This is a genomic window from Micromonospora psammae (assembly GCF_036902725.1).
GTDB lineage: Bacteria > Actinomycetota > Actinomycetes > Mycobacteriales > Micromonosporaceae > Micromonospora.
On record NZ_JBAKHM010000015.1, the window covers coordinates 57,228 to 159,789 of the forward strand.

Consider the following 102,562-nt stretch of genomic DNA (forward strand, 5'->3'; position numbering starts at 1 on the left):
GGCGAGAACCTGACCACCTGGGCGGTGGACGTGACCGGCGCGGTGATCGGCGAGCAGTGGGCGGTCGGTTCCGCGGTGCTCCAGGTGACCAAGCCCCGCACCCCGTGCACCACCTTCGCCGGTTTCTGGGGGGTGCCCGACCTGATCAAGCGGTTCACCGCCCGGGCGGCCCCCGGGGCGTACCTGCGGGTGCTGCGGGAGGGCGAGGTCGGCGCGGGTGACCCGGTCGAGGTGCTGGACCGCCCGGCGCACGGGGTGACCATCGGTGAGGTGTTCCGGGCGACGAGCCTCGAACCGGAGCTGCTGCCCCGGCTGCTGGACGTGCCGGAGCTGCCCGAGCCCCTCCTCGACAAGGTCCGCCGCCGGCTCGCCGGCTCCCGCTGAGCCGGCTCACCGGCGCCCGCCGGCCGTCGGCTTCCGGCGGTCAGCCCTCGGCGAAGACCTCCGCGAGCACCTGCGCCTCGGCGGGCCGGCCGTCGGAGACCTTGGCCCAGGTGCCCTCGTCGGCGGTCCACTCCAGGTTGCCGAAGCGGACCCGCTTCACCCCGTGGTCGGGGGCGTGCGACACCAGCCAGTGCGCGTACCGCCAGCCGTCGCGGCGATCGGGGGCGGGCACGGTCAGACCGGTCAGCTCGGCCACCGAGCCGGTGCTCTGAAGGCCCCAGTCCAGGGTCAGTCCGCGGGTCAGAGCGGCGGCGGCCGCCGCGCCCCGCATCACCGGCGTGCGGCCGACCGTGCAGGCCACCGCCCCGGTCGCCTCGCCGAGCAGGGCGCGGGTCAGCACCTCCGACTCGTCGGCCCACTTCTGGTACGCGGTGGGGAAGGCGGAGCGCTGCACCGCCTGCGCGGCGTCGGTGACCCGCATCTGCTCCCAGCCGCGCACCTTCTTGAGCGCGGCGTAGAACCGGTTGGCCGCGTACCGCTGGTCGCGGATCTCCGCCGGCGTGCCCCAACCCTGGCTGGGGCGCTGCTGGAAGAGCCCGACCGAGTCCCGGTCACCACCGGCGAGGTTGCGCAGCCCGGACTCCTGGTACGCGGTGGCCAGCGCCACCACCACCGCCCGCTCGGGCATCCGCCGCTGGATGCCGATCGCCGCGATGGTCGCCGCGTTGGCCATCTGGTCGGCGTCGAGCAGGACCCGGCCGTCGGCCTGGACGGTGCAGCTGCGGCCGGCGGTGGGGAGGCGGAGCTGACCGCCGAGTTGACGGGCGACGACCCAGATCCCGAGAACGGCGATGACCGCGACCACAACACCCGCTGCCACAATTGCCCGAGTTCGCACCGGCACCTCCTGTTTCAGGGTTCCCAGCGTACGTCTCCGAAAAGGTGAGTCGGGTCGGCCGACCGGTTCGCGTTCTCGGGATGATACGAACAAATCAGCGCCAACCGCCGCCGTTGCGGTGAGACTCCTACCGCGCCTGGTCTGCCGGACCACCGTCGGGAGCGGGCACCCAGCGAGCCAATCGCTTCTCCCGGAAGGCCAGCACCCCCTCGCGACCCTCCTCGGAGAGGAAGAAGCCGGTGGAGAGCGCCGACAGCTCGGCGATCTCCGCGCGCAGGTCGTCGGCGGGCGGTCGGCGCAGTAGCTCCTTCGCGCCGGCGAGCGCCCGCGGCGCCCCCCGTACCAGCGAGGCGCAGTAGCGCTCCACCGCGGCGTCCAGCCCGTCCGCCGGCACCGCCGCGGTCACCAGGCCGACCTCGGCGGCCCGCCGGCCGTCGAAGGTGTCGCCGGTCAGGTAGAGCTCGGCGGCGGCCCGGGGGTGCAGCCGGGGCAGCACGGTGGCCGAGATGACCGCCGGGATGACGCCGATGCGGACCTCGGTGAAGGCGAAGGTGGCCTCCTCGGCGCAGACCGCCAGGTCCGCCGCCGCGATCAGGCCCAGCCCACCGGCCCGCGCCGGCCCGCCGACCTTCGCCAGCACCGGCTTCGGGCACTCCCGGACCGCCACCAGCACGTCGCCGAGCATCCCCGCCGGCACCGTGCCGCTGGCGTACGCCGCCGCGGTCTCCTTCAGGTCCGCGCCGGAGCAGAAGACCGGGCCGGTGTGGTCCAGCACGATCGCCCGGACGGCGTCGTCGGCGACCGCCGCGGCGATCCCGGCCAGCAGCTCGGTCATCAGGGCGGTGGAGAGCGCGTTGCGGTTGTGCGGACTGTCCAGGGTGAGCGTGGTCACCCCACGGGCCGCGGAGACCCGCACGAGGCGGTCGGGAGAGGTCATGCCGGGCACACTAGTGGCCATGCCCGGCCTCCTTCCAGAAGGCGAATCCGTCCCCGTCGACGGGTCGCTGCCCGCCACCGCCCTGAGCGCGGTCGGCGCGCGCGGTTTCGGGGTGTACGTCCACGTGCCGTTCTGCGCCAGCCGCTGCGGCTACTGCGACTTCAACACCTACACCGCCGCCGAGCTGGGCGGGGGCGCCGACCGGGAGTCGTACGCCGACACCGTGCTGGCCGAGCTGGCGCTCGCCGCCCGGGTGCTCGGCGACACCCCGCCGCCCCGGGTCGACACCGTCTTCGTCGGCGGCGGCACGCCGACCCTGCTCCCCGCCGACGACCTGGCCCGGATCCTGGACGGCATCGACCGCACCTGGGGGCTGGCCGCCGACGCCGAGGTGAGCACCGAGGCCAACCCCGAGTCGGTCACCCCGGCGTCGCTGAAGACGCTGCGGGCGGCCGGCTACACCCGGATCTCGCTGGGCATGCAGTCCGCCGCGCCGGGGGTGCTGGCGGTCCTCGACCGCCGGCACAGCGCCGGCCGGGCCACCGCCGCCGCGCTGGAGGCGCGCGACGCCGGCTTCGACCACGTGAACCTCGACCTGATCTACGGCACGCCGGGAGAGAGCGCCGAGGACTTCGCCGCCTCCCTCGACCAGGTGATCGCCGCCGGGGTGGACCACGTCAGCGCGTACGCCCTGATCGTGGAGGACGGCACCCGGCTCGCCGCCCGGATGCGCCGCGGCGAGCTGCCGTACCCCTCGGACGACGTGGCGGCGGACCGCTACCTGGCCGCGGAGGCCGCCCTCGGCGCGGCCGGCTTCTCCTGGTACGAGGTGTCGAACTGGGCCCGCTCCGAGGCGGCCCGGTGCCGGCACAACCTGCTCTACTGGACCGGCGCGGACTGGTGGGGCCTCGGCCCGGGGGCGCACAGCCACGTCGGCGGGGTGCGCTGGTGGAACGTCAAGCACCCCTCGGCGTACGCGAGGAAGCTGGCCGCCGGACAGTCGCCGGGCCTGGCCCGGGAGCTGCTGACCGCGGACGAGGCGCACATGGAGGACGTCATGCTGCGGCTGCGGCTGGACTCCGGGCTGCCGCTGGCGGCGCTGGACGACGCGGGCCGGGCGGGCGCCGGGCGGGCGCTCGCCGACGGGCTGCTCGCCCCGGCCGAGTACGCGGCGGGGCGGGCCGTGCTCACCCTGCGCGGGCGGCTGCTGGCCGACGCGGTGGTCCGCGACCTGCTGCCCTGAGCGGGCGGCGGCGAGGCGGATCGACCGCCGGAGCGGCCGGCCGGCCCGAAGGCCGGCCGGTGCTCACTTGATCATGCTGATGCTCATCGGGTAGCGGTAGAGCTGCCCCTCGTTGGCCTTGACGCCGGCGAGGATGCCGAAGATCACGCCCAGGACGACGGCGGCGCCGACCGCGAGGAACCCGACCAGGATGCAGCTCAGGATCCACCCGACCAGGCCGATGATCGACCAGAGCAGCTGGAAGTTGAGCGCCGCCACGGCGTGCTGACGCACCGTCGGCGACTGGCTGCCCCGGGCCAGCATGGCGACCAGCGGGGGGAGCCAACCCAGCACCCCGCCGCTGACGAACATCGCCACGGCGCCGCCGAAGTGCGCGATCAGCGCCCAGGTCTTGTCCTCGTTGCTGGCCCAGCCGCCGCTCGGGGCGCCGTACGCGCCGCCGGTCGGGTAGCCGGCGCCGGGTGCGGAGTAGCCGCCCGGTGGGGGGTAACCGCCCGACGGCGGCTGGGCGCCGGGGGGTGGCGGATAGCCGCCGGGCGGGGGATAGCCGCCCGCCCCCGGTGCCCCGGACAGTGGTGCGGTGGGCGGCTCGTACGACGAGCCGTAGGGTGCGGTGGGGTCCGGCCGGTCGCCGGGGTCCCCCGCGCCGGGAGGGCGAGGTGGTTCAGTCATGAACGTCACGGTAGGGGCTGCCGGCAAGGGGGCACCAGAGCGCCACTGGCCGGGAATGTCCGGCTGTCCGGCCCTGCCGGGCACGGGCGCGCGCGGGACCGCGGGGATGGTCCGTCGCTGATCATCGCGTCGGCGGGGGCGCCGACGTAGACTGGCACTCGCTACAGTCGAGTGCCAGAGCGCTCGCCCGGGCGTCCCAGGCACCCCGGGCCACGTGCGTCAGGAGGTGGGGAGATGGGTCTCGACGACCGCAAGTTGGCCGTGCTGCGCGCGATCGTCGAGGACTACGTCGCCACGCAGGAGCCCGTGGGCAGCAAGGCGCTGGTCGAGCGGCACCAGCTCGGGGTCTCCCCGGCGACGGTCCGCAACGACATGGCCGTGCTGGAGGAGGAGGGCTACATCCGGCAGCCGCACACCAGTGCCGGCCGGGTGCCCACCGACCGCGGCTACCGGCTCTTCGTGGACCGGCTCTCCCGGGTCAAGCCGCTCAGCCCGGCCGAGCGCCGGGCGATCGAGCGCTTCCTGGTCGGCGCGGTCGACCTGGACGACGTGGTGCACCGCACGGTCCGGCTGCTGGCGCAGCTCACCCGGCAGGTCGCCGTCGTGCAGTACCCGTCGCTGGCCCGCTCCTCGGTGCGCCACCTGGAGCTGGTGCCGATCTCCACCACCCGGCTGATGCTGGTGATGATCGCCGACACCGGCCGGGTCGAGCAGCGGCTGGTGGAGCTGCCCGCGCCGGTCCCGGCCGAGGACGTCACCGACCTGCGCCGGCTGGTCAACGAGAAGCTGGTCGGCAGTCGGCTGTCGGACACCCCGCCGCTGGTCCAGGCCCTCGTCGACGAGTCGGCGCCGCACCTGCGCGGGGCCATGACCACCCTCTCCACCGTGCTGCTGGAGACGCTGGTCGAGCGGCACGAGGAGCGCATCGCACTGGCCGGCACCGCCAACCTCACCCGGGGCGGCCTGCTCGACTTCCAGGGCTCGCTGCGGCCCATCCTCGAGGCGCTCGAGGAGGAGGTCGTGCTGCTCAAGCTCATCGGCGAGACCGAGCCGAGCACGACCCGGGTGCTGATCGGCGACGAGAACGAGGTCGACAACCTCCGCGCCGCCTCCGTGGTCAGCACCGGGTACGGCCCGGGCGCGACCATCGTCGGCGGCCTCGGTGTGCTGGGGCCCACCCGGATGGACTACCCCGGCACCATCGCCACGGTGAGGGCCGTGGCACGCTACGTGGGCGAGCTGCTGGCCCAGAACTGACCCAAGGCAGGGGCCGGCGGTCGGCTCCGGCCGACGACCGGCGCAACGCGAGACGAACATGAGGACACCGAACGCAGTGGCCAGGGACTACTACGGCATTCTCGGCGTGAGCCGGGAGGCCTCCGACGACGAGATCAAGCGCGCCTACCGCAAGCTGGCGCGGCAGTTCCACCCGGACGTCAATCCGGACCCGGAGGCACAGGAGAAGTTCAAGGACATCAACGCCGCGTACGAGGTCCTCTCGGACGACCGGAAACGGCAGATCGTCGACCTGGGCGGTGATCCGCTCGCCCCGGGCGGCGGCGGTGCCGGCGGCCCGGGCGGTCCGGGCGGAACCGGTCCGTTCGTCGGCTTCCAGGACATCATGGACGCGTTCTTCGGCGGCGCCGGCGGTGGCGCCCGGGGCCCGCGCCCGCGTACCCGGCCGGGCGCGGACGCGATCCTGCGGCTGGAGCTGGACCTGCACGAGACCGCGTTCGGCGTCGAGGCGCCGATCACCGTCGACACCGCCGTGCTCTGCACCACCTGCTCGGGTGCGGGCACCGCGGCCGGCACCCACCTGGCCACCTGCGAGGCGTGCGGCGGCCGGGGCGAGGTGCAGTCGGTGCAGCGCACCTTCCTCGGTCAGGTGGTCTCCGCCCGCCCGTGCACGGTCTGCCAGGGCTACGGCACCACCATCCCGCACCCCTGCCCGACCTGCGCCGGTGACGGCCGGGTGCGCACCCGCCGCTCGCTGACCGTCAAGATCCCGGCCGGGGTCGAGGACGGCATGCGGATCCGGCTGGCCCAGCAGGGCGAGGTCGGTCCGGGCGGGGGCACCGCCGGCGACCTCTACGTGGAGATCCACGAGCGGCCGCACGACGTCTACTCGCGCAAGGGCGACGACCTGCACTGCCGGGTCACCGTGCCGATGACCGCCGCCGCGCTCGGCACCCGACTGACCATCAAGACGCTGGACAGCGAGGAGACGGTCGACGTCAAGGCCGGCACCCAGCCGGGCAGCACGCTGCGGCTGCGCGCCCGGGGCGTGCCGCACCTGCGCGGCACCGGCCGGGGCGACCTCTACGTCCACCTGGACGTGCGGACTCCGACCAAGCTCGACGCCGACCAGGAGAAGATGCTCCGCGACTTCGCCAAGACCCGGGGCGAGGAGGTCGCCGAGCTGACCAAGCAGGGTGGCTTCTTCTCCCGGATGCGCGACGCCTTCAACGGGCACGCCTGAGGTGTCCGCGCCGCTGTTCCTGGTCGAGGCGCTGCCCACCGGTGACTCGCTGGTCCTGGACGGCCCGGAGGGCCACCACGCGGCCACCGTGCAGCGGCTGCGCGTCGGTGAGGAGCTGCTGCTCGCCGACGGTCGGGGTGGCACGGCGACCGCCGTGGTCACCGTCGTCGGCCGGGGCACCCTCGAGCTGGCGATCGGCTCCCGGGGGTACGTCGACGCGGACGTCCCCCGGCTGGTCGTGGTGCAGGGCATCGCCAAGGGGGACCGGGGCGAGCTGGCCGTGCAGGCGATGACCGAGGTCGGGGTGGACGAGATCGTGCCGTGGGCGGCGTCCCGCTCGGTGACGCAGTGGCGCGGCGACCGGGGCGTACGGGCCCGGGAGAAGTGGGTGGCGACCGCCCGGGAGGCGGCCAAACAGGCCCGCCGGGCGTGGCTGCCGGTGGTGGCCGGCGCCCCGGACGAGTCCACGGTCACCGTGGCGCGGCGGATCGCCGGGGCCCGCGCCGCGTTCGTGCTGCACGAGGAGGCGCAGGAGCGGCTGACCAGCGTCGAGCTGCCGGAGTCCGGGGAGATCGTCCTCGTGGTCGGCCCCGAGGGCGGCATCGCCCCGGCCGAGCTGACCGCCTTCACCGAGGCCGGCGCCACCCCGGTCCGCCTCGGCCCCACCGTGCTGCGCACCTCCACCGCCGGCGTCGCCGCCCTGACCGTCCTGGCCACCCGCCTCTCCCGCTGGTGACCCCACCGCCAACGGGCGGGGTCAGGGGCGGGGGAAGACGGGGACGGGGTCCTCTTCGGGGGTCAGGTCGAGGCCGGCCGGGCCGACGATCAGGGGATCCGGTGTGCCGACCACCCGGGGGTCCTTGTCGGTGTAGTCGAAGCGGTTGAGCACGTGCCGCATCGCCTCCAGCCGGGCCCGCTTCTTGTCGTTGCTCTTCACCACCGTCCACGGCGCGTCGGCGGTGTCGGTCCAGAAGAACATCGCCTCCTTGGCCTCGGTGTACTGGTCCCAGCGGTCCAGCGCGGCGAGGTCCATCGGCGAGAGCTTCCACTGCCGGACCGGGTCGACCTGTCGGACGGCGAAGCGGGTGCGCTGCTCGTTGCGCGACACCGAGAACCAGAACTTGACCAGCCGGATGCCGGACCGGACCAGCATCCGTTCCAGCTCGGGGGCCTGCCGCAGGAACTCCAGGTACTCCTTGCGGCTGCAGAAGCCCATCACCCGCTCCACCCCGGCCCGGTTGTACCAGGACCGGTCGAGCAGCACGATCTCGCCGGCCGCCGGCAGGTGCGCCAGCCAGCGCTGGAAGTACCACTGGGTCGATTCCCGTTCGTTCGGTTTGGTCAGGGCGACCACCTTGGCGCCGCGCGGGTTCAGGTGCTCCATGAAGCGCTTGATGGTGCCGCCCTTGCCGGCCGCGTCCCGCCCCTCGAAGACGACCACCAGTCGCTCGCCGGACTCCTTGATCCACTCCTGGAGCTTCAGCAGCTCGATCTGGAGCAGCCGCTTGTGGTGGTCGTACTCCTCGCGCGGCATCCGCTCGTCGTACGGGTAGTCCTCGCGCCAGGTGTCGACCGGGCTGCCGTCCGGCCGGAGCAGCACCGGGTCGTCGTCGTGATCGTCCTCGACCCGGTAGTCGGCGGTGAGGTCCAGCAGCGTGGTCTCGGTCATGCCGGAGACCTTTACCCCGTGGGCCCGCTCTACCACCTCCGGTGGTCCGGGTTCTCCTCGTCAGGTCCGCAGGTAGGAGGCGCCGTTGAGGTCGACCACCGTGCCGGAGGCCCACTGCGCGGCGGGGGAGGCGAGCCAGTGCACCGCGGCGGCGATCTCCTCGGGACGGGCCACCCGGCCGAACGGGCTCTGCGCCCGGATCGCCGCGCCCCGCTCGCCGTCGAGGTGCGCGGCGGTCATCTCGGTCTCGACGAACCCGGGGGCCACGGTGGCCACCGCGATGCCGTACGGCGCGAGGGCGACGGCCAGGGACTGGCCCAGCGCGTTCAACCCCGCCTTGCTCGCCCCGTACGCCGGCTGCTCCGGCTCGCCCCGGAAGGCGCCCCGGGAGGAGACGTTGACGATCCGGCCACCCCGGTCCCGCATGTGCTGCGCGGCGCACCAGGTGACGTTCGCGGCGCCGGTCAGGTTGGTCTCCAGCACCTGCCGCCACTGCCGCTGCCACTGCTCGTAGGAGGCCCCGAAGACCGGGTGCGGGGCGTCCCGCTCGCCGTAGACGCCGGCGTTGTTGACCAGCACGTCCAGGCCGCCGAGCCGGTCGGCCGCCCGGTCCACCATGGCGCGTACCGCGGCCGGGTCGGTCAGGTCGGCGCGGACCACCACGTGCCCGTCGCCGGGCAGCTCGGCGCGGACCGCCTCGGCCGCCTCCGCCGAGTCCCGGTGGTGGATCGCCACCCGGTCCCCGCCCGCCGCGAACACCCGCGCCACCGCGCGGCCGATGCCGCGCGAGGCCCCCGTCACCAGTACCGCCCGAGCCGCCATGCCGGCCATCCTGCCGGAGCCGGCGCGCCTGTTCGACAGTGGCCTTTCCCCACCGGGCGCCCCCACCGGGGTGCCTTCCTTAGACTGCCCCGATGGAGTGCCTCTTCTGCCGCATCGTCGCCGGGGAGATCCCGGCGACCATCGTCCGGGAAACCGACAACACCCTCGCCTTCCGCGACATCGGCCCGAAGGCGCCGGTGCACGTCCTGGTGATCCCCAAGGAGCACTACGCCGACGTGGCCACGCTCGCCCAGGGCGACCCGGCGCTCGCCGGTGAGGTGCTGGCCACGGCCGCCGCGGTGGCCGAGGACGAGGGGCTGCTCGGCGACGGCTTCCGGCTGATGTTCAACACCGGGGCGTACGGCGGCCAGGAGGTCTACCACGTCCACGCGCACCTGCTCGGCGGCGCGCCCCTCGGCCCGATGCTGGCCCGGGACCTCGGGTGACCGCTGCGCACGACCGGCTGGCCCGGATGGTGCGGCGGGTCCAGGCGCAGGCCCGGGTGCCGGCCCTCGCCGTCGCCCTGCACCGGGCCGACCGGCCGCTGTGGAGCTGCGTGGTCGGCGGCACCGGCAACGACACCGCGCTGGGGGAGCGGACCCGGTTCCGGATCGGCTCGGTCACCAAGACCTTCACCGCCACGCTGGTGATGCAGTGCCGCGACGACGGCCTGCTCGACCTGGACGACCCGATCGGCCGCCACCTGGAGCTGCCCGCCCACGGCGAGCTGACCGTGCGCCGGCTGCTGTCGCACACCGCCGGACTGCAACGGGAACCGTACGGTGACGTCTGGGACACCCTGCGCGCCCCGGACGTCGACGAGCTGGTGGCCGACCTGGCGCGGGCGGAGCGGGTGCTGCCCACCGGTCGTCGCTACCACTACTCCAACCTCGGCATGGCGCTGCTCGGCCGGCTCGTCGCCGAGCTGCGCGGCGGTAGCTGGGCGGAGGTGCTCACCGAGCGGGTGCTCGACCCGTTGGGGCTGGCGGACACCGCCGTCGCACCCGGGCCGGACGCCGCGACCGGATTCCTGGTCGACGCGTACTCCGACGAGGCGCACCCGGAGCCGCCGACCGACTTCGGCGCGGTCGGCCCGGCGGCCCAGCTCTGGAGCACCGCCACCGACATGGCCCGGTGGGCGGCGTTCCTGGCCGACCCGGTCGCGCTCGACCCGGCCGGCGCGGTGCTCGCCCCGACCACCCTGGACGAGATGCGCTGGCCGCTGACCAGCACCGACGAGACCGTCTGGGCGGCCGGCTTCGGGCTCGGCCTGATCCTGGTGCCGCACCCGGACCGGGTGGTGCACGTCGGGCACGACGGCGCCATGCCCGGCTTCCTCGCCTCCGTCTACGGCCGGCGGGGCGGCGACGGCACGGCCGGGGCGATGGGCTGCGCCGTGCTGGGCTCGTCCGGCACCGCGGCGGAGATCTTCGACCTGCCGCACCGGCTGCTCGCCGCCGCCGCCGAGCACGACCCGGCCGACATCACGCCCTGGCGGCCCGGCGAGCCGGCGCCCGGGCCGCTGCGCAGGATGCTCGGCCGCTGGTGGGGCGAGGGTTTCGAGTACGTCTTCTCCTGGCACGACGGGGCGCTGCGGGCCCGGGGCGCCGACGACCCGGCGGGGAAGCCCCCGGCGGTCTTCGCGCCGGTGCCCGACTCCCCGGACGTGTTCCGCACCGTCTCCGGCCGGGAGATCGGCGAGCTGCTCCGGCTGACCCGGGACGCCGACGGCGCCGTGGTGCGGATGCACTGGGCCACCTACCGGTTCACCCGGCGCCAGGAGACCTTCGACCGGTACGACTTCCGCGCCGGCTGAGCGTTCGCGCGGTCCGTGCCGCGGCGTCCCGTCCGTGCCCGCCTGCTCCCCGCTGGGCGGTCACGGACGGCGGGGGCCGCCGAAATGGACGCGGTGCCGGCGGTGTTGAACGGATACGATGGGTGTAACGTCCGCACGCCGCGCCAGCAGGGCCGGCGCCGAGATCGGAAGCAGGTGGCTGAGGGCCCGACGGGCCCGACCTATGACCGGCACCCCACCTCCCGGCCCGCCCCGCGTGCAGACCAGGATCACGGTTCCCGACGCCAAGATCATGGTGAATCTGCTCGGCGCGGGCGACGAGATCCTGCGACTCGTCGAACGCTCGGTCAACAGCGACGTGCACGTGCGCGGCAACGAGATCACCATCACCGGCGCGCCCGCCGACAACGCTCTCGCCGAGCGCGTCTTCAGCGAACTCCTCGAACTGATCGAGAAAGGCGAGACCCTGACCACTGACGCTGTCCGGCGTACCGTCGGCATGCTCGAGCAGGGCGGCGCGGAGCGGCCCGCCGAGGTCCTCACCCTCAACATCCTCTCCCGGCGCGGGCGCACCATCCGCCCCAAGACGCTCGGGCAGAAGCGCTACGTCGACGCGATCGACACGCACACCATCGTCTTCGGCATCGGCCCCGCCGGTACCGGCAAGACCTACCTGGCCATGGCGAAGGCCGTCCAGGCGCTCCAGGCCAAGCAGGTCAACCGGATCATCCTCACCCGGCCGGCGGTCGAGGCGGGGGAGCGGCTGGGCTTCCTGCCCGGCACCCTCAACGAGAAGATCGACCCGTACCTGCGTCCGCTCTACGACGCGCTGCACGACATGCTCGACCCGGAGTCCATCCCGAAGCTGATGGCGGCCGGCACGATCGAGGTGGCGCCGCTGGCGTACATGAGGGGACGGACGCTCAACGACGCGTTCATCATCCTGGACGAGGCGCAGAACACCACGCCCGAACAGATGAAGATGTTCCTCACCCGCCTCGGCTTCAGCTCGAAGATCGTGGTGACCGGTGACGTCACCCAGGTGGACCTGCCGGGCGGCACGACCAGCGGCCTGCGGGTGGTCCGGGACATCCTGGAAAACGTCGAGGACGTGCACTTCGCCCAGCTCTCCAGCTCGGACGTGGTCCGGCACAAGCTGGTCGGGGAGATCGTCGACGCGTACGCCCGCTGGGACGCCGAGCGGGAGAACCAGCAGGCGCAGAGCGTGCACGCCGTACCGGGGCGGACCGCCCAGGGCGGCCGGGCCGGCCGGCGCCGCTAGACCAGAGGAAGACAGTTGTCCATCGAAATCGCCAACGAGTCCGGTGTCGAGGTAGACACCGACGCCGTGCTCGCCGTGGCCCGGCACGCCCTCGACGAGATGGGGGTCAACCCCCTCGCCGAGCTCTCCGTGCTGCTGGTCGACATCGACTACATGACGGAGCTGAACCACCGCTGGATGGGTGGGGACGGGCCGACCGACGTGCTCGCCTTCCCCATGGACGAGGGCAGCGTCGATCACGGACCGGGGGAGAGCGCCCCGGCCGGCGGCGAGCCCGCGCTGCTCGGTGACATCGTGCTCTGCCCGGAGGTGGCGGCCAAGCAGGCCGCCGCCGCCGGCCACTCCGCCGCCGACGAGCTGCACCTGCTCACCGTGCACGGCGTGCTGCACCTGCTCGGGTACGACCACGCCGAGCCGGAGGAGGAGCGCGAGATGTTCGGGCTCCAGGCCCGACTGCTGGCCAGCTGGCGGTCGACCCGGTCCCGGTGATGACCACCCAGGCGGCGGCCGCCGCCGGCCTTCCCGACGTCCAGCTGATCTTCTTCGCGGCGGGGCTGGTGGTGCTCGCCGGCCTCATCGCGATGACCGAGGCGGCGCTCGCCGCCATCTCCCCGGCCCGGGCCGCCGAACTGGCCCGGGACGGGGTGCGCGGCGCCCGTACCCTCCAGGTCGTCGCCGGTGACGTGGTACGCCACCTCAACCTGCTGCTCCTGCTCCGGCTGCTGGCCGAGTTGACCGCCACCACCCTGGTGGCCCTGGTCGCGGTGGACACCTTCGGCGCCGGCTGGCGCGCCGCGCTGATCACCGCCGGGGCGATGACGGTGGTCAGCTTCGTCGTCGTCGGCGTGGGGCCGCGCACCATCGGCCGGCAGCACGCGTACGCGGTGGGCCGGGCGGTGGCCCCGCTGGTCCGGTGGCTCGGTCGGGCGCTCAACCCGCTCGCTTCGCTGCTGATCCTGATCGGCAACGCGGTCACCCCGGGACGTGGTTTCCGGGAGGGGCCGTTCGCCACCCAGGTCGAGCTGCGGGAGCTGGTCGACCTGGCCGAGCAGCGCGGCGTGGTGGAGCACGGCGAGCGCCAGATGATCCACTCGGTCTTCGCCCTCGGCGACACCATCGCCCGCGAGGTGATGGTGCCGCGTACCGAGATGGTGTGGATAGAGGAGGGCAAGACGCTCGCCCAGGCGCTGACGCTCTTCCTGCGCTCGGGTTTCTCCCGCATCCCGGTGATCGGCGAGAGCGTCGACGACGTGCTGGGCGTGCTCTACCTGAAGGACCTGATCCGGCGTACCCGCGGTGGCGATCCGCGCGACCACCAGCTCCCGGTCGCCGAGCTGATGCGCCCGGCGACCTTCGTGCCCGAGTCCAAGCCGGTCGACGACCTGCTCTCGGAGATGCAGGCCGCCCGCAACCACCTGGTCATCGTCGTCGACGAGTACGGCGGCACCGGCGGTCTGGTCACCATCGAGGACATCCTGGAGGAGATCGTCGGTGAGATCACCGACGAGTACGATGTCGAACGCCCGCCGGTCGAGCACCTGACGGACGGCTCCGTGCGGGTCACCGCCCGGCTCCCGGTGGAGAACCTGGGCGAGCTGTTCGACACCGACCTCCCCACCGACGAGGTGGAGACGGTCGGTGGCCTGCTGGCCCAGTCCCTGGGCCGGGTGCCGATCCCCGGCGCCCACGCCGAGGTGGCCGGGCTGCGACTGCTCGCCGAGGGCACCACCGGCCGGCGCAACCGGATAGACACCGTGCTGGTCAGCCGGGTGGAGTCGACCGACGCGCCGGACGGGCCCGCCGAACCCCGTGACAACCAGACCCGAACAGAGGAGAGGCAACCCGCCGATGCCTGAGACATCCGCCGTGCCGGCCGCCCGGCCCACCCCGTCCGACCCGGCCGAGCTGAGCGCCGAGGACGGCAAGTTGGTCGTCCTGGCCCGGGGCGCCCGCGCCCGGGTGGCGGCCGTGGAGGGCGCGGCGGTCCGCGACCAGGACGGCCGGACGTACGCCGCGGCGAGTGTCTCGCTGCCCTCGCTGACCGTCACCGCGCTCCAGCTCGCGGTCGCCTCCGCCGTGGCGGCGGGCGCGAGCCGGCTGGAGGCGGCCGTGGTGGTCACCGAGGCGTCGACGCTGGACGGCGCGGGGCACGCGGCGGTCCGCGACCTCGCCGCCGACGCGCCGATCCACGTGGCCGCGCCGGACGGCACCGTCCTCGGCACGGTGGTGGAGTGAGCGTGTCGGAGGTGGCGCAGCGTCCCTACCGGGCGGGATTCGCCTGTTTCGTCGGGCGGCCCAACGCGGGCAAGTCGACGCTGACCAACGCGATCATCGGGCAGAAGATCGCGATCACCTCGAACAAGCCGCAGACCACCCGGCACGTCATCCGGGCGGTGCTCCACCGCCCCGACTCGCAGCTGGTCCTGGTCGACACCCCCGGCCTGCACCGTCCCCGCACCCTGCTCGGCGAGCGCCTCAACGACCTGGTCCGCTCCACCTGGAGCGAGGTGGACGTGATCGGCCTCTGCATCCCGGCCGACGAGCCGGTCGGGCGCGGTGACCGGTTCATCAGCGGCGAGCTGGCCGAGCTGAAGGCGACCGTGCTCGCCGTGGTGACCAAGACGGACCTGGTCGACAAGAAGCGGCTGGCCGAGCAGTTGCTCGCCGTCAGCGAACTGGGCGAGTTCGCCGCCGTGGTGCCGGTCAGCGCGGTCTCCGGGCACCAGGTGGACACCCTGGTCGACGTGATGACCGGCTACCTGCCGCCGTCGCCGCAGCTCTACCCGGACGACATGCTCACCGACGACCCGGAGCAGGTGATGGTCGCCGAGCTGATCCGCGAGGCGGCCCTGGAGGGGGTCCGGGACGAGCTGCCGCACTCCATCGCCGTGGTGGTGGAGGAGATGCTCCCCGAGGGCCAGATCATCAAGATCTACGCCGACCTGTACGTCGAGCGGCCCAGCCAGAAGGCGATCGTGCTCGGTCACCGGGCCAGCCGGCTCAAGGACGTCGGCACCCGGGCGCGCCAGCAGATCGAGGAGCTCCTCGGCAGCCGGGTCTACCTGGACCTGCACGTACGGGTGGCGAAGGACTGGCAGCGGGACCCGAAGCAGCTGCGCAAGCTCGGCTTCTGAGACCGGGGGGACCGGCGCCCATAGCCGGGCGCCGGTCCCGCCCGGCTATGGGAAGTTTCACGTCGGTGCGGGGCCGTCGGCGGTTTCACCGCGTCGGGTCGGAGGGTAGGGAGCGTCTGCCTCCCCGCCCCTGACACAGATGCTGCCTGATGCGTAACCGATACCTCGACCTGCTCCGCTTCCTGGCCATCGTCCGGGTGGTGGTCTACCACGTCACCGGATCCGCCGCGCTGACCCTGGTCTTCCCGGCCATGTCGATCATGTTCGCCCTCGCCGGGTCGCTGATGGCCGCCTCCCTCGACCGGGCCGGGACGTCGGCCGTGCCCCGTCGCCTGCGCCGCCTGCTGCCCTCCGTGTGGGTGGTGGCGGCGATCTTCGTACCGGCGATGCTGCTGACCGGGCTGGCGCCGACGGCCAAGGTGCTGCTCTGGCTCTTCCCGGTCGCCGACCCGCCGGCCAACCACTGGGGGGCGCTGGCGCTGAGCCCGATCTGGTACCTGCGGGACTACCTGTGGTTCGTGCTGGTCTCGCCGGTGGCGCTCTGGTTGTTCCGGCGCGCCCCGCTGCCCACCCTGGTGGCCCCGTACGCGCTGCTCGCCGCGATCGAGGTCGGCCTGTTGCCGGCCGCCGGCACCGTGCCGCGCCATTTCGGCCTCTACCTCGGCGCCTGGCTGCTGGGCTTCGCCCACCACGACGGCCTGCTGCGCCGGCTCGCCAACCGGACGCTCGTCCCGGCGGCGCTGCTGCTCGGCGGGGCCGGGCTGGGCTGGATCCTCACCCACCCCGGGCCGCGCGGGTACGACCTGAACGACATCCCCCTCGGCAACGCGCTCTGGTCGGCGGCGGTCATCCTCGTGGTGATCGGGCGGGCCCCGGCGACCGCCGCCTGGGTGGACCGCAACGCGCTCTTCGGCCGCCTGGTGACCGTGGTCAACCGGCGGGCGCTCACCGTCTACCTCTGGCACATGCCCTTCGTGGTGGCGCTCACCCCGCTCGTCGGACTGGTCGGCTGGTCCCCCCGGGACCCGGTCGGGCTGGCGGTCCGGGTGGTGCTGGTCTTCGCCCTGGCCGGCGTGGTGACCCTGCTGGTCGGTTGGGTGGAGGACGTGGCCGCCCGCCGCCGGCCCGAACTGGTCCCCGGCGGACGCCGCCCGGCCACCCCCCGGCCGGACGGCGTCCCGGTCAGCCCCGCCCCCGCCGGGCTGACCGTCCGGGCCGCCGCCGTCGTCCCCGCGCGGCGCTCGCCGGAGACCACCACCGTGGAGATCAGCGCTGGGCCACGGTGACGTTCCCGCTGCCGGTGCTCACGTCCAGCAGCAGCGGGGCGCCCGGGTCGTCCATGACGCCGATCTGCGTCTCGCCCGAGCCGGCGCTGGAGCGCACCCGGTAGCGGCCGGCGGGCACCGACAGCTCGACGTCGCCGCTGGCGGCGCGCACCCGCGCCGAGGCCGGCTTGTCCAGCTCGACCGTGACGTTGCCGGAGCTGGTCTCGGCGGAGACCTGGCCCCCGAGCCGGAGCGCGGTGATGTCGCCGGACGAGGCGCGCAGGTCCACCGGGCCGGGGACGTCCGCCACCTCCATGTTTCCGGAGCCGGTCTCGGCGCGTACCGGCCCGGTGGCGTCGGCGATCCGGAGGTTGCCCGCGCCGAGGGTGAGGTCGACCGTGCCGACCCGGCTCAGGTCCACGTCACCGGAGCCGGTCTCGCCCCGCACCCGGACCCCCGCTGGGGCGGTCACCTCGTACGACACCGAGCACCGGTCGCCGCACTCGGTGTCCAGGACCAGCTCGTCGCCCTTGATCTGGTACGTGGTGTCGGGCTGGCCGCCCTGGTAGCGCAGCACCCGCTTGATCCGTACCTCCGCGGCCGGGCCGGCGGCCCGGACCACCACGTCCCCCGCGCCGGGCCGTACCGTGATCGTGCCGATCTTCACGGCCTCGGTGGTGTCGAAGTCGAGCCGTCGGAAGGACAGGGTGTCGCACCCGGCGGCGAGGATGAGGGCGGCGGCCGCGCCGAACGCGACCGCGGTGCGGGGGAGAGCCATGGTCAGCACGCTACGACCGGACGGCCCGGCCGCACATCCGGGACGCGACGCCGGTCCACCCCGAACCGACCCTGATTTCCCACCCCGAGGGAGAATGGCCCGATGGCCGGGTACCGCCGACAGCTCTACCGCGACGACGCGGTGGTCCTGCGTGTGCAGAAGCTGGGGGAGTCCGACCGGATCATCACCCTGCTGACCCGCCGGCACGGCCGGTTGCGCGCGGTGGCCCGGGGCATCCGGCGCACCACCAGCAAGTTCGGCGCCCGGCTGGAGCCGTTCGGCCACGTCGACCTCCAGCTCGCCGGCGACCCGAAGGGCAACCAGGGCAGCTCGCTGCACACCGTCAGCCAGGTCGAGGGGATCGACCTGTACGGCAAGCGGTTCCTCGGGGACTACCCGCGCTACACGGCGGCCAGCGCGATCGCCGAGACCGCCGAACGGCTCACCCCCGTCGAGCGGGAGCCCTCGCTGCGACTGTTCCAGCTCACCCTCGGGGCGCTCAAGGCCCTCTCGCGGGGCGAGCACGCCACCACGCTGGTGCTCGACGCGTACCTGCTGCGGGGGATGGCCCTGGCCGGGTGGGCGCCGGCGCTGACCGCCTGCGCGGTCTGCGGCACCCCGGGGCGGCACCGGGCGTTCTCCGTACCGGCCGGGGGCGCGGTCTGCCCGGACTGCCGGCCGCCCGGCGCGGCCCATCCCGCGCCGGCCACCATCGACCTGATGTCCGCGCTGACCACCGGCGACTGGCAGGTCGCCGACGGCAGCGAGACCGGCGTACGCCGGGAGTGCAGCGGCCTGGTCGCGGCGCACCTGCAGTGGCACCTGGAGCGCGCGCTACGCTCGCTGCCGCTGGTCGACCGGGGTGCCCCGGTCGCCGGCGCGGGCCCGGCACCGGGCGGTGGCGCGGCCGACCCGGCCCCGCCGCCGCGCGCCGCGGGGGCCGGTGTGGACGGCGTGAGCAGGGAGATGACCGAGTGATCCGATCGATGAGGGCCGGCCGCCGCGAGCCGGTGCCCCCGACACCGCACCCGTCCGGGGCCCGACCGCCGGCGCTGCCCGCCGAGGCGCTGCCGAAGCACATCGCGGTGGTGATGGACGGCAACGGCCGGTGGGCCAAGGAGCGCGGCCTGCCCCGCACCAAGGGTCACGAGCAGGGGGAGCACAGCCTCTTCGACACCATCGAGGGCGCGATCGAGCTGGGCGTCCCCTACCTGTCGGCGTACGCGTTCTCCACCGAGAACTGGCGGCGCTCGCCCGACGAGGTCCGGTTCCTGATGGGTTTCAACCGCGACGTCATCCGCCGCCGCCGCGACCAGCTGGTCGACCTGGGGGTGCGGGTGGTCTGGTCGGGGCGGGCCGGCCGGCTCTGGAAGAGCGTCATCTCCGAGTTGCAGACCGCCGAGGAGATGTCCCGGGGCAACTCGACGCTGACCCTCCAGTTCTGCGTCAACTACGGCGGGCAGGCGGAGATCGCGGACGCCGCCGCCGCGATCGCCCGGGACGTCGCGGCCGGCCGGCTCGACCCGGCCAAGGTCAACGAGAAGACCGTGGCGAAGTACCTCTACCACCCGGAGATCCCGGAGGTGGACCTCTTCCTCCGCCCGTCCGGCGAGGAGCGGATCTCCAACTTCCTGCTGTGGCAGACCGCGTACGCCGAGCTGGTCTTCCTCGACACCCTCTGGCCGGACTTCGACCGGCGGCACCTCTGGTACGCCTGTGAGCTGTACGCGCAGCGGGACCGCCGCTTCGGCGGCGCCCTGCCGAACCCGGTCGCGCCGCCGGTGCCCGGTCACGCTTAGCCGCCCCGTGCCGTGGGTACCACCACCGGTAGCAGCTCAGACGCGGAGGTGAACCCACATGATTCAGAAGCGCATCGCTCAGTGGGCGGTCATGGCGGTCGCCGTGCCGCTCGCGGCGGCCGGCGCGCGACGGCTCAGCCACACGCTGGAGGCCCGTCGTGGCCCGACCGGCGTGAGCCGACTGCTCGCCAAGGGCGCCGACATGTTGCGCCCGCAGCAGGCCAAGCGTCGCCGCTTCTGGTGACGCCCCCGACGACGCCGCCGCCGTTGCGCGGCGGCGTCGTCGTCTCCACCCACCCGGTGGTCAGCCGAGCGCGTGGCGTACCGACTTGGCCAGGGTGAGGGCCGCTCACCACAACTGCGTGAACCCGGAAGGCGGTGGGGCGTTTGGGCCTAGGATCGGGTCGGGGCGCGCCGTGGGGGATGCGCCCGGCGCGGGGGTGGGGATGCGGGATCTTCGGTACAAGATGATCATGGCGTTGAACGCGGCGGACCTGGGCAGCCCGATCTGCGAGCAGGTGGCGCACATCTGCGCGGAGATCGCCGAGCAGCACTGCGCCGAGTTCGGGCACACCCCGACGGTCCGCTCCGGCGAGATCGCCGAGCTGTCCACCGGGGAGCCGGCGCAGACCTGGGCGCCCAACGACACCGGGCAGCGTGCCTGGTGACCGCCGTCGAGCCGATGCCGGCGGTGGACGTACGCCGGGCCGGCGACCGGTTCAAGACCCGGCTGTCCTGGCTGGACTCCAAGCACTCCTTCTCGTTCTCCCGGCACTACGACCCGGCCAACGTCCACCACGGGCTGCTGCTGGTCAACAACGACGACGTGGTCCACCCCGGCACCGGCTTCGAGACCCACCCGCACCAGGACATGGAGATCGTGACCTGGGTGCTGCGCGGCTCCCTGGTGCACCAGGACTCCACCGGCCACTCCGGCGTGATCTACCCCGGGCTGGCGCAGCGGATGAGCGCCGGCACCGGCATCCTGCACTCGGAGAAGAACGACTCGTGGCGGCTGGACGGCCGCGACCCGCACACCGATCCCGTCCACTTCGTGCAGATGTGGGTGCTGCCCGACACCGAGGGCGTCGACCCCGGGTACGAGCAGCTGGAGATCGGCGACGAGCTGCTGCGCGGCGGTCTGGTCCCGGTCGCCTCCGGCATGGACCGGTACGACGGCGCGTCGGCGATCCGGATCCGCAACCGGTACGCCACCCTGCACGCCGCCCGCCTCGCCCCCGGCGAGGAGGTGACCCTGCCCGACGCGCCCTTCGTGCACCTCTACGTGCCCACCGGCGCGGTCACCCTGGAGGAGGCCGGCCGGCTCGACGAGGGTGACGCCGCCCGGCTCACCCTGACCGGCGGCCGGCGGGTCACCGCCGCCGAGCCGGCGGAGATCCTGGTCTGGGAGATGCACGCCACCATCGCCTGACCACGCGCGGATCCCGTCAGGCCGGGGACTCGGAGCGGTCGCCGGCCCAGACGGTGTGGAACGAGCCCTCCCGGTCGACCCGGTGGTAGGTGTGCGCGCCGAAGTTGTCCCGCAGCCCCTGGATCAGCGCCGCCGGCAGCCGCTCCGCGCGCAGCGCGTCGAAGTACGCCAGCGAGGAGGAGAACGCCGGCGTCGGCACCCCCGCCCGGGCCGCGTCGGCCACCACCCGCCGCCAGCTCGGCACCCCGGCGCTGACCGCCTCGGCGAAGTACGGCGCCACCAGCAGCGTCGACAGTTCCGGCTCGGCGTCGTACGCCTCCCGGATCCGGTCGAGGAAGCGGGCCCGGATGATGCAGCCGCCCCGCCAGATGGTGGCGGTGCCGCCCAGGTCGATGTTCCAGTCGTACTCCCGGCTGCCGGCGCGGATGTGGTCGAAGCCCTGCGCGTACGCGACGATCTTGCTGGCGAGCAGCGCGCGCCGGACGTCCTCGACGAAGGTCTCCCGGTCGTCCACCTGCCACTTCTCCCCGGCGTCGCCGAACGCGCGGCGGGCGGCCGCCCGCTGGTCGGCGTGGCCGGACAGCGACCGGGCGAAGGTCGCCTCGGCGATGCCGGTGATCGGGATGCCGAGGTCCAGCGCGCTCTGCACCGTCCACCGGCCGGTGCCCTTCTGCTCGGCCTGGTCGAGCACCACGTCGACGAAGGGCCGACCGGTCGCGCCGTCGGTGTGCGCCAGCACGTCGGCGGTGATCTCGATGAGGAAGGATTCCAGCTCGCCGGCGTTCCACTCCCGGAAGATCTCCGCGATCTCCGCCGGGCCGGCCGAGAGCCCGGCCCGCAACAGGTTGTACGCCTCGGCGATGAGCTGCATGTCGGCGTACTCGATGCCGTTGTGGACCATCTTGACGAAGTGGCCGGCGCCGTCCGGCCCGATGTGCCGGCAGCACGGGACCCCGTCCACCTGCGCGGCGATCTTCTCGAACATCGGGCCGAGCTTCGCGTACGACTCGGCGGAGCCGCCGGGCATGATGCTCGGGCCGAGCAGCGCGCCCTCCTCGCCGCCGGAGACGCCGGTGCCGACGAAGTGCAGCCCGTGCGCGCGCAGCGCCTCCTCCCGGCGGCGGGTGTCCGCGAAGTGCGCGTTGCCGCAGTCGACGACGATGTCCCCCTCCTCCAGCAGCGGGATCAGCTCGTCGATGACCGCGTCGGTGCCGGCGCCCGCCTTGACCATCACGATCACCGCCCGGGGCCGCTCCAGCGAGGCGACGAAGTCCGCGAGGGATTCCGACGGTACGAAGGTGCCCTCGTCACCGTGCTCGGCCAGCAGGCTGCGGGTGCGCTCCGGCGAGCGGTTGTGCACCGCCACGGTGAAGCCGTTGCGGGCCAGGTTCCGGGCCAGGTTGCGGCCCATCACCGCCAGCCCGGTCACGCCGATCTGCGCCGTCGCCTGCTCCGCCATCCGTACCCGCCACCTCTCGTCGGCCTGCCGTCCTGCGACCGTATCGCGGTCGGCGGCATCACGGGCCCGGACATTGACGCTGGGTGAGCGGCGCGGCGCACGCTGTAGCGGCGGGGGCGAGGCTCTCGGCCCGGCCCGCCTCGACCCGCGCCCGATCGGGACGGTAATTCGGCTGCGAGCGGGTCCGCCCTGGGGTTAGGGTGCGGTCATGCGTAAGTGACGCCCCACCTTCAGAGCCGGACCGCCGCCGTGGCAGGGGGTCCGTGCACTCCGGGCGTCCGCATTCCCACCTCTTCCGGTGGTCTCCGTGGTCGGGTCGCCCGGGTCGTTCCCGTCCGTCGACCGCCCGCCCGGCGGCGCGGTCCCCGCCGAAGGAGGCAGCGTATGCCCGCCAAGCGCAATCCGAAGAAGTCCCGCCGTCCGGCACCGTCCGTGGCGGAGGTGACCCCGCCGGACCTCGACGCCCTCACCGTGGCGCCGTCGGCGCCGGTGCCACCGCCGACCGGTACGTCACCGACCGTTCCCGCCCGGGAGACCCCGCCACCGCCGCCCCGCACCGGGCCGGTGGTGCGGGGTGGTGGCGGCTCCACCGCCGCCCGCGGCCAGAGCCGGCGGTACGCCTTCCGCCGCAGCTGACCGGCCCCGCGCGCGGCCGGCGCCCACGCCCAGCCCCGGTCCGGGCGCCGGCCGGCACGAGGCTGGACCGCCCGCACGATTCGCGGCGTGTCGCGGTTTCCGCGCTGTGCGACACCGCGACACGCCGCGAAGCGGGGTCGACCGGCCGGCGGTGACCAGCGCGGACACCCGAGCCGGGTCAGCCGATCAGCGGGCGGAAGGTGCCGAGGGCGATGCTGACCGCCAGCGCCGCGCCGGCCAGCACCCCGGCGCCGACGATCAGCAGGGTGTCGGCGAGCCCGAAGCGCTGCTCCCGGGCGACCGTGCGCGGGATGCCGGCGTCGAAGCCGCGCGCGTCCATCGCGACCGCCAGCCGGGTGCCCCGCCGGATCGCGCCGACCAGCAGCGCGAACGCGGTCGACACGAACAGCCGCAGCTTCGCCACCGGGTTGCGGCCGGCGTCGACGCCGCGCGCCCGGCGGGCCATCCCGATCATCTGCCACTCCTGGCCGAGCAGCGGCACCAGCCGGAACGCGGCGAGCGCCCCGATGGCGAACCGGGCCGGTGCGCGGGCGTTCTGGATCAACGCGTCGGCCAGGTCGGTCGGGTCGGTGGTGGCGAAGACGATCACCCCGGGCAGGGCCACCGCGAACGTCCGCAGCACCAGGCCGAGCGCGGTGACCAGGACGCCCGAGGTGATCAGCAGCGGCCCGGCGTCGAGCAGTACCCGGCCGGAGCGGTCCGCGGCGAAGAGGACCAGCGTGACCACGATCCCGGCGCCGCCGGCGAGCAGCGGCAGGGCCCGCCGGGCGAGCACCCGGTAGCGGATCCCGAACAGCGGCAGCACCGCCAGCTCGACCCCGATGGCGATCGCCGGCGCGACGGGGTCCAGGGTGGCGATCAGCACGAACGAGAAGACCAGGGCCGCGCCGAGCTTCGCCACCGGATTGCGCCGGGCCAGCGGGGCGCCGGGCGCGGCGACCGGCTCCAGGCTGATCACGGGTGACGCTCCGGGCCCGCGTTCCGGTCCGCCGGGCCGGCCGGCGGTGTCCCCGGCTCGGACCGGCGGGCCAGGGTGACGGTGCGGTCGGCCAGCGCGGCGACGAAGTCCGTGTCGTGGGTGACCGTGACGATGCCGTGTCCCGCGTCGCGCAGCTCGGCGAGGAGGTCGACCAGCTCCCGCCAGGTCCGCCGGTCCTGACCGAACGTCGGTTCGTCGCAGATCAGCAGCCGGGGGGCGGTGGCCAGGGCGGTCGCCACGCTCAGCCGCCGCGCCTCCCCGCCGGAGAGGGTGTACGGGTTGGCGCCGGCCAGCCGGCTCAGTCGCAGCCGGTCCAGCAGGCCGTCCACGGTGGCCCGGACCGCCGCCTCGGTGCGTCCGGTGCGCCGCGGACCGAGCGCCAGCTCGTCGAAGACGGTGCCGGTGACGAACTGGTGCTCCGGGTCCTGGAAGACCGAACCGATCCGGCGGGTCAGCGCGGGCGCCCGCCAGCGGTGCGGGGGAGTGCGGGCGTCGGCGCCGGCCAGTTCGGGCGTCGCGGTGACCCGGCCGACACCGGGGCGGAGCAGCCCGCCGAGCAGCAGGGCGAGGGTGGACTTGCCGGCGCCGTTGGGCCCGAGGACGGCGAGCGCCTCGCCGGCGCGTACCTCGAGGTCGGTGGGGGCCAGCCGGGGCGGCAGGCCGAGCCGGTCGGCGGCGAGCAACCGGTCGCCGGCGGGCGCGGTGGCGTGCCGGGGCGGGATGGTCCTGCCGGGCACCCAGACGCCCTCGGCGGCGAGCGCCTCGCCGTGCGCGGCGAAGACGGTCTCCGGCGGGCCGTCGGCGCGGACCCCGCCGCCGGCCTCCAGCACCACCACCCGGTCCACCAGCGGCAACGCCTCGGCGACCCGGTGCTCGACCAGGATCAGGGTGGTGTCGGCGTCCATTGCTCCGGCCACCGCCCCCCGGACCAGTTCGGCGCCGGCCGGGTCGAGGTTGGCGGTCGGCTCGTCGAGCAGCAGCAGCGCCGGGCGCGCGGCGAGCGCCCCGGCCAGGGCGAGGCGCTGCTGTTCGCCGCCGGAGAGCGCCGCGGTGGGCCGGTCCCGGTGGTACGGGAAGCCGACCCGGCGCAGCGCCTCGTCCACCCGGGGCCAGATCTCGGCGGCCGGCACGCCGCGGTTCTCCAGCCCGAACGCGACGTCGTCGCCGCAACGGGCCATCACCAGCTGGGTCTCCGGGTCCTGGAAGACGATGCCGACCCGTTCCCGGTCCTTGCGCGGGTCGAGCCCGTCGATCTCGACGATGCCCTCCTGCTCGCCGGAGTCCTCCGGCAGCAGCCCGGCCAGCGCGGCCAGCAGGGTGCTCTTGCCGGCCCCGGAGGGCCCCAGCAGCAGCACCCGCTCGCCGCGCTCGATCCGCAGGTCGACGCCGTGCACCGCCCAGCGTTTACGCCCCGCGTGCCGCCACCCGAACCCCCGCAGCGTCACCGCCCCCACGCGCACCCCCCGGCCTTCCACCCTGCTCCGTCGAGCCCGGGGTCGACGGCGGTTCCGGAGATCCACGTCACCGCCAACCTCATGGTCGACATGTCTGGAGACGGGGTCAGACGGCGGCGCGTTCGCGGCCGGCGGGGAACCGGTCGAGGACGCCGGTGCCGGCCAGGGCGCGGGTCAGCGCGACGCTGCCCAGGCCGGCGACGAGCAGCGAGCTGACGGTGGTGATCAGGATGTAGGGGACGCGGAAGCTGCCCCAGGCGGTCTCCGGGTACCAGATGAAGACGTCGTAGAGCGCCGCCGCGAGGCCGGCCAGGGTGGCGGCCAGCAGGGCGACGGGCAACCGGAAGACCCGGTACCCGAACGTCGCGAAGGCCAGCTCCGCCGCGGCGGCCTCCAGCGGGCCCTGGATGACCAGGGTCCAACCCCAGCTGCTGCCCAGCGCCACCGAGATCAGCGCCGCGACGGTGAGCGTGAAGAAGGCGGCGCCCGGCTTGCGGATGATCAGCCCGCCGAGGACGGCGGGGACCAGCCAGACGCCGTAGATGGCGGCCCGGCCGGGCAGTGGGATGGCGTCCGCGGGGCCGTTCCAGAGCAGGCCCCAGGCCCAGAAGATGATGCCGAAGGCCACCCCGAGCACCGCCGCGATGACGATGTCGATGGTGCGCCACCGGTTGGCGATGGTGTCGTTCTGCATGATCGCTCCCAGTTCAGAGGAAAGAACCAGGAGAAGACGCACGCCGCGCCCGGTGCTGCCGGACGGCGGCGCGGCTGGAGGTCGACCGAACTCCCTGCGCTGGCATTACCCAGATCAGGTTCGAGGGTCTGCGGGCGGTGCCCGCACTCTCAGCGCTGTGCGCTCCCCTGTCGGATATGAAGTTGTCTCTCGACGCTAACACCTACGAAGATCATCGAGCAAAGTGATCTTTCCGCAGCTCACGAAGCCTTGCCCGGCGATGCCATCCGGGCGACAGGCGGGTGTCCCTGATCCGGCGGTCGCGGGACGGGTGCTCCGGCGCCGACCTCGGTAGGCTGCCGATCATGCGGGTCGAGGCGCGAGGACTGACATTCGAGGTACGCACCGGCGGCCCGGAGGGCGGCGACGCCGTCCTCCTGCTGCACGGGTTCCCGCAGCACAGCGGGGAGTGGGACGAGGTGGTGCCGGCGCTGCACGCCGCCGGCCTGCGCACCTACGCGCTGGACCAGCGGGGCTACTCGCCGGGCGCCCGACCCGCCGAGGTGGCCGCGTACCGGGCCCCGGAGCTGGTCGCGGACGCGGTGGCGGTGCTCGACGCCCTCGGTGTCGACACGGCCCACGTGGTGGGGCACGACTGGGGGGCGATGGTCGGCTGGGGGCTCGCCGCGCAGCACCCGCAGCGGGTGCGCACGCTGACCGCCGTCTCCGTCCCGCACCCGGCGGCCTTCGGGTACGCCCTGGCCAAGGACCCGCAGCAGAAGGCCCGCTCGTCGTACATGATGCTCTTCCGCCAGGAGGGCAAGGCGGAGAAGGTGCTGCTGGCGTTGAAGGCCGCCGCCCTGCGCAAGCTGCTCTCCGGGGTGGGTGACGCCGAGCGGGTCGCCCGGTACGCCGAGCCGATGCGGGAGCCGGGCGCGCTGACCGGCGCGCTGAACTGGTACCGGGCGATGTCCAACGAGGACCTGGGCCGGATCGGAAAGGTCACGGTGCCCACCACGTACGTCTGGAGCGACCGGGACGTCGCCATCGGACGGACCGCCGCCGAGGCGTGCGCCTCCCACGTCACGGGTGACTACCGCTTCGTGGAGCTCTCCGGCATCACCCACTGGATCCCGGACCAGGCGCCGGGTCCGCTGGCCGAGGCGATCCTGGCCCGGGTCCGCGCCCTGGCCTGACCGGGTGTCGGCGGCGCCCGGGCGACGACAGCAGGAGAACGAGGGGACGGAGACGGCATGACGGTGAGCGGTGAGGCGTACCTGGCGGTGGTGACCGGGGCGATCGACCGGGTGGCGCGGAGCCAGCGGGACGCGGTGGGTCGGGCGGCCGACCTGATCGCCGCGGCGTTGCGGGCCGACGGGGTGGTGCACGCCTTCGGCACCGGCCACTCCGAGGCGCTGGCCATGGAGATCGCCGGGCGGGCCGGCGGGCTGGTGCCCACCAACCGGATCGCGCTGCGCGACCTGGTGCTGATCGGTGGGGAGCCGGCGAGCATCCTCGGTCCGCACCTGGAGCGCGACCCGGCGGTGGCGCACCGCCTCTACGAACTCGCCCCGGTCCGCCCGGCGGACGTCTTCGTGCTCGCGTCCAACTCCGGGGTCAACGGCGCCATGGTCGAGTTCGCCTCGGTGGTGAGGGAGCGGGGGCACCGGCTGATCGCGATCACCTCGGCGGAGCACTCGGGGCGGATGACCTCTCGCCACCCGTCGGGGCGCAAGCTCGCCGACTTCGCCGACGTGGTGCTGGACAACGGCGCCCCGTACGGCGACGCGACGCTGCCGCTGCCGGACGGCGGCGCGGTCGGCGCGGTCTCCTCGATCACGGCGGCTCTGCTGGCCCAGCAGATCGTGGCCGAGACGGTGGCCCGGCTGATCGCGGCGGGGGAACGGCCCCCGGTCTACCTGTCGGCGAACATCGCCGGTGGCGACGAGCACAACGCCGCGCTGGAGGCCCGGTACGCGGGCCGGATCCGCCGCGGATCATGAGGTGGTTTCGCGCTGCGTCCGATCGGGCACTGGCGTTGCTGCCGTCGGGGTGAACCACCCCGACGGTACCGTCTCATCCGGAGGTAGCGCGTGTCGAAGGAATCCGAGAAGCAGCGCTGGCAGCGCAACTTCGCCGATCTGCTCCAGGAGCTGCGGGTGGCGCAGACCGGGGTGCAGATCCTCTTCGCCTTCCTGCTGACCCTGCCGTTCAGCAACGGCTTCCCCCGCGCCAGCGACTTCCAGAAGGACGTCTACATCGTCTCGCTGTTGTCGGCCGCCGCCGCCACCGCGATGATCATCTCGCCGGTGGCCTTCCACCGGGCGCTGTTCCGGCAGGGCCGCAAGCCCGAGCTGGTCCGCTTCGCGCACCGGATGGCCAGCGGTGGACTGGCCTTCATGCTCATCTCGATGGTCGCCGCGGTGCTGCTGATCACCGACTTCGTGCTCAGCCGGCCGATCGCCCTGGTGCTCAGCGCGGTCACCGCGCTGTGGTTCCTCACCTTCTGGATGATCCTGCCGTTCGTCCGCCGCAACTGGGGTGAGGAGGACATCGAGGACGAGGAGGACAGCCTCCAGCCGGCCGGCTACTGAGCCGTCATCTCGGTCACCGGTCGGAAAATCGGACGTGCCCGCGACGCTACCCCTGGGTAACACCCGGGGGTAGCGTGCTGTTTGTCGAGCACGTTGACGCAGCCGGACCGAGGTTCGAGGGGGCAGCCGTGACCACGACGCAGAACAGCCGACCCAGCCAGGACGGCGCCGGACCACTGCCCGGCGAGGCGGGCCAGGTCTCCGAGCGGGAGGCCCGCCAGGTCGCCGAGGCGGCCCGGGAGTCGGCCTGGGACCGGCCCAGCTTCGGCAAGGAGCTCTTCCTCGGCCGGTTCCGGCTGGATCTGATCAACCCGTGGCCGCGCACCGACCCGGCCGACGCCGAACGCGCGGAGGGGTTCCTCGCCGAGTTCGCCGACTACCTCGCCGCCGAGGTGGACGGCGCCGCCATCGAACGGGACGCCCGGATCCCCGACGAGGTCTTCCAGGGGATGGCCCGGCTCGGCGCGTTCGGCATGAAGATCGACCGCAGGTACGGCGGCCTCGGCCTGAGCAACCTGCACTACTGCCGGGCGCTGATGCTGGCCGGCTCGGTCAGCCCGGCGATCGGCGCGCTGCTCTCCGCCCACCAGTCCATCGGCGTCCCGCAGCCGCTGAAGATGTTCGGCACCGCCGAGCAGAAGCAGCGCTTCCTGCCCCGGCTGGCCGCCGGCGAGGTCTCCGCGTTCCTGCTCACCGAGCCGGACGTCGGCTCCGACCCGGCCCGGTTGGCGACCACCGCCGAACCCACCGCCGACGGCACCGGCTACCGGCTCAACGGGGTGAAGCTCTGGGCCACCAACGGCACCGTCGCCACCCTGCTGGTGGTGATGGCCCGGGTGCCGGCCGCCGAGGGGCGGCGCGGCGGCATCACCGCGTTCGTGGTGGACGCCGACAGCGAGGGCATCACCGTCGAGCGGCGCAACGCCTTCGTCGGCCTGCGTGGCCTGGAGAACAGCGTCACCCGCTTCCACGACGTCTTCGTGCCGAAGGAGAACGTCATCGGCGGCGAGGGCAAGGGCCTCAAGATCGCGCTCACCACCTTGAACACCGGCCGCCTCTCGCTGCCGGCGATGTGCGTGGGCGCCGGCAAGTGGTCGCTGAACGTGGCCCGGGAGTGGGCCGCCGAGCGGGTGCAGTGGGGCCGGCCGGTCGGCGAGCACGAGGCGGTCGCCCAGAAGCTGGCCTTCATCGCCGCCACCACGTACGGCATGGAGACCATGTTGGACCTCTGCTGCCTGCTCGCCGACGACGACCGCACCGACATCCGGATCGAGGCGGCACTGGTCAAGCTCTACGCCAGCGAGATGGCCTGGAAGATCGCCGACGAGCTGATCCAGATCCGGGGCGGCCGCGGCTACGAGACGGCCGACTCGCTGGCCGCCCGGGGTGAACGCCCGGCCGCGGTGGAGCAGCTGATGCGGGACCTGCGGATCAACCGGATCTTCGAGGGCTCCACCGAGATCATGCACCTGCTCATCGCCCGGGAGGCGGTCGACGCCCACCTCTCGGTGGCTGGCGACATCATCGACCCGGACGCCGGGCTGAGCCGCAAGGCGAAGGCGGGGGCCCGGGCCGGGGTCTTCTACGCGAAGTGGCTGCCCACCCTCGCCGTCGGCCGGGGGCAGAGCCCGAACGCGTACGCCGAGTTCGGCCCGCTCGCCGGGCACCTGCGCCAGGTGGAGCGGTACTCCCGCAAGCTGGCCCGGTCGACGTTCTACGCGATGTCCCGCTGGCAGGGAAAGATGGAGCGCAAGCAGGCGTTCCTCGGCCGGGTGGTGGACATCGGCGCGGAGCTGTTCGCGATGTCCGCGGTCTGCGTCCGGGCAGACGCGGAGAAGGACACCCGTCCGGAGAACGTCGAGCTGGCCGACCTGTTCTGCCGGCAGGCCCGGGTCCGCGTCGAGCAGCTCTTCACCGCCCTGTGGGAGAACACCGACTCCGTCGACGTCGCCGCCGCCAGACGGATCCTCGCCGGCCGGTACGCCGCCTTGGAGGAGGGCGTGCTGACCCCGCCGGCCGACGCCCCGTGGGTGTCGCGCTGGTCGCCCGGCCCGTCCACCGCCGAGGACGTCCGCCGCCGCATCCCGCCGGCGGGCTGACGCCCCGCTGGTCGCTCCCGTCCCGTCACCGTTCGCGGCGTGTCGCGGTCTCCGGCCACCCGGACACCGCGACCCCCCGCGATCCGCGGAACGAGCCGGCGTGCGGCCGGGCCCCGGACGGGCGGCGGGCCCACTGCGGGCGTGAAACGGTCAGCGGGCGACGGCCCAGGCCAGCACGGCGGCCAGGATGAGTCCGTTGAGGGCCGCGAGCACCAGGTACGCGGCCGGCGGGATCCTGCGCCCCTTGCGGACGAAGCTCACCAGGACGGCGGCGTAGCCGAGCAGCAGCACGGCGATGACGATCAGGAACCAGAGCACCGCCACACCCTACCGGCCGCCGCGCAGGCCGAGTCGGCGCAGTTCCAGCGCGGCGAGCGCGTCGACCGTGGCGTCGTCGCCCCGTCGCCACGCCTCCGCCACGTCCGGATCGATTTTCGTCAGCCGGCGCAGCGGTTGACCGGCCAGCGCGCGCAGGGCCAGCAGGTCCCGCCCGGCGGGCGCGACGGCCAGCGCCTTCGCCGCGGCGGCCCGGCGCATCCAGCGCACCCGCAGCGGCAGCCACCCGAAGAGCACCAGGCCGAGCGGGAAGACCAGCACGGCGATGCTGAGCGCCAGGGCGAGCTGGCCGACGAGGTCCTGCTGGTCGCGTCCGGCCTCGGCCATCGCCCGGGCGGCGTCGGCGGCCTTGGTGAACGGGCCGGTCAGCTCGTCGCCGACCAGCGGCACCCGCCCCACCTTCCCGCCGGCCTCGGCCAGGTTGTCGGCGAGGCCGCCGCCGGCACCCTCCAGCTTCCGCCCGGGTACGGCGAGCTTCTGCACCAGGTCGTGCAGCCAGCTGGCGAAGCGGATCGCCGCGTACACCCAGGCGACGACGAGCAGGTCGGTGAGGAGCTGCCGGAGGGCGACGGGAAAACGGTCAGCGTAGATCTTCACGCCGCACAGCGTGCCACGGTCGCCGCCGCCCCGGAAGCCGCGCGAGCGGCTCGGACTCGGCGCGAATCCGTCAGCGGACGCAGCCCGGGCAGGTGCCGAAGATCTCCAGGGTGTGGCTGACGTCGGCGTACCCGTGCTGGGCCGCGACCCGCTCCGCCCAGGTCTCCACCGCCGGCCCGGCCACCTCGACCGTCCGGCCGCAGACCCGGCAGACCAGGTGGTGGTGGTGTCCCTCGCTGCACCGGCGGTAGAGGTGCTCGCCGCCGGGCGGGCGCATCACGTCGATCTCGCCCGCGTCGGCGAGCCCCTGCAACGTCCGGTAGACGGTGGTCAGCCCGACCCGCTCGCCCCGGCTGCGCAGCATGGCGTGCAGGTCCTGCGCGCTGTGGAAGCCCTCCACCTCGGCGAGCAGGGCGCTCACCGCCGACCGCTGCCGGGTGTTCCGCAGCGCGGCCCCGCTCTCGCTCATGATCCCTCCCCGGCGTGGCTGACCGCGTCCGCCACGATGTGCGCGACGTGCTCGTCGACCAGGGTGTACGCGATCTCGCGGCCACGGCGGGAGCCGCGCACCACCCCGGCGCCGCGCAGCACCCGCAGGTGCTGGGAGACCAGTGGTTGCGCGGCGCCGAGCTTCTCCACCAGCTCGTGCACGCACCGTTCACCCTGCGCCAGCTCGCTCACGATCGCCAGCCGGATCGGGGCCGAGAGGGCGCGCAGCAGGTCACCCGCGCCCTCGAAGGCGTCGTACCCGTTCGTGCCGGTCACCCCGCAACGGTAACCAACACCGCCGACACGCCGCCGACCAGCGTCACCGGAGCACGACCTCGTGCGGTTCCGGGGCCGGTACGGCGGCCGGTGCGGCCCGCCGGCGCAGCAGTCGCCACCCGGCCGCGCCGAGGGCGACGACGAGGAAGGACGCGATCGCCAGCAGCACCACCGAGGCGCCGGGCGCGGTGTTCGCGGTGGCCGCCACCCACACCCCGGCCCCGGCGGCGAAGAGCCCCAGCGCCATCGCCGCGGTCATCGTGCTGCGGAAGCCCCGGGTCACCTGCTGGGCGGCGGCCACCGGCACCACCATCAGGGCGCTGATCAGCAGCACCCCGACCGCCTGCATGGCGATGGTGACGGTCACCGCGGTGGCGACCGCGAGCAGCAGGTTCAACGTCCGCACCGGCAGCCCGGAGACCCGGGCGTACTCCTCGTCGTGGCAGATGGCGAAGAGCGCCGGGCGCAGCCCCAGCATGACCACGCCGATCACCACGCCGAGGATCGCGATGGTGGCGAGGTCCCGCGGGAAGATGGTGGTCAGCGACCCGAACAGGTACGCGTTGAGGTTGGCGCTGGTGGCGTCGGAGAGTCCCACCAGCATCACCCCGCCGGCGATGCCGCCGTAGAAGAGCAGCGCCAGCGCCAGGTCGCCGGAGGTCCGCCCGCGCGCCCGGACCAGCTCGATGGCGACCGCGCCGAGGGTCGCCGCGACCACCGCCACCAGCACCGGGGAGCGGTTGAACAGCAGCCCGGCGCCGACCCCGGTCAGCGCCACGTGCCCGATGCCGTCACCGACCAGGGCCAACCGCCGCTGCACCAGGTAGATGCCGAGCGCCGGGGCGGCCAGGCCGATGACCAGCGCGGCGATCAGCGCGCGCTGCATGTAGGGGTACTGGAAGAGTTCCATCGCTCAGTTGCTCCACAGCCCGGCGGGCTCGTCGGGACCGTGCGGGTGCACGTGGTCGTGGTCGGGCTCCGCGTGGTGGCCGGCGGGTTCCGGCACCGGGCCGTCGTGACAGATGCCCCCCTGGTGTACGACCACCGCCCGGCTGATCAGCGGACGCAGCGGCCCCAGCTCGTGGGCGACGAGCAGCACGGTGCCGCCACCGGCCACGAAGTCGTGCAGGGCGCCGGCGAACGCCTCCTGGCTGGTGGCGTCGACCCCGGCGGTCGGCTCGTCCAGCACCAGCAGCTCCGGCTCACCGGCCAGCGCCCGGGCGATCAGGGTGCGCTGCTGCTGGCCGCCGGAGAGGGTGGCGACCGGGTCACCGGCCCGGTCGGCGAGCCCGACCGCGCGCAGCGCCGCGTCCACCGCGGCCCGGTCGGCGCGACCCGGTGGGCGCAGCACGCCCCGGCGGGCCAGCCGGCCGGAGGCGACCACCTCGCGGACGGTGGCCGGCACGCCGCTGCCGGCGCCCAGCCGCTGCGGGACGTACCCGATGCGGTGCCACTGCCGGAAGCGGCGCTGTGGGGTGTCGAAGAGGGTGACCGACCCGGCGGCCAGCGGCACCAGCCCGAGCACGGCGCGGATCAGGGTGGACTTGCCGGAGCCGTTGGCGCCGAGCACGGCGACCACCTCGCCGGTGGCGACGGTCAGCGAGACGTCCCGCAGCACGGGGCGGCCGTCGTAGCCGACCGCGCCGTGCGTGACGGTGATGACAGGTGCGCTCACGAGCAGCTCAACGCCGTCCGCAGGGTCTCCAGGTTGGTACGCATCACCGAAAGGTAGTCGCCGCCGGAGTCGGTCGACAGCCCTTCGAGCGGGTCCAGCACGGCGGTCTTCGCGCCGACCTCGGCGGCGATGGTCTCGGCGACCTTGGGGCTGACCAGCGTCTCGAAGAAGATCGTGGTGGCCTTGTGCTCGCGGGCCTCCTCGACGACCTCGGCGAGGCGCTGCGGGGCGGGCTCGGCCTCCGGGCTGAGCCCGGTGATGCCGACCTGCTCCAGCTGGTACCGGGTGGTGAGGTAGCCGAAGGCGGTGTGGCTGGTCACGATCTCCCGGCGCTGGCAGGTCTTCAGCCCGGCGGTGAAGTCGGCGTCGAGCTTCTCCAGCTCCCCGCGGAGCGCGGCGGCCCGGGCGGTGTAGTCGGCGGCCCGGTCCGGGTCGGCCTTTCCGAGCCGCTCGGCGAGCTTGTCGCCGACGGTGGCCAGCCGGGTCGGGTCGAGCCAGAGGTGCGGGTCCTTGCCGCCGGACTGCTCGTCGGCGTGTCCGGCCTCACCCTCGTGCTGGTGCCCGGCGGCGGCGGCGTCGAGCAGGGGCTGCACGGTGGCCACGTCGAAGGCACCGTCGCCGGCGTTCTGGTCGACCGCGTCGTCCACCGCCGGCTGGAAGCCCTTGAGGTAGACCACCAGCTCCGCCTCGCTGAGCTGACCGACCTGGCCCGGGTTGAGCTCCAGGTCGTGCGGCTCCGCGCCCGGCTTGACCAGGTTGGTGACCTTCACCGCGTCCCCGCCGATCCGCTCGGCGACGAACTGCAACGGGTAGAAGGCGGCCACCACGTCGACGCGCTGCGGGTCGGCGTCGGCCGCGCCGTCGTCGGAGCAGGCGGCCACGCCGCCCAGGGCGAGCAGGGCGGCGGCGGCGGTGGCCAGGGCGCGCGGAGCGGAGCGGCTGTTCATGACATCAACTCTCCGTGACAACGAGAATGATTGTCAAAAACGCATGATTGCATGTCAGAGCAGCTTGGCGAGGGCGAACGCGATCAGCAGGGCCAACATCAGCAGCCGCACCACCCGCGTACGCGGCGCCTGCACCGGCCAGGTCGTGGCGAGCAGCCAGACCAGCGCCGCGGCGAGCGCCAGCAGCAGCACCCCGCCGACCGGGCCGGGCGCGAAGAACGCCACCAGCACCAGCACCAGGGTGGCGAGGAACACCGACGTCGGGTTCGCCCGGGCCAGCCGGGCCAGCAGAGGGCTCTGCGTACGCTGCATCCCACAGACTCTACGAGGAGGAACGTGGTGCTGGTCACCAACCGGTTCGTGGTCGACGTCGATGTCGCGGACGCCTTCGTGCCCCGGGCGCACGCCGCGCTGGCCGCGCTGGCCGCCCGCCCGGGCTACCTGCGCGGCGAACTCCTGCGTGCGCTGGACGACCCGGGCCACTGGTGCCTGGTCACCGAGTGGGAGTCGGTCGGGGCGTACCGGCGGGCGCTCGGCGGCTTCGACGTCAAGATCGCCGCGGTGCCGCTGCTCGCCGAGTCGGTCGACGAGCCGTCCGCGTACGAGACGCTGGCCAGCGCCGCCCCGGACGGCGCGGTCGTGGTGGCCACCAGTGATCGGGCCTCGATTCCGCACCGCTGAGCCGGCGGGCACTACCCTTCTCCTATGACCGATCCCGGCCCGGCAGCCCCACCGCCGCACCCCGCGACGCCCGGCCGGGAGGGCGACCCGCCGCCGGCCCCGCCGGCCGACCCGACCCTGCCGGCCGACCCGGGCGTGCCCGCCCCGCCGTCCGGGCCCGGGGTGGCGCCGCCGTTCGCGGCTCCGCCCACCGAGGGCGGCCGGGTGCGGCTCTGGATCGGGCTCGGCGTCGGCGCGCTCGCCCTGCTGATCTGCTGCGGCGGGGGTGGCGCCGCCGCGATCGGCCTGGTGGTCAGCAACGTCCAGGCGATCGAGGAACAGGGCAAGTCGGTCACCGACGACTACTACCGCGCCCTGGTCGAGCAGGACTACGACCAGGCGTACGACAAGCTCTGCGACGACGCGCAGCGGCGCGAGCCCCGCGCCGACTTCGCGCAACGGGTGGCCGACGAGCCGGCGGTGGCCAGCTACCGGGTGGGTGAGGTCGACCCCACCGCCCTCACCGTGCCGGTCGAGGTGACCTACCGCGGCGGCGGGCGGGACGCCCAGCAGGTGCGGCTCGCGCCCGACCAGCAGACGGGCGGCATGGAGGTCTGCGGGATCAGCTGAGCCGTCCCCCGGTATTCTGCTGGGCTCGGGACGCCGCTGGCCGTACCGTTGTCCCGAACTGCTCCTTCCGTCCACATCACGTCCCCGCCGACCGCCAGCCGGCGTAGGAGGAAACATGCCAGCCGACCGTATCGACGCCGTCGTCAGCCTCGCGAAGCGCCGGGGCTTCGTCTTCCCCTCCAGCGAGATCTACGGGGGCACCCGGTCGGCGTGGGACTACGGTCCGCTCGGCGTCGAGCTCAAGGAGAACGTCCGCCGGCAGTGGTGGAAGACGATGGTGCAGCAGCGCGACGACGTCGTCGGCCTGGACTCCGCGGTCATCCTGGCCCGCAAGGTCTGGGAGGCCTCCGGCCACATCGCCGAGTTCGTCGACCCGCTGACCGAGTGCCAGTTCTGCCACAAGCGGTTCCGCGCCGACCACCTCGAGGAGGCGTACGCCGAGAAGCACGGCAAGCCGCTGACCTCGCTGTCGGAGCTGAACTGCCCGAACTGCGGCAACAAGGGCACCTTCACCGAGCCGAAGATGTTCAACGGCCTGATGAAGACCTACCTGGGTCCGGTGGAGAGCGACGAGGGCCTGCACTACCTGCGCCCGGAGACCGCCCAGGGCATCTTCGTCAACTACAAGAACGTGGAGACGGTCGCCCGCAAGAAGCCGCCGTTCGGCATCGCGCAGACCGGCAAGTCGTTCCGCAACGAGATCACCCCGGGCAACTTCATCTTCCGGACCCGTGAGTTCGAGCAGATGGAGATGGAGTTCTTCGTCGAGCCCGGCTCGGACGAGCAGTGGCACGAGTACTGGCTCCAGGAGCGCTGGAACTGGTACCTCGACCTGGGGCTGTCGGCGGACAACCTGCGCCTCTACGAGCACCCCAAGGAGAAGCTCTCCCACTACTCCAAGCGCACCGTCGACATCGAGTACCGCTTCCAGTTCGGCGGCACCGAGTTCGCGGAGCTGGAGGGGATCGCCAACCGCACCGACTTCGACCTCGCCACGCACAGCAAGCACTCCGGCGTCGACCTGTCCTACTTCGACCAGACCAAGGGCGAGCGCTGGATGCCGTACGTCATCGAGCCGGCCGCCGGCCTCACCCGCGCGGTGCTGGCGTTCCTGCTGGAGGCGTACGACGAGGACGAGGCGCCGAACACCAAGGGCGGCGTGGACAAGCGCACGGTGATGCGCTTCGACCCGCGGCTGGCCCCGGTCAAGGTGGCGGTGCTGCCGCTGTCCCGCAACGAGGCGCTCTCGCCGAAGGCGAAGGGCCTCGCCGCGCAGCTGCGCAAGCGCTGGGTGGTCGAGTTCGACGACTCGCAGGCGATCGGCCGGCGCTACCGCCGCCAGGACGAGATCGGCACCCCGTTCTGCGTCACCGTCGACTTCGACACCCTGGACGACGACGCGGTGACGGTGCGGAACCGGGACACCATGGCCCAGGAGCGGATCGCCCTGGACCAGGTCGAGCGCTACCTCATCGAGCGCCTCCCCGGCTGCTGAGCTGCTCACGGGGCTCCGGCCGGCGCGCAAGGTCGCCGGCCGGAGCCCCGTACACTTGTCCGGTGAACGCCCCGACCCTGCCCGCTCTCCGCCCGCTCACCCTCGGACCGCACCAGGTGTGGCCGCCGGTGGTGCTCGCGCCGATGGCCGGCATCACCAACGTGGGGTTCCGGCAGCTCTGCCGGGAGCAGGGCGGCGGCATCTACGTCTGCGAAATGATCACCACTCGGGCGCTGGTCGAGCGGAACCCGAAGACGCTGCGCATGATCGCCTTCGGCGACAACGAGCAGCCGCGCAGCCTCCAGCTCTACGGCACCGACCCGGAGATCACCGCCGCCGCGGTGCGGATCGTGGTGGAGCGGGACCTCGCCGACCACATCGACCTCAACTTCGGCTGCCCGGTGCCCAAGGTCACCCGCCGGGGCGGGGGTGCCGCGCTGCCCTGGCGGCGTCGGCTCTTCACCCGCCTGGTCTCCGCCGCGGTGGACGCCGCGTCACCCGCCGGGGTGCCGGTCACGGTCAAGATGCGCAAGGGCATCGACGACGACCACCTGACGTACGTCGAGGCCGGCCTCGCCGCCCAGGACGCCGGCGTCGCGGCGGTCGCCCTGCACGGGCGTACGGCCGCGCAGCGCTACTCCGGCACCGCCGACTGGGACGCGATCGCCGCCCTCAAGCAGGCCCTCGACGTGCCGGTGCTCGGCAACGGTGACATCTGGGAGGCCGACGACGCCCTGCGGATGGTCGCGCACACCGGGGTCGACGGCGTGGTGATCGGGCGGGGCTGCCTGGGCCGGCCGTGGCTCTTCGCCGACCTGGAGGCCGCCTTCAACGGCCGCCCGGAACGGCGGCTGCCCAGCCTCGGCGAGGTGGCGGTGACCATGCGCCGGCACGCGGAGCTGCTGGTCGACCAGTTCAGCGCCGGCTCGCGTACCCCGGCGCGGGGCGAGCGGGACGGCTGTACCGACTTCCGCAAGCACGTCGCCTGGTACCTGAAGGGCTTCCCGGTCGGCAGCGAGCTGCGCCGCTCCCTCGCCATGATCGAGAGCCTGGCCCAGCTGGACGACCTGCTCGGCAAGCTCGACCCGGCCGAGCCGTTCCCGGTGGCCACCCTCGGCCAGCCGCGGGGCCGGACCAACTCGCCCGGCAAGGTCCACCTGCCCGACGGCTGGTTGGCCAGCCGCGACGACGACACCGTGCCCGAGGGCGCCGAGCTGGACGACTCCGGCGGCTGACCACCCTCCGCGGGCGGCCGCTCCTCGCCGACGTCGCGGGCGCACGCGTCCCCGGACGATCCGGCGGCGGACCGCCCTGCCGCAGGCGACCGCTCCCTCGCCGAGGTTGCGGCGCGGGTGTCTCTTGTCGGTTCCTTTGGAGCTGATGACGTGGACGACTCAGCCTGGGCGTGATGGTGGTGCTGGTCGGGTGTGGGCGGGCCCGGGTGTTGCGGGGAGTGCAGACGGTGCAGGCCGCCGCCGCGATCGCCCTGCTGGGTGCTCTGGTTCCAGCGCAAGCCCGGGCGGTGCGTGGGTCTGTTGTCGGTTCCTTTAGAGCTGATGACGTCGACGACTCAACCTCGGCGTGGCGGTTGGCGAGCGCGATACGGAGACGGATGCGGTCGCGACTCTGGCCGAGGCGCGGAGGGCGTCGAACCTGGGCGTGGTGTCCCGAGCGCGGGTTCGGCCCGCGGCCTGGGGACCCCGGACACGGGGTGGTCCGGGAAGGTGAGCGGTATACCGGGGTGGTGCGGCAGGTGAGCTGTGGGCCGCAGGGTGATTCGTTTGTGTCATCAGCTCTAAAGGACGCACCCACCACGCGGCGGCCCGGGTCCACGGCGGCGACGCGCCTGGCAGACGCTCTGCCACCGCTTGCCGGTGTCTTCGGTGTCCGGTTTGGGTGCGTTGGTGTGCGACGGGAGAAGTGCCAGTCGGCCAACGCCGCTTGACGGGCCGCGCCGCTTCCGAGAGCAACACGCTTTGCGGCGTGTCGGGGTGTCCGGCTACCCGAACACCCCGACACGCCGCAAAGCGTGCGGGACGGCGGGGCATGGCGGGACCCACCGGCGAACCGTGGTGGAGGCCCGGCGCGGCCTGGTCGGCTCTGTGTTCCGGCGTCCCGTCTGACCTGGGGTTTCCTGTGCTCGGGGGCACCTGGTCGGCGGAATCGGGGGCGGGTCGGCGTCGTTGTATCTGGCGTACCCGGAGGAACCAGGCCGGGACAGCGCCGACAGCCGAGCGCCCCGAACTGCGGGGCCGGGCGGGGCCGGTTACCTGGCCCCGGACGGCCAGCGCCCCGGTGGAATGTGGGACCGGCCGCGCGAGTTGCATCCCCCTGGACACCCGAGCAGGTCGCCTGTGATCGCCGGGCAGTTCCCTTTCTGACTTTCCCCTGCGGCGCGACGCCCCCCGGCGTGTGTGCCGTGCACCCCCGAGCAGAGGAGCACGCCGTCATGCGTACCGATCTGATTCGTAAGACCGCTCTGACCGTCGCCGGCCTCGCCTGCACCGGCGGCGCCATCGCCGCTCCGATCGCCGCCGCGCACGCCGCCCCGGCCGCGGAGAAGCCGGCCGCGCAGGTGCAGACCGACCGCAAGAACGACCGCACCGCCGACCGCAAGCCCGCCGGCGAGCGGGAGCTGGACGTGCGCTACGAGGCGCAGCCCAACTTCTACTACTGCGGCCCGGCCGCCACCCGCAACGCCCTGTCCGTGCTGGGCAAGAACATCGACGTCGACGCCATGGCCAAGCTGATGGGCACCACCGAGGCCGGCACCGACAGCATCAACGACATCACCCCGGTGCTGAACAAGGAGACCCGCAAGGACGCCTACCGCAGCGTCGAGATCCGCGGCGCCAGGGCGGACGACAAGCAGACCGACACCCTGCGTGCCGACATCGTCCGCACCGTCGGCGACGGCCGCGCCCTGGTCGCCAACATCGCCGGCACCGCCACCGACACCGACGGGGTCACCCACTCCTTCGAGGGCGGGCACTACATCAGCGTCATCGGCTACCGCGACGGCGGTGACACCGTCACCATCGCCGACTCCGCCGACCCCGACATGGCCTCCTACCGGATGAGCGTGGAGAAGCTCGCCGACTGGATCGCCACCCGCGGTTACAGCACCTCCTGACGAGCAACGACGACAGGGCCGGCCCCACCCGGGGACCGGCCCTTCGTCATGCCCGGGTGCCGCGTCTCAGACGGGCTCGGGGTCTTCCGCCGGCGTGGCCGGTCGCGCCGTCCCCGGGCCGGGCTGGGTGGGGATCGCCGGAGCCGGCCGGCCGGGCGTCGTGCCCTCCGCCGGCCAGGGGATCTCCGGCGAGCGGTGGAAGGCGATCCCGGCGGTGGACCAGCGCGGCCCGTGCCCGGCCAGCCGGTCCCGGAACCCGGCCCAGTCGTGCGTCGTGCGGGGCGACCAGCCCAGCTCCGCCAGGGCGGGCAACCGGGGCAGGAGCAGGTACTCGATCTCGGCCAGCGAGGTCACCGACTCGGTCCAGAGCGGCGCCTCCACGCCGAGCACCGCCGCCGCCGGCACGTCCCGCAGGTGCGTGCCCGGATCCCAGTCGTACGCGCGTCGCACGTCGATCAGGCCGGCCCAGTCGTGTCCGATCGGGGTGTCCGGGGCGTACTTCATGTCGAGGTAGGCGTGGTTGCCGGGGGAGAGGATCAGGCGGGCGCCCCGGCGTACCGCCTCGGCGGTCACCGGGTCGTCGCCGTCGGTGCCCCACCACTGGAGCACCCGCCCGTCGGCGTGCCGCGCCGGGGCGATCTGGTGCCAGCCGACCACGGTCTTCCCGAGGCCGGCGACGATCCGCTGGGCCCGCTCGACGAAACCGGTGTACGCCGCGCCCTTGACCTTGAACGCCTCGTCGCCGCCGACGTGCAGCCACGGCCCGGGAGTGAGCGCCGCCACCTCGCCGAGGACGTCCGCGACGAAGTCGTACGTCCGCTCGTCGGCCGGGTCGACGTAGCTGAAGCCGACCTCGGTGCCGGTGTACGGCGGCGGCGCGACCTTGCCCGGCGCCAGCTCCGGGTACGCGACCAGCGCCGCGTTGGTGTGGCCCGGCAGGTCGATCTCGGGGACGACGGTGACGTGCCGGCGGGCGGCGTACCGGACGATGCGGCGGTAGTCGGCGGCGGTGTAGTACCCGCCCGGGCCGCCACCGACCTCGGTGGCGCCGCCGACGGTGGCCAGCCGGGGCCAGCCCTCGACGGCGATCCGCCAACCCTGGTCGTCGGTGAGGTGCAGGTGCAGGTGGTTGAGCTTGTACCGGGCCAGGTGGTCGATCACCCGCAGCACGTCGGCGACGCCGAAGAAGTGCCGGGCCACGTCGAGCATCGCGCCCCGGTACGGGAAGCGGGGCCGGTCGACGACGACCCCGCCGGGCACGACCCAGCGCCCGGTCACCGGGGTGGGGCTCTCGATCGCCGCCGGGAACAGCTGGCGCAGCGTCTGCACGCCGTGCAGCAGGCCGGCGGGGGTGCCGGCGGTGATCCGGACCGAGTCGGCGGTGACGTCGAGCCGGTAGCCCTCGGCGCCGAGCCCGTCGACGTCGACCGGACCGGCGGCGGTCGCGGTCGGGCCGGCGGCGGTGAGCGCTCCGGCGGCCAGGGTGAGCACCAGCGGACCCTCGGCGCCCGGGTAGGCGGTGTCGGTGACCGGCAGCGGGTACCCGGTGGCGGGCCGGAGCAGCTCGGCGAGCTGTTCGGCCACGTCGCGCGCGGCCGGGTCGGGGCTGACCCGGACGGCCGCGTCGGCGGGGAGGGTGAAGTCGGCGGTCGGGTCCGGCTCGACCCGTTCCGGGGCGGGGACCACGTCGCCGAGCCGGACCGGGGCCGGGGGCGCGAGCAGGGCGCCGGCGGCCCGTTCGGCGGTGCGGGCCAGTCCGGCGGCCGCCGGCTGGTGACCGGGCAGGCCGGCCGGCCGGGCCGGGTCGTGACCGGCCGCGGAGGTGGCGGGGGTGGTGGGCGACACGGCGGCGGCTCCGGGGTGTATTCGCGTCGGATATGGCAAAGGTCAGCTTCAGCGGATCCAGTGCCGTCAAGGGTACGAGAGAAGTCCGGGTTGCGTGATCGTGCGCGTGGAAGCGTTCCCAGAAACCACCACGAACGCGGATAGTCGTGATGGCTGTGCCTATTGTCACCGAACGGTCCCAGGCCCCTCGAAGTTCGCTTAACCTTCGCCCACCGATCGCTGACGGCACCGGGATTACCGGTGGTCGGCCCCGGGGTATGAGCAACTGAACCTTCGTTAAGTGTCAATTCCGGCGCGCGTGGGAGGCTCTGGTGGCAGCGCAAGAGACGGTGGACAACAAGTACGTCTACGACTTCGCCGAGGGCAACAAGGAACTCAAGGACCTGCTCGGCGGCAAGGGGGCCAACCTGGCCGAGATGACCAATCTCGGCCTGCCGGTCCCGCCCGGCTTCACCATCACCACCGAGGCCTGCAAGGCGTACCTCGCCACCGGCGCCGAGCCCGAGGGGCTGGCCGAACAGATCGCCACCCACCTGGCCGCCCTGGAGCAGGAGATGGGCCGCCGCCTCGGCGACCCGGACGACCCGCTGCTGGTCTCCGTACGCTCCGGCGCGAAGTTCTCCATGCCCGGCATGATGGAGACCGTCCTGAACGTGGGCCTCAACGACCGCAGCGTGGTCGGGCTCAGCGCGCAGGCCGGCGGTAACGACCGGTTCGCCTGGGACTCCTACCGCCGGCTGATCCAGATGTTCGGCAAGACCGTCTGCGAGGTGCCCGGCGAGGAGTTCGAGCACGCGCTCGACGAGGCCAAGCGCGCCAAGGGTACGCAGAACGACCTGGACCTCGACGCCGACGACCTGCGCGGGCTGGTCGACGCGTACAAGAACATCTTCGCCAAGCACACCGGCCGGGAGTTCCCGCAGGAGCCGCGGGAGCAGCTGGACCTCGCCATCCGCGCGGTCTTCGAGTCGTGGAACGCCGAGCGCGCGGTGCTCTACCGCCGCCAGGAGCGCATCCCGGCCGACCTCGGCACCGCGGTCAACGTGGTCACCATGGTCTTCGGCAATCTGGGCGCCGACTCCGGCACCGGCGTCGCCTTCACCCGCGACCCGGGCAGCGGCGCCCAGGGCATCTACGGCGACTACCTGGCCAACGCCCAGGGCGAGGACGTCGTCGCCGGCATCCGCAACACGGTGCCGTTGCAGGAGCTGGAGCGGCTGGACAAGAAGTCCTACGACGAGCTGCTCGACTTCATGGCCCGGCTGGAGGAGCACTACAAGGACCTCTGCGACATCGAGTTCACCATCGAGCGCGGCAAGCTCTGGATGCTCCAGACCCGGGTCGGCAAGCGCACCGCGGCGGCGGCGTTCGTCATCGCCGGCCAGCTCGTCGACGAGGGCCTGATCGACCTGGACGAGGCGCTGCACCGGGTCAACGGCGCGCAGCTCGCGCAGCTGATGTTCCCCCGGTTCCGGCTCGACCACGAGTTCGAGCCGGTGGCCAGGGGCATCGGCGCCTCGCCCGGCGCGGCCTCCGGCAAGGTGGTCTTCACCTCCGCCCGCGCGGTCGAGCTGGCCGCCGAGGGGGAGGCGGTGATCCTGGTCCGCCGGGAGACCAACCCCGACGACCTCAACGGCATGATCGCCGCCCAGGGCATCCTCACCTCGCGGGGCGGCAAGACCAGCCACGCCGCCGTGGTGGCCCGGGGCATGGGCAAGACCTGCGTCTCCGGCGCCGACGAGATCGACGTGAACGTGCCGGCCAAGCGCTTCACCGTCGCCGGGCACACCGTCACCGAGGGCGACGTGGTCTCCATCGACGGCACCACCGGAAAGGTCTACCTCGGCGAGGTGCCGGTCATGCCGTCGGAGGTGGTGCAGTACTTCGAGGGCAGCCTCGACCCCGAGCACATCGACAACGCGCTGGTCCGGGCCGTACACCGGATCATGACGCACGCCGACGGCAAGCGGCGGCTGGCGGTCCGGACGAACGCCGACACCGGCGCGGACGCCGCGCGGGCGCGGCGCTTCGGCGCCGAGGGCATCGGGCTGTGCCGCACCGAGCACATGTTCCTCGGCGATCGCCGTGAGCTGGTCGAGAAGCTGATCCTGGCCCGCACCGACGACGATCGGGACGCCGCGCTGGCCGCGCTGCTGCCGTTGCAGCGGGCCGACTTCGAGGAGATCTTCCGGGAGATGGACGGCCTGCCGGTCACCGTCCGGCTGATCGACCCGCCGCTGCACGAGTTCCTGCCCCCGCTGGAGCAGCTCGCGGTCAACGTCGCCGTCGCCCAGGAGCGCGGCGAGGACGTGGCCAAGGAGGAGGCGCTGCTCGCCGCCGTCCGGCGGATGCACGAGGAGAACCCGATGCTGGGGCTGCGCGGCGTACGCCTCGGGCTGGTGATCCCCGGCCTCTTCGCGATGCAGGTCCGGGCGATCGCGGAGGCCGCCGTCACCGTCACCCGCGCCGGCGCGGTGGCCCGGCCCGAGATCATGGTCCCGCTGGTCGGCGCCGTGCAGGAGCTGGAGACGGTACGCGCCGAGGCCGAGAAGATCATTGCCGAGGTGGTCGGGGACAGCGGCGTCGAGGTGCTGATCGGCACGATGATCGAGGTGCCGCGGGCGGCGCTGACCGCCGGTCAGATCGCCGAGGCGGCGCAGTTCTTCTCCTTCGGCACCAACGACCTGACCCAGATGGCCTGGGGCTTCTCCCGCGACGACGTCGAGGGCGCGTTCTTCTGGCGCTACCTGGAGCTGGGCATCTTCGGCATCTCGCCGTTCGAGTCCATCGACCGCGACGGCGTGGGCCGGCTGGTCCGGATCGCCGCGCAGGAGGGCCGGGCCGCCCGGCCGGAGCTGAAGCTCGGCGTCTGCGGTGAACACGGCGGCGACCCCGACTCGGTGCACTTCTTCCACGAGGTCGGCCTGGACTACGTCTCCTGCTCACCGTTCCGCGTGCCGGTGGCCCGGCTGGAGGCCGGTCGCGCCGCGGTCGAGACGGACGGCTCCGACAGCCGCTGAGCACCGGCCCGGCGGGGGCGGCGGGCCGGAACGTCGGACCGCCGCCCCCGCCGCGGCTCAGCGCGGCGTACGCCGCCAGCCGGTGGTGGTCCCCGGCCGGCGTCGGGTCAGCCCCGGCGCCGGGGCACCCGCGGTCAGCGCGGCGTGCAGCCGGGGCAGTCTGCTCGCCGTCGCGCCGGTGCGCTGCGCGTCGAACGCCGAGCCGGCCCGCTCGGCCACCGCCCGGGCCTCCTCGTGCAGGGTCTCCAGGTCGGCGTCCGCGCCCGCCACCAGGGTGAGCAGCGCGTGCCGGCCCGCTGGGTAGGTGACGACGCACCCGGTCGAGGTGTGCACCACCGACTCGCGCAGATCACCGCGCCGGACCGCGTCGGCGACCCGGCTGCCGAGCCCGAAGCCGACCGCGGCCAGCGCGGCCAGGTGGGTGGCGTCCGTGGTCGGCAGGTCGCTGGAGATGAGCACCCCGTCCCGTCCGGCGAGCACCGTGCCGGCCACCTCCGGGCGGCGTCGGCGCAGCCCGCGCAGCTCGGTGTCCATCGTCGTGTCCACGTCCACGAGCGTTCCCCGTTCTTCGCGTCCTCACGTACCGCTTCCGGAAAGCTACCGAAGGCCACCCCGGCGCGCGATCCCGGGACCGCCCGCGATCGGTCGACAACTCGGTCTGATCGGTGGTTGCGGACCCGCCGCCCGTCGTCCGTCACCGCGACGTCCGCCGGGCCGGGGCGTAACCTGAGCCCTCGACCGTTGCGCACGACCGGCGAAGGGTGGCCCGCATGACCAGCGTCTGGGCAAGCTTGACCGTCGACGCCCGGGATCCGGCCCGGCTCGCCCGCTGGTGGGCCGAGGCGCTGGGCTACCAGGTCGTCACGGAGAAGCCGGACGAGGTGGAGATCCGGCAGGCGGCCGACCGGCTGCCCGGCATCGTCTTCGTCCCGGTCACCGACGACAAGCAGGTCAAGAACCGGCTGCACCTCGACCTGCGCCCGGCCGACCGGGAGGCCGAGGTCGAGCGGCTGGTCGACATGGGGGCCCGGCACGTCGACGTGGGGCAGGGCGACGTCGGGTGGACGGTGCTGGCCGATCCGGAGGGCAACGAGTTCTGCGTGCTGCGGCAGCAGGGCTGACCGTGCCGCTTCCCGGTGACCCGGCCGACGCGCGACGCCGGGTCGACGAGGCGCCGAAGGACACCGGGTACGGCCGGTCCCCGTACGAGCGGGACCGGGCCCGGGTGCTGCACTCGGCGGCGTTCCGCCGGCTCGCCGCGAAGACCCAGGTGCACGTCGCCGGCACGGACGACTTCCTGCGTACCCGGTTGACCCATTCGCTGGAGGTGGCCCAGGTCGCCCGGGAGATGGGCGCCCGGCTCGGCTGCGACCCGGACGTGGTGGACACCGCCGGGCTCGCCCACGACCTCGGGCATCCGCCCTTCGGGCACAACGGCGAGGAGGCGCTGGACCGGATCGCCGCGCCCTGCGGCGGCTTCGAGGGCAACGCCCAGACGCTGCGGGTGCTGACCCGGCTGGAGGCGAAGGTGCTCGCCCCCGACGGCGCCCCCGCCGGGCTCAACCTCACCCGCGCCTCGCTCGACGCGGTCTGCAAGTACCCGTGGCCGCGCCGGCCCGGCCTGCGAAAGTTCGGCGTGTACGGCGACGACCGGCCGGTCTTCGACTGGCTGCGCGAGGGCGCCCCGGCGGGCGGCGCCGCCGGCCTGCCCGGCGACGCCCGGCGCTGCCTGGAGGCGCAGGTGATGGACTGGGCGGACGACGTGGCGTACTCGGTGCACGACGTCGAGGACGGCATCCACGGCGGGTACGTCTCGCTGCGGCCGCTGCTGGACGACCCGGACGAGCGGGCCGCGCTCTGCGTCGACGTGGCCGCCGTCTACTCCGGGGAGTCCCCGGCCGACCTGGGCGAGGTGTTGGTGGACCTGCTCGCCGAGCCGGTGCTCGCCCCGCTCGCCGCGTACGACGGCAGCCACCGGTCGCAGGTCGCGTTGAAGGCGACCACCAGCGTGCTCACCGGCCGGTTCGTCTCGACGGTGGTGGCCGCCACCCGGGACCGCTTCGGGCCGGGCCCGCACCGCCGCTACGGCGCCGACCTCGTCGTGCCGCGCCGGATCCGGGCCCAGTGTGCCCTGTTGAAGGGGATCGCCTGGCGCTACGTGATGCGCCGGCCGGGCGCCGCCGGCCGGTACGACCGGCAGCGGCAGGTGCTCACCGAGCTGGTGGGCGCCCTGGCCGACCGGGCCCCCGACGGGCTCGACCCGGTCTTCGCCCCGCTCTGGCGGGAGGCCGCGGACGACCGGGCCCGGCTGCGGGTGGTGATCGACCAGGTGGCCTCGCTCACCGACCCGGCCGCGCTGGCCTGGCACACCCGTCTGGTCCGGCCCGGCGCCCGATAGGGGCGGTCCGCACCAATTGGGATCGGCCGGCGACTTAGGTTAGCCTAACCCCATGACGGAGCGCCCCAAGACAGTCACGTCCGCCCGGGTCGTGCGGACCGAGCGGCCCACCCCGCACCTGATCCGCCTCGTCCTCGGCGGCGAGGAGCTGGCCGGGCTGCCCGTCGGGGAGTACACCGACCACTACGTCAAGCTGATCTTCCCGCCGGACGGGGTGACCTACCCGCACCCGGTGGATCTCGCCGCCATCAAGCGGGAGTTCCCGGCCGAGCAGTGGCCCCGGCTGCGCGCGTACACCGTACGGGCCTGGGACCCGCTCGCCGGTGAGCTGACCATCGACGTCGTGCACCACGGCGACGAGGGGCTGGCCGGGCCGTGGGCGGCCCGGCTGCGCCCCGGCGACGAGGTGCTCTTCACCGGCCCCGGCGGGGCGTACGCCCCGGATCCGACCGCCGACTGGCACCTGCTGGTCGGCGACGAGAGTGCCCTGCCGGCGATCGGCGCGGCGCTGGAGCGGCTGCCGGCCGGCGCCCCGGCCGTCGTGCTCGTCGAGGTCGACGGCCCGGCGGACGAGCAGCGCCTGCTCAGCCCGGGCGCGGTGGCGCTGACCTGGCTGCACCGCGGGGACCGCCCGGTCGGCGCGGCCCTGGTCGCCGCGGTCCGGGCGTTGGAGTTCCCGCCCGGCCGGGTGCACGCGTTCGTCCACGGCGAGGCCACCTTCGTCAAGGAGCTGCGGCGGCTGCTGCGCGTCGAGCGCGGGGTGCCGCGCGCGGCGCTCTCCATCTCCGGCTACTGGCGCCGGGGGATGAACGACGAGGGCTGGCGCTCCACCAAGGCCGACTGGAACCGGCAGGTCGAGGCGGAGGAGATCGTCGCCGTCGGCTGAGCCGCGGCGTCGTGCGCCACACGCCCGTCCCCCCGGCGGCGGATCGTCGGTCCGGCAGGGCAGGATGTACGCCGAGGGGGTGGCACAGATGGCTGGGCGGATCCGGGACGAGGACATCGCGCTGGTCCGGGAGCGCACCTCCATCGCCGAGGTCATCTCCGACACGGTCACCCTGAAGTCGGCCGGCGGCGGCAACCTCAAGGGGCTCTGCCCGTTCCACGACGAGAAGAGCCCGTCGTTCAACGTCTCGCCCGCCCGCAACGTCTGGTACTGCTTCGGCTGCGGGGCCGGCGGCGACGCGATCAAGTTCCTGATGGACGCCGAGCACCTCAGCTTCATCGAGTCCGTCGAGCGGCTCGCCGACCGCGCCGGCATCCAGCTGCGCTACGTCGAGAACGACAACGCCGCCCCGCGCCCCCGCCCCCAGCAGGGGCAGAAGCAGCGCCTGGTGGCCGCGCACGCCGCGGCCGTCGAGTTCTACCAGGCCCAGCTCACCACCGCCGGCGCCCGGCCGGCCCGGGAGTTCCTGGCCCAGCGTGGCTTCGACCGGGCCGCCGCCGAACGGTACGGCTGCGGCTTCGCACCGGACGCCTGGGACCTGCTCACCAAGCACCTGCGCCAGCAGGGTTTCACCCACGACGAGCTGGTCACCGGCGGGCTGTCCCGCCCGTCCCGATCGGGCACCCTGATCGACCGGTTCCGCCGGCGGCTGATGTGGCCGATCCGGGACATCACCGGCGACGTGATCGGTTTCGGCGCGCGCAAGCTCTTCGACGACGACGACGGCCCGAAGTACCTCAACACCCCCGAGACGCCGATCTACAAGAAGTCCCACGTGCTGTACGGCATCGACCAGGCCAAGCGGGAGATTGCCAAGCAGGGCAAGGTCGTCGTCGTCGAGGGCTACACCGACGTGATGGCCTGCCACCTGGCCGACGTACCGACGGCGGTGGCGACCTGCGGCACCGCCTTCGGCGCCGACCACATCGCCGTGCTGCGCCGCCTGCTGCTGGACACCGACGCGGTGGCCGGCGAGATCATCTTCACCTTCGACGGGGACGCCGCCGGGCAGAAGGCCGCGCTGCGCGCCTTCGAGGACGACCAACGCTTCGTCGGGCGCACCTTCATCGCGGTGAGCCCCGACAACATGGACCCGTGCGAGCTGCGCCTGGCAAAGGGCGACCTGGCCGTACGGGACCTGGTCGCCCGCCGCGAGCCGCTGGTCGACTTCGCGCTCCGCCACGTGATCAACCGGTACGACCTGGACACCGTCGACGGCCGGGTGGAGGCGATGCGCCGGGCCGCCCCACTGGTGGCGAAGATCAAGGACCGGGAGAAGCGCCCCGAGTACGTCCGCAAGCTCGCCGGCGACCTCGGCATGGAGATCGAGCCGGTGCAGCGCGCGGTCCTCGCCGCCGACGCCGCCCCGGCCGCCGAGCGGCGGGCGCCCGCACCGGCCCGGTCCAGGGCCGCGCCCGAGCCGAGCGTGGACAGCCCGCAGTCGATGGTCGAGCGCGAGGCGTTGAAGCTCGCCCTCCAGGAGCCGGTGCTGGCCGGGCCGATGTTCGACGCGGTCGAGACCCCGGAGTACCGGCACCCGGTGCACGCGGCGGTCCGCGCGGCGGTCGCGGCGGCCGGCGGGGCGGCGGCGGCGACCGGCGGCGCGGTCTGGATCGAGTCGGTCCGGGACGCCTGCGAGGACCTCGCCGCCCGGGCGCTCGTCGGTGAGCTGGCCGTCGAGCCGCTGCGCATCGACGGTGAGCCCGACCCCCGGTACGTCTCGATCACCATGGCCCGGCTGCAGTGGGGCTCGGTGACCGCCCGCATCCGGGACCTCAAGTCGAAGATCCAGCGGATCAACCCGGTGAGCAACAAGGACGAGTACTTCGCCCTGTTCGGGGAACTGCTCTCGCTGGAGCAGCACGCGCGGGCGCTGCGCGAGCAGGCCGCGGGAGGACTGTGATGGGACTGTTCGGCCGGAAACCGAAACTGCCGCCCGCCGCCCGGCCGCCACTGGCCGCCGACGAGCGGGTGCTGGCCTGGGCCGTCGCCGGCAACGGCGAGGGCGATGGCGTGGTGGTGGCCAGCAACCTCGGGCTCTGGCTGCCCGGCCGGGGGCACCGGCTGGGCTGGCACGACATCCTCAAGGCGGTCTGGTCCGGGCGCGAGCTGACCGTGACGCCCGCCGAGCGGGTCACCGAACGCGACGGCTACCAGGTGGTCGCCGACTGCCCCGCCGAGACCTACCTGCTGGTCGACCCGGGGGACCTGCCGAACCAGGTGCGGGCCCGGGTCACCCGGTCGGTGGCGTACACCCAGCACCACCCGGTGCCCGGCGGCGCCGGACGGATCGCGGCCCGACGGGTGGCCGGCGTGGACGGTCTGAGCTGGACGGTCCGCTACGACCCGGGCACCCCGGCCGACGACGACGCGGTGCTGGCCGAGACCGACCGGCTGGTCGCGGCGGCCCGCGCCTCGGCCACCCCGGCGGACGTCTGACCGTCGCCGGTCAGCCGCCCTGGTAGAAGCGGGCCGCCCCCGGGTGCAGCGGGATCGGGTCGGTGCCGGAGGCGCTCTGCCGGCTGAAGTTGCCCGCCTCCGGGTGCACCCCGATCAGGTCGCCCTGGTACGCGAAGAGCAGCCGGGTCAGGTCGTACGCCAACTGGTCCGGCATGTCGGCGGCGACCAGGATCACGTTCGACACCGTGACCGTCGGCGTGCCGGTCGCCGTGCCGTAGGCGTCCTTCGGCAGCTCGGCGGTGGTGTAGACCGAGCCGTACGTGGCGGTGAGCGGTTCGATCAGGTCGGCGATCGGCAGCAGCGTGAACTTCCCGGGCGCGCCGGCGATCAAATCGGCGATGCCCGGGGTGGGCAGGCCGCCGGAGAAGAACATGGCGTCCAGGGTGCCGGCCCGCATCCGCTTGACCGTCTCCGGCAGCGACAGGGTCGCCCGGCGCACGTCCCGGTCGGGATCCAGCCCGGCCGCGGTGAGCAGCCGGCCGGCGATGATGTCCGTGCCGGACTTCGGCGAGCCGGTGGAGACCCGCTTCCCGCGCAGCCCGGCGAAGTCGGTGATCTTCGCGTCGGCCCGGACGATCACGTGGGTGTAGTTGCTGTACACCCGGGCCAACGCCCGCACCGGCTGCGGCTGGGTGAACGCCCCGCGCCCGGCGACCGCGTCCGCGGCGGTGTCGGCGAGGCTGAAGGCGATCTCCATGTCGCCACCGGCCAACCGGGTGACGTTCTCCACGGAGGCGCCGGTCGGCTCGGCCCGCGCCTCGTACCCGGGCAGGTGGCGGCTGATCACGTCGGCGTAGCCGCCGCCGAGCTGGTAGTACACGCCGGTGGTGTTGCCGGTGGCCAGGAAGATCCGGCCGCCGTGCCACGGCTGCGGCGCGGGGTCGCCGTCGCCGCAGCCGGTGGCGGCGAGCACGACGACCAGCAGGGCGGCCAGCACCCGCACCGGCCGGGTCACGCCCGGACCGCCGGTTCCAACGCCTCCGCCACCCGTTGGACCAGCGTCGCCGTCTCGTAGCCGATCTGGCCGAGGTCGCAGCCGGGCGCGGCCAGCACCCCGAGCAGCGCCCGTTCGCCCACCGCCATCACCAGCAGCACCCCGCCGTCCATGTCGACGATCTGCTGGCGTACCCGGCCGGCGGACATCAGTCGCGCCGCGCCGACGGTCAGGCTGGCCAGGCCGCTGATCACCGCGGCGAGCTGGTCGACATGGTCGGTGGAGAGGTGGGGCGAGGCGGCCAGCCGCAGACCGTCCTCGGAGACCGCCACCGCGTGCGACACGTCGGGTACCTGTTCGGCGAAGTTGGCCAGCAGCCAGTCGAGGCCGGCGGTCACGGGTGAGGTCATTCGCTTCTCCCAATCGATGTCGTCTGCTGGTTGCGCCGCATCGCGGTGGCCACCCCCTCGGCGAGCGCGGACAGCCGGGCCCGCACCACCTCGGGGTCGAGCAGGTCGTCGGCCGGTCGGGGCGGCGGGGCGTGGTGCAGCGGGGCCGGCAGCTGCCCGCCCCGGACCCGGCGGGGCAGGCCGACCGGTCCGGTCGACGCCACCGGCGTGGGCGCGGTGACCGGCGGGGCCGTCGCGGTGGCCGGTGGCCGGGACGCCGCTCCGGCTGCCGGGGCGGCCGGCCCCCCGGCCGTCGCGTTCCGCGCGTGGACCACCGGAAGGGTGACCGTCGGCGCCTCGGGGACCGCGGCGGAGAGCCCGGCGACGGTGTCGGCGCCGACGCGGTGCACGGCGGGACCGACCGGGCCGACGGTGGTTCCCGCGCCGACCGGCCGCGGCATCGCCGGTACGGGCGGGCGCGGGGTCGCGGGCACGACAGGGCGTGGAGCCGCCGGCACCGGCGTCCGTGGGGTCGCCGGCCCGACTGCCGGGGGCGCACCGGTCCGGGCCGGGAACCAGCCCGCGGCGGGGGAGGGCGGCGGCGCCGGGCGCCGGGCGGGGGCCGGGCGCCGGGAGACCGTCTCGATCCGGGTCAGCAGGGACTCCGGCACCGCCACCTGGGCGACGGTCCCCGCCCCGGTGTGGTGCAGCTGCACCCGCACCCCGTGCCGGGCCGCCAGGTGCGCCACCACGTGCAGACCCATGCTGCCGGCCGCCGCGCTGGAGAGCGTCGCCGGAAAGCGGAGCCGCTCGTTGATCGCCCGCAGGCGGGCCTCGCCGATGCCGATCCCCTGGTCGTGCACGCGCACCGTGAGCCCGTCGACGGTGCGCCGGCCGTCCACCTGCACCGGGGTGTGCGGCGGGGAGTAGACGGTGGCGTTCTCGAGCAGCTCGGCCAGGAGGTGGACCAGGCTGCCCACCGCCGCGCCCTGCACCCCGACCTCGGGCACGTCGATCTCCACCCGTGGGTACTCCTCGATCTCCGCCGCCGCGGCCCGGACCACGTCGGCGACCAGGTACGCGCCCTCGTACGGGCGACCCGGTTCGCCGCCGGCGAGGACCAGCAGGTTCTCCCCGTTGCGGCGCATCCGGGCGGCGAGGTGGTCGAGCGCGAACAGCCGGGCCAGCGCGTCCGGGTCGGTCTCGTCGCGTTCGAACTCGTCGAGCAGCCGCAGCTGCCGGGTGATCAGCGTGCGGATCCGCCGGGCCAGTGCCTCGGCCATCCGGGCGACGTCCATCCGCAGCGCGGCCTGCTCCCCGGCGAGCCGCAGCGCGGCCCGGTTCACCGTGTCGAACGCCTCCGCCACCTGGGCGACCTCGTCCCGGCCCTCGCTCATCCGGGCGGTGAGGCGGGACCCCGCGGCGTCGGCCGGTGGGCCGTGGCCGGACGCGATCGCGGTGATCCGCTCCGGCAGCTCCCGGTGGGCCATGGTGAGCGCGGCGACCCGCAGCTGGCGCAGCCGGCGACTGGTCCGCACCGCGAGCAGCGCCGCGGCGAGCAGTGAGGCCAGCGCGACCGCGCTGGTCGCCCCACCGGTGACCAGGGCCCGCCGCCGGGCGTCGGCGGCCTGGCCGGCGGCCTGCCGGTCCAGCTCCTCGGAGAGCTCCCGGCCGAGCAGGTTGTACCGCCGGATCGCCCCGCTCTGGGCCACGTACCAGGCGTCGCCGTCCGTCTTCAGCCCGGCCGGCTCGACCTCGGCGTTGAGCGCGCTGTCCCGCATCCGCAGCGCGGTGGCGACGTCCGTGCCGGCCATCAGCCGCGCGTACGTGGTCGCGGCGCGCTCGTCCGCGATCCGGGAGAACTCGGCCTGGCGCTGCTCCTGGGCGCCGCGGAGCCGCCCCAGCCGGACCAGCTCCCCACCGGCCAGCTCGCCCCGGACGAAGACGGTGCGGAGCAGGTCGCGTTCCAGCGAGGCCAGGTGCTCCTGGGCGGCGACCGCCGCCACCTCCCGCGCCCCGTTGGCCAGCTCGGTGTCGCGCAGCTGGGCGGGGAGCGCGTCGGCGACGGCGAGCAGCGACTCGACCAACGTCACGTAGCTCGGGTCGCTGGCCGTTCCGTCCAGCGCCACCCGCCGGGTCGGTTCGAGCCGGTCGAGCTGCCCGTCGGCTCCGTCGAGCACCCGCCCGAGGTCCGGGGCGGCCCGGCGGGCCTCCCGGCCGGCGGTGCGGTACCGGTCGACGGCGGCGTCGACCCGCCGGCGCTGGGCGTCCACCAGCGGACGGCCGGCGGAGCCGCCCCGCTGGCGTAGCGCCCCCGTCTCGCCGAGCTCCCGTTCCAGCTCGTGCACGAGGCGCACGGTGGCGGTGGCGGTGCCGGCGAGCACCCGGGCCCGGTCGGCGTCGGCGGTGGCGTCGAGCGCGCTGTCGGTCTGCACGGCGCCCAGGACCACCAGGCCGACCGTGGCGACCAGGATCGGCGCGAGCAGTTGGGTACGGACCGACCAGAGCCGGTCGGTGTGGTCGGCCGGCCGGTGGTGCCGGCGTACGCGGGCGGGGCCGGGGAGCGGCACGAGGGTCTCCCGTGGTGGTCGGGAGCGCCGGGCCCGGACCGGATGGGCCGGGCCCGGCGCGGGGGGTCAGCTCGCGCCGAGGTCGCTCAGGGCCTTGGCGGCGCCACGATGCAGCGGCACCGGGTCGATCTTGCGGGCGTTCGCCAGGTCGATGCCCTTCGCCGCCGGGTTGGCCTGGGCGAGGGCGTCGCGCTTGTCGAAGACGGTCCTGGTGATCGCGCAGGCGACGTTCGCGTCGAGGTTCTTCCGGACCAGCAGCACGTTCGGCACCACGATGGTCGGGGTGTCGGCGGCCGTCCGGTAGGCGTCGGCCCGGATCGTGCCGGCCTGGTACGCGGGGTTCAGCTCGGTCATCTTCGGCAGCAGCGGCGTCACGTCGATGAACTTCACCTTGTCGCCGGCGGTGGTGAAGAGGTCGGTCACGCCGCCGGTGGGCACCCCGCCGGACCAGAAGAAGCCGTCGACGCTGCCGTCCTTCACCCCTTCGACGGTCTTGGCCAGGTCGAGCCGCTGCGCCTGGATGTCCTTGGCCGGGTCGAGGCCGGCGGCTTGCAGCAGCCGGTTGGCGATGACCTCGGTGCCCGACTTCGGGGAACCGGTGGAGATCTTCTTGCCCTTCATGTCGGCGACCGAGGTGATCCCCGAGTCGGCCCGCACGACCACCTGGGTGTAGTTGTCGTAGATCCGGGCGAGCGCCTCGACGGGCTGCGGGGCGGTGAAGCTGCCCTTGCCCTGCACCGCGTTGACCGCGGTGTCGAAGAGCGAGAACGCCACGTCGTACTGGCCGGCGACGAGCTGTTCGACGTTCTGCACCGAGGCGCCGGTCTCGGCCGCGGTCCCGCTCAGCTTCCCGCCGGTGGCGGACGAGAGCTGACCGGCGAGGGCGTTGCCGACCACGTAGTAGACGCCGGTGGCGTTTCCGGTGGCGATGCCGACCCGGGTGTTGCCGGCGACCTCGCAGGTGACCTTGTTGGCGGCGTTGTCGGTGGCCGCGCCGTCCTGACGGCCCCCGCAACCGGCGGTGCCCGCCGCGACGAGGGCGAGCGCGCCCACGCCCGCGGCGATCCGCACGTTGATCCGTCTCACTGTCGTTCCTCCCCAGGAATCGTCGATGGAGCTGTCCACGGCCCGCCGGTCAGACCGGCGGCGCCGCGTCGTACACACACCCCCACCACCGCGATCACGGCCAGCACCAGGCCCACGGTGACGGGTACGGGTTCGAGTCGGAGCAGGCTCAGCCCGGCGAGCGCGCCGAGGATCCGCTCCGGTACGCCGGCCGGTCCGACGCCGGGCAGCCAGCCACCCGCCGCCACGGCGAGCGCGGCCACGCCGAGCGCGGAGAGCACCGCGGCCACCGCGACCCGCTCCGGCCCGCCGATGCCGAGCAGTCCGAGCCCGGCCGGGGTGACCACGAAGGCGATCGGGATGAGGTAGGCCGGCAGGGCGTACCGGAGGGTCTGCCACATGGTCGGGACGAGCCGGCCCCCGGTGACCGCCGCGGCGGCCACCGCGGCGAGCGCGGTCGGCGGGGAGACCTCGGAGAGCACCGCGAAGTAGAAGACGAACATCGCCGCGGCCGGCGCGGCCACACCGAGCTCCAGCAGGGCCGGCCCGATGATCACCCAGCCGATCACGAAGGAGGCGGTGACCGGTACGGCCAGCCCGAGCAGGCTGAGCGCGACGGCGGCGAGCAGCGCGGTGAGCGCCAGCACCACGGCCGGGTCGGAGCTGACCGCCTCCGCCCCGCCGACCAGCAGCGCCGCCGCCTGCGGGCCGAGCCCGGTCTTCGTGGTGGTGGCCGTGATGATGCCGGCCGCCGCGCAGACCGCGCAGACCGCGAGCACGCCGCGCACCCCGGCGCTGAGCGCGCCGACCAACCGGGCCGGGGTGAGCCGGTGCCGGCGGTCCAGGAAGGACAGCGCGGCGGCCAGCGCGGTGGCCGCGACCACCGCCTTCGTGGCGGAGAAGCCCACCGCGAGCAGCGCGATGATCACGAAGAGGCTGAGGAAGTGGTAGCCGGAGCGGGCCAGCAGCCGCCACGGCGAGCCCGTGTCGAGCACCACCGGGCGGACGCCGGAGCGTCGGGCGTCGATCTCCACCGAGAGCAGGATGCCGAGGTAGTACAGGACCGTCGGCACGGTGGCCCAGCCGAGGACCTGGAGGTAGGAGACCCCGAGGTACTCGGCGATGATGAAGGCGGCCGCGCCGAGGGTGGGTGGGGAGAGGATCGCCCCGACGCCGGCGGCGGCCAGCATCCCGCCGGCCCGTTCCGCCGGGTAGCCGGCGCGGCGCAGGATCGGCCAGGTGACCGCGCCGATGCTGACGGTGGTGGCCGCGCCCGAGCCGGAGACGGTGCCGAGCAGGAAGCCGGAGGCGACGGCCGTCCGCCCGGCGGCCGTCCGGGAGCGCCGGAAGGCGGCGGCGGAGAGCTCCACGAAGAACCGTCCGGCTCCGGAGAGGTCCAGCACCGCGCCGTAGACGGTGAAGAGCACGATGTACGAGGCCGCGACGTCGAGCGGGGTGCCGTAGAAGCCGCTGTCGGAGTTGTAGAACGCGTCGATGAGCTGGCCGAAGTCGAGCCCGGCGTGGGCGACCGGCCAGGACTGCGGCAGCAGTCCGCCGTAGTAGCCGTAGCCGAGGAAGAGCAGGCAGACGGCGGGCAGGATCCAGCCGGTGGTGCGCCGGCACGCCTCCAGCAGCAGGAGCAGGAGCAGGCTGCCCATCGCCACGTCCACCCCGACGAGCAGGCCCTGCCGGTCGAGGAAGGCGTCGTACCCGCCGCCGGCGGCGCCGAGGGTGAGCGGCAGGACCGGGTAGAGGCAGCTGGCCAGGGCGGCGGCGGCCAGCGCCCAGTCGGCCGCGGTGGGTCGGGTGGAGACGGGCCCGGTGGCGGGTCGCGGCCGGCCGGGCGGGCGCAGGCCCGCCGGGTACGCCAGGAAGACCATCGGCAGGACGCCGGCCAGGAAAACGATCAGGTAGTACTTGCTGCCCTGGGGCAGCGGGCGGAAGACCTGCGTCAGGGCGAGGAGCGCGATCGCCAGCGTCGTGCCGGTGACCAGGAGACCGACCGGTCCGGTGAGTTCGCGGCCCGGTTTCTCGTCCTCGAATTGCGCAGCCAGTTCGCGCGTCTGCGGGGCCGGGCCGGTGTGGTCGACCGCGGTCGCCGCCTCGGCTGGAATTGGCTGGTCAGGGCCGTCCGGGCGGAGGGTCTCGGCGCCGGAGCCGGCGTACGGCGGCTGCGGAGCGGGACCGTCGGAGGAACGAACGGGCGACACGAGGGGGCACGATACGCGAATTGTCTACACCATGGAACATTGCCGACTGTGATTGCGCTCGGTGATGATGAACGGCGACCGATCACGCAGAGGAAGCGTGTGTTGAATCGGATTTAACAATTGCGGTGGTCGAAATGGTTGACATTCCTCGACGGTCGTTGTCGTCCGAATGGACCTGTCCGGAATGCGGGTGCTCGCCCGGCTGCGTCGGCTCTCCGCCGCCGGAGGGCGTCGGAGTGGATCAACCACGGACCGTAGCGTAAAACACGCTGCGTGGCGACTTCGCCGCCCACCGTCGCCCCGCAAATCGCTTCGAGGGTGTCGGACGCCGCCGGTAGGGTCGCCCGGTGACCACTCAATCGCTCATCCGGGCGCGTGGACTGGTGAAGCGGTTCGGCGACTTCACCGCCGTCGACGGCATCGACGTCGAGGTCCGCGCCGGCGAGGCGTTCGGCTTCCTCGGCCCCAACGGCGCCGGCAAGTCCTCCACCATGCGGATGATCGGCTGCATCTCCCCGCCCACCGCCGGCGAGCTGCGCATCCTCGGCATGGACCCGGTGCGCGACGGCACCGCCATCCGGGCCCGGCTCGGCGTCTGCCCCCAGCTGGACAATCTCGACCCCGAGCTGACCGTCCGGGAGAACCTCACCACCTACGCCCGCTACTTCGGGATCCCGCGCCGGGCGGCCCGGGAGCGCGCCGCCGAGCTGCTGGACTTCGTCCAGCTCACCGAGCGGGCCGACAGCAAGGTCGAGCCGCTCTCCGGCGGCATGAAGCGCCGGCTGACCATCGCCCGGGCGCTGGTCAACGAGCCCGACATCGTGCTGCTCGACGAGCCCACCACGGGCCTCGACCCGCAGGCCCGCCACCTGGTCTGGGAGCGGCTGTTCCGGCTCAAGCAGCAGGGGGTGACCCTGGTGCTGACCACCCACTACATGGACGAGGCCGAGCAGCTCTGCGACCGTCTCGTGGTGATGGACGGCGGGCACATCGTCGCCGAGGGCTCACCGCGCGAGCTGATCGAGCGGCACGCCACCCGCGAGGTGGTGGAGCTGCGCTTCGCCGCCGAGTCGCAGGAGACGTTCGCCGGCAAGCTCGACGGGCTGGGGGAGCGGGTCGAGGTGCTGCCCGACCGGGTCCTGCTCTACGTCCCCGACGGCGACGTGGCGGTCGCCCAGGTGGAGGCGCGCGGCCTCACGCCGGTCAGCGTGCTGGTGCGGCGCTCCAGCCTGGAGGACGTCTTCCTGCACCTCACCGGCCGCACCCTGGTCGACTGAGCCGGGCGGGGGCGACAACAGCGGCGGCGGGCGGTTCACAGTCCGGTGACCACCCGACTACCGTCGGAACGGGTCGCCACCGCGCCGCTGAGCCCGGGCAGAAACGGGGGGACAGGTCGGCCCGGTCGCCGTAGGGTGACCGCGGTCTGTCGTACCTCCGGGGTAGGAAGGCCGTGGTCGGCGGGGAGCGGAACGGGGTGGTCGCGGTGAGCGTGGCGCAGCAGGCGCGGGACCGGGCGCGTCCGCCGCTGCCCCGGGTGCCGGCGCTGGCGGTGCTGGCGCACTACCTGACCGGCTACCGGCGCACCTGGCGGGCCGGGGTCTTCTCGTCGTTCCTGCTGCCGGTGCTGACCGTGCTCGGGTTCGGCGTCGGCGTCGGCGCCTACATCGACCAGGGTGTCGGCGGCGTGCGCTACCTCGACTGGATCGTGCCCGGGCTGATCGCCTCGACCGCGTTGCAGGTGGCGATCGGAGAGTCGACCTGGCCGGTGTTCAGCAACTTCCAGTGGATCAAGACCTACTTCGCGCAGAGCGCCGCTCCGCTGCGGGTGGCCGACATCCTCGCCGGGCACCTGGCCTTCGTGCTGTTCCGGGTGCTCACCACCATCGCCGCGTTCCTGCTGGTGACGGGGCTGTTCGGGGCGCTGCGTTCACCCTGGGCGCTGACCGTCCTGCCGGTGGTGGCGCTGCTCGGTCTGGCCGTGGCGGCACCGACCTTCGCGTACGCCTCGGTGGTCGACAGCGACAGTTGGCTGGCGATGCTGTTCCGCTTCGCGGTGATCCCGATGACGCTCTTCGCCGGGGTGTTCTTCCCGGTCGAGTCGCTGCCGCTCGTGCTGCGCTGGCTGGCGTACGCGACTCCGCTCTGGCACGGCGTCGACCTGTGCCGGGCGGCCACCCTCGGCGTGGCCCCGCAGTGGTCGGTCGCCGGTCACCTGCTCTACCTCGCGGCCTGGGCGCTCGCCGGCTGGCTGCTGGCCCGCCGCGGCTTCCGTCGTCGGCTCGTCGTCTAGGGAGAGGGTGCCCTCGTGGTGAGTCTCGTGCTGCCCCGGCTGGTGGACGTCGCCGCCGCGTCCCGGCGGTCGGTCTCGGTGGCCGAGCGCAACATCGCGGCCCTGCGGTCGGTCTACTGGCTGCTGCTCATCTCGGGGTTCGTGGAGCCGCTGCTCTACCTGCTCTCCATCGGCGTCGGGGTGGGCGCGCTGGTCGGTGACCTCACCCTGGCCGGCGGCGAGGTGGTGTCCTACGCGGCCTTCGTCGCCCCGGCGATGCTCGCGTCGTCGGCGATGACCGGTGCGCTGGCGGAGACCACCTTCAACTTCTTCGGGAAGATGAAGTACATGAAGCTGTACGACGGGGTGATCGCCACCCCGGTGCAGCCGTTCGAGATCGCCCTCGGTGAGCTGGGCTGGGCGATGCTACGGGGCAGCGCCTACTCGGCCGCGTTCCTGGTGGTCATGGTGGTGATGGACCTGACCACCGCCGCACGGGCGCTGGTCGCCTTTCCGGCGGCGGTCCTGGTCGGCTTCGCCTTCGGGGCGCTGGGCATGACCGTCTCCACCCTCATGCGCAGTTGGCAGGATTTCGACCTGATGGGTTCGGCGCAGTTCACCCTCTTCCTCTTCTCCGGCACCTTCGTCCCGGCCGAGGCGTACCCGTCGGTGCTGCGCTGGGTGGTCGAGGTGACCCCGCTCTACCGGGCGGTGCACCTGATCCGTGGCGTCTGCGTCGGCACCGCCGGCTGGTCATGGCTGCTCGACGTGCTCTACCTGCTGGCGGTGCTGCTCGTCGGCCTGTTGGTCGCCTCGCGTCGGATGGGCAGGCTGCTCTACAAGTAGTGGTCGCCGTCACTCGTCGGGTAGCGGGCGGAGCCCGTACGCGGAGCGCCGTGGCGAGCTGGCCCGCGGCGGTGATCCTAGGAGCGCGTCTCAGCTGGTCACCGGTCGGCAACCGACGTGCCCGTCGTGGTGTGTCGTCTGTCACGCCCGCCCCATTTGCTTGACGTAACAAACACGCCACATAATTGACATGTCAATCGCCTGGTCCCGCAGGGTCCGGCGCCACCAGAACCGGTTCAGGGGGGTGACCATGACGACCGGAGACTTCGAACTGGGACTCAACTCGTTCGGGGAAGTCGCCACTGACGGCGACCGCGTCCTGACCGACGCCGAGACCGTGCGGCTGATCGTCGAGGAGGCGCGACTCGCGGAGTCGGTCGGCCTGGACGTGTTCAGCGTGGGCGAGCACTACCGCGAGGGCCACAACGACTCCGCCACGCCCGTGCTGCTCGCGGCGATCGCGACGGCGACCGAGCGGATCAAGCTCGGCACCGCGGTCACGGTGCTCAGCACGAACGACCCGGTACGGCTCTACCACGAGTTCTCGACCCTCGACGCGGTGTCGAACGGCCGCGCCCAGCTCGTCCTCGGACGGGCCTCGGCGACCGAGTCGTTCCCGCTGTTCGGTTACGACCTGGCCGACTACGAGCGGTTGTTCGAGGAGAAGCTCGACCTGTTCATGCGGCTCCAGCGGGAGGAGCGGGTCACCTGGTCGGGCAGCGTCCGCAGCCGGCTGGACGAGCAGCGGCTGCACCCACGGATGCAGCCGGGAGGCATCCCGACCTGGATCGGCGTGGGCGGCAGCCCGCAGTCGGTGATCCGCGCCGCCCGGTACGGGCTTCCCCTCATGCACGCGATCATCGGTGGGCGCCCGCAGCGGTTCGCCGGGAACGTGGACCTCTATCTCCGCGCGCTCGAGCAGTTCGGGCATCCCGCCCAGCCGATCGGGCAGCACTCGCTCGGCATGGTGGCCGACACCGACGAGGAGGCCGTCGAGACCTGGTGGCGGTACTGGCGACCGATCGTGGCGCGAACCGCCGCCGAACGCGGCTTCTACGCGCCCACCCGGCAACGCTACGAGGCCGAGCTCGACCATGGGGCGCTGTTCGTCGGCTCGCCCGAGACGGTCGCGCGGAAGATCGCCGCCGTCGCGCGCGACCTGCGGCTCAGCCGCTTCGATCTCAAGTACGACATCATGCGCCTGCCCCGGGCGGCGCGCACCCGCACGATCGAACTGCTCGGCCGCGAGGTCGCCCCGCGCGTCCGTGAACTGCTCACTCTGGAGGCAAACCATGTCTGATCTCGAGTTCGGACTCGACAACTTCGGTGACGTCCCGCAGGACGACTCCGGCGCGCTCGTCTCCCACGCCGCCGCGATCCGGCAGCTCGTCGACGAGGCGGTGATGGCCGACCAGCTCGGCGTCGACGTCATCGCCCTCGGCGAGCACCACCGGCCCGAGTACTCCGTCTCCACCCCGGAGACCGTGCTCGCCGGCATCGCCACCCGCACCTCGCGAATCAGGCTCGCCTCCGGGGTGACGGTGCTGAGCTCGGACGACCCGGTCCGGGTGTTCCAGCGCTTCGCCACCGTGGACGCGTTGTCGAACGGCCGTGCCGAGGTCATCCTCGGCCGTGGCTCGTTCACCGAGTCCTTCCCCCTGTTCGGCTACGACCTGAGCGACTACGACGTGCTGTTCGAGGAGAAGATCGAGCTGTTCGTCAAGCTGCTCGACGAGAAGCCGGTCACCTGGAGCGGCACCAAGCGCGCCCCGCTCCGGAACGCCGAGGTCTTCCCGAAGACCGAATCGGGGCGCCTCACCACCTGGGTGGGCGTCGGTGGCTCGCCGCAGTCGGTCGTCCGCACCGCCCAGTACGGCCTGCCGCTCATGCTCGCCATCATCGGCGGCCAGCCCGGACGCTTCGCTCCCTACATCGACCTGTATCAGCGGGCGGCCGCACAGCTCGGCACGACCGCGCACCCGGTCGGCATGCACTCCCCGGGCTTCATCGCCGACACCGACGAGGAAGCCAAGGAAATCTACTGGCCGCACTACAAGATCCAGCGCGACCGGATCGGTGCGCTCCGCGGCTGGCCGCCCGTCCGCCGAGCGGAGTTCGACGCCGAGGCGGACCAGGGCTCCCTCTACATCGGCTCACCGGAGACCGTCGCCCGCAAGATCGCCCGCGCGGTCCGCACCCTCGGCGTCGGCCGGTTCGACCTCATCTACGCCGCTGGTGCTCAGCCGGCCAGTGCCCGGCTGCGTGCCGTCGAGCTCTACGGCGCCAAGGTGATCCCCATGGTCCGTGACATCCTCGCCGGCTGACCTGCCGCTCGACGCGGCATCCGGCACGGAGAGAGAACCGGAGAGAAGCATGACCGACATCGTCCAGCAGGGCCCACAGACCCTCGGCATCCTCGGCGCCGGCAAGGTGGGCACCGTCCTCGCCCGGCTCGCCCTGGCCGCCGGGTACAAGGTGCTCATCGCCGGCTCCGGGGACCCCGCGAAGATCGCCCTCACCGTCGACGTACTCACGCCGGGAGCGGTCGCGGTCACCGCCGACGAAGCCGCGGCCCGCGCGGACCTCGTGATCCTCGCCCTTCCGCTCGGCAAGTACCGCACCATCCCCGCGGACGCGCTGCGCGGCAAGCTGGTCGTCGACGCCATGAACTACTGGTGGGAGGTCGACGGCATCCGCGACGACCTCACCGACCCGCGCACGTCCTCCAGCGAGACCGTCCAGGCCTTCCTGCCCGGCTCCCGAGTGGTCAAGGCGTTCAACCACATGGGCTACCACGACCTCGAGGACGAGGCCCGTCCCGCGGGCGAAGCCGGCCGTAAGGGCCTCGCGATCGCCGGTGACGACCCCGCCGACCTCGACACGGTCGCCGCGCTGGTCGACGCGCTCGGCTTCGACCCGGTCATCGCCGGCCCCCTCGCGGCCGGCGTCACCCTCGAACCGGGCACCGACCTCTTCGGGGCCAACGTCGACGCCGACGAGATCCGCGCCAGACTCGACCGGTTCCCGCAGTCGGAACGCGGGCAGCTCATCGCCCGCGCGCGTGCCTGAAGGCGGTACCGCCGACCGGCCGCGGCGGGGCGAAAGCGACTCCGGGGCGACTCGCCGGCCCGGCCGGCCCGCCGTTCTGCGGCGGGTCGGGGTGTCCGAGCGGCCGGATGCCCCGACCCGTCGCGCAGCGCGGGGGGAGGCGGGCGGGTCTGGTGTCCGAGCGGGCGGATGCCCCCACACGCGCGCAGCGCGGCGGGAGGCGGGCGCACGGTCGGTCCCGGCCGTTGGAGATCGCGTTCCTGGTGGTGCCCACCGCCGGGAGTGGGCGCCGGCGTCCCGCCGGATGAGGAGGTTGCTCGACAAGTAGGTGGTTAGCCGTCACTTCCGTCGGGGCATGTCGTGTGGGACCACAGCCGACATGTGAGGGAGGGGCGATGGCCTCCGACGAGTCATCCGCGCGGCGCGGGCGCGACCATGACGACGACCGCACCGCGACCGCCGGCCAGGCCGACGGTGGCGACTCCCGTTCCGAGGGCGGCCACTCGCGGCCCGTCGGCCCGGATGAGGGGCCGGACAGCCCGGCGGAGCTGCCGGGGAGCGGCTGGAAGGCGGCCCTGCGCCGCACCGTGAAGGAGTTCGGCGACGACAGCCTCACCGACTGGGCGGCGGCGCTGACCTACTACGGGGTGCTCTCCATCTTCCCCGGCCTGCTGGTGCTGATCTCCCTGCTCGGTCTGCTCGGCGACCGTGCCACCCAGGGGGTCAAGGACACCGTCAACCAGGCGGTGCCGGAGGAGAACACCCGGAAGATCATCGAAGAGGCCATCGAGCAGGCGGGCGCCTCGGGCGGGTTGGCCAGCGTCGCCGCGATCGTCGGTCTGCTCGCCGCCTTCTGGTCGGCCTCCGGCTACATCGCCGCCTTCATGCGCGCCTCCAACACCATCTACGACGTGCCGGAGGGGCGGCCGATCTGGAAGACCCTGCCGATCCGGCTCGGGGTGACCGCCGTGATCGGCGTGATGCTGCTGGCCTGCGCGGTGATCGTGGTCTTCACCGGTGGCTTCGCCGAGCAGGTCGGTGAGGTGATCGGGGTGGGCTCGACCGTGGTGACGGTGTGGAACATCGCCAAGTGGCCGGTGCTGCTGCTCCTGGTCAGCCTGATGTTCGCCATCCTCTACTGGGCCTCGCCGAACGCGAAGCACGGCGGCTTCCGCTGGGTCAGCCCCGGCGGCGTGCTGGCCGTGGTGATCTGGCTGGTGATCTCCGGCCTCTTCGCCTTCTACGTCGCCAACTTCGGCTCGTACAACAAGACGTACGGTGCGCTGGCCGGCGTGATCGTGTTCCTGGTCTGGCTGTGGCTGAGCAACATCGCGATCCTGCTGGGCGCCGAGTTCGACGCCGAGTTGGAGCGCAGCCGGGCGATCTCCGCCGGTCACTCGGCCGACGAGGAGCCGTACGTCGAGCTGCGCGACGACCGCAAGCTCAAGAAGAAGCGCAACGCCGCCGGGCGTCGCTGACCCTGCCTCCGGAGTCCCTGCCCCGCCGTCCACCCGGACGGCGGGGCAGTCCCTTGTCCACCACCTCCCGCCGCCCGGGAGCCGGACCGGGCCGCCGCCGAGGGGCCGGGTCCCCAAGGTCGTGCTCGATCCTGGAAGTAGTGGTATCGCCGTGCCCGGGAGTCCACTGTTTCCAGGATCGAGCACGACCTTGCGGACCGCGCAGCCGCATCACGTCGAGCCGGGTCGATCATCGGTGTACGCGGCGGGACGGGCGACGCGCCGTCCGTGACCCTTTCCTTGATCCACTATTAGCTTTTGTTCAAACGGACAAAAGTTGGGACCGGATCGGCTGAAGCTATGGACAGGTGCCACGGAAGGCTCCTACTGTGTCGGACACAACACATCGACGTGACGTCAATGTGAACCCCGATCGCGGAGGTGAGTCCCGTGCGGACGGCAGACCCCCTGCACCTGCGGCTGTTGCGGCTGCTCCGCGACGAGGGGCCGGCGTCCCGGGCCGAGCTGGGCGACCGGTTGCAGATGCCCCGGCCCCGGCTGCTCGCCGAGCTGGAGCGGTTGGTCGGCCTGGGTCTGGTGGCCGAGGCGGGGCTGGCCGCGTCCCGGGGCGGGCGGCGCTCCACTCTGGTCGAGCTGAACCCGCAGCTGCGCTTCGCCGCCGTCGACCTGGGCGCCAGCTCCATCGACGTCGAGGTGGTCGACGGGCGGTTGGAGCCGGTCGCCGCCTACGCCGAGGCCGCCGACATCCGGTCCGGGCCGAAGGTCATCCTGCACCGGGTCACCGAGCTGCTGCACAAGGCCCGGGTCGACGGGGCGTACGAGAAGCTGGACGGGGTGGGCGTCGGCGTCCCCGGTCCGGTGAGCTTCCGCGCCGGAGTGCCCGTCTCGCCGCCGATCATGCCCGGCTGGGACCGCTACCCGGTCCGCGAGCTGCTCACCCGCGAGCACGGCTGCCCGGCGGTGGTCGACAACGACGTCAACATCATGGCGATCGGCGAGCGGCACGGCGGGGTCGCCCACTCGGTCGACGACTTCCTCTTCGTCAAGATCGGCACCGGAATAGGGTGCGGGATCTACCTCAGCGGGGAGGTCTACCGGGGCACCGACGGCTGCGCCGGGGACATCGGCCACATCCAGGTCGACGCGCACGGGCCGGTCTGCTCCTGCGGCAACGTCGGCTGCCTCGAAGCCGTGTTCAGCGGCGCCGCGCTGGCCCGCGAGGCCACCGCCGCCGCCCGTACCGGCGCCTCGCCGGCGCTGGCCGAGCGGCTCGCCGCCCGGGGCGTAGTCACCGCGCGGGACGTCGCCGAGGGAGCGGTCGAGGGGGACGTCACCTGCATCCAACTGATCCGCGACGGGGGTCGACGGGTGGGTCAGGTGCTGGCCGGTCTGGTCAGCTTCACCAATCCGTCGATGATCGTGATCGGTGGTGGGTTGGCCCAGCTCGGCCACATCCTGCTCGCCGAGATCCGCAGTGTGGTCTACCGCCGGTCGCTGCCGCTGGCCACCGGCAACCTCCCGGTCGTCCTGTCCGAGCTGGGATCGCGCGCCGGTGTCGCCGGCGCCGCCGTCCTCGCCAGTGACGTGGCCTTCGGGGAGGCATCGTGAGCGCGAGGAGTGAGCCGGTCCTGCGAGCCCCGCAGTCGCGAACGGAGGAGGCACAGTGACCCAGCGATCCGAGGAGACCGTCGTGACAGATGCTCCGTTGGTCGAGGCGCCCGCCGACACCGTGGACGGCGAGGTGGTCCTGCGCCTCACCGACGTGGTGAAGACCTTCCCGGGCGTACGGGCCCTGGACGGGGTCCAGCTGGAGGTGCGCGCCGGTGAGGTGCACTGCCTGCTCGGGCAGAACGGCGCCGGCAAGTCGACCCTGATCAAGGTGCTCGCCGGGGTGCACCGCCCCGACTCGGGGCTCCTCGAGTGGCGCGGCCAGCCCGCCACCTTCGCCAACCCGCAGGCCGCCATGCGCGCCGGCATCGCCACCATCTACCAGGAGCTCGACCTGGTCGAGGATCTCTCCGTCGCGGAGAACGCCTTCCTCGGCCACGAGCCCCGCCGGTTCGGCTTCGTCCGCCGCGGCCACATGGCCCGGCGTACCCGGCAGATCCTCGGCCGGTTGGGGCACGCCGAGATCCCGCCGAACCGGATGGTGCGCTCCCTGCCCGCGGCCGGCAAGCAGATCGTCAGCATGGCCCGCGCGCTGTCGCACGAGGCCCGACTGATCATCATGGACGAGCCGAGCGCGGTGCTCGCCCACGACGAGGTGGGCAACCTCTTCCGGATCATCCGGGAGCTCACCGCGCAGGGCATCGCGGTCATCTACATCTCGCACCGGATGGAGGAGATCCGCGAGATCGGTGACCGGGTGACCGTACTCAAGGACGGCCGGACCACCGCGGCGAACCTGCCGGCCCGCGACACCCCGACCCGCGACCTGGTGAGCCGGATGACCGGCCGCACCATCGAGTACGTCTTCCCGGACCGTCTCGCCGAGACCGCGCCCGGCGCCGAGCTGCTCACGGTGGAGGGGTTGACCCGCACCGGTGAGTTCGCCGACGTCTCGCTCACCGTCCGGGCCGGGGAGATCGTGGGCATCGCCGGGCTGGTCGGCTCCGGCCGCTCGGAGCTGCTGGAGACCATCTTCGGCGCCCGGCGGGCCACCGCCGGCTCGGTGCGGATGTCCGGCCGGGCGCTGCGCGCGGGCAGCGTCGGCGCGGCAGTGAAGGCCGGCATGGGCATGGCCCCCGAGGAGCGCAAGAGCCAGGCGCTGCTGCTCGGCGAGCCGATCTACCGCAACGTCACCCTCGCCACCTTCGGCCGGTACGCCCGGGCCGGCTTCACCGACGCCGGCCGGGAGCGGGCCGAGGCGGATCGCATCGCCGAGAGCCTGGAGCTGCGGCCCCGGGACGTCCGCCGTCCGGTGCGGACCCTCTCCGGCGGCAACCAGCAGAAGGTGGTGGTCGGGCGATGGCTGCTCGGCGACACGAAGCTGCTGCTGCTGGACGAGCCCACCCGGGGCGTGGACGTCGGTGCCCGGGCCGAGCTCTACCAGGTGATCCGCGCCCTCGCCGCCCGTGGCGTCGGGGTGCTGCTGGTCTCCAGCGAGGTCCCCGAGGTGCTCGGCCTGGCCGACCGGGTGCTGGTGATGCGGGAGGGGCGGGTGGTCCGCGAGGCCCCGGCCGGCGAACTCGACGAGAACACCGTGCTCGACCTCGTCATGGCGGGGTCCCTGATGGAAGGCGCACCGGCATGAGTGACGTGACCCCGACCGCGACGCCGGAGCGTTCGGCGCAACTGCCGGCGCAGTCGCCGCCGGTGGACCCGGTGGAGACAGCGGCGGCCAGCCAGCAGGCGGCGGCGGACGAAAAGGCGCCCGCCGGTGCCCGGCTCTCCTGGTGGCGGGGCGACGGGGGTGAGGGCGCCCGCCGCAACCTCGGCCTGCTCGGGGTCCTGGTGGTGCTGGTCGTCATCGGCGCCCTGACCCGCTCCGACCTCTACTCCAACCCCGACTGGGTGTGGGACAACACGCTGACCATCCTCAAGCTGGCGGCCGTCGTCGGCGTGGTCACCGTCGGGATGACCTTCGTGATCATCGGGGGCGGCATCGACCTCTCGGTCGGGGCGATCGTCGCGCTGGCCGGGGTCTGGGCCACCACGGTGGCGACCCAGAGCTACGGCGCCGGCGGCATGATCTTCACCGCGCTGACCGTCGGCCTGGCGGTCGGCCTGGTCAACGGGCTGCTGATCTCCTACGGCCGGCTGGTGCCGTTCATCGCCACCCTGGCCATGCTGGTCGCCGCCCGCGGCCTGGCCGCGGAGATCTCCGCCAAGCAGACGCAGGTGTCGGACAACACCTTCATCAACGGCATCGCCAGCAACAAGCTGCTCGGCATCCCGCTGCTGGTCTACATCCTCGCCGTCGTGGTCGTCGCCGGTTGGGTGCTGCTCAACCGCACCACCTTCGGCCGGCGCACGGTGGCGGTCGGCGGGAACCCGGAGGCCGCCCGGCTGGCGGGCATCAACGTCCGACGGCACACGGTCCTGCTCTACGCGCTCTCCGGCCTGTGCTGCGGCATCGCCGCCATCATGCTCACGGCCCAGGCCAACTCGGCCCAGGCCGCGATGGCGAACCTCTACGAGCTGGACGCGATCGCCGCCGCGATCATCGGCGGCACGCTGCTCAGCGGCGGGCGGGGCACCATCATCGGTTCCCTGCTCGGGGTGGTCATCTTCGCCACCATCACCAACCTCTTCGCCATCAACGGCCTCACCACCGAGGCCCAGAACATGGTCAAGGGCGGCATCATCGTCGCGGCCGTCCTGGTCCAGCAGGTCCAGTTCCGCAGCCTCACCCAGTTCCTGGGCCGCAACCGGCTCACCACCTGATATACCGCAGCACCCGACCCACCGAAACACCTGGGCCACCCGAGCACGACGGTGGCCGGACCCCGCACACCCTTCTCCTCCACACCGCAAACACAGGAGGTCTTCATGACCCAGCACAGTCGCCGCCGACTGCTTCTCGGCGGGGCCGCCGTGGGCGCCGGCGTACTGCTCGCCGGCTGCACCAGCAACGAGGCCACGCCCACCGCCGCGCAGACCAAGGCCGCCGGGCCGGGCGGCAACAACGAGCCGGGCAAGAAGGTCATCATCGGCTTCTCCGCCCCGGCCGCCGACCACGGCTGGATCGCCGCCATCACCAACAACGCCAAGGCGCAGGCCGGGGCGTTCTCCGACGTGGAGTTCAAGTCGGTCGAGGCCGGCGCGGACGCGGCGGCGCAGCGCGCGGCGCTGTCCACGCTGATCTCCCAGAAGCCGGACGTGATCGTGCTGCTGCCGCACGACGGCAAGGAGCTCAACGCCTTCGGCCTGGAGGCGATGAAGTCCGGCATCCCGGTGGTGAACCTGGACCGGGCGTTCCCCGACGCGCGGGCCTACCGGCTCCAGATCAAGGGCGACAACTACGGCATGGGCGTGGCCGCCGCCACGTACATCGTCAACCAGCTCAAGGCCAAGGGCGTCAGCAACCCGATCATCGGCGAGATCCCCGGCATCGACTCGCTGGAGTTGACCCAGGAACGCTCCAAGGGCTTCGCCGACACCCTCGCGGCGAACGGCCTCAAGGTGAACAACCGCCGGCCGGCCGAGTTCACCGCCGACTCCGGGCAGCAGGCCGCCACCGGCCTGTTCCAGGCGCTGCCGAAGATGGACGCGCTCTGGAACCACGACGACGACCAGGGCATCGGTGTCCTCGCGGCGGTCAACCAGGCCAACCGCAAGGAGTTCTTCATGGTCGGCGGCGCCGGCTCCAAGAAGGCGATGGAGGACATCCAGGCCGACAACACGGTGCTGAAGGCGACCGTCACCTACAGCCCGTCGATGGCCTCCTCGGCCATCTCCCTGGCCCGCCTGATCGGCCAGGGCAAGGGCATGTCCGACCTGGTGGAACTCCAGGTGCCCAAGGAGATCGTGCTCGCCTCGGAGACGATCACCAAGGAGAACGCGGGCAACTACCTCAAGCTCGGGTTCTGACACACGGGGGGAGACCCACCTTGTCCACTCACCACAGCGAACTGCGGGTCGGCATGGTCGGCTACGCGTTCATGGGCGCCGCTCACTCGCAGGCCTGGCGCACCGTGAACCGGGTGTACGACCTGCCGGCACGGGCGCGGATGGCGATGATCTGCGGCCGGGACGCCGGGAAGGTCGCCGACGCGGCGGACCGGCTCGGTTGGGACGCGTACACCACCGACTGGCGGGAGCTGGTCAACTCCGACGCGATCGACGTGGTCGACATCTGCACGCCGGGGGACAGCCACGCCGAGATCGCGCTCGCCGCGCTGGCCGCCGGCAAGCACGTGCTCTGCGAGAAGCCGCTGGCGAACACGGTGGCCGAGGCCCGGGGGATGGCCGCCGCCGCGGCCTCCGCCCGAGCCGCGGGGGTACGGTCCATGTGCGGCTTCAACTACCGCCGGGTGCCCGCGGTCACCATGATGCGGCAGTTGATCGCCGACGGCCGGCTCGGAGTGATCCGGCACGTGCGGGCGGCCTACCTGCAGGACTGGATCGTCGATCCGCAGTTCCCGCTGGTGTGGCGGTTGCAGAAGGACAGGGCGGGCTCCGGCGCGCTCGGCGACATCGGCGCGCACATCATCGACCTGACCCAGTTCGTCACGGGTCAGCGGATCACCGGGGTCAGCGCGGTCACCGAGACGTTCGTCAAGGAACGGCCGTTGCCGGCCGGATCCAGCGGACTGGCGGCCACGGTGGACGGCGCCGGTCCGGTCGACGGGAACGGCTCGGTCGACGGGATCGCCTCGGTCGACGGGATCGGCCGGGCGACCGGCACGGTGACCGTGGACGACGCGGCGGTCTTCGTCGCCCGGCTGGACGACGGGTCGCTGGCCACGTACGAGGCGAGCCGGTTCGCCACCGGTCGCAAGAACGCCCTGCGGGTGGAGATCAACGGCTCCCTCGGCAGTGTCGTCTTCGACCTGGAGCGCCTCAACGAGCTGGAGTTCTACGACGCCACCCGGCCCACCGGGGAGCAGGGCTTCACCCGGATCCTGGTGACCGAGGGGGAGCATCCGTACATGTCGGCCTGGTGGCCGCCGGGGCACATCATCGGGTACGAGCACTCGTTCACCCACCAGATGCGCGACTTCGTCGAGGCGGTCGCCACCGGCGCCGACCCGACGCCGTCCTTCGCCGACGCGTTGCAGGTCCAGCTGGTGCTGGACGCGGTGACCCGCTCGGCGGAGCTCGGCTCCCGCTGGACGGAGGTGGAGCCGGCGTTGGCCGCGCTCGCCGTCTGATCAGCCCACCTCCGGCGCCGACCGGCGAGGGACCGGCCGCGGTTGCGCCCCGCGGCCGGGCCGGGGTCGGCGACGGAGGGCGTGCGGCCGGGTCGCTCAGGCCCGGTGGCGCACGCGTACGACGGTCGTCCGGTGCGGCCGGACCGGGATTCCCCGGCCGCACCGGAGGACCGCCACCACCCACGGCGACCCCCGTGGGAGGTCCGGCTCCGGCCGGTCCGTCCACGGTCGCCGCCGCTCGATGTCCGGTCCGGGGTCACCGCAGCCCCGCGACCGGATGCGGGGGAGGCAGGGCCGAGACGCCGACCGGGCCTGCCTGCCAGCCCCGTCCGTCCACTGTGGCCGAGTTCATCGGGCCGGTGCCGGCACCGCCGACGCCGACGCCGATCCGGTGTCACCCCGGGCATTCGGGCGGACGGGGCCCACCCCATCGAACGGTATCTTTACCACGAACCATCTGATATCCATGTAAGCGAATGCACGGGCGGTTCCGTTCCCGACGGGAGGAGCACCATGCGTACGGGTGTCTGGCTGGTGGGGGCGCGCGGTTCGGTCGCGACCACCAGCATCGTCGGAGGGCTCGCGCTGCGGGCCGGGCTGACGGGGCCGACCGGCTGCGTCACCGAGCTGCCCGCGCTGCGGGGCCCCGCCCTGCCGACCTTCGCCGACCTGGTCTTCGGCGGTCACGACGTGGCCACCACCCCGCTGACCAAACGGGCCGAGACGTTGGCCGCCGCCGGTGTGCTGCCGGGCCGGCTGGCCGCCGCGCTCGCCGGCGACCTCGCCACGGTCGAGGAGGACCTGCGCGCCGCCCCCACCGAGGGCAGCCAGCACGACCGGGCCGCCGCGCTCGTCGCCGACCTCACCGCCTTCCGGGACCGGCACCGGCTGGACCGGGTGGTGGTGGTCAACGTCTCCGCCACCGAACCGGCCGCCCGCCCGCACCCCGGGCACGCCGACCCGGCCGCCCTGCGGGCCGCGCTGACCGGCCCGGACGAGGTGCTTCCGCCCAGTTCGCTCTACGCCTACGCGGCGGTCGAGGCGGGCTGCCCGTACGTCGACTTCACCCCGTCCACCGGGCTGCGGCTGCCGGCGCTGGCGACGCTCGCCGCCGCGCGCGGCCTGCCGTACGCCGGGCACGACGGCAAGACCGGGGAGACCCTGGTCAAGTCGGTGCTCGCGCCGATGTTCGCGATGCGGCACCTGGCCGTCCGGTCCTGGACCGGGGTCAACCTGCTCGGCGGCGGCGACGGCGCCACCCTGGCCGATCCGGCCGCCAACGCGGCGAAGGTGGACAGCAAGCAGCGGGTGCTCGGCGAGACCCTCGGCTACCTGCCGCAGGGCGGCACCCGGATCGAGTACGTCGAGGAGCTGGGCGACTTCAAGACCGCCTGGGACCTGATCACCTTCGCCGGCTTCCTCGGCACCGGCATGCGGATGGAGTTCACCTGGCACGGCTGCGACTCCGCGCTGGCCGCGCCGCTGGTGCTCGACCTGGCCCGGCTCACCGCCGCGGCGCACGCCGCCGGCGCGGCCGGCCCCCTGACCGACCTCGCCTTCTTCTTCAAGGACCCGCTCGGCTCGCCCGCCCACTCGCTCGGCGAGCAGTGGCAACGGCTGGTCGAGTTCACCGCCCGGTTGCACGCCGGGGGTGCGGCGTGACCACCCTCGCCGACCTGGCCGAGCTGGTCCGGGCGCCGGCCGCGCTCTCGGTGCCGGGGGACGTGGTCGCCGGCGCCGCCGCGGCCGGGGCGCTCGGCCCGCGTACCGCCGGACTGGCCGGCGCGTCGGTGCTGCTCTACTGGGCCGGGATGGCCGCCAACGACTGGGCCGACCGGGGCCTGGACGCCGTGGAACGGCCGGAGCGGCCGATCCCCAGCGGTCGGGTCACCCCGGCCACCGCGGTCGGCCTGGCCGCCGGGCTCACCGCCGCCGGCCTCGGCCTGGCCGCCGCCGCGGGTGGCCGTCGCGCCACCGCCGTCGCGCTCCCGCTCGCCGCGGCCGTCTGGGGGTACGACCTGGCGGCGAAGAACACCGCCGCCGGTCCGGCCGTGATGGCCGCCTGCCGGGGGCTGGACGTGCTGCTCGGCGCGTCCGGCGGGCGGCTGGTCCGGGCGGTGCCGGCGGCGCTGACCGTGGCCGCGCACACCTGGACGGTCACCGCGCTCTCCCGCCGCGAGGTCACCGGCGCCGACGCCGCGCTGCCCCGGCGTACCCTCGCCGGCACCGCGCTGGTCGCGCTCGCCGCGGCGGCCTCCCGCCGGACCACCCCCGCGGGTCCACGGGCCGGCGTCGCCCTGCTGCCGGCCGCGCTGGCCGGCTGGTACGCCGCCGGGTACGGCGGCGCGCAGGCCCGGGTGGTCGCCGACCCCTCGGCCGGCCGGGTCCGGGCCGCGGTCGGCGCGGGAATCACCGGGCTGCCCGCGTTGCAGGGCGCGCTCACCGCCGGCGCCGGGGCCGGGCCGCTCGGGCTGGCGGTCGCCGCCGCCGCGCCGTTGGCTCGCCGGCTGGCCCGGAAGCTCTCCCCGACATGAGCGGCCTGCGGTTCGGCTACGGGACCAACGGCTTCGCCAACCACCGGCTCGACGACGCCCTGGCGGTCATCGCCGAGCTGGGCTACCAGGGGGTCGCGCTGACCCTGGACCACGACCACCTCGACCCGTTCGCGCCCGGCCTGACCGGGCGGGTGGCCCAGGTGGCCCGCCGGCTGGAGGCCCTGGGCCTGTCGGTGGTGGTCGAGACGGGGGCCCGGTACCTGCTCGACCCGTGGCACAAGCACGCCCCCACGCTGCTGCACGACGAGCCGGCCCGCCGCGTCGAACTCCTCCGCCGGGCCGTCCGGATCGGCGCCGACCTCGGCGCCGAGGCGGTCAGCTTCTGGGCCGGCGTACGCCCCGCCACCGTCGCGCCGGAGACCGCCTGGGACCGGCTGGTCGCCGGCTGCGCGGCGGTCGTCGACGCCGCCGACCGGGCCGCCGTGCCGCTCGGTTTCGAGCCGGAGCCGGGGATGCTCGTCGAGGACATCGCGGGCTGGTGGCGGCTGCGCCACGCGCTCGGCGACCCGGACCGCTTCGGCATCACCCTCGACATCGGACACTGCCGGTGCCTGGAGCCGCAGCCGGTGCCCGACTGCGTCCGCGAGGTGGCCCCGCACCTGGTCAACGTGCAGATCGACGACATGCGCCGGGGTGTGCACGAGCACCTGGAGTTCGGCGCCGGCGAGATCGACTTCCCGCCGGTGCTGGCGGCCCTCACCGAGGTCGGCTACCAGGGGCTGGTCGCGGTGGAGCTGCCCCGGCACTCGCACGCCGCGCCGACCGTGGCCGCCCGGTCCATCGACTTCCTCCGCGCCGCGGACACCGGTCGTCGTCGGGAGTGAAGCAGAGCTGACGGGCGCGTCGAGGTGCCTGCGGAGCAGCACGAGAGAGGAGACGGGATGACACCGGATTCACTACGGGCCGCGCTGCGGGGCGTACCCGATCCCGGCTGGCTGGACGCGGCGCTGCGCCGGGTCGCGGCCGACCCCGCCACGATCACCGCCGCCTTCGCCGCGGCCGGCCGGCGCTGCGGTCGGGGAGAACTGGCCGACCTGCCCGGCTGGAGCGCCGACGAGGCGGCCCGGGCGCTGCTGCTGACCGCGCTGACCGCCGACCACGCCGGGTACGCCGAGGCGCTCTACCGGCACGGCGACGCCGCCGAGAAGCGGGCCGTGCTCAAGGCGCTGCCGCTGCTGCCGATCGGCGCGGCCGGGGTACCGCTGCTGCACGACGCCCTCCGCACCAACGACACCCGGCTGGTCGCCGCCGCCCTCGGTCCGTACTCCCGGCAGCTCGACCCGGCGGCCTGGCGGCAGGCGGTGCTCAAGTGCGTCTTCACCGGCGTGCCGCTGGCCGTGGTGCACGACCTCGACGGGCGCGCCGACGCCGGGCTCGCCGCGATGCTCGCCGGGTTGGCCGCCGAGCGGGAGGCGGCCGGCCGCGCCATGCCCGCCGACGCCCTCGACCTGCTGGACCGGCTCTCCGCCCGGTCCGGCCCGATCAGCGGCGGATCCGGCCGCCCACCGTCCCAGGAGGCGTGACATGCGCATCTTCGACCCGCACATCCACATGACGTCGCGGACCACCGACGACTACGAGCGGATGGCCGCCGCCGGGGTCCGGGCGGTGGTGGAGCCGGCGTTCTGGCTCGGCCAGCCCCGCACCAGCGCGGCCTCGTTCACCGACTACTTCGACTCCCTGATCGGTTGGGAGCCGTTCCGGGCCGGGCAGTTCGGCGTCCGGCACCACGCCACCGTCGCGCTCAACCCGAAGGAGGCCAACGACCCGCGCTGCCGGCCGGTGCTGGACCTGCTGCCCCGCTACCTCGACAAGGACGCCGTGGTGGCGGTCGGCGAGATCGGGTACGACTCGATGACCCCCGAGGAGGACGCGGCCTTCGCCGCCCAGCTCTCCCTGGCCGTCGCCCACGACCTGCCCGCGCTGGTGCACACCCCGCACCGGGACAAGGCCCGGGGGGTCGAGCGGAGCCTCGCGGTGGTCGCCGAGTCCGGCATCGAGCCGGGGCGGGTGGTGCTCGACCACCTCAACGAGGTCACCGTCAAGCTGGTCCGGGACACCGGCTGCTGGCTGGGGTTCTCCATCTACCCCGACACCAAGATGTCCCCACCGCGGATGGTGGAGCTGCTGCGGGCGTACGGCACCGAGCGGATGCTGGTCAACTCGGCCGCCGACTGGGGCCGGTCGGATCCGCTGCTGACCCGGGCCACCGGGGAGGCGATGCTGCTGGCCGGCTTCACCGACGACGACGTCGACCGGGTGCTCTGGCGCAACCCGGTGGAGTTCTACGGGCAGTCCGGCCGGCTCGACCTCGCCGACCTCGACCCGGCCGCCGGCACCTTCGCCGGCAACTCGATCCTGCGCGGCGGTGAGTGATGCGGCTGCGGCACGCCGACGGCAGCACCGTGCACCTGGGCTACTGCACCAACGTGCACCCCGCGGAGGACGTCGCCGGCATCCTCGCCCAACTGGACACCTACGCCGTGCCGGTCCGGCAGGCCCTCGGCGCCGACCGGCTCGGGCTCGGCCTCTGGCTGGCCGCGCCGGCCGCCGCCGAGCTCGCCACCGACCCGGCCGCCCGCGGCCGGCTGCGGGCCGAGCTGGCCGGGCGCGGGCTGGAGGTGGTCACCCTCAACGGCTTCCCGTACGCGGCGTTCCAGGCGCCGGTGGTCAAGGGCGCGGTCTACCGGCCGGACTGGACCTCCGACGCCCGGCTGGACTACACCCTCGACCTGGCGCGGGTCCTGGCCGACCTGCTCCCCGACGACGCGGCCCGGGGCTCGGTCTCCACCCTGCCGCTGGCCTGGCGGCACCCCTGGGACGCCGGGCGCGCCGACGCCGCCCGCCGCCGGCTGGACCGGCTCGCGGCCGGCCTGGCGGCGCTGGAGCGCGACACCGGCCGCCGGGTCCGGGTCGGCTTCGAGCCGGAGCCGGGCTGCGTGGTCGAGCGCACCGACCAGGCGGCCGCGCTGCTGGCCGGGATGGACACCGACCGGCTCGGCGTCTGCCTCGACCTCGCCCACCTCGCCTGCGCCTGGGAGGAGCCGACGGTGGCCCTGGACCGGCTGCGCGCCGCCGCCCTGCCGGTGGTGAAGGTCCAGGTCTCCGCCGCCCTGGAGGCTGCCGACCCGGACGCCGCCGCCACCGCGCTGGCGCGCTGGGTCGAGCCGCGGTTCCTGCACCAGACCCGGGCCGCCGGCTGCGCGCACGCCGCCGACCCCGCCGACCCGGCGTACGCCGCCGACGACCTGGACGCCGCGCTGGCCGAGCGGCCACCCGGACCGTGGCGGGTGCACTACCACGTGCCGCTGCACGCCCCACCCGAGGAACCGCTGGCCTCGACCCTGCCGGTGCTGCGCGCCGCGCTGGCCGCGCTCTACACCGGACCGGTCGCCGGCTGCGACCACCTGGACGTCGAGACGTACACCTGGGGGGTGCTGCCGGCGGCGCGGCGGCCGCGCGGGGACGCGGAGCTGGCCGCCGGGATCGCCGCCGAGCTGGCGTTCGCCCGTGACGAGCTGGTCGCCCTGGGCCTGACCACCCCGGCCACGACGGGGGTACGGCGATGAGCCGGCGGTTGGTGGTGCTGAACGTGGTCGGGCTGACCCCGCGGCTGCTGGCGCACATGCCCCGGCTGCGCGCGGTCGCCGACACCGGGTTCACCGCGGAGCTGGGCACGGTGCTGCCCGCCGTCACCTGCTCGGTGCAGTCGACCTTCCTCACCGGGGAGCTGCCGTCCGGGCACGGGATCGTCGGCAACGGCTGGTACTTCCGGGACCTGGGCGAGGTGCTGCTGTGGCGGCAGCACCACGCGCTGGTCGGCGGGGAGAAGCTGTGGCAGGCCGCCCGCCGGGTCGAGCCGGGCTGGACGGTGGCCAACGTCTGCTGGTGGTACGCGATGGGCGCCGACGTCGACTGGACGGTCACCCCACGGCCGGTCTACCACGCCGACGGGCGCAAGGAGCCGGACTGCTGGACGGACCCGCCGGAGCTGCACGACACCCTGACCGACGCGCTGGGCACCTTCCCGCTCTTCACCTACTGGGGACCGGGCGCCGGGCTGGCCTCGTCGGCGTGGATCTGCCGGGCCGCCGAGCGGATCCTCGCCGACCACGCCCCGGACCTGACCCTGGTCTACGTCCCGCACCTGGACTACGACCTGCAACGCTTCGGCCCGTCCTCGCCCCGGGCAGCGGCGGCCGCGGCCGAGCTGGACGCGGTGCTCGCGCCGCTGCTGGACGCCGCCCGGGCCCGCGACGCGACGGTGGTGGTGCTGTCCGAGTACGGCATCACCGACGTCTCCCGCCCGGTGGACGTCAACCGGCTGCTGCGCGCCGAGGGGCTGCTGCGGGTCTACACCCAGGCCGGCATGGAGTACCTGGACCCGTGGACGTCGCGCGCCTTCGCGGTCGCCGACCACCAGGTGGCCCACGTCTACGTCCGCGACCCGGCCGACGTGCCGGCGGTGGCGAAGCTCTGCGCGGCGTTGCCGGGGGTGGCCGAGGTGCTGGACGCCGACGGCAAGGCGGCGGCCGGGCTGGACCATCCGCGCGCCGGTGAGCTGGTGCTGGTGGCCGAGCCGGACGCCTGGTTCACGTACTACTACTGGCTGGACGACGCCCGCGCCCCGGACTTCGCCCGCAACGTGGACATTCACCGGAAGCCGGGTTACGACCCGGCCGAGCTGCTCTTCGACCCGGCCGGACCGGCGGCGGCGAAGCGCCGGGCGGCGGTGGCGCTGGCCCGCAAGAAGCTCGGCATGCGCTACCTGATGAGCGTGGTGGGGCTGGACGCCGGCGCCCGGGCGGTCCGGGGGTCGCACGGACGGCTCCCCGCCGACCCGGCGGACGCCCCGGTGCTGCTCTGCTCGGACCCGGCCGCCGCCCGGGACCGGATCGCGGCGACGGAGGTGAAGGGCCTGCTGCTGGAGCTGGCCGGGCTGGTGCCGGACGGGTCCACCCCGCCGGCCGGACGGCCCGGGGAGGGACGGTGACCATCACCGCGGCCCCGAGCGACGTGAGCGGGCTGCGGGAGCGCTTCGACGCCGAGCTGGCGGCCTTCCTGGACCGGCAGGGGCCGGACTGGCCGGACGGCGCGCCGCGGGGCATCTTCGCCGCCCTGCACCGGTTCGTGCTGGCCGGCGGGAAGCGGCTGCGTCCCCTCTTCTGCTACTGGGGCTGGCGCGGCGCGGGCGGCGGGGACGACCGGCCGATCGTGGTGGCCGCGGCGGCGCTGGAGCTGTTCCACGCGTTCGCGCTGATCCACGACGACATCCTCGACGGCAGCGACCGCCGCCGGGGCGCCCCGTCGGTGCACCGGCTCTTCGCCGACCTGCACACCCGCTCCGCCTGGCGGGGCGACCCGGAGGCGTACGGGCGCAACACCGCGCTGCTCTGCGGTGACCTCTGCGCCGCCTGGTCGGACCAGATGTTCCACGAGTGCGGGCTGAGCACCGCCCAGGTCTGCCGGGGGTACGCGGTCTTCGCCCGGATGCGCACCGAGGTGATCGCCGGGGAGTACCTGGACCTGGTGTCCGGGGTCGGCGACGGCTCGGTGGCCAGCGCGCTCACCGTGATCCGGATGAAGGCGGCCCGGTACACGGTCACCCGGCCGTTGCAGATCGGCGCGGCGCTGGCGGGCGCGGAACCGGAGCTGATCTCCGCGCTCACCGACTTCGGCGACCCGCTCGGCGACGCGTTCCAGCTGCGCGACGACGTGCTGGGCGTCTTCGGCGATCCGGCGGTGACCGGCAAGTCGGCGCTGGACGACCTGCGGGAGGGCAAGCCGACGGTGATGATGGCGCTGGCCCGGGACGCCGCCGACCGGGCGCAGACCGCCCGGCTGCGTGACCTGCACGGCAACCCCGACCTGGACGAGAGCGGCGCCGCCGAGCTGCGGACGATCATCGAGGCGACCGGGGCCCGGGACCGGATCGAGCAGCTGATCCAGGTCCGCGCCGAGGCCGCCCGGACCGCCCTGGACCGGGCGCCGCTGGGGGAGCCGGCCCGGACGGCGCTGGCCGGCCTGGCCGACCAGGCGGTGCGCCGCCGGAGCTGACATCCGGCGGCACCCCCGGGGAGCAGGCCCCTTCCGTTGACGTGTCCGCTCACTTTCAACTGGATGAACAAAAGTTCGGACGGGTCCGGCAGAAGGTATGGACAGCCAAATCGATCCGCCTTAATGTTCGTGCCATCACGAACATGTTTCGTCGAGGTGAACCGGCGGCGCGGTAACCCATCGACTGGTGACCTTCGGTGCGCGGCCCCCGCCCCGGGCCGGAGGTCACGGCCGGCCGGGCGGCACCCGGGCGGCCCTGCCGCAATCCCCCTACACGGCATCCGGCGCGTCGGCGCGCGCCCGCCTGGCAGTCACCGTCAGGAAGGGACAGTCAATGTCCACACAGGACCACACCACCCACCGCTCCCGACGATGGTTCTCCGGCGCATCGGCCCTGCTCCTGGTGGCGGCCGCCGGCACGATCGGCCTGGCCGGTCCGGCCGCCCTCGGCGGACCCACGCCGGCCCAGGCCCACCCCATCGTCGGCACCGACTTCCAGCAGGTCACGCTCGCCAAGGGCGCCGCCGAGGTCGGCGAGCCCATGACCATCGCGGTGCTGCCGGACCGGTCGGTCCTGCACACCGCCCGCAACGGCACGGTGCGTCGTACCGACGCCAACGGCACCACCTCGGTGATCGGCACGCTCTCGGTCTACACGCACGACGAGGAGGGGCTCCAGGGCGTCGGGGTGGACCCGAACTTCGCCACCAACCGGCACGTCTACCTCTACTACGCACCGCCGCTGTCCACCCCGTCCGGCGACGCGCCGTCCACCGGCAGCGACTTCTCCGCCTGGCAGGGCGTCAACCGGCTCTCCCGCTACACCCTGAACAGCGACTTCACCCTCAACACGGGCAGCAAGGTCGACATCCTCGACGTACCGGCCGACCGGGGCATCTGCTGCCACGTCGGCGGTGACATCGACTTCGACGCCGCCGGCAACCTCTACCTCTCCACCGGCGACGACACCAACCCGTTCGACTCCTCCGGCTACGCGCCGATCGACGAGCGTACCAACCGCAACCCGGCGTACGACGCCCAGCGCACCTCGGCCAACACCAACGACCTGCGCGGCAAGATCCTGCGGATCAAGGTGAACGCCAACGGCACGTACTCGATCCCGTCGGGCAACATGTTCGTCGACTCCGACCCGAAGACCCGTCCCGAGATCTACGCGATGGGCTTCCGCAACCCGTTCCGGATGAGCGTCGACAAGGCCACCGGCATCGTCTACGTCGGCGACTACGGCCCGGACGCCGGCACCACCAGCAGCCGCGGCCCGAGCGGCCAGGTCGAGTTCAACCGGGTCACCGGTCCGGGCAACTACGGCTGGCCGTACTGCACCGGCACCAACACCGCCAACGAGACGTACGCGGAGTGGGACTTCGCCAACAACACGGCCGGGGCCAAGTACAACTGCACCGGCGGGCCGACCAACAACTCGTTCCGCAACACCGGCCTGACCACCCTCCCGGGCGCCAAGGCCGCCTGGATCCGGTACGCCGGCGACGCCGGCAGCCCGCCGGAGTTCGGTGGCGGCTCCGAGTCGCCGATGGCCGGCCCGGTCTACCGCTACAACGCCTCGTCGACCTCCACCACCAAGTTCCCGCAGGGCTTCGACGGGCAGTTCTTCGCCGGTGAGCTGGGCCGGGGCTGGGTCAAGCCGATCCACGTCAACAGCGACGGTTCGCCGGGCACGATCGAGAACTTCCCGTGGAACGGCAAGCAGGTCATGGACATGGCCTTCGGGCCGGACGGCGCCCTGTACGTCTTGGACTACGGCACCGGCTACTTCAACGGTGACGCCAACTCGGCGCTCTACCGCTACGACTACATCGCCGGCGGCAACGCCGCGCCGACCGCGGTCGCCACGGCGGACAAGACCTCCGGCGCGGCCCCGCTGACCGTCGCGTTCTCCTCGTCGGGCTCCTCCGACCCGGAGGGTGGCACGCTGACCTACTCGTGGAACTTCGGTGACGGGACCAGCTCCACCGCGGCGAACCCGACCAAGACCTTCAACAGCAACGGCAACTACACGGTCACGCTGACCGTGACCGACCCGCAGGGCGCGACCGGCACCGCCAACGTGACCATCGGGGTCGGCAACACCGCCCCCACGGTCACCATCACCAGCCCCGGCAACGGCCAGTTGTTCAACTACGGCGACACCGTGCCGTTCAGCATCACGGTGACCGACCCGGAGGACGGCACCATCGACTGCACCAAGGTCAAGATGACCTACGTGCTGGGCCACGACAGCCACGGTCACCAGATCACCTCGAAGACCGGCTGCTCCGGCTCGATCACCATCCCGGTCGACGGTGAGCACGACGACGCGGCGAACATCTTCGCGATCTTCGACGCCGAGTACACCGACGCGGGCGGGCTGACCACCCACACGCAGCACACCCTCCAGCCGAAGAAGCGGCAGGCGGAGCACTACAAGACCTCCTCGGGCATCGCCCAGTACAGCAAGGCGACGGCGGAGGGCGGCAAGACCGTCGGCAGCATCGACAACGGGGACTGGATCGCGTTCGAGCCGTACAGAATCAACAACGTGACCTCCTTCAGCGCCCGGGTCTCCTCCGGTGGCGCCGGCGGCACCCTCCAGGTGCGGGCCGGCTCGGCCACCGGCACCGTGCTCGGCTCGGCCACCGTGCCGGTCACCGGTTCCTGGGAGACCTTCCAGAACGTCACCGGCACCATCTCCAGCCCGCCGGCCGGCACCACCACGCTGTACCTGACCTTCGCCGGCGGCGCCGGGGCGCTCTTCGACCTGGACTCGTTCACGTTCACCACGGGCGCCGGCGGTGGCGGGACCGGTCCGGTCGTCGGGCTCGCCGGCAAGTGCCTCGACGTGCGCAACGCGGCGACCGCCGACGGCACCCAGATCCAGATCTACACCTGCAACGGCAGCACGGCGCAGACCTGGACGGTGACCCCGAACAGCACCGTCAAGGCCCTGGGCAAGTGCCTGGACGTCTCCGGCGGCGCCTCGGCCGACGGCACGAAGATCCAGCTCTGGACGTGCAACGGCTCGGGCGCGCAGAACTGGTCCGCCCAGGCCGACGGCACGCTGAAGAACCCGCAGTCGGGCAAGTGCCTCGACGTCTCCGGCAACAACTCCGCCGACGGCACCGCCGTGCACCTGTGGACCTGCCACACCGGCGCCAACCAGAAGTGGACCCTGCCCTAACCGCACGCCAGGGGCCCCCGGTCCACGCCTCGCGCCGCTCCGGGGGCCCCGATCAACCCCACTCAGCTCGACAGCCCGCAACCCCGCAGCCCGCGGCCCTCCGCCGGCAGCACCAGTCAGGAGAGCGACATGCGCAGACTCCTCCGACCCGTCCTCGGCGCGGCCACCGCCGTCCTCGCCGCCGTCGCCTGCACCATCCCGGCCAGCCCGGCGTCCGCCGCCGACGCCCCCTACGACGTGCTGGTCTTCTCCAAGACCGCCGGGTTCCGCCACGACTCCATCGCGGTCGGCACCCAGGCCATCCGTGACCTGGGGGCGGCGAACAGCTTCACCGTCACCGCCACCGAGGACGCCGCCGCCTTCACCACCGGCAACCTGGCCCAGTACGAGGCGGTCGTCTTCCTCAACACCACCGGCGACGTGCTCAACGCCACCCAGCAGACCGCCTTCGAGTCGTACATCGGCTCCGGCGGCGGCTTCGTCGGCGTGCACTCCGCCGCCGACACCGAGTACAACTGGTCGTTCTACGGCAACCTGGTCGGGGCGTACTTCGCCTCGCACCCGGCCATCCAGCAGGCGAACGTCAAGGTGGAGAACCGGGCGCACGCGGCCACCGCCCACCTGCCGCAGACCTGGACCCGCACCGACGAGTGGTACAACTACACCACCAACGCCCGGTCCACGGCCCGGGTGCTGGCCACCCTCGACGAGTCGTCCTACTCGGGCGGCTCGATGGGCGCCGACCACCCGCACGCCTGGTGCAAGACCTACAGCGGTGGCCGGGCCTTCTACACCGGCGGCGGCCACACCCAGGCGTCGTACTCGGAGGCGGCGTTCCGGGCCCACCTGCTCGGCGGCATCCGGTACGCGGCCGGCCGCACCAAGGCCGACTGCCGCGCCGAGACCGGCTACACCGCGCTCTACAACGGCTCCACCACCGGCTGGTCGCAGGCCGGGCCGGGCAGCTTCACCAACACCGACGCCACGCTGACCTCCGTTGGCGGGCTGGGCATGCTCTGGTACAGCGCGAAGGAGTTCACCAACTACTCGCTGAAGCTGGACTGGAAGCTCGCCGGGGACGACAACTCGGGCGTCTTCATCGGCTTCCCGCCGTCGAGCGACCCGTACTCGGCGGTCAACAACGGCTACGAGGTGCAGATCGACGCCACCGACGCCGCCGACCGCACCACCGGCGCGGTCTACACCTTCAAGTCCGCCGACCTCGCCGCGCGGGACGCGGCGCTGAACCCGCCGGGGGAGTGGAACACCTACGAGCTGCTCGTCGAGGGGGAGCGCCTCCAGATCTTCCTCAACGGGGCGAAGATCAACGACTTCACCAACACCAACCCGGCCCGCTCGCTCGCCGGCCACATCGGCATCCAGAACCACGGCAACGGCGACGACGTGTCGTTCCGCAACATCCGCATCAAGGAGTTGGGCTCCACTCCGGGCGGGAACACCACCGTCCAGGCCGAGTCGTTCAGCTCGGCCAGCGGGGTCCAGCCGTTCACCAAGGCCGGCGCCAACGGCGGGCAGACCCTCGGCTACATCGACCCGGGCGACTGGGCCGCGTACAACGGGGTGGACCTGACCGGGGTGGCCTCGTTCAAGGCCCGGGTGGTCTCCGGCGGAGCGGGCGGCACCATCCAGGTGCGTACCGGCTCCACCACCGGCACGGTGCTCGGCTCGGTCGCGGTGCCGAACACCGGTAGCTGGACCACCTACGCCGACGTCACGACGAACCTCAGCGGGGTGCCGTCCGGCACGCAGAACCTCTACCTGACCTTCACCGGCTCGGGTACCGGGCTCTTCGACGTGGACGACTTCACCCTGGTGAAGGGGTCCGGCACCGGCGGGACCGGCCCGATCAAGGGCTTGGCCGGCAAGTGCCTGGACGTGCGCAGCAGCGGCACCGCCGACGGCACCCAGATCCAGATCTACACCTGCAACGGCAGCACGGCGCAGACCTGGACGGTGACCCCGAACAGCACCGTCAAGGCCCTGGGCAAGTGCCTGGACGTCTCCGGCGGCGCCTCGGCCGACGGCACGAAGATCCAGCTCTGGACGTGCAACGGCTCGGGCGCGCAGAACTGGTCCGCCCAGGCCGACGGCACGCTGAAGAACCCGCAGTCGGGCAAGTGCCTCGACGTCTCCGGCAACAACTCCGCCGACGGCACCGCCGTGCACCTGTGGACCTGCCACACCGGCGCCAACCAGAAGTGGACCCTGCCCTGACCTGACCCGACATGAGCACCCGATCGCGGGGCCCCTGCCACGGCGGGGGCCCCGCGGTCCGTGCCGCTCCGGCCGGGTCCGACCGGGCCCGGCGGCGGCGCGCGGCGGTCCGACGTGCCAGCTCCGACGCCGGCCGGCTGCCGTACCTTGGCCGCATGGGGCACCTCGCGGACTGGCGTCGGGTGGCGCGGGCACACCCGACGGGGGCCGACGCGCTGCTGGCCGCCGCGAAGCGCTGGCCGGTGCTCGGCGCCAAGGTCGCGGTGCTCGCCGGCGTCTCCCTGGCGGTGCTGGCGCCCACCGCGCTGCTCACCTTCCTCGGCGGGCAGGGCATCCTCGGCGCGGAGGGCACCTCCCTCGGCGACGAGGGGGTGCTGCGGGCCGTTCTCGGCGCGGCCTGCTACCTGGCCGGGGTCGGCGTGCTCGGCATGGCGCTCGGCATGGCGCTCGGCGCGCTGCTGCGCAACACCGCCGGGGCGATCACCAGCGTGGTGGCGCTGCTGCTGGTGCTGCCCGGGCTGGTCTCGCTGCTGCCGGAGGGATGGTCGGACGCCATCTCCCCGTACCTGCCGTCGAGCGCCGGGCAGGCGTTCATGTCGATCTCGTCGCCGGACCTGCTCTCCCCGGGCGCCGGACTGGCGGTCCTCGCCGGCTGGTTGGTGGCCCTGCTCGGCGCGGCCGTGGTGCTGCTGCGCCGCCGCGACGCCTGAGCGCCCGTCGTGGGCCGGTGCGGGCTCTTCCGCACCGGCCCACGCGGTCCTAGAGTGGGGGCGGCGACCGTACGGTCGCCGGTGACCCGGCGGGAGGCGCAACCCGTCGGGCCCAGGTGCGTCCGCACCCACCGGCGAACCGGCGCGGCCGCCCGTGCACCGGCCACCCTCGCCCCGGTCCCGTTCAGGAATCCCCCTCACGACAGGGGAGACAGACGATGGCGCGACCGATCACGCTCTTCACCGGCCAGTGGGCCGATCTGCCGTTCGACGAGGTGTGCCGGCTCGCCTCCGAATGGGGCTACGACGGGCTGGAGATCGCCTGCTGGGGCGACCACTTCGAGGTCGACAAGGCCCTGGCCGACGACTCGTACGTCGAGCGCAAGCGGGAGACCCTGGCCAAGCACCACCTCCAGGTCCACGCGATCTCCAACCACCTCGTCGGCCAGGCGGTCTGCGACCACCCGATCGACGAGCGCCACCAGGGCATCCTGCCGCCCCGGATCTGGGGCGACGGCGAACCCGAGGGGGTACGCCGCCGCGCCGCCGAGGAGATGAAGGACACCGCCCGGGCGGCGGCGAAGCTCGGCGTCGACACGGTGATCGGCTTCACCGGCTCGTCCATCTGGCACACCCTGGCGATGTTCCCGCCGGTGCCGCCGGAGATGATCGAGCGCGGCTACCAGGACTTCGCCGACCGGTGGAACCCGATCCTGGACGTCTTCGACTCCGTCGGCGTGCGCTTCGCCCACGAGGTGCACCCCAGCGAGATCGCTTACGACTACTGGACCACCCGGCGCACCCTGGAGGCGATCGGGCACCGGCCCGCCTTCGGGCTGAACTGGGACCCGTCGCACTTCGTCTGGCAGGAGCTGGACCCGGTGAACTTCATCCTCGAGTTCGCCGACCGGATCTACCACGTCGACTGCAAGGACGCGAAGGTTCGCACCGGCGACGGCCGGCGGGGCCGGCTCTCCTCCCACCTGCCCTGGGCGGACCTGCGCCGGGGCTGGGACTTCGTCTCCACCGGGCACGGCGACGTGCCCTGGGAGGACTGCTTCCGGGCGCTGAACGCCATCGGGTACGCCGGGCCGATCTCCATCGAGTGGGAGGACGCCGGGATGGACCGGCTGGTCGGCGCGCCGGAGGCGTTGCAGTTCGTCCGCCGGCTCGCCTTCGACGCCCCGACGGCGGCCTTCGACGCCGCGTTCAGCAGCAAGGACTGACCCGGCCGGGCCCGGGCGGCCCGACCGACCCTGACCTCCCGCTTCGGTCGGGAGACCCCTCGGGTCGGTCGGGTCGCCCGGGGCGGTCATCCGGCGGCGAAGGCCTGTTCGCTGATCAACCGGGCCGCGCCCACCACGGCGGCCCGCTCGCCGAGGTCGGACAGGACGATCGGCATCGTCCCGGTGGTCAGCGGCGCCGACCGGCGGTAGACCACGGCCCGGATCTCGGCCAGCAGGGTGTGCCCGAGACCGTCCGGGGCGCCGCCGATGATCACGATGCCGGGGTTGACGAAGCTGACCAGCCCGACCAGCACCTGGCCCAGCCGGCGGGCGGCGTCCCGCACCACGGCCTGCACCGCCGGGTCGCCTCCCGCCGCCGCCCCGACGACGTCCGCCATGGTCAGGGTGCCGGCCTCGGCCAGCCGGTCGGCCAGGGCGGGGGAGCGGCCCGACCGCGCCGCGTCGAGCGCCGCGGCGACCAGCCCGGCCTCCCCGCAGTACGCCTCCAGGCACCCCGCCTCGCCGCAGCCGCAGCCCGGGCCGTCGTCGTCGAGCCGGAGGTGGGCGATGTCGCCGGCGCCGCTCGTCGCGCCCCGGTGCACCGCGCCCCGCAGCACCAGGCCGCAGCCGATCGCGTTGCCGAGCTTGACGTACAGGAAGTCGTCGAAGGTACGGCCGGTCCCGACGTGCTGCTCGCCGAGCGCCATCACGTTGGCGTCGTTGTCGACCAGCGTCGGGCAGCCCAGCTCGGCGCCGAGGGTGTCCCGCACCGGGAAGCCGTGCCAGCCGGGCAGGGCTCCGGGGGCGAGCGGGGTGCCCTCCCGGAAGGCGACCGGCCCCGGCAGGCCGACCCCGACCCCGGTGAGCTGCTCCAGGCCCAGCTCCGCCTGCAGCTTGCCGACCAGCTCCCCGGCCCGGGCGACCACCGGCCCCGGACCGGACCGGCCGTCCGCCGGCTCGCGGAGCTGCGCCAGCACGTTCAGTTCGCCGTCGGTGACGGCGACGGTGAGCCGGTCCGTGCCGATCACGACGCCGGCGAAGCGGACCGTGCCGGCGACGCGGAGCAGTGACGACCGTCGACCGCCGCGGGAGGCCGCCGGCCCGGCGGTCTCGACCAGGCCCAGCTCCACGAGCCGGTCCACCTCCGCGATCAGCCGCGACCGGGACAGGCCCACCGCGTCGCCCAGTTCCACCCGCGACCGCGGGCCGTCGTCGCGCAGCAGCCGCAGCAGTCGTGCCTGGTACGCGTTCTCCGGTCGGACGGGAACCATCGCCACCACCTCCTCCGGCCGGAGTCTGCCACGGCGGTGTTACGGCCGATGGCGCGAGTGGCCGCACCCGGCGTTCCGGGTGCGGCCACTCGATCGACGGTCGGGTCCGTCAGCCCCGCAGACCCGACATGTGCTGGTAGCTCACCTCGGCGTAGCGCAGCGAGCGGCCCGGGTCGGCGCTGCCGCCCGGCGCGTTGTCCTGCTCCCACATCGGGTTGTGGTAGCCCTTGGCACCCATGTTGGCGAAGAAGGTGCCGTAGTCGATGTCGCCCTGGCCGAGCGGCACCATGTCGTAACCGCTGGTGGTGTTCGGGTTGAACGCGCCGTCCTTGGCGTGGAACAGCGGGAACCGGATCGGCTGGGCCGCCACCGTGGCCAGCGGGTCGAAGACGTCGGTCCGCGTCACCCCGTCCGGGTCGGTGTAGCTGCGGAACCGGTGCTGGGCCACGTGCGCCCAGTAGATGTCCATCTCGAACCAGACGTACTCCGGGTCGGTGAGCCCGATGAAGTACTCCAGCTTGCGCACCCCGGAGGACCGGGTGGGCCGGCCCAGCGCGTCCAGCGGCCCGCTGTCGAGCAGGAAGTTGTACGCCGCGTCGTGGTTGTGCGTGTAGAGCTTGAGACCACGGGCGGCGGCCAGCTGGCCGAGGGTGTTCCACCGGTCCGCCGCCGCGTCCCAGTCGGCCTTGTAGTTGCTGCCGGTCGGGTCGTTGCCGGTGCCGATGTGGGTCATTCCCAGCGTCTCGGCGATGTCGAGCTGCTGCTCGAACGCGGCGAGGGTCGTCGGGTTGATGGTGCTCGGGATGGAGGCGTGCGAGCCGTTGGCCCGCAGCCCGTTGTCGTCGAGGATCTTGCGGATCTCGGCTGCGGTGATCTGCCGGCCCAGGATCGAGACGTGCTGGTTGTAGCCGGCGAACTCGACCTCCTTGTAGCCGATCTCGGCGAGCCGGGCGAGCACCCGCTCGAAGCCGTACGGCACCCCGGTGGCGTCCGGTGCCGCGCCGATGCGGTCCCGGACGCTGTAGAGGATGATGCCGCGCTTTCCGGTCGGCACGAGCAGTCCGTTCCCGGCGGCTCCGGCGGCGGGCGCCCAGCCGGCGGCCCCGACGGCGGCCGCGCCGGCGACGCCGGCGAAGGCGCCGAGGATCCGGCGACGGCTCATTCCGTGCTGTCTGTCGTTCATCTGCTGCTGCCCTTCTCGGTGCTGGTGACGGGTGGTTCGGGCCGGGGCCGCCGGGCGGCGGCCCCGGCCCCGGCGGCCGCTAGGGCGCGACGCCGATGCCCTGGCCGGCGAACTCGACCCAGTTGAGGTTGCCGAAACCACTGGTCGGGCCGCCGGGAACGGTCTTGAACACGAGGTAGAGCCGGTGCGTGCCGCCCGGGTCGGTGATCGGCACGGTGGTGCTGGTGAAGGCGTTGTTGCCGGTGGTCGCGTTGACCGTGGCGGTGGTCAGCAGCGGACCGGTGGGGGAGTCGAGCCGGAGTTCGACGCCGAACCGGGGCTGCCCGGCGGTGGCCGCGCTGCCGCCGGAGGTACGCAGCGTCACCGACTGCATGTCGTGCAGGTTGACGGTGTTGTTGACCGCGATCCAGTCGCCCGGGTCGAGGCTGCCGCGCTGCTGCCCGCCGCCGGTGTCCGCGCTGGTGCCGACGGTGGTGCCGGACTCGCTGGCGGCGAACTCGACCTCCTGCCGTTTGGCCTGGATGATCTGCTGGTCGACGGTGGTCAGCGCCGGCTGGCCGTTGGCGCCGCCGTCGGTGTACGACGCGCTGACCACGCCGTAGATGTAGCCGCCGTGGGACGCGTTGTCCGGATCGGTCGGCAGCACCCCGGAGCAGCCGAACTGGTTGGCCTCGCCGTGGCCGTGCTGGTCGTGCCCGAGGACGAAGGTCACCTCGACCTTGGCGCAGTCGACCGGCCCGTCCTCCGGGTCGGTGACCGTCACCGACCAGGGGATGTCGTCGCCCCAGCTGAAGAAGCCACCTTCCAGCGGGGTGGTGACCGTGACGGTCGGCGCGGTGTTGCCGACGGTGATGGTGGTGTTCGCCGACGCGCTCTTGCCGCTGGAGTCGGTCACCGTCAGCCGGGCGGTGTAGACCCCGTTGGCGGTGTAGGTGTGCGACGGGTTCGGGTCGACCGAGTCGGTGCTGCCGTTGCCGTCGAAGTCCCAGGCGAACGAGATCGAGTCCGCCGGGTCGGGGTCCTTGGAGCCCTCGCTGGAGAAGGCGACGGTCAGCGGCGCGAGGCCGTTGGTGGGCGTCGCCGTCAGCACGGCGTTCGGTGCCCGCAGCCCCTTGACGTAGCTGAACTTCAGCATCGCCGCGTCCGGGTTGACGTTGAAGAACCCGTCGCCGTACGTCAGCAGGTAGAAGTTGCCGTCCGCGCCCCAGCGCATGTCCATCGGGTTGTCGCAGAGGAACGGCTTGCTCGCCGTGGTGGGCGCCTGGCCACAGTTCAGCACGTTGTTGATCTTCAGGATGTCGCCCTTGGCGTCCAGCCGGACCTCCTTGAGGGTGTCCCGGGTGAACTCGCCGAAGAAGACCGCGCCGTCGTAGTACTCGGGGAACTTCGTCTCCGACCTCAGCTCCGGGTCGAAGTCGTAGCGGGCGGCCCCGTGCGGCCCGACACCACCGGTGCCGAGTTCGGGGAAGAGCACCGGGCAGGTCTGCGTCGGCGTCGACAGGTAGGACTCCGGGCACGGGGTCGGCGCCTGGAACGAGTACCAGAGCTCGGACCTCTCGACCGCCGGCAGGTCGGTCAGGCCGGTGTTGTGCCGGGAGGTGTTCCTCGGCGCCGCGCAGTCGAAGGGCGCGACCGGGGAGATCGGGCTGGTGGTCCAGTTCATCTCGACGTACGGCAGGTTCGGCTGCACACACATCGGCCAGCCGTAGTTCGCCGGCTTGTCGATCACCATCATCCGGCCGGTGCCCGCCGGTCCCCGGCCGACCGCGGCCGTCGAGGAGTCGGGGGAGTAGTCGGTGACGTACGCGACGTCGTTCTTGTCGAGGGTGATCCGGAACGGGTTCCGCAGCCCCATCGCGTAGATCTCCGGCCGGGTCCGCTCCGTGCCGGCCGGGAAGAGGTTGCCCGCCGGCACGGTGTACGAGCCGTCCGCCCCCACCGCGATCCGCAGCACCTTGCCCCGCAGGTCGTTGGTGTTGGTCGAGCTGCGCCGGGCGTCCGCGAACGGCGCCTGGTACACCCCGGTCGCGCTGACCGAGTCGTTGTGCGGCGAGAAGCCACCCGAGCCGCCCGCGCCCGACGGGGTGTCGTCCCCGGTGACCAGCCAGAGGTTGTTCTTCGAGTCGAATGCGATGTCGCCGGCCACGTGGCAGCAGGCGCCCCGGTCCACCGGCACCTGGAGGATCTTCTGCTCCGAGGCGAGGTCGAGTGAGGGTGTCTCACCGTCGACGAACTTGTACCGGGACAGCTGGAAGTATCCCTTCCACCGGTCCCAGGTGGCCGGGTCGGTGCTGGTGGTCGGCGCGCTTCCGGCCGGGGTGTCCAGCGGGGGCGCGTAGTACAGGTAGACCCACCGGTTGGTGGCGAAGTCCCGGTCGACCGCCGGGCCGTACATCCCGTCCTCGCTGTGGGTGTAGACCGGGATCTGGGCCAGCACGGTGGTCTCGTTGCTCTCCGGGTCGTGCAGGCGTACGCCACCGCGGCGGTCGGTCTGGATGACCCGGCCGTCGGGGAGCACGTCGAAGCCGATCGGCTCGTTGACGTTGGGCTGGGCCCCGATCACGGTCATCTGGTAGTTGGCCAGCACGGTCGCGCCGCAGTCGCCGTCGGTCACGCCGGCGGCCCACTGGATCGCCCCGCCGAGGTGGGCGCGCAGGTCGGTGCTGCCGAAGCTCTCCGGCGTCGCGCCGAGTCCGGTGTAGAAGGAGCGACCGCCCTGGTGGTCCTTGCACCAGGTGACCGGATGGTCGAAGCCCATCGACCCGCCGGCGTACGTCTTCTCGTCCACCGTGGCCAGCACGTGCGACACGCCGCGGACGTTGGTGGCGAAGTTGTACCAGCGGTCGGTGTGCCGCCACCGTTCCGGCAGCCGCTCGGAGGCGGGGTGCACCCGGTCGGCGACAGTGACGGTGGCCGGGCCCGACGCCGTGGCGGCGCCCGTCGCCCGGGTGCCCAGGACGTTGTCCAGGAAGGACCACCCGGGCTCGGCCTCGATGGCCGAGTGGACGCCGACGAAGCCGCCGCCGTCGCGGTAGTACTGCTCGAAGGCGGCCTGCTGGCCGTCGGTGAGGATGTCGCCGGCGGTGTTCAGGAACACCACGGCGCGGAACTGCTTGAGATGTGGCTCGTCGAACTTGCGGGCGTCGTCGGTCACCTCGACGGTGAACCGCCGGTCTTTGCCGAGCTGCCGGATCGCGTCGACGCCGGCGGCGGTGGCCGCGTGGCTGCCGTCGGCTGATCGGGTGAAGACGAGGACCTTGTAGTCGATGCCGTTGCTGGCGGGCGCCGGGGCGGCGAGCGCCGGTGTCGGCCGCGGTGGTGCGGTCGCGACGAGGGTCGCGCCGACGAGGGTGAGAAGGCTGAGGTAGGTGGTGGCTCTTCGGCCGGTCGGTCTGCGCATCGAACCTCGCTCTGGTCGGGCGGGTCCGCCTCAGCGCCGTCGCTGAGGAGGGTCGCTTCGAGTACCAAGAGCCTGGCCAGGTTCTACGCTGGACGATATTTGCGTCTGGGACCAAAGAGAAGAGTCTGAGAGCAGAAGTTTCCGAGGTTCGGTGCGAACTTTTGCTTCAAATCGCCAAAAGTGGCACCCGCGGGGTGGGCTGGGCCTGACCTGCGCCTTCTTCCGCCCTACGCGCCAGCGGGCCGGTCGTCGGATGACGACCGGCCCGCTGGAAGGTGCGCTCAGAGGGTGCTGGCGTTGGTCCCGGTGCCCGACGGCTTGGGCCGCGGGGTGGTGGCCGACGACGAGGTGGAGGAGCTGGACGAGGTGCCGCCCGACTTCGCGCCGATGGTGGCCGGCGTGCCCGCGAAGGCGTCGTCCGCCGCGGTCAGCTCCTGCTTGTTGCCGTTGCCGGTGCCGAGCTTCTCGCCCAGCTTGGACTGGCCGAGCTTGTCCTTGCCCTCGCTGTAGAGCCGGGTCGCCTGGGCCTGTGCGACGCCCGCCGCCTCCTGGACGGTCGGGTGGTCGAGCACCTTGCGGCCCTTGACGACCAACTCTTCGTACTTCTCCCGGCCGGCACGGGCGCCCAGGACGAAGCCCGCAGCCAGCCCGCCAAGGAACATGATCTTTCCGCGCATGGCGGCTCCTTTCGTACCTGACGCTCCGCCGTTCCCGCCCGCAGATCCGGTCGGGACCGACCATGTCGCGCCCTAGTCCTCTGTCGGCAGCTAACTACCCATCCTGCTCCGCGCTCATGCCTGCTTGTGCCGTGATGACGATTTGTCTACCTTTATTCCTTCCGGGCGCGGTGCTGGGCGGCGTGGGCCGGTGGAGGTAACCCCCTGGACCAGACCCCCCGGGAATCCTGTACTCTTGTGCCGTCGCCGAGCGCCGGAGGGATCCGGGGCGCGGAGACAAGCGGTCCCCCGTAGCTCAATTGGCAGAGCAGCCGGCTGTTAACCGGCAGGTTTTTGGTTCGAGTCCAAACGGGGGAGCTTCAGCTCCACCCCACGCCCGTCGGCCCCGCCGGCGGGCGTTTCTGGTTCCTCCGTCCGGTCGCCCGCCACGGATGGGCCGTCCCCGCGCCGCCGACCCTCACCCTCGGACCGCGGCCCTGCGCCTCGGACGCCGTCGCCCGTCGCCTCGGGTCATCCCGCTTCGCCTCGGACGCCGCCGCCCGTCCGGGCCATCCGGCTTCGCTTCATCTCGGACGCCGCCGCCTGTCGCGCGGGCCGTCCCGCTTCGCTCTGGACCTGATGGGGCCCTGCGCGCGGTCGGGCGCTCGGGCTCGGCGGGCCCGGTTTGCGGCGTGTGGGGCCATCCCTCCGGCGCGACACCCCGACACGCCACAAAGCGGGGTGGGGCCCGCCGAGTGGCCGGGTCGGGCGAGCTGTGCGGTGGGCGGTTTCCGTAACGTCGGGCGCGCTCGGGCGGCAGGATGGTCGATGTCGACTTAGACTCCCGCTGCGTCGATTGGTGCGTCGATTCAAGGGTGGGTGGAGATGGCCGGAAGACGGGGCCGCGGCACCGCCACGCTGATCGCGGTGGCGGTGGTGCTGGGTTGGCTGGTGATCGGCGGCGTCGCCGGGCCGTACTCCGGCAAGCTCGGCGAGGTCGCGACCAACGACAACGCCTCCTTCCTGCCCACCGACGCCGAGGCGACCCGGGCCCAGGAGCTGGCCGCCGGCTTCGTGGAGCGGCAGGCCACCCCCGCGCTGGTGGTCTACGAACGCACCGCCGGCATCACCGACACGGACCGGCGGCGGGCCGCCGCCGACGCCGCCCGGTTCGCCGGCGTCCCGGGGGTGATCGGGCCGGTGTCGCCCCCCGTCCCCAGCCAGGACGGCCAGGCGTTGCAGGTGGTCGTACCGATCGACGACGCCGAGGGCGAACAGGTCGGCCAGGTGGTCGACGAGCTGCGGGCCATCGCCGGAGCCGACCGGGACGGCCTCACCGTGGACGTCGCCGGCCCGGCCGGCCTGCTCGCCGACCTGATCGAGGTGTTCGGCGCGATCGACGGGCCGCTGCTGCTGGTCACCCTGGTCGTGGTGCTGGTCATCCTGCTGGTCGTCTACCGCAGCCCGGTGCTGTGGATCTTCCCGCTGCTCGCCGCCGGCATGTCGTACGCGCTGGCGTCGGTCTTCATCTACCACCTCGCCGAGCAGGATGTGATCAAGTTGAACGGGCAGGCGCAGGGCATCCTCACCGTGCTCGTCTTCGGCGCCGGCACCGACTACGCGCTGCTGCTGATTGCCCGCTACCGGGAGGAACTGCACCGCCACGAGCGCCCCTGGGACGCCATGAAGACGGCCTGGCGGGGGGCCGCGCCGGCCATCATCGCCTCCGGCGCGACCGTCATCGTCAGCCTGCTCTGCCTGCTGCTGTCCAGCCTCAACTCCAACCGCGCCCTCGGTCCCGTCTCCGCCGTCGGCATCGCCGCCACCCTGCTGGTGATGCTCACCTTCCTGCCCGCGCTGCTGCTGCTCGGCGGCCGGTGGGCGTTCTGGCCGCGCCGGCCGGAGCTGGACCGGGCCGACCCACGGACCGAACACGGCATCTGGAGCCGGGTCGCCGGCTTCGTGGCCCGCCGGGCCCGGCCGGTCTGGGTGGTCACCGCCGTCGCGCTGGCCGCGCTCACCCTCGGCCTGACCCAGCTCGGCGCCACCACCCTCGGCCAGTCCGACCTGTTCACCGAACGCACCGAGTCGGTGGCCGGGCAGGAGGTGATCGCCCGGCACTACCCGGCCGGCACCGGCAGCCCGGCCACCATCTTCGCCAACCAGCAGACCGCCCGGCAGATCGCCCAGGTGGCCCAGGGCGTGCCCGGGGTGGCCGCCGTCCGCCCCGTCACCGCCGGCGGCCAGACCGGACCGCCGGACCCGAACGCGCCACCCAAGGTGGTCGACGGCCGGGTGCAACTGGAGGCCACCCTGGCCGACCCGCCGGACAGCGACGGCGCGGAGCAGGCCATCCGGGACCTCCGCAGGGCGGTGCACGAGGTGCCCGGCGCCGACTCGGTGGTCGGCGGATTCACCGCGATCAACGTGGACACCGCCGCCGCGTCCACCCGCGACCGCAACGTGATCATCCCGGTGGTGCTGGTGGTGATCGCCGTCATCCTGGCCCTGCTGCTGCGCGCCCTGCTGGCCCCGGTGCTGCTCATCGCGACCGTGGTGCTGTCGTTCCTCGCCACGCTCGGCCTCTGCGCGCTGATCTTCAGGTACGTCTTCGACTTCCCCGGGGTCGACCAGTCCTTCCCGCTCTTCGCCTTCGTCTTCCTCGTCGCCCTCGGCATCGACTACAACATCTTCCTGATGAGCCGGGTCCGCGAGGAATCCGTCCGGCGGGGCACCCGGGCGGGCGTGCTGACCGGTCTCGCCGTAACCGGGGGCGTGATCACCTCCGCCGGCGTCGTGCTCGCCGCGACCTTCTCCGCGCTCGCCGTACTCCCGCTGGTGGTGCTGGTCGAGCTCGGCGTGGCGGTCGCCGTGGGCGTGCTCCTGGACACCATCGTCGTCCGCTCACTGCTGGTGCCCGCGCTGTCGTACGACATCGGGCCGAAGATCTGGTGGCCCAGCCGGCTGGCGCGGACGGCCCGGACCCCGACGGAGGTCGGCGATGCTCGCTGAGACGGACGTCGTCATCGTCGGCGGCGGCCTGGCCGGGCTGGCCGCCGCCCGGCGGCTGCACCGCGCCGGCGTGCCCTGGCGGCTGCTGGAGGCCGGCGACCGGCTCGGCGGCCGGGTCGCCACCGACGCCGTCGACGGCTACCTGCTCGACCGCGGGTTCCAGGTGCTCAACACGGCCTACCCGCGCCTCGGCACCCTGCTCGACGTCGACACCCTCGACCTGCGCTGGTTCACCTCCGGCGTGCTGGTACGCCGCGGCGACCGCCTCGACCGGCTGGTCAACCCGCTGCGCGAGCCCACCGGCGCGCCCCGCACCGCGCTGGCCGGCGTCGGCTCGCTGCTCGACCGGGTGCGCTTCGCCGCGCTGGCCGCCGGCTGCGCCACCCTGCCGAAGAACCGACTGCTCACCGCCCCGGAGACCACCAGCGAAGCGGCGCTGCGCCGGGCCGGGCTTTCCGACGCCATCATCGAGCAGCTGATCCGGCCGTTCCTCTCCGGCGTGCTCATCGACCGGGAACTGGAGACCTCCAGCCACGTGCTCGCGATGGTCCTGCGCTCGTTCGCCCGAGGCCGGATCGGCCTGCCCGCGCGGGGGATGGGTGAACTGCCCCGGAAGATCGCCGACCCGCTGCCGGCCGACCTGATCGAACTGGACACCCCGGTCGCCGAGGTGGTGCCCGGCCGGGTCCGCACCCAGGCCGGCGACATCGGCTGCCGCGCCGTCGTGGTCGCCGTGGACCCGCCGGCGGCGACCACGCTGCTGCCCACCCTGGCCCCGGTACGCATGCACGGCTACACGACCTACTACCACAGCACCGCCGAGCCGCCGCTGACCGAGCCGATCCTCCTGATCGACGGCGACCGTCGGGAGCTGGTCGCCAACACCGTGGTGATCAGCAACGCCGCGCCCACCTACGCGCCCGCCGGGTGGCACCTGGTGGCCACCTCGGTCGTCGGGCCGTCCGCCCCGCCCGAGCCCGCCGTCCGGGCCGAACTGGAGCGGCTCTACGGCCGGTCCACCGCCGACTGGGAGCACCTGACCACCGTCACCATCCCCGCCGCGCTGCCCGCCGCGCCCCCGCCGCAGGGCCGGCTGCGCAAGCCGGTCGCGCTGGGCGACGGGCTCTTCGTCGCCGGCGACCACCGGGACAGCCCGTCCATCCAGGGCGCGCTGGCCAGCGGTTGGCGGACGGCCGGAGCGGTACTCGCGGAGCTGCGCGCGACGGGCTGAGCGCGGAGCGCCGCACGGGCGCTGCGGACTGTTATCCTCGCGTAGCCCATCGTGCGGATCGAGGGTTTCTCGGCCTGTTCGGTGGTGGCCGGTGATCCGTTGTGCGGGTTACGATCCGGCGCGGTATCGGGGCGGTAGCTCAGCGGGTTAGAGCAGGGGACTCATAATCCCTCGGTCGCGGGTTCGAGTCCCGCCCGCCCCACCACGTGAACACCCAGCTCGGTCATGCTGCCGACGACCCGGACGCACCGCATCGAGGTCCGGACCGACGCCCTCAGTCCGCACTGAGTCCGCAGCAGCACGCCCCGCCGGCCGGTCGAGGCGGTCCGCCACCTGGTCCAGGTCGTCCTCGAAGAGGTCCGCGTACACGTCCAGCGTCATGGCCGCCGAGGCGTGCCCGAGCATCCGCTGCACCGCCTTGACGTTGGCGCCCTCGGCCACCGCGAGACTGGCCGCCGTGTGTCGCAGTTCGTGCGGGGTCAGGCCGGCGAGACCGATCGACTCCGCAGCCCGATCGAGACAGGGCGGGTGCAGACGCCGTAGTCGGCCGCGAGGTCGGCGACGACGTCGACGGAGCGGGGCATGAGCATGCGGGCGGCCCGCGAGCCGGGCCTTGGCTCCACCGCCGGGGGGGGCGAGGCCGGGCAGGGTCGGCATGATGGTCATGCGGCAGCTCCCGTCAAGTCGGCCAAGAGCGGCGATTGAGTCCGGGTAGCGGGGCGACGGTGGGAAGTGGTGTCACCAGGCCTGGGCGCTACGGTTTCGGCGTGATCAGTGACGAAGGTTCCCGCCTGGGAGTCGCGGCGGCGGGGCGGCGCCGCTCTCGGCTGTTGCCGTATTGACAAGGGGTTGACCGATGCGGAGTTCGACCGCATCGAGCGCGAGTACGGGTTCGAGTTCGCCGATGACCACCGCGCGTTTCTGGCCGCCGGCCTTCCGGTGTGGAAGCCGTACACGGAGGGGCAGACGTGGGATCGCCCCTGGCCCGACTGGCGCAACGGGGATCCGGACGCGCTTCGCGAGCACCTGTCCTGGCCGGTCGACTGCCTGCTCCGGGATGTCCAGCACGGGCATTGGCAACATGAGTGGGGAACCCGTCCCGCGACACCGGAGGAGGCAGTCGAGGTGGCGCGTGCCCGGCTTACCGACGTTCCGAAGATGGTTCCGGTGTATGCGCACCGTTTCCTCCCCGCCGGACACGGAACCTTCGCTCACCCGGTTCTGTCGATGCGCGGGTGGGACATCATTTACTACGGGACCGATCTGCTTGACTACATCTGCCAGGAGTTCGAGGAACCACGCCCCGAGCGGACCGACAACTGGAACCCACAAGCCACCGTGCCGTTCTGGCGCGACTACCTCTGAGCAGAAGGCGTGCGGGCTCATCGCCGCACCCCCGGGCACGAGGTGAGGCCGCGAACTCTGACCAGCGGGCGTGGATCGCCAGTGGCGTGGTCGTCCCGTCGCGGGTCGAACACCCCGACCCCCGTGCGGGTGGTCGCGGAGGACCCCGGTCGGTTTCGGCCCCATGTGAGCGTCGCCTACCTAACCGCCGCTGGCCCAGCCGAGCCATACATAGAGGCCGTGCGCTCCATTAAGCCTGAGGCTGCCGTCGTCACGATCAGCCACGTCGACCTGATCGAGATGCACCGGGACCGGCGCATGTATGAGTGGCAAATCGTCACCCGGATGCCGCTCAACTAGTTACCGGCGGTGTTCGTCGCCCTCCAGGGCGGCGCGAGCGGTTGCCGATTCTGCTCTATCAGATCAAGGCGGCCCGCGAAGCGGGCCGCGCCGGCCCGGCCCCGGCCTGCTGGCGACCTCCGGCCGGCATCGGCCGGGCCGGCCGGCCCACTGGCGGAGGGCCAAAGGGCATGAAGGGCTGAGGCGGGACGATCGCCGTCGGGGTTGCTCTCCGATGAGGGCGGGGCGATCGCTGCCGCGCAGCGGAGCTGCTTGCCTCCGAGTCTCGTGCGCGCCGTCTGCGGTTCGATGACGACGAGGAGCTGGGCGTGACCCATCCCCCAAGTGCCCGATCCTCTACGCCACCCGGCCGGTGTCAAGGGCGCTGCGCGTCGGCACGCCGATGGCCTACGGCCACCCTTGACCCCGACCGGGTGCCGCAGTCCTTGGCACCGATCCGGGGGATGGGGGCAGACTGGCGGCCATCCGTCCGAGGAGGCTTGGACGTCATGTTGATCAGAAAGGGCAGTCTTGGACGCAGACAGCGACCAATCAACGGTGACGGTTCCACTCGACCAGGCGATTGAGGTAGCTCGCTTGCTTGAGTGCCTCACCGTCTCGCTTGATCGGATCGGTTCACGGATGGCGGGCGGGGATGCAGGCGCCGAGGCCCTCGACCGATTCATCACCGAGTGGCTCGTCGGCCCTCAGGTTTCTCGGGCACGGATGGTCCTGTGGGATGCCGTCAGTCAGGTGATCGGTGAGGAAGCGGTGGCGGAGATCGCTGAAGCGGTGCCCCGCTTCCCGGACGCCCCTCCTGAGGAGGTGCGACGGCTTCGGCAGGAGCGGTCGGCGTGGCAAGAGGCATGTGGTGAGCCACCGCCCGGGGGGACCGAGAGGGACGGGAGCTAAGGGGGGCGTACGTGGGCTGGCCGTGGCCGGCATGGGCCATCCATGGGCCAGTAACCGTGGCGCGCAGCGGGCACGAGCGGGCACGAGACGCAACCGAGTCGACCGCCGGCCGCACGCGTTTCGGGCATCACGACCGCTTGAGCACGCTCTTTCAAACTGACGGTCTGAGTTCCGCGCGGGCAGACTGAAATTAGTCTCCA

The 102,562-nt window shown here is 73.3% G+C and carries 90 protein-coding genes, 2 tRNA genes, 1 pseudogene and 1 riboswitch (1 of these 94 running past the window's edge); of the genes and pseudogenes, 63 read left to right on the top strand and 30 right to left on the bottom strand.

Going from position 1 to position 102,562, the window contains the following annotated elements; translation table 11 throughout:
- Positions 1-384: the 3' portion of an MOSC domain-containing protein gene (locus V6U79_RS18560; protein ID WP_442933342.1), read on the top strand. The gene continues 258 nt to the left of window position 1, outside the view; the window shows 384 of its 642 coding nt (coding positions 259-642); its start codon lies off the left edge, out of view; it ends in the stop codon at positions 382-384.
- Positions 385-424: 40 nt separating this feature from the next.
- Here V6U79_RS18560 and V6U79_RS18565 read toward each other — a convergent pair whose 3' ends face one another.
- Both V6U79_RS18565 and V6U79_RS18570 read right to left on the bottom strand, forming a co-directional pair.
- Entirely contained in the window at positions 425-1,288 is an 864-nt protein-coding gene (locus V6U79_RS18565) for a hypothetical protein (protein WP_334527990.1), read from the bottom strand.
- A 121-nt stretch (positions 1,289-1,409) separates the two neighbouring features.
- Positions 1,410-2,219: an enoyl-CoA hydratase-related protein gene (locus tag V6U79_RS18570; RefSeq protein ID WP_334615315.1), complete on the bottom strand. Its 810-nt coding sequence runs from the start codon at positions 2,217-2,219 to the stop codon at positions 1,410-1,412.
- A 19-nt stretch (positions 2,220-2,238) separates the two neighbouring features.
- On the opposite strand from V6U79_RS18570, the gene hemW reads away from it, so the two are divergent.
- The gene (gene hemW / locus V6U79_RS18575) at positions 2,239-3,462 is read left to right on the top strand and encodes a radical SAM family heme chaperone HemW (RefSeq protein WP_334615348.1); all 1,224 of its coding nucleotides are present in this window, start codon (positions 2,239-2,241) and stop codon (positions 3,460-3,462) included.
- 63 nt (positions 3,463-3,525) lie between these two features.
- On the opposite strand, the gene V6U79_RS18580 is transcribed toward hemW, so the two are convergent.
- Positions 3,526-4,134: a DUF4870 domain-containing protein gene (locus V6U79_RS18580; RefSeq protein WP_334615316.1), complete on the bottom strand. Its 609-nt coding sequence runs from the start codon at positions 4,132-4,134 to the stop codon at positions 3,526-3,528.
- A 234-nt stretch (positions 4,135-4,368) separates the two neighbouring features.
- Between V6U79_RS18580 and hrcA the strand changes: the two genes are divergently transcribed.
- The 3 genes from hrcA to V6U79_RS18595 all read left to right on the top strand — a co-directional run bounded on the left by hrcA (position 4,369) and on the right by V6U79_RS18595 (position 7,349).
- Positions 4,369-5,391, top strand: a complete 1,023-nt coding sequence (gene hrcA / locus V6U79_RS18585; RefSeq protein WP_334527999.1) for a heat-inducible transcriptional repressor HrcA — start codon at positions 4,369-4,371, stop codon at positions 5,389-5,391.
- Between the two features lie 76 nt (positions 5,392-5,467).
- Complete coding sequence (dnaJ, locus tag V6U79_RS18590) at positions 5,468-6,613, top strand: molecular chaperone DnaJ (protein WP_334528043.1); 1,146 nt, start codon at positions 5,468-5,470, stop codon at positions 6,611-6,613.
- Between the two features lies 1 nt (position 6,614).
- Positions 6,615-7,349, top strand: coding sequence for a 16S rRNA (uracil(1498)-N(3))-methyltransferase (locus V6U79_RS18595; RefSeq protein WP_334528002.1), 735 nt, complete (start codon positions 6,615-6,617; stop codon positions 7,347-7,349).
- Between the two features lie 21 nt (positions 7,350-7,370).
- Here the strand turns inward: V6U79_RS18595 and ppk2 are convergent, their stop codons facing one another.
- Positions 7,371-8,282 (bottom strand): polyphosphate kinase 2, encoded by a 912-nt coding sequence (gene ppk2, locus V6U79_RS18600; RefSeq protein ID WP_334528004.1) that lies wholly within the window; start codon positions 8,280-8,282, stop codon positions 7,371-7,373.
- A 60-nt stretch (positions 8,283-8,342) separates the two neighbouring features.
- Positions 8,343-9,104, bottom strand: a complete 762-nt coding sequence (locus V6U79_RS18605) for an SDR family NAD(P)-dependent oxidoreductase (protein WP_334528007.1) — start codon at positions 9,102-9,104, stop codon at positions 8,343-8,345.
- Between the two features lie 92 nt (positions 9,105-9,196).
- Between V6U79_RS18605 and V6U79_RS18610 the strand changes: the two genes are divergently transcribed.
- The 8 genes from V6U79_RS18610 to V6U79_RS18645 all read left to right on the top strand — a co-directional run bounded on the left by V6U79_RS18610 (position 9,197) and on the right by V6U79_RS18645 (position 16,601).
- Positions 9,197-9,550, top strand: coding sequence for a histidine triad nucleotide-binding protein (locus V6U79_RS18610; RefSeq protein ID WP_334528010.1), 354 nt, complete (start codon positions 9,197-9,199; stop codon positions 9,548-9,550).
- The gene (locus V6U79_RS18615) at positions 9,547-10,920 is read left to right on the top strand and encodes a serine hydrolase domain-containing protein (RefSeq protein ID WP_334615318.1); all 1,374 of its coding nucleotides are present in this window, start codon (positions 9,547-9,549) and stop codon (positions 10,918-10,920) included. Before V6U79_RS18610 ends, V6U79_RS18615 begins: the two co-directional genes overlap by 4 nt.
- A gap of 202 nt (positions 10,921-11,122) precedes the next feature.
- Entirely contained in the window at positions 11,123-12,181 is a 1,059-nt protein-coding gene (locus V6U79_RS18620) for a PhoH family protein (protein WP_334528015.1), read from the top strand.
- 15 nt (positions 12,182-12,196) lie between these two features.
- A complete protein-coding gene (gene ybeY, locus V6U79_RS18625; RefSeq protein WP_334528018.1) occupies positions 12,197-12,670 on the top strand; it encodes an rRNA maturation RNase YbeY in 474 nt (157 codons plus the stop codon).
- On the top strand, positions 12,646-14,037 hold the full coding sequence (locus V6U79_RS18630) for a hemolysin family protein (RefSeq protein WP_334528046.1): 1,392 nt from the start codon (positions 12,646-12,648) through the stop codon (positions 14,035-14,037). Before ybeY ends, V6U79_RS18630 begins: the two co-directional genes overlap by 25 nt.
- A complete protein-coding gene (locus tag V6U79_RS18635; RefSeq protein WP_334528021.1) occupies positions 14,030-14,416 on the top strand; it encodes a cytidine deaminase-like protein in 387 nt (128 codons plus the stop codon). The genes V6U79_RS18630 and V6U79_RS18635 overlap by 8 nt, the downstream gene beginning before the upstream one ends.
- 2 nt (positions 14,417-14,418) lie before the next feature.
- Entirely contained in the window at positions 14,419-15,315 is an 897-nt protein-coding gene (gene era / locus V6U79_RS18640; protein WP_442933343.1) for a GTPase Era, read from the top strand.
- A 149-nt stretch (positions 15,316-15,464) separates the two neighbouring features.
- Positions 15,465-16,601: an acyltransferase family protein gene (locus tag V6U79_RS18645; protein ID WP_334528027.1), complete on the top strand. Its 1,137-nt coding sequence runs from the start codon at positions 15,465-15,467 to the stop codon at positions 16,599-16,601.
- Here V6U79_RS18645 and V6U79_RS18650 read toward each other — a convergent pair.
- Positions 16,582-17,358: a DUF4097 family beta strand repeat-containing protein gene (locus V6U79_RS18650; protein WP_334528030.1), complete on the bottom strand. Its 777-nt coding sequence runs from the start codon at positions 17,356-17,358 to the stop codon at positions 16,582-16,584. The genes V6U79_RS18645 and V6U79_RS18650 overlap by 20 nt on opposite strands.
- Positions 17,359-17,460: 102 nt before the next feature.
- Here V6U79_RS18650 and recO point away from each other — a divergent pair, with 102 nt between their 5' ends.
- From recO to V6U79_RS18675, 5 genes are all read left to right on the top strand, one after another.
- On the top strand, positions 17,461-18,336 hold the full coding sequence (gene recO / locus V6U79_RS18655; protein ID WP_334528033.1) for a DNA repair protein RecO: 876 nt from the start codon (positions 17,461-17,463) through the stop codon (positions 18,334-18,336).
- An 8-nt stretch (positions 18,337-18,344) separates the two neighbouring features.
- The gene (locus V6U79_RS18660; protein WP_334528048.1) at positions 18,345-19,157 is read left to right on the top strand and encodes an isoprenyl transferase; all 813 of its coding nucleotides are present in this window, start codon (positions 18,345-18,347) and stop codon (positions 19,155-19,157) included.
- A gap of 58 nt (positions 19,158-19,215) precedes the next feature.
- Positions 19,216-19,401 carry a hypothetical protein gene (locus tag V6U79_RS18665; RefSeq protein WP_334528036.1) on the top strand — a complete coding sequence of 62 codons (186 nt, stop codon included), beginning with the start codon at positions 19,216-19,218 and terminating at the stop codon, positions 19,399-19,401.
- Positions 19,402-19,603: 202 nt separating this feature from the next.
- Positions 19,604-19,825 (top strand): thioredoxin reductase, encoded by a 222-nt coding sequence (locus V6U79_RS18670; protein WP_334528051.1) that lies wholly within the window; start codon positions 19,604-19,606, stop codon positions 19,823-19,825.
- A complete protein-coding gene (locus tag V6U79_RS18675) occupies positions 19,822-20,589 on the top strand; it encodes a pirin family protein (protein ID WP_334528054.1) in 768 nt (255 codons plus the stop codon). The genes V6U79_RS18670 and V6U79_RS18675 overlap by 4 nt, the downstream gene beginning before the upstream one ends.
- Positions 20,590-20,605: 16 nt before the next feature.
- Here V6U79_RS18675 and gnd read toward each other — a convergent pair whose 3' ends face one another.
- Positions 20,606-22,048 (bottom strand): NADP-dependent phosphogluconate dehydrogenase, encoded by a 1,443-nt coding sequence (gene gnd, locus V6U79_RS18680; RefSeq protein WP_334528057.1) that lies wholly within the window; start codon positions 22,046-22,048, stop codon positions 20,606-20,608.
- A 384-nt stretch (positions 22,049-22,432) separates the two neighbouring features.
- Between gnd and V6U79_RS18685 the strand changes: the two genes are divergently transcribed.
- On the top strand, positions 22,433-22,684 hold the full coding sequence (locus V6U79_RS18685; protein ID WP_334528061.1) for a hypothetical protein: 252 nt from the start codon (positions 22,433-22,435) through the stop codon (positions 22,682-22,684).
- A 178-nt stretch (positions 22,685-22,862) separates the two neighbouring features.
- Here V6U79_RS18685 and V6U79_RS18690 read toward each other — a convergent pair whose 3' ends face one another.
- The 3 genes from V6U79_RS18690 to V6U79_RS18700 all read right to left on the bottom strand — a co-directional run bounded on the left by V6U79_RS18690 (position 22,863) and on the right by V6U79_RS18700 (position 25,832).
- Positions 22,863-23,663 carry an energy-coupling factor transporter transmembrane component T family protein gene (locus tag V6U79_RS18690; RefSeq protein WP_334528065.1) on the bottom strand — a complete coding sequence of 267 codons (801 nt, stop codon included), beginning with the start codon at positions 23,661-23,663 and terminating at the stop codon, positions 22,863-22,865.
- A complete protein-coding gene (locus V6U79_RS18695) occupies positions 23,660-25,138 on the bottom strand; it encodes an ABC transporter ATP-binding protein (protein WP_334615319.1) in 1,479 nt (492 codons plus the stop codon). The genes V6U79_RS18690 and V6U79_RS18695 overlap by 4 nt, the downstream gene beginning before the upstream one ends.
- 106 nt (positions 25,139-25,244) lie before the next feature.
- Entirely contained in the window at positions 25,245-25,832 is a 588-nt protein-coding gene (locus tag V6U79_RS18700; RefSeq protein ID WP_334528069.1) for an ECF transporter S component, read from the bottom strand.
- Between the two features lie 73 nt (positions 25,833-25,905).
- Positions 25,906-26,011, bottom strand: a riboswitch (TPP riboswitch).
- 165 nt (positions 26,012-26,176) lie between these two features.
- Here V6U79_RS18700 and V6U79_RS18705 point away from each other — a divergent pair.
- From V6U79_RS18705 to V6U79_RS18720, 4 genes are all read left to right on the top strand, one after another.
- A complete protein-coding gene (locus V6U79_RS18705; protein WP_334528072.1) occupies positions 26,177-27,007 on the top strand; it encodes an alpha/beta fold hydrolase in 831 nt (276 codons plus the stop codon).
- A 57-nt stretch (positions 27,008-27,064) separates the two neighbouring features.
- On the top strand, positions 27,065-27,814 hold the full coding sequence (locus V6U79_RS18710) for a sugar isomerase domain-containing protein (RefSeq protein WP_334615320.1): 750 nt from the start codon (positions 27,065-27,067) through the stop codon (positions 27,812-27,814).
- 90 nt (positions 27,815-27,904) lie between these two features.
- Positions 27,905-28,405, top strand: coding sequence for a DUF6328 family protein (locus tag V6U79_RS18715; protein WP_334615321.1), 501 nt, complete (start codon positions 27,905-27,907; stop codon positions 28,403-28,405).
- Positions 28,406-28,533: 128 nt separating this feature from the next.
- Positions 28,534-30,504 (top strand): acyl-CoA dehydrogenase family protein, encoded by a 1,971-nt coding sequence (locus V6U79_RS18720; RefSeq protein WP_334528081.1) that lies wholly within the window; start codon positions 28,534-28,536, stop codon positions 30,502-30,504.
- Positions 30,505-30,654: 150 nt separating this feature from the next.
- Here the strand turns inward: V6U79_RS18720 and V6U79_RS18725 are convergent, their stop codons facing one another.
- The 8 genes from V6U79_RS18725 to V6U79_RS18760 form a co-directional block, all read right to left on the bottom strand.
- Positions 30,655-30,822 carry a hypothetical protein gene (locus tag V6U79_RS18725; RefSeq protein ID WP_334528084.1) on the bottom strand — a complete coding sequence of 56 codons (168 nt, stop codon included), beginning with the start codon at positions 30,820-30,822 and terminating at the stop codon, positions 30,655-30,657.
- Between the two features lie 9 nt (positions 30,823-30,831).
- Entirely contained in the window at positions 30,832-31,437 is a 606-nt protein-coding gene (locus tag V6U79_RS18730; RefSeq protein WP_334528087.1) for a hypothetical protein, read from the bottom strand.
- 70 nt (positions 31,438-31,507) lie between these two features.
- Positions 31,508-31,906: a Fur family transcriptional regulator gene (locus V6U79_RS18735; protein WP_334528090.1), complete on the bottom strand. Its 399-nt coding sequence runs from the start codon at positions 31,904-31,906 to the stop codon at positions 31,508-31,510.
- Positions 31,903-32,202 (bottom strand): ArsR/SmtB family transcription factor, encoded by a 300-nt coding sequence (locus tag V6U79_RS18740; RefSeq protein ID WP_334528092.1) that lies wholly within the window; start codon positions 32,200-32,202, stop codon positions 31,903-31,905. Before V6U79_RS18740 ends, V6U79_RS18735 begins: the two co-directional genes overlap by 4 nt.
- 43 nt (positions 32,203-32,245) lie before the next feature.
- A complete protein-coding gene (locus V6U79_RS18745) occupies positions 32,246-33,112 on the bottom strand; it encodes a metal ABC transporter permease (protein ID WP_334615322.1) in 867 nt (288 codons plus the stop codon).
- A gap of 3 nt (positions 33,113-33,115) precedes the next feature.
- Positions 33,116-33,877: a metal ABC transporter ATP-binding protein gene (locus V6U79_RS18750; protein WP_334528098.1), complete on the bottom strand. Its 762-nt coding sequence runs from the start codon at positions 33,875-33,877 to the stop codon at positions 33,116-33,118.
- Positions 33,874-34,824, bottom strand: a complete 951-nt coding sequence (locus V6U79_RS18755; protein WP_334528101.1) for a metal ABC transporter substrate-binding protein — start codon at positions 34,822-34,824, stop codon at positions 33,874-33,876. Before V6U79_RS18755 ends, V6U79_RS18750 begins: the two co-directional genes overlap by 4 nt.
- Before the next feature lie 54 nt (positions 34,825-34,878).
- Positions 34,879-35,136 (bottom strand): DUF6703 family protein, encoded by a 258-nt coding sequence (locus V6U79_RS18760; protein ID WP_334528104.1) that lies wholly within the window; start codon positions 35,134-35,136, stop codon positions 34,879-34,881.
- 27 nt (positions 35,137-35,163) lie between these two features.
- Between V6U79_RS18760 and V6U79_RS18765 the strand changes: the two genes are divergently transcribed.
- From V6U79_RS18765 to V6U79_RS18785, 5 genes are all read left to right on the top strand, one after another.
- The gene (locus V6U79_RS18765; RefSeq protein WP_334528194.1) at positions 35,164-35,505 is read left to right on the top strand and encodes an antibiotic biosynthesis monooxygenase family protein; all 342 of its coding nucleotides are present in this window, start codon (positions 35,164-35,166) and stop codon (positions 35,503-35,505) included.
- Between the two features lie 135 nt (positions 35,506-35,640).
- A complete protein-coding gene (locus V6U79_RS18770) occupies positions 35,641-36,114 on the top strand; it encodes a hypothetical protein (protein WP_334528196.1) in 474 nt (157 codons plus the stop codon).
- 115 nt (positions 36,115-36,229) lie between these two features.
- The gene (locus V6U79_RS18775) at positions 36,230-37,609 is read left to right on the top strand and encodes a glycine--tRNA ligase (protein ID WP_334528107.1); all 1,380 of its coding nucleotides are present in this window, start codon (positions 36,230-36,232) and stop codon (positions 37,607-37,609) included.
- 62 nt (positions 37,610-37,671) lie between these two features.
- Positions 37,672-38,844 carry a tRNA dihydrouridine synthase DusB gene (dusB, locus tag V6U79_RS18780; RefSeq protein ID WP_334528110.1) on the top strand — a complete coding sequence of 391 codons (1,173 nt, stop codon included), beginning with the start codon at positions 37,672-37,674 and terminating at the stop codon, positions 38,842-38,844.
- 1,214 nt (positions 38,845-40,058) lie between these two features.
- Positions 40,059-40,742, top strand: coding sequence for a C39 family peptidase (locus V6U79_RS18785; RefSeq protein WP_334528113.1), 684 nt, complete (start codon positions 40,059-40,061; stop codon positions 40,740-40,742).
- Positions 40,743-40,808: 66 nt separating this feature from the next.
- Here V6U79_RS18785 and V6U79_RS18790 read toward each other — a convergent pair whose 3' ends face one another.
- Positions 40,809-42,626 (bottom strand): beta-N-acetylhexosaminidase, encoded by a 1,818-nt coding sequence (locus tag V6U79_RS18790; protein ID WP_442933795.1) that lies wholly within the window; start codon positions 42,624-42,626, stop codon positions 40,809-40,811.
- A 272-nt stretch (positions 42,627-42,898) separates the two neighbouring features.
- Here V6U79_RS18790 and ppdK point away from each other — a divergent pair, with 272 nt between their 5' ends.
- The gene (gene ppdK / locus V6U79_RS18795) at positions 42,899-45,607 is read left to right on the top strand and encodes a pyruvate, phosphate dikinase (RefSeq protein WP_334528117.1); all 2,709 of its coding nucleotides are present in this window, start codon (positions 42,899-42,901) and stop codon (positions 45,605-45,607) included.
- 57 nt (positions 45,608-45,664) lie between these two features.
- On the opposite strand, the gene V6U79_RS18800 is transcribed toward ppdK, so the two are convergent.
- Positions 45,665-46,153, bottom strand: coding sequence for a roadblock/LC7 domain-containing protein (locus V6U79_RS18800; protein WP_334528120.1), 489 nt, complete (start codon positions 46,151-46,153; stop codon positions 45,665-45,667).
- A 224-nt stretch (positions 46,154-46,377) separates the two neighbouring features.
- Here V6U79_RS18800 and V6U79_RS18805 point away from each other — a divergent pair, with 224 nt between their 5' ends.
- The 5 genes from V6U79_RS18805 (at position 46,378) to V6U79_RS18825 (ending at position 51,390) form a co-directional block, all read left to right on the top strand.
- Positions 46,378-46,728 (top strand): VOC family protein, encoded by a 351-nt coding sequence (locus tag V6U79_RS18805; RefSeq protein WP_334528123.1) that lies wholly within the window; start codon positions 46,378-46,380, stop codon positions 46,726-46,728.
- Positions 46,729-46,730: 2 nt separating this feature from the next.
- On the top strand, positions 46,731-48,005 hold the full coding sequence (locus V6U79_RS18810) for a deoxyguanosinetriphosphate triphosphohydrolase (protein WP_334615324.1): 1,275 nt from the start codon (positions 46,731-46,733) through the stop codon (positions 48,003-48,005).
- Positions 48,006-48,057: 52 nt separating this feature from the next.
- Entirely contained in the window at positions 48,058-48,891 is an 834-nt protein-coding gene (locus tag V6U79_RS18815; RefSeq protein ID WP_334528129.1) for a siderophore-interacting protein, read from the top strand.
- 64 nt (positions 48,892-48,955) lie between these two features.
- Positions 48,956-50,854, top strand: coding sequence for a DNA primase (gene dnaG, locus V6U79_RS18820; protein ID WP_334528131.1), 1,899 nt, complete (start codon positions 48,956-48,958; stop codon positions 50,852-50,854).
- Positions 50,854-51,390 (top strand): hypothetical protein, encoded by a 537-nt coding sequence (locus tag V6U79_RS18825; RefSeq protein ID WP_334615325.1) that lies wholly within the window; start codon positions 50,854-50,856, stop codon positions 51,388-51,390. The genes dnaG and V6U79_RS18825 overlap by 1 nt, the downstream gene beginning before the upstream one ends.
- 10 nt (positions 51,391-51,400) lie before the next feature.
- Here V6U79_RS18825 and V6U79_RS18830 read toward each other — a convergent pair whose 3' ends face one another.
- From V6U79_RS18830 to V6U79_RS18850, 5 genes are all read right to left on the bottom strand, one after another.
- Positions 51,401-52,366 carry a TAXI family TRAP transporter solute-binding subunit gene (locus V6U79_RS18830; protein ID WP_334615326.1) on the bottom strand — a complete coding sequence of 322 codons (966 nt, stop codon included), beginning with the start codon at positions 52,364-52,366 and terminating at the stop codon, positions 51,401-51,403.
- Positions 52,363-52,755 (bottom strand): roadblock/LC7 domain-containing protein, encoded by a 393-nt coding sequence (locus V6U79_RS18835; protein ID WP_334528138.1) that lies wholly within the window; start codon positions 52,753-52,755, stop codon positions 52,363-52,365. The genes V6U79_RS18830 and V6U79_RS18835 overlap by 4 nt, the downstream gene beginning before the upstream one ends.
- Positions 52,752-55,304: a sensor histidine kinase gene (locus V6U79_RS18840; protein ID WP_334615327.1), complete on the bottom strand. Its 2,553-nt coding sequence runs from the start codon at positions 55,302-55,304 to the stop codon at positions 52,752-52,754. The genes V6U79_RS18835 and V6U79_RS18840 overlap by 4 nt, the downstream gene beginning before the upstream one ends.
- 66 nt (positions 55,305-55,370) lie before the next feature.
- Positions 55,371-56,390, bottom strand: a complete 1,020-nt coding sequence (locus V6U79_RS18845; RefSeq protein ID WP_334528144.1) for a TAXI family TRAP transporter solute-binding subunit — start codon at positions 56,388-56,390, stop codon at positions 55,371-55,373.
- Positions 56,387-58,579: a TRAP transporter permease gene (locus tag V6U79_RS18850; protein WP_442933796.1), complete on the bottom strand. Its 2,193-nt coding sequence runs from the start codon at positions 58,577-58,579 to the stop codon at positions 56,387-56,389. The genes V6U79_RS18845 and V6U79_RS18850 overlap by 4 nt, the downstream gene beginning before the upstream one ends.
- 347 nt (positions 58,580-58,926) lie before the next feature.
- Between V6U79_RS18850 and V6U79_RS18855 the strand changes: the two genes are divergently transcribed.
- From V6U79_RS18855 to V6U79_RS18970, 24 genes are all read left to right on the top strand, one after another.
- Entirely contained in the window at positions 58,927-59,856 is a 930-nt protein-coding gene (locus V6U79_RS18855; RefSeq protein ID WP_334615328.1) for an ABC transporter ATP-binding protein, read from the top strand.
- A 212-nt stretch (positions 59,857-60,068) separates the two neighbouring features.
- Complete coding sequence (locus tag V6U79_RS18860; RefSeq protein WP_334528198.1) at positions 60,069-60,869, top strand: ABC transporter permease; 801 nt, start codon at positions 60,069-60,071, stop codon at positions 60,867-60,869.
- Between the two features lie 15 nt (positions 60,870-60,884).
- The gene (locus V6U79_RS18865) at positions 60,885-61,694 is read left to right on the top strand and encodes an ABC transporter permease (RefSeq protein ID WP_334528149.1); all 810 of its coding nucleotides are present in this window, start codon (positions 60,885-60,887) and stop codon (positions 61,692-61,694) included.
- 250 nt (positions 61,695-61,944) lie between these two features.
- The gene (locus V6U79_RS18870) at positions 61,945-62,994 is read left to right on the top strand and encodes an LLM class flavin-dependent oxidoreductase (protein WP_334615329.1); all 1,050 of its coding nucleotides are present in this window, start codon (positions 61,945-61,947) and stop codon (positions 62,992-62,994) included.
- Complete coding sequence (locus V6U79_RS18875; RefSeq protein WP_334615330.1) at positions 62,987-64,018, top strand: LLM class flavin-dependent oxidoreductase; 1,032 nt, start codon at positions 62,987-62,989, stop codon at positions 64,016-64,018. Before V6U79_RS18870 ends, V6U79_RS18875 begins: the two co-directional genes overlap by 8 nt.
- A 49-nt stretch (positions 64,019-64,067) precedes the next feature.
- The gene (locus V6U79_RS18880; RefSeq protein WP_334528156.1) at positions 64,068-64,763 is read left to right on the top strand and encodes an NADPH-dependent F420 reductase; all 696 of its coding nucleotides are present in this window, start codon (positions 64,068-64,070) and stop codon (positions 64,761-64,763) included.
- A gap of 374 nt (positions 64,764-65,137) precedes the next feature.
- A complete protein-coding gene (locus V6U79_RS18885) occupies positions 65,138-66,220 on the top strand; it encodes a YihY/virulence factor BrkB family protein (RefSeq protein ID WP_334615331.1) in 1,083 nt (360 codons plus the stop codon).
- A gap of 429 nt (positions 66,221-66,649) precedes the next feature.
- Positions 66,650-67,828, top strand: a complete 1,179-nt coding sequence (locus V6U79_RS18890; protein WP_334528161.1) for an ROK family protein — start codon at positions 66,650-66,652, stop codon at positions 67,826-67,828.
- Between the two features lie 133 nt (positions 67,829-67,961).
- Complete coding sequence (locus V6U79_RS18895; protein ID WP_334615350.1) at positions 67,962-69,473, top strand: sugar ABC transporter ATP-binding protein; 1,512 nt, start codon at positions 67,962-67,964, stop codon at positions 69,471-69,473.
- The gene (locus tag V6U79_RS18900) at positions 69,470-70,606 is read left to right on the top strand and encodes an ABC transporter permease (RefSeq protein WP_334528165.1); all 1,137 of its coding nucleotides are present in this window, start codon (positions 69,470-69,472) and stop codon (positions 70,604-70,606) included. The genes V6U79_RS18895 and V6U79_RS18900 overlap by 4 nt, the downstream gene beginning before the upstream one ends.
- A gap of 105 nt (positions 70,607-70,711) precedes the next feature.
- Positions 70,712-71,752, top strand: coding sequence for a substrate-binding domain-containing protein (locus V6U79_RS18905; protein ID WP_334528168.1), 1,041 nt, complete (start codon positions 70,712-70,714; stop codon positions 71,750-71,752).
- A gap of 20 nt (positions 71,753-71,772) precedes the next feature.
- Complete coding sequence (locus tag V6U79_RS18910) at positions 71,773-73,035, top strand: Gfo/Idh/MocA family protein (protein WP_334528171.1); 1,263 nt, start codon at positions 71,773-71,775, stop codon at positions 73,033-73,035.
- 513 nt (positions 73,036-73,548) lie between these two features.
- Positions 73,549-74,697, top strand: a complete 1,149-nt coding sequence (locus tag V6U79_RS18915) for an inositol-3-phosphate synthase (protein ID WP_334615332.1) — start codon at positions 73,549-73,551, stop codon at positions 74,695-74,697.
- Complete coding sequence (locus V6U79_RS18920) at positions 74,694-75,569, top strand: SCO3242 family prenyltransferase (RefSeq protein ID WP_334528177.1); 876 nt, start codon at positions 74,694-74,696, stop codon at positions 75,567-75,569. Before V6U79_RS18915 ends, V6U79_RS18920 begins: the two co-directional genes overlap by 4 nt.
- Positions 75,566-76,414 carry a sugar phosphate isomerase/epimerase family protein gene (locus tag V6U79_RS18925; protein WP_334615333.1) on the top strand — a complete coding sequence of 283 codons (849 nt, stop codon included), beginning with the start codon at positions 75,566-75,568 and terminating at the stop codon, positions 76,412-76,414. Before V6U79_RS18920 ends, V6U79_RS18925 begins: the two co-directional genes overlap by 4 nt.
- A gap of 57 nt (positions 76,415-76,471) precedes the next feature.
- Positions 76,472-77,113 (top strand): EboA domain-containing protein, encoded by a 642-nt coding sequence (locus tag V6U79_RS18930; RefSeq protein WP_334528181.1) that lies wholly within the window; start codon positions 76,472-76,474, stop codon positions 77,111-77,113.
- A gap of 1 nt (position 77,114) precedes the next feature.
- Complete coding sequence (locus V6U79_RS18935) at positions 77,115-77,966, top strand: TatD family hydrolase (protein WP_334615334.1); 852 nt, start codon at positions 77,115-77,117, stop codon at positions 77,964-77,966.
- The gene (eboE, locus tag V6U79_RS18940) at positions 77,966-79,159 is read left to right on the top strand and encodes a metabolite traffic protein EboE (RefSeq protein ID WP_334615336.1); all 1,194 of its coding nucleotides are present in this window, start codon (positions 77,966-77,968) and stop codon (positions 79,157-79,159) included. Before V6U79_RS18935 ends, eboE begins: the two co-directional genes overlap by 1 nt.
- The gene (locus V6U79_RS18945) at positions 79,156-80,583 is read left to right on the top strand and encodes an alkaline phosphatase family protein (RefSeq protein ID WP_334615337.1); all 1,428 of its coding nucleotides are present in this window, start codon (positions 79,156-79,158) and stop codon (positions 80,581-80,583) included. The genes eboE and V6U79_RS18945 overlap by 4 nt, the downstream gene beginning before the upstream one ends.
- Positions 80,580-81,647: a polyprenyl synthetase family protein gene (locus V6U79_RS18950; protein WP_334615339.1), complete on the top strand. Its 1,068-nt coding sequence runs from the start codon at positions 80,580-80,582 to the stop codon at positions 81,645-81,647. The genes V6U79_RS18945 and V6U79_RS18950 overlap by 4 nt, the downstream gene beginning before the upstream one ends.
- Positions 81,648-81,981: 334 nt before the next feature.
- On the top strand, positions 81,982-84,843 hold the full coding sequence (locus V6U79_RS18955; protein WP_334615340.1) for a PQQ-dependent sugar dehydrogenase: 2,862 nt from the start codon (positions 81,982-81,984) through the stop codon (positions 84,841-84,843).
- Between the two features lie 129 nt (positions 84,844-84,972).
- The gene (locus V6U79_RS18960; RefSeq protein WP_334615341.1) at positions 84,973-87,078 is read left to right on the top strand and encodes a ThuA domain-containing protein; all 2,106 of its coding nucleotides are present in this window, start codon (positions 84,973-84,975) and stop codon (positions 87,076-87,078) included.
- A 155-nt stretch (positions 87,079-87,233) separates the two neighbouring features.
- Positions 87,234-87,788, top strand: a complete 555-nt coding sequence (locus V6U79_RS18965; protein ID WP_334615342.1) for an ABC transporter permease family protein — start codon at positions 87,234-87,236, stop codon at positions 87,786-87,788.
- Positions 87,789-88,006: 218 nt separating this feature from the next.
- Positions 88,007-89,014 carry a sugar phosphate isomerase/epimerase family protein gene (locus tag V6U79_RS18970; RefSeq protein ID WP_334528835.1) on the top strand — a complete coding sequence of 336 codons (1,008 nt, stop codon included), beginning with the start codon at positions 88,007-88,009 and terminating at the stop codon, positions 89,012-89,014.
- Positions 89,015-89,100: 86 nt separating this feature from the next.
- On the opposite strand, the gene V6U79_RS18975 is transcribed toward V6U79_RS18970, so the two are convergent.
- The 4 genes from V6U79_RS18975 to V6U79_RS18990 form a co-directional block, all read right to left on the bottom strand.
- Positions 89,101-90,285 carry an ROK family transcriptional regulator gene (locus V6U79_RS18975; protein WP_334615343.1) on the bottom strand — a complete coding sequence of 395 codons (1,185 nt, stop codon included), beginning with the start codon at positions 90,283-90,285 and terminating at the stop codon, positions 89,101-89,103.
- 109 nt (positions 90,286-90,394) lie between these two features.
- Complete coding sequence (locus V6U79_RS18980) at positions 90,395-91,468, bottom strand: sugar phosphate isomerase/epimerase family protein (RefSeq protein WP_334528818.1); 1,074 nt, start codon at positions 91,466-91,468, stop codon at positions 90,395-90,397.
- A gap of 79 nt (positions 91,469-91,547) precedes the next feature.
- Positions 91,548-94,868, bottom strand: coding sequence for a ThuA domain-containing protein (locus tag V6U79_RS18985; protein ID WP_334615344.1), 3,321 nt, complete (start codon positions 94,866-94,868; stop codon positions 91,548-91,550).
- 281 nt (positions 94,869-95,149) lie between these two features.
- Positions 95,150-95,545 carry a hypothetical protein gene (locus V6U79_RS18990; protein ID WP_334528813.1) on the bottom strand — a complete coding sequence of 132 codons (396 nt, stop codon included), beginning with the start codon at positions 95,543-95,545 and terminating at the stop codon, positions 95,150-95,152.
- Between the two features lie 284 nt (positions 95,546-95,829).
- Here V6U79_RS18990 and V6U79_RS18995 point away from each other — a divergent pair.
- From V6U79_RS18995 to V6U79_RS19010, 4 genes are all read left to right on the top strand, one after another.
- A tRNA-Asn gene (locus V6U79_RS18995) sits at positions 95,830-95,902 on the top strand.
- 507 nt (positions 95,903-96,409) lie between these two features.
- Positions 96,410-98,536 carry an MMPL family transporter gene (locus tag V6U79_RS19000; protein ID WP_334615345.1) on the top strand — a complete coding sequence of 709 codons (2,127 nt, stop codon included), beginning with the start codon at positions 96,410-96,412 and terminating at the stop codon, positions 98,534-98,536.
- Entirely contained in the window at positions 98,526-99,767 is a 1,242-nt protein-coding gene (locus V6U79_RS19005; RefSeq protein WP_334615346.1) for an NAD(P)/FAD-dependent oxidoreductase, read from the top strand. The genes V6U79_RS19000 and V6U79_RS19005 overlap by 11 nt, the downstream gene beginning before the upstream one ends.
- Positions 99,768-99,895: 128 nt before the next feature.
- A tRNA-Ile gene (locus V6U79_RS19010) sits at positions 99,896-99,972 on the top strand.
- A gap of 209 nt (positions 99,973-100,181) precedes the next feature.
- Here the strand turns inward: V6U79_RS19010 and V6U79_RS19015 are convergent.
- Positions 100,182-100,433, bottom strand: a pseudogene (locus V6U79_RS19015) (hypothetical protein); the annotation flags it as partial.
- Positions 100,434-100,541: 108 nt separating this feature from the next.
- Between V6U79_RS19015 and V6U79_RS19020 the strand changes: the two are divergent.
- Positions 100,542-101,132, top strand: a complete 591-nt coding sequence (locus tag V6U79_RS19020; protein WP_334615347.1) for a hypothetical protein — start codon at positions 100,542-100,544, stop codon at positions 101,130-101,132.
- Positions 101,133-102,562: the final 1,430 nt, after the last annotated feature.

Excerpts from the sequence above, each read along its gene's own strand:
- V6U79_RS18775 (WP_334528107.1), top strand. The coding sequence starts at position 36,230 with ATGCCAGCCGACCGTATCGACGCCGTCGTCAGCCTCGCGAAGCGCCGG.
- V6U79_RS18815 (WP_334528129.1), top strand. The coding sequence starts at position 48,058 with ATGACGGAGCGCCCCAAGACAGTCACGTCCGCCCGGGTCGTGCGGACC.
- V6U79_RS18710 (WP_334615320.1), top strand. The coding sequence starts at position 27,065 with ATGACGGTGAGCGGTGAGGCGTACCTGGCGGTGGTGACCGGGGCGATC.
- V6U79_RS18805 (WP_334528123.1), top strand. The coding sequence starts at position 46,378 with ATGACCAGCGTCTGGGCAAGCTTGACCGTCGACGCCCGGGATCCGGCC.
- V6U79_RS18785 (WP_334528113.1), top strand. The coding sequence starts at position 40,059 with ATGCGTACCGATCTGATTCGTAAGACCGCTCTGACCGTCGCCGGCCTC.
- V6U79_RS18955 (WP_334615340.1), top strand. The coding sequence starts at position 81,982 with ATGTCCACACAGGACCACACCACCCACCGCTCCCGACGATGGTTCTCC.
- V6U79_RS18915 (WP_334615332.1), top strand. The coding sequence starts at position 73,549 with ATGCGTACGGGTGTCTGGCTGGTGGGGGCGCGCGGTTCGGTCGCGACC.
- recO (WP_334528033.1), top strand. The coding sequence starts at position 17,461 with ATGGCCGGGTACCGCCGACAGCTCTACCGCGACGACGCGGTGGTCCTG.
- V6U79_RS18985 (WP_334615344.1), bottom strand. The coding sequence starts at position 94,868 with ATGCGCAGACCGACCGGCCGAAGAGCCACCACCTACCTCAGCCTTCTC.
- hemW (WP_334615348.1), top strand. The coding sequence starts at position 2,239 with ATGCCCGGCCTCCTTCCAGAAGGCGAATCCGTCCCCGTCGACGGGTCG.
- V6U79_RS18705 (WP_334528072.1), top strand. The coding sequence starts at position 26,177 with ATGCGGGTCGAGGCGCGAGGACTGACATTCGAGGTACGCACCGGCGGC.
- V6U79_RS18735 (WP_334528090.1), bottom strand. The coding sequence starts at position 31,906 with ATGAGCGAGAGCGGGGCCGCGCTGCGGAACACCCGGCAGCGGTCGGCG.
- V6U79_RS18945 (WP_334615337.1), top strand. The coding sequence starts at position 79,156 with ATGAGCCGGCGGTTGGTGGTGCTGAACGTGGTCGGGCTGACCCCGCGG.
- V6U79_RS18880 (WP_334528156.1), top strand. The coding sequence starts at position 64,068 with ATGACCGACATCGTCCAGCAGGGCCCACAGACCCTCGGCATCCTCGGC.
- V6U79_RS18990 (WP_334528813.1), bottom strand. The coding sequence starts at position 95,545 with ATGCGCGGAAAGATCATGTTCCTTGGCGGGCTGGCTGCGGGCTTCGTC.
- V6U79_RS18605 (WP_334528007.1), bottom strand. The coding sequence starts at position 9,104 with ATGGCGGCTCGGGCGGTACTGGTGACGGGGGCCTCGCGCGGCATCGGC.
- hrcA (WP_334527999.1), top strand. The coding sequence starts at position 4,369 with ATGGGTCTCGACGACCGCAAGTTGGCCGTGCTGCGCGCGATCGTCGAG.
- V6U79_RS18755 (WP_334528101.1), bottom strand. The coding sequence starts at position 34,824 with ATGAACAGCCGCTCCGCTCCGCGCGCCCTGGCCACCGCCGCCGCCGCC.
- V6U79_RS18960 (WP_334615341.1), top strand. The coding sequence starts at position 84,973 with ATGCGCAGACTCCTCCGACCCGTCCTCGGCGCGGCCACCGCCGTCCTC.
- V6U79_RS18905 (WP_334528168.1), top strand. The coding sequence starts at position 70,712 with ATGACCCAGCACAGTCGCCGCCGACTGCTTCTCGGCGGGGCCGCCGTG.
- V6U79_RS18665 (WP_334528036.1), top strand. The coding sequence starts at position 19,216 with ATGATTCAGAAGCGCATCGCTCAGTGGGCGGTCATGGCGGTCGCCGTG.
- V6U79_RS18835 (WP_334528138.1), bottom strand. The coding sequence starts at position 52,755 with ATGACCTCACCCGTGACCGCCGGCCTCGACTGGCTGCTGGCCAACTTC.
- eboE (WP_334615336.1), top strand. The coding sequence starts at position 77,966 with ATGCGGCTGCGGCACGCCGACGGCAGCACCGTGCACCTGGGCTACTGC.
- V6U79_RS19000 (WP_334615345.1), top strand. The coding sequence starts at position 96,410 with ATGGCCGGAAGACGGGGCCGCGGCACCGCCACGCTGATCGCGGTGGCG.
- V6U79_RS18670 (WP_334528051.1), top strand. The coding sequence starts at position 19,604 with ATGCGGGATCTTCGGTACAAGATGATCATGGCGTTGAACGCGGCGGAC.
- V6U79_RS18885 (WP_334615331.1), top strand. The coding sequence starts at position 65,138 with ATGGCCTCCGACGAGTCATCCGCGCGGCGCGGGCGCGACCATGACGAC.
- ppk2 (WP_334528004.1), bottom strand. The coding sequence starts at position 8,282 with ATGACCGAGACCACGCTGCTGGACCTCACCGCCGACTACCGGGTCGAG.
- V6U79_RS18930 (WP_334528181.1), top strand. The coding sequence starts at position 76,472 with ATGACACCGGATTCACTACGGGCCGCGCTGCGGGGCGTACCCGATCCC.
- V6U79_RS18650 (WP_334528030.1), bottom strand. The coding sequence starts at position 17,358 with ATGGCTCTCCCCCGCACCGCGGTCGCGTTCGGCGCGGCCGCCGCCCTC.
- dnaG (WP_334528131.1), top strand. The coding sequence starts at position 48,956 with ATGTACGCCGAGGGGGTGGCACAGATGGCTGGGCGGATCCGGGACGAG.
- V6U79_RS18610 (WP_334528010.1), top strand. The coding sequence starts at position 9,197 with ATGGAGTGCCTCTTCTGCCGCATCGTCGCCGGGGAGATCCCGGCGACC.
- V6U79_RS18900 (WP_334528165.1), top strand. The coding sequence starts at position 69,470 with ATGAGTGACGTGACCCCGACCGCGACGCCGGAGCGTTCGGCGCAACTG.
- V6U79_RS18970 (WP_334528835.1), top strand. The coding sequence starts at position 88,007 with ATGGCGCGACCGATCACGCTCTTCACCGGCCAGTGGGCCGATCTGCCG.
- V6U79_RS18700 (WP_334528069.1), bottom strand. The coding sequence starts at position 25,832 with ATGCAGAACGACACCATCGCCAACCGGTGGCGCACCATCGACATCGTC.
- V6U79_RS18875 (WP_334615330.1), top strand. The coding sequence starts at position 62,987 with ATGTCTGATCTCGAGTTCGGACTCGACAACTTCGGTGACGTCCCGCAG.
- V6U79_RS18760 (WP_334528104.1), bottom strand. The coding sequence starts at position 35,136 with ATGCAGCGTACGCAGAGCCCTCTGCTGGCCCGGCTGGCCCGGGCGAAC.
- V6U79_RS18870 (WP_334615329.1), top strand. The coding sequence starts at position 61,945 with ATGACGACCGGAGACTTCGAACTGGGACTCAACTCGTTCGGGGAAGTC.
- V6U79_RS18825 (WP_334615325.1), top strand. The coding sequence starts at position 50,854 with ATGGGACTGTTCGGCCGGAAACCGAAACTGCCGCCCGCCGCCCGGCCG.
- V6U79_RS18980 (WP_334528818.1), bottom strand. The coding sequence starts at position 91,468 with ATGAACGACAGACAGCACGGAATGAGCCGTCGCCGGATCCTCGGCGCC.
- V6U79_RS18685 (WP_334528061.1), top strand. The coding sequence starts at position 22,433 with ATGCCCGCCAAGCGCAATCCGAAGAAGTCCCGCCGTCCGGCACCGTCC.
- V6U79_RS18620 (WP_334528015.1), top strand. The coding sequence starts at position 11,123 with ATGACCGGCACCCCACCTCCCGGCCCGCCCCGCGTGCAGACCAGGATC.
- V6U79_RS18635 (WP_334528021.1), top strand. The coding sequence starts at position 14,030 with ATGCCTGAGACATCCGCCGTGCCGGCCGCCCGGCCCACCCCGTCCGAC.
- V6U79_RS18745 (WP_334615322.1), bottom strand. The coding sequence starts at position 33,112 with ATGGAACTCTTCCAGTACCCCTACATGCAGCGCGCGCTGATCGCCGCG.
- gnd (WP_334528057.1), bottom strand. The coding sequence starts at position 22,048 with ATGGCGGAGCAGGCGACGGCGCAGATCGGCGTGACCGGGCTGGCGGTG.
- V6U79_RS18570 (WP_334615315.1), bottom strand. The coding sequence starts at position 2,219 with ATGACCTCTCCCGACCGCCTCGTGCGGGTCTCCGCGGCCCGTGGGGTG.
- V6U79_RS18965 (WP_334615342.1), top strand. The coding sequence starts at position 87,234 with ATGGGGCACCTCGCGGACTGGCGTCGGGTGGCGCGGGCACACCCGACG.
- V6U79_RS18975 (WP_334615343.1), bottom strand. The coding sequence starts at position 90,285 with ATGGTTCCCGTCCGACCGGAGAACGCGTACCAGGCACGACTGCTGCGG.
- V6U79_RS19005 (WP_334615346.1), top strand. The coding sequence starts at position 98,526 with ATGCTCGCTGAGACGGACGTCGTCATCGTCGGCGGCGGCCTGGCCGGG.
- V6U79_RS18645 (WP_334528027.1), top strand. The coding sequence starts at position 15,465 with ATGCGTAACCGATACCTCGACCTGCTCCGCTTCCTGGCCATCGTCCGG.
- V6U79_RS18660 (WP_334528048.1), top strand. The coding sequence starts at position 18,345 with ATGAGGGCCGGCCGCCGCGAGCCGGTGCCCCCGACACCGCACCCGTCC.
- V6U79_RS18580 (WP_334615316.1), bottom strand. The coding sequence starts at position 4,134 with ATGACTGAACCACCTCGCCCTCCCGGCGCGGGGGACCCCGGCGACCGG.
- V6U79_RS18935 (WP_334615334.1), top strand. The coding sequence starts at position 77,115 with ATGCGCATCTTCGACCCGCACATCCACATGACGTCGCGGACCACCGAC.
- V6U79_RS18925 (WP_334615333.1), top strand. The coding sequence starts at position 75,566 with ATGAGCGGCCTGCGGTTCGGCTACGGGACCAACGGCTTCGCCAACCAC.